Raw genomic sequence first — 113142 nt, 5'->3', positions numbered from 1 at the left:
GTTGCCACGAAGGAGACCTGTGCAGCGACACCGACCGCCGCAAGACTGACCGGGACGGCGACAAGCACGGCGATGACGAGCATCGGCAAGGACAGTTCCACGCCATGAAGATGTGCGAGGTAAATGGCGACTGCGACGTTGGCGGCGGCGCTGGCCGCACGGAACAGTGAGGCGGCGAGGGGCAGGACTACGCCGGCCGTCTGCGGCTGGACGCCAATGGCGCGCGCGCTGTCGATCATGATCGGAAGCGATGCGAGCGAACTCTGGGTGCTAAGCGCCACGGTCTGCGCCGGAATGGCGCCCCGTGCGAAGTGCAGCGGAGCGATGCGCCCCGCCAGTATCGCGACGGGATAGGCCATGGCGGTGGCGATGAGGCAAGCCGCCGAGGCGATCACGATATATTGGGCGAGCGCGCCCGCCACGGCGCTGCCCATATTGACTCCGGCGACGAAGGACAGAGCGGCAATACCCAATGGCGCGAGCCAAAGCACCCAGTGAACCAGCACCAGCATCGTCTGTACCAATGCCTCGGTGAGGGTCAGCATCGCGTCGCGCAATGGCGCTTCGATGCGAGTCAGCGCGAAGCCGAACAGCAAGGCGAAAACCACCAGCGGGACCATTGCGGTTTCCGCGGCGGCCCTGATCGGATTGTCGGGAATAATGCCTTCATACCATTGGCCGGTGGCGGCCGGAGCTTCGATCGGAACCGGGCCCGCTGCTGTTCGCAGGGACGCAGCCTGTTCGGGGATCGGCCAGAGATGCAACAGGCTGCTCGTCAGGATGACCGACAGCGTGCAGGCGAGTGTCAATAATATCGCGAACCACAAGATTGACCGAAAGGCGATGCGGCTGGCCTTTGCCTCGGCCGCCGCAGTAGCAATCCCATTTACGACCAATCCGAAAACGAGCGGGACGATCGTCATCGTCAGCGCATTGAGCCAGATAGCGCCGACAGGGCGGGCGAGGGCGAGGAGTGTTTCGGTGCTTTCGGTCCCCCACCCCGCTATGAAAATGCCCCCGCCCAAACCAAGGGCAAGGGCGAAGAACATGCGGAGCGGCAAGCTCACCGCGTCATTGCCTCCGCATCAGGTGCGGTCAGCCCAGAGCGCTTCGCGATAGCGATCGAAGCAACGTGCGCCACAGCGCAGCCGGATGAGCGCACCTTCGGCGATTGCGGTAGCACGGCGGGGATCTTCCTCGACGAGCGGGCGCAGAGCCTCGCGGTTCCAGTCGGCGCTATGCTTGACGTCGAGCACGGCATGGAGATCGAAATAGCGGCGCTCCTTGTCGGACAGGCCGATACGGCGCAGGCCTTTCGCCACCATCGCCGACCGTCCTGGCGCGGTCAACTCGATGACGCCGAGCGCACCGATCGAGTGCCAGGCATGATCGCGGCTGGTAGCCATGGCGGTCATCGCGTTGGCGAGGGCGAGACTCTGCCAGACGGTCTTCTCGATCACCGGATCGACCGCCATGGTCTCGACCAGCGCATCGAGCATCGGCCCGTGCATGCCGGCGCGGTTGCCCCGTCCCATCTCGTCCCAATAGTTGCGGGCGAGTTCGAGTTTGGCGGGAACCGGCAGCTTCACCTGGGTATAGGCGACAAGATCGTCGAATCCGGCTTCACCAGCGGCTTCCTGTTCGAAGAACCATCGAAGTTCGTCGCGGCTGGCATGGTCGGCGAGCCAGGGGAACAGCGGGTCGCCCTGACCGGGCCCTTCTTCCTTCAGATTCTCGAACCACGCGACGAAGCCATCGGCATCGGTTGGCGCCTTGGCGGCATCGTCGGCGATATCGGCGCGAAGTTCTTCTACAAAGCCGCGTTCCAGACGCAACATCTTCATGTCGCGTTCAAGACGCACATGCCAATCGCCCTCTGGAAAGCCTGGTGCTAGCCTTTCCCGATTCCAATGAGCGAGGCCGCGCTGAAAGCTATCGGTCAGAAACTGCGAGCGCGGTTCCCGATCGTGATTATATCGGCTGGCCATCATTCTTCCCGAATTATCAATTTCTTGTCTGAGGGAAGAACGGACGCCGCATGGCGGGGGTTCCCGGCAATCGCCTTGACACAGGTTAATATTGGTCTGCCTGTGATGTAGATAAGAGGGGTTGGCGCGGATGAAGTGGAAGCCGCGCTGTGAGCAAGAGCCGCCTGATCAAGCCTTTCGAGGCAGCAAGATCGAAACCGTCAGGCCGGTCGGCTCCGACGGTTTCAGCCGTAATTCGCCGCCCTGCGCCTCAACGATACTGCGGGCGATGGCGAGGCCGAGGCCACTGCCGCCGGTGTCACGGTTGCGCGACTGTTCGAGGCGATGGAAGGGGCGCAGGACGGCGTCCATCTCCGACGCCGGAATGCCGGGGCCGTGATCGACGACGCTGATCGCGCCGGACGCGACCGAGACCTCCGCGCCGCCGCCATATTTGACGGCGTTGTCGATCAGATTGCGCAGGGCGCGGCGCATCAGATCAGGCTGGACCGCCGCAACCGCGCGGGGAGATGGCAGGAAAGCGACCGGCTGACCCAGATCGTGATATTCATCGACAAGGCTTTCGGCGAGGGCTGCGATATCGACCGGACGACTATCCTCGCGCGTGCGGCCGGTGCGGGCGAGGATCAGGATGTCCTCGAGCATCGCAGTCATCTCCTCGATCTTGGCGATCGCGGCGGCGCGGTCTTCCTCGGGCTCCATCGTCTCGACGCGGATGCGGAGCGAGGCGAGCGGGGTACGCAGGTCGTGGCCGATCGCACCCAGCATATGATCCTTTTCGTCGAGCAGCGCGATGACGCGGCGGTTCATGGCGTTGAAGGCCGCCATTGCGCGGGCGACATCGTCGGGGCCACGGGGGGTGATCTCGACGGGATCGGACTTGCCGGCGAAGCGGTCCGCAGCGCTGGTCAGATCGCGCAAGGGCCGGGCTATGCGTCGCGCGATCCAGATGCTCGCGCCGAGGACGATGAGATAGAGGAACAGTGTCGCCGCGCCCAGCCGCAGGGCCAGTAGCGGGTCTCGACGAGGAACGACGAGGCGACCGGTAAACCACTGGCCATCGGGGCGCTGAATGGCGATGCGCAGGAAATCGACATTGGCCGACCAGCGGCGCTGCTCGACGCGCCCGGGACCTCGTGCGGCGCGCAGGCCGTTGAGGGGCGCGGCGGCGGCGGTCAGCGCATCACGGCTTTGCGTTTCGAGGTCGGCGTCACGTTCGCGTTCTGCGATCCCGCTGTCGGCCGCCAGCGCGAAGCGGGCGCCGCGCCGGCTGTTATCCTCAATGACCGCCGGCACGAATTCGGGTGCGGCCTTCGCGACGTCCGCGGCGGTGCGGGCGAAGCCGGCGAGGGCAGGGGCCTCGTTCTGGGCCAGGCTGAGCTTTTCGCGTTCGTTGAGGATCAGCGCGAAATTCGCGAGCTGGGCGACGAGCAGGGCGATGCCGATGAGCAATGCCATCTGCCCGGCGAGGCTGCGCGGCAGGAAACGCCTCATATCCGGCGAACCTCGGCCGCGAGCATATAGCCGCCGCCCCACACGGTCTTGATCAGCGTGGGATCGGCGGCATCGGCTTCGACCTTGCGGCGCAGGCGGCTGATATGATTGTCGATGCTGCGTTCGAAGGCCGCGAGTTCGCGGCCCTGGCTGAGATCGAGCAGCTGATCGCGGGTGAGCACGCGACGCGGATGGGTTACGAAGGCGTGGAGCAGGTTATATTCGCCAGTCGACAGCGGCACAGCAACGCCCTCGGCATCGACCAGCTCGCGCTCTCCGGTGCGCAATACCCAGCCGCCAAATGCATAGCCGGCGGCGTCGGGAGCGTGCACCGCCGCCGCGCCGCCGCCCGAGGTGCGGCGCAGAACCGCCTTGATCCGGGCAAGCAACTCGCGGGGCGAGAAGGGCTTGGTGACATAATCGTCCGCGCCGATCTCCAGCCCGAGCACGCGATCCAGCTCCTCGGCCTTGGCCGTAAGCAGGATGACCGGCGTGGCCGAGGTGGCGCGAATGAAGCCGGCGAGCGAGATGCCGTCCTCGCCGGGCATCATGATGTCGAGCAGCACGAGATCGATCGCATGGACCGCGAGAATCTCCCGCGCGGCGGCGGCGCTATCGGCCTTGGTGACGCGTATGCCGTTCTTGCCGAGATAGGATGCGAGCGGATCACGGATATCGCGCTCGTCATCGACCAGAAGGATATGAGGTTCGTCTGCCATCGGATCAGATCTAGCCGTGGTTAGGGACAAAGCGAAGGCCCCGGAGCTTTCGCCCCGGGACCTGTCGGCTGCTTAGTTGAGGATATTGGCCATCACGGCGGCGATGACACCGGTGGTGATGCTGACCATCACCGCATCATTGCCCGACTGGACCCAGCGATAGCCGCGGGGGGCGGGGCGGAGATGGTAGCGGTTCGGACCCGAAATTACCCGATAGTTGCGGGCATAGCGGCTGTCGAAACGCTGACCCTTCTTCCAGCTGCGATACTGGTGATTGTCGCGGCGATTGTCGTGACGATCATAGCGGCGATTGTCATTACGCTGTTCGTAGCGGCTATTATCGTGGCGCTGCTCGTAGCGCCCATGGCCGTCATTGCCATTGTTCCAGGGAGCGGCGAGAACCGGGCTGGCGGCAACCGAAGCAGCGAGCGCGGCGATGACGAACTTCTTCATGGGTCTTCTCCTTCACGTTACGCCAGCAGCGGCGTTGAGGAGAAAGTGGACCCCGGCTGTCGCAGATGTTTGCCGGCAGGCAGGTAAATTTGTCGCAAATTGTATCAGCCCCTTTGTGTGCTATTTTATCTGAGGGGCGGAATCGCGGAGATGTGAGCCAGAGCACATGCGATAGTCCGGATATCGAAGATTATCGGTCGGGCACCACGATATAGGAGGATCGCATGAACCACCGGACCTTTGCGATATATGCCTGTCTGCTGATCGCGCCGACCGCCGTACAGGCGCAGGTGCAGCCGGGACAGTGGGAGGCAAGCACGGCGATCAATTCGATCGACATGCCGGGTGCGCCGCCGCAGGTCGCGCAGATGATGAAGAGCCAGATGGCGAGCAACGGCAAGACCCGGATGACCTATTGCATCACGCCCGAGCAGGCGGCGCAGGGCCCACAGGAAATGCTCAAGCAGAACCCGTCATGCCGCTTCACCAAATATTCGATGAAGGGCGGGGTGATCTCGACCGAGATGAGCTGCTCGCAAAATGGCGGGACGATGACGGCCCGGGCCAATGGTAGCTATACGCCGACGAGCTTCAACATGACGTCGAACGCGGTGATGAGCGGACGGATGAGCATGCGGTTGTCGAGCACGAGCGTGGGCCGGCGCATCGGGCCGTGCACGGGCAAGTAATCCGCTAGGCCGCGACCTGCTGGCGCGCGGCGGCGATGCTAGCCGTCAGGTGAATCTGGCGGAAGGGCTTGGAGAGGCGGACGACATCGGGGGCGATCAGATCAATGCCCTGATAGCCCGAGATTATCATCACCGCGGTGCGCGGCCGTTCGACACGCAGCCGGAGTGCGAGTTCCGCCCCGGTCATTCCCGGCATGACATGATCGGTGACGACGACGGTCGGATCGAGGCCGTCATCGATCAGGTCGAGGCCTTCACGCGCGCTGGCCGCCTCGACGACGTCATAGCCCATTGCGGCGATCATTTCCGCCGTGCCCGAGCGGACGACCGGTTCGTCGTCGATGACGAGGATGGTGCCCTTGGGCGGATCGTTCAGCCGGGCCTCGTCGATCGCCGCCGCATTCTGCGCAACGGGGAGCCATAGCAATATCTCCGTGCCGGCACCCGGAGTGCTGAAAATCTGCAGCGCACCACCAAGCTGCGCGGCAAGGCCGTCGACCATCGACAGGCCAAGACCGGTGCCGTGTTCGGCGCCCTTTGTCGTGAAAAAGGGCTCAACCGCCTGGGCGAGGACGGTTTCGTCCATGCCCATGCCGTTGTCGCGGATCGAGATGCGGAGATAAGCACCCTGCGGAAGGTTGGCCGGACGTTCCTGGCCATCGCCGTCGCTAGCCGCGATCGTCAGACTTCCACCGTCGGGCATCGCGTCGCGCGCATTGACGGCAAGGTTGAGCAGCGCCAGTTCAAGCTGGTGCCGGTCGGCCCGCGCACTGGGCAGGCCATGAGCGACATCGAGCGTCAGCGTGATGCGTGCGCCGAGCGAACTAATCAGCAAGTCCTTCATGCCCAAAGAGAGTTCCAAGATGTCGACCGGCTTTGGGATCAGCGGCTGGCGGCGCGCAAAGGCGAGCAGCCGCTGGATCAGGAGCTTGGCGCGCTCGGCGGCATCCATCGCCACCGTGGCGCTGCGCAGCACATTGTCGGTGGCGACACGCTTCAGGAGAAGGAGGTCGAGGCTGCCCATGATCGGGGTCAGCAGATTGTTGAAATCGTGCGCGACATTGCCGGTAAGCTTACCGACGACTTCCATCTTCTGCGCCTGACGCGCGATTTCCTGCGTGCGTTCGAGTTCGGCGGTGCGTTCGACCACGCGGCTTTCGAGCGCGTTGTTCAGTTGTTCCAGCGAAGCAAGCAGGCGGCCGTTTTCGAGGGCAGTGGTGGCGGCGCGGCTCAACGCCTCAAGCAAGGCGATCGCATTCGGATCAGGGTTGCCGGTCGTCGACCAATAAGCGCCGATGGCAGCGACAGAGTCCGGGGATCCGATCGGCACCATTACCATGCTGCGGACGAAGGTCGGCTCGTAGGCGGCATGCGGCACGCGTGAATCGGCCATGACATCGGGGATGACAATGCTCTGGCGTTGCGTCATCGCCATGCCCGAAATGCAACTGTGCAGCGGGAAGCGCAGTCCCGCCCAAAGCGGGGACATCGCGTCTTCGGCAAGATAATGGCACTGTCCGTTTTCGGGCAGGACGATCGCGATGCCGTCCGCGCCGGCGATGCGGCGCGCGGTGCTGCGCAGGATGTCGATCACCTTGTCGAGTGTCCGCGCGCTACCGAATTGTTCGATCGCAGTCGTCAGGAGGGACCAGCGTTCCGCCGACATGCGGTGTGCGGTAAAGTCGTCGCCCGACACCGACCGCTCCATGCAATTTCCCTTACGTAATTCGTTACTTCCCCGAACCACTATCAGCCGACAAGCGTTAAAATTCCATAAGGAGTTTTCCGTCGGTTCCGGGTCAATATGATATGAAGGGAACGGTGACGCGAGGTGATCTCCGTCACTTACTCCGCGAGCGCCAACGAGATCGCGGTGGTGAGCGATTCAGCGCCATAGGGTTTCTGGACGAGATGGAAGCCCGCAGCCTCGCCGGCGGCGACCTCGCGGCTGTAGCCGGTGGCGAGGAGGACGCGCTGGCCGGGGCTGGTCTCGCGCAGGCGGCGAGCGAGATCCAGGCCACTCATACCCGGCATGACGATGTCCGAGAAGACGAGATCGAAATTGCGGTCGGCGAGAATCGCGAGCGCGGCTTCCGCGGAAGCTACCTCGATTACTTCGGCGCGCAATTCCTTAAGCATCGAGCGGGCGAAACGGCGGACATTATCGTTGTCCTCGACCAGCAGGACGTCGAGCCGATCCCAGTTCGCTATTGCCGTCCGGGGTGTGCTGCTCGCCGTCACCGGCTTGTCGGTCCGGGGAAGGTGAAGAAAGACGGTGGTGCCCTCGCCCGGCCAGGAATCGATATAGGCGCGTCCGCCGGTCTGCGCGGCGAAGCCATGGATCTGGCTGAGGCCGAGGCCGGTGCCCTTGCCGACTGGCTTGGTGGTGAAGAAGGGTTCGAAGACACGTTCGAGATGTTCGGGCTCGATACCCTGGCCCGTATCCGCGATGGCAATGCACAGCGCGTCTTCGGCCGGTACGTTATACGCCGAGATAGTGACGACGCCGCCATCGGGCATCGCGTCGCGCGCGTTGAAGCAGGCGTTGAGCAGGGCGGTCTCCAGCTCTGCCACGTCGACCTCGATCGGCCAGAGATCGGGCTCGAGCCGCAGCTCCACGCGAATCTTGCTGCCGATAGTGCGCGCGAGCACCTCGCCGAAGGCGTCCAGGCGGGTAGCGGGGTCGATCGCCTCGGGGCGCAGCGCCTGGCGACGGCCGAAAGCGAGCAGCTTGGTGGTGAGCGCTGCGGCCTTATCGGCGGTTTCGGCGATGGCGCGGATGTAGCGGCGACGCTTCTCCGGCGTGAGGTTGTCGCGCTCGAGTAGCTCCGCCGAGCCCCTGATTACGGTCATCAAATTGTTGAAGTCATGCGCGATGCCGCCGGTCAGCTCGCCCAGCGCCTGCAACTTCTGTGACTGAAAGAGCGCGGCATGGGCGTCTTCCAGTTCCTTCTGGGCGATGCGCTTCTCGGTAATGTCGCGGGTAATCTTGGCAAAGCCGATCGGCTGGCCTGCCTCGTCGTGGATCGGATCGATTACGACGTGCGCCCAGAAATTCGAGCCGTCCTTGCGGACGCGTTGCGCCTCGGTTTCGTACCGGCCTTCGCGCAATGCGGTGTTCAGCGCACGCGCAGGTTCGCCCCGCGTGCGATCCTCTTCGGTATAGAAGCGAGAGAAATGCTGCCCGACAATCTCGCCGGCGTGGTAGCCTTTGATCGCCTCCGCGCCGGTGTTCCAGTTGCTGACGACACCATTGAGATCGAGCATATAGAGCGCGTAATCACGCACCCCTTGCACCAGCATGCGAAAGCGCTGTTCGGCGGCGAAGAGCGCCTGATCCGCCTCGCGCCGGGCGGTGACGTCGCGGGTGATCTTGGCATAGCCGAGCAGTGCGCCGTCGTCGCCGACGATCGGATCGATGACGACATGCACCCAGATCAGGCTTCCGTCCTTGCGAACACGCTGGCCTTCGGCCTCATAGCGGCCCTCGCGTGCAGCAGTGGCCAGGATTTGCCGTGGCACTTCGCTGGCCTGATCCTCCGGCGTGAAGAAGCGCGAGAAATTCTCGCCGATGATTTCTTCGGCCTCATAGCCCTTGAAGCGGCGGGCGCCCGGATTCCAGGTCGCGATCCGCCCGTCGGGGTCGAGCATATAGATGGCATAGTCGCTAACCGCGTTGACCAGCAGCTGGTAGCGGTGCTCGATGCCATATGTGTCGAAAGTCGATCGGTCGGTCATGTGTCTCACAGGCGATCGGACAGGGGGTTGCGTCCAACCGATTCAGCCATTCTTAGGCGCTTCGAACCTTCATGCAATAGTGAGACCGACCGTCGCGCCGCGCCGGAGCTCATGGTTAACGGGATAGTAAGATCGATCGGCGATAGCGGACGGACAACTCCTCCGCGGATGGATGGCCATGAAGATCAGCGTTTCAGCGCAGCAAATCCCCAGCCTGCTCGATCAGGCGCCCGAGGGCGTGGAAGTCCTGTCGCTCGATTGCTTCGATACGCTGCTGTGGCGCAATACGCAGGCGCCGTCCGATATCTTCGTCGAACTGGGGATCGAGGGAGGCTCGATCGAACCGCGCGTCCGCGCCGAGCGCAAGGCGCGCGAAAACCAGATGTCCAGAGCGGGCCGTAACGAGGTTCCGATCGAACTGATCCATGCGCGCCTGATACCGGGGGGCGATGCGGCGGCAATCGCAGCGGCGGTACAGGGCGAATTCGATGGGGAGGCCAGGCATTGTTTCGCCTTCGCGCCGGTCGCCGCGCTGGTCCGCGACGCCAAGCGACGCGGGCTGAAAGTTGTCATCGTCAGCGACACCTATTTCAGCGCAACACAGCTGCGCGAGTTGATCCTGCGCGCGGCCGGTAGCGAGATCGCCGATGCGATTGATCATGTCTTCACCTCGTCGGAGCATGGGCTGAGCAAGAGCGAGGGATTGTTCGGGCCGGTTATCAAGGCACTGGGCATGACGCCCAGGGCGATCCTGCACCTTGGCGACAATATCCATGCGGATCAGCATGCGCCGGCAGCGCTGGGCGTCGCGACCGCGCATTTCAGGCAATTCGACGAGGCTGCAGAAACCCGGCTGCGGCATGAAGCGATGGCGGCAGTGATCATCGATCCGGCGACGCGCCAGACAGTGCCCGCGATGCAGCCGCACCGGCCGCTCGTCTCGCTACGCGAGGAGCAGGAGCCTGCTTTCTCGCTTGGGCATGATGTGATCGGGCCGATGTTGCACGGCTTTATCGAGTGGGTCCGCGACGAGGCGCTGGCGCTGGCCGAGCGCAGCGGGCGTCCGGTCAAGCCGCTGTTCCTGATGCGCGACGGCTTCCTTCCGATGAAGATGTTTGAGACGCTGGGATCGGAGATTGCCACGAACGAGGTCTCGATCAGTCGGCTGACCGCGGCGCGGGCCGGGTTGATGGACGCGGCTGCGGTGCGGGCGCTGGTCGAGCGCGATGCGGGCAAGCATCGCCTCGACGTGCTGGCCGGGCAATTGCTGCTCGAACCGCATGAGGTGAAGAAGCTGGTGGGAGCGGGCGGCGACGCGCTCGACCTCGAGAAGCTCGCCTGCGAGGATGAGACGGCGGAAAAGATCGTTCGGCGATCGGCGCGCTATGCCGACCGGCTAATCGCGCATGTGCGACGTGCGGGGCTCGAAGATGGCGACATGGCCCTGTTGATCGACCTCGGCTATAATGGGACCGTCCAGGACCGGATCGCTCCGCTGCTCAAGGCACGGATGAACGTCGAGTCCGCCGGACGCTATCTGCTGTTGCTCGAATATGAACCGAGCGGGGCCGACAAGAAGGGCTATTTCGACAAGCGCCATTATGGCCGCGAGACGCTGAAGGCGCTTGGATCGTCGATTGCGGTGATCGAGCAGATCTGTACGCAGGCCAAGGGGTCGGTGGTCGACTATCATCCCAATGGCAAGACGATCCACGAGAAGCCGACCGAGAAGGGGGCGCAAAGCATCACGCGCGACCGCATCCAGGCTGGCGCTATCGCTTATGGTAAGGCCGCTACGGCGATGGGACGTGGCGCCGCATCCGACGACGATGATTGCCGGCGACGGAATGCGGCGGCGATCCTCGCGCGCTTCATGTATCTGCCATCGGCTGACGAGGTGGCTGTGATCGGCGACTTCACCCATGACGCCAATATGGGGTCGTCCAGCCATATGAAGATGCTCGACACGTCGCGCGCGACGCGGGGCCTGCGCCGGCGGGGCATGCATTATGTGCAGAGCACGGCGCGCATGTACCTGCCTGGCGAATTGCAGGATCAGGGGCTGGCGCTCAACCTGGCGCTGTTCGGAATCGTGCGCGGCGCTCTCGACGTGCGCGAGGCCGATTTTTTGGCGGGCGGGGTGCCCGTGCCGGTGATCCTGGCCAATGCGTGCGAGGATTGCATGGTCGATGTCGACGCCTATCCAACGCATGACGGCTATTATCGGCTGACCGTGCCGATGCGCGGTGACCTGACCGTCGCGATATTGTTCGGTGGGCTTTATGAGGCCGTACAGATCGAGGATGTCAGCTTTCAGCCGATCGAGATTCAGGCCGAGGAGCATAGCATGAGCGACAAGGCCGAGCTCAACGCGCCCTATGTCCAGGAGGGCATGGAGGCGATCGCGGGCGACCTGTTCCGCTGTGCGGAGGGTGCGGCGCTGCTTGTGCCCGCGCAGTCGGCGGTGGGCGAGGGGGCGTATAAGCTGTGCATCGCGTTCCGGCCGGTGGTGCGGCGCGATGTGGCGAACGAGGCGCGCAAGGCGGCGTGATAGCCCGTCGAATGTTCTATTTTTGTTCTTGACATCGGCGTGATGTTTTGGCTAAGAGAATTCCACGGTGGTAGAGCAGCTCGTTTACACCGAGCGGGTCGGCGGTTCGAGCCCGTCACCGCCCACCATTTCCTAGAGGCAAGCATGGCAGCGGGCATACGCGCTGATCAGTTGCTGGTTGATCGGGGCCTGGTGGAAAGCCGTGCGCGGGGGCAGGCGTTGATCCTTGCGGGGCTGGTCTTTTCCGGTGAGCGCAAAGTCGAGAAGGCGGGGCAGGCCATCAAGGCGGATGCCCCTATCGACGTGCGGGGGCGGGATCATCCCTGGGTTTCGCGAGGCGGGGTCAAGCTGGCTCACGGCCTGTCGCATTTTGGTTGGGCAGTCGATGGGGCGGCGGCGATCGACGTAGGGTCTTCCACCGGAGGTTTCACGGATGTGCTGCTTAGCGGCGGGGCGACGCGGGTTTATGCCGTGGATTCCGGCACGAACCAGCTTGCCTGGAAATTACGGAGCGATCCTCGTGTCGTCGTCCATGAGCAGACAAACGCACGCAACCTGACTGCCGCCGAGATTCCCGAACCGATCGACGTCATAGTCTGCGACGCGAGTTTCATCTCGCTCGCCAAGGTGCTGCTGGCGCCGCTACGTTTCGCAAAAGTGGGCGCTCGACTTGTTGCCCTCATCAAACCGCAGTTCGAGGCGGGGCGCGATGAGGTTGGAAAGGGTGGCGTTGTGCGCGATCCGCAGATTCATGATCGGGTTTGCGCCGACGCCATAGTCTGGATCGAGAGCCAGGGCTGGCGATGCAGCGGCGTCACGCGGAGCCCCATCACGGGGCCGGAGGGAAATGTCGAGTTCCTTATGGGCGCTGTCCGTGGGAGCGATTGACGCCGCCATTTGTTCTGCCGGATCGATGAGCGGCACGGCGGGGGTATGACACACCTCTTCGCGAAGGGTTTTTGATGGGCGAAGCTGCATCACCGGGGCAATTGCGAAGCTCCTTCATACGCTGGGCGCTGGTGACGGTGCCCGCGATCCTGTTGCTAGGCATGCTGTCGGCCAAGATCGGTGACTCGGGCTATGGCAATCTCTGGTTCGATCGGCTGGTGAAGCCGCCGATCATGCCCCCTGGCTGGGTATTCCCCTTCGCATGGTCGGTGCTGTACATCATGATCGGCTTCGCGCTGGCGATCATCCTCAACGCGCGCGGAGCAAAGGGGCGAGGGATCGCGATCTTCCTCTTCCTCGTCCAACTGGCGCTCAATCTCGCATGGTCGCCCGTATTCTTCGCGATGCACCGGATCATGCTCGCTTTTGGACTGATCGTCGCCATATTCCTATGGGCCGGGTTGGCCACGCTAATGTTCTGGAAGATAAGGCCATTGGCCGGCTGGCTGATGGTTCCCTATCTGGCCTGGCTGGTTTTCGCCGCAGTGCTCAACTGGCAGGTCCACCAACTCAATCCCAATGGGCTTACCCTTGTCCCGCGGACAGGTAATACCCAGATCATCATTCAATGAGGCCGCCCGACGGCGGCAAAGAGGAAGAAGCCATGCAGTCCGAAAACCGCCTGTTCGATGATTTCGTGAAGATGATGAATGGCGCCGCCGGGACGCTGGCCGGCATGGGACGCGAGGCGGAAGGCGCGTTCAAGGAGCGGGTCAAGGAATGGATCGGCGGGCTCGACCTGGTCAGCCGCGAGGAATTTGAGGCGGTAAAGGCCATGGCCAGCGCCGCGCGGGACGAGGTCGACGCGCTGAAGGCAAAGGTCGATTCGCTAGCTTCCTCGAAAGACAAGGCCGGCAGCTGAAGCGCAGCTATCCACAGTTTTGTGGCAGCACCGGGTTGAACTGGCCGCTGTTCCGGGCCACGGAAAGCCGGTCAGGCCAGGGAGTTAGGCCCTAATGGACGTGGACGACTTCGAATCTTCGCGCGATCTCAGCGCACCGATCGACATGCTCGAGCAATATTTCGCAGCGCGTGGATGGGAATTCCAGCGCGCTGGCGACGAGGAGATCGTCGCCCAATATCAGGGCAGCTGGGCGCAATATGAATTGCGCGCGGTGTGGCGCGACGAGGATCGCGTCCTTCAATTTCTGGCATTGCCCGATATCCGCGTCACTGCTGACAAGAAATCGGCAATGTACGAGACGATAGGACTGATCAACGAGCAACTGTGGCTCGGCCATTTCGAGATGTGGACGAGCTCGTCAATGGTGCTGTTCCGTCATGCCGCGCTGCTTGACGCACTGGGCGAAGAGGCGACGTTGACGCTCGATCAGGCTGAGACGCTGATCGAGACCGCCATCGACGAATGCGAGCGCTTCTATCCCGTGTTTCAGTTTGTTCTATGGAGCGACAAGACGCCGCAGGAAGCCATCGCCGCCGCGATGATCGAGACTCAGGGCGAGGCTTGAAATCATGGCTGAGGGCTCTCTCTGGCTTATTGGCGCTGGCAATATGGGTGGAGCGATGTTGCGAGGCTGGCTCTCCTCTGAGGGCTGGAATCGGCCGATCACCGTCATCGACCCCTTTGCCGAAAGCCTTCCCGACAATGTGACTTTGCTTCGGGATATTCCCGTCGGCGCGGATCAACCCGACATCCTCGTCCTTGCGGTGAAGCCCCAGCAGCTGGACGCCGTACGCAATATTTTCGCGGACAAGCCCGGCGCACCGCGCCTGGTGCTATCGATCCTGGCCGGTGTCGAGACCAGCACGCTGGGTTCCGTCTTTTCCGCCAGATATACGGTGCGTGCGATGCCCAATCTGCCGGTTTCGATTGGTGAAGGGGTAACTGCACTCTACTCCGGCGATGCCGATGACCAGGTTCGAGCCGAGGCCGCCGCTCTGGTGACGCCGCTCGGCATGGTCGAATGGATCGATGAGGAAGGTCTGTTCAATGCCGTGACCGCATTGTCGGGTTGTGGCCCAGGCTTCCTGTTCCGGTTCATCGATGCGATGGCGGAAGCAGGCGAGGCTTTGGGCCTGCCAGGTGATCAGGCGCTGCGGCTGGCAACGGCGACGGTGAAGGGCTCCGGTCTGCTCGCCGCGCAATCGAGCGAGAGTCCGGCGGTGCTGGCCGATCGGGTGGCGAGTCCGGGCGGCAGCACCCGTGAGGGTCTTAATGTCCTCGATGATCGCGACGCGCTCAAGGCGTTGCTGCGGCAAACGCTCGCTGCGTCGGCGAAGCGGAATGCCGAACTCGCTGCAGCAGCGCGGGTCAGCTAGGCGGCGATTCCAGCGGTGCGATACATCAGGCCGTTACGTCCGTAATTACTAACCAAGAAATCCCACCAGAGCCGAGCCGGATCGCGCCGCGGTCGGCCCCGCAGCAAAGCCCACGAGGCGCCGACAGGCGTGCCCAGCAGCCAGAGAAGGTTGGCGAGATGCGTTGCAGCTACGCCATGGCGACGCAGGAAAAATCGCGCGCGCGACTCAAACCAGTAATGTGGTTGACGCAGGGCGGGGTCGAACTCGGTCAGGCCGGTGGACCGACCGCCGAGGTGAACGATCTGGCTCGCGGGAACGTGCCAGGCTTCGAATCCCGCCTCCGTCGCCCGCGCGCAATAATCCGTCTCCTCGAAATAGAGGAAATAGCGTGGATCCAGCAGACCGATCCGTTCGATCACGCTACCTCGGATCAACAGGTGCGAACCCGACAGCCATTCCGCGCGCAATGGTTCGTCGCCAATCGACAGAAGGATGTGATGGCGCGCCAGCAGGCGGCGCAACAGGCCAACATCAAGCGCCGTAAGGAACTCGCCGATCGGCGTGTGGAATCGAAAGGCGCTATGCCGAATGCTGCCGTCCTGGCGTCGGCAGCGTCCACCCGCGAGGCCCGCTTCGGGCTTCCCCTCCAAAAATTCGGTTAGCGCTCCCAGCGCTCCATATTCGGCGATTGTGTCGGGGTTCAGCAGCCACACATAAATTGGCCAGGCTTGGCGTCCTGCCGCATGGACTATGCGCCGATAATGGCCGAGTCCCGCATTATTTCCTCCCGCGAAGCCGAGATTGGCGTCGAGCGCGAGCAGGAAGCATATGTGCTGTGCGTCCAAATCTTCGATTGCGGTAGCGATCGCTTCGGCCGAACCGTCATTCGATCCGTTGTCGACGATCACTATCGATGCGTCACCCCGGTCGCGGAGCTCGGGCAGGATCGCCTCGACCGCCTGAACGGTCAGCGCGGCCGTGCGGTAATTGACGATAAGCACGAGGATAGGCGCGGGGGTCATGCGGCGGAGGGGGCTCCCTGCCCGCCGCGTCTGTCGTGCGCGGCGGATGCCGGACACATGCCCGGCATCACGCCTGGTGGCAATCTCGCCGCTTCAGCCGAATACGCGCGTGAAGATCGTGTCGACATGCTTGAGATGGTAATCGAGATCGAACTTTTCCTCGAGCTCTGCAGCGCTGATTTTTTCCGTTACCTGGACATCGGCCTTCAACAGTTCGAGCAGCGACAGCTCACCATCCGATTCCCAAACCTTCATCGCGTTACGCTGGACGATCCGATAGGCGTCCTCGCGGCTGATCCCAGCCTGAGTCAGTGCGAGCAGGACACGCTGGGAATGAACCAGTCCGCCCATGCGATCCAGATTTTTCTGCATGCGCGCGGGATAGACGAGTAGCTTGTCCATCACGCCCGTGAGGCGGGCGAGAGCGAAATCGAGCGTTACCGTGGCGTCCGGCCCGATCATCCGCTCGACCGAACTGTGGCTGATGTCGCGTTCGTGCCACAGCGCAACATTTTCTAGCGCCGGCGTGACGAAGCCGCGCACCAGCCGCGCGAGACCTGTCAGGTTCTCGGTCAGGATCGGGTTGCGCTTGTGAGGCATCGCCGATGAGCCCTTCTGGCCCGGTGAGAAATATTCCTCGGCTTCGAGCACTTCGGTGCGCTGGAGGTGGCGGATCTCGGTTGCGAGTCGCTCCACCGACGAGGCGATGACACCCAGTGTCGCGAAGAACATTGCATGGCGATCACGCGGGATGACCTGGGTCGAGACGGGCTCGACGGTCAGGCCCATCTTTGCGGCGACATGCTCTTCGACACGCGGGTCAATGTTGGCGAAGGTGCCGACAGCGCCAGAAATTGCGCACGTAGCGACATCCTTGCGCGCCGCGACCAGCCGTTCGCGATTGCGCGCGAACTCCGCATAGGCCTGCGCCAGCTTGAGCCCGAACGTTACCGGTTCGGCATGGATGCCATGGCTGCGGCCGATGGTCGGGGTCATCTTATGTTCGAAGGCGCGGCGCTTGAGTACATCGAGCAGCTTGTCGAGATCGTCGATCAGGATGTCGGATGCGCGGGCAAGCTGAACCGCGAGGCACGTGTCGAGAACGTCCGACGACGTCATTCCCTGATGCATGAACCGCGCCGGCTCGCCGACATGTTCGGCGACGTTGGTGAGGAAGGCGATCACGTCATGCTTCACCTCGGCCTCGATCGCGTCGATCCGCTCGACTTCGAACGCGCCCTTTTCCCAGATCGCCTGCGCAGCCTCCTTCGGCACAACTCCCAGGTCCGCCAGCGCGTCGGTCGCATGCGCCTCGATCTCGAACCAGATGCGGAAGCGCGTTTCGGGTTCCCAGATCTTGACCATTTCGGCCCTGGAATAGCGGGGGATCATTGTCGTTCCTTGTCGTTGCGCGGTCGGTTGCCCGCGCGCCTAGCAGAGGGGGCGGGGGGCGGCAATTGCGGCGGCAAGAAGACGCGTGAATCGACGAGTTGCGGAGCGAAAGGCAGCTCCCGCGTTTGAGATATTACGTGCCCTTAGCCGATTCGCGGTGGCGGATCGAAGGCGAGATTGGCCGGAGTTCCCGTTGATCTGGCTGATTCCCTTGCAGTCCTTCAGATGCTTTAGAGCCAGGCTGGACCACCTGATCGGCAAAAGCACCCGACTCGTCGAAGACAAGAAGGCAATCGACCGTTTCGCCTTCGAATCGGGAAACCTGCCGGGTGATCGCGGGTTTGATCGGTATCGGGACGCATGATCCCGTCGAAATTCCGCTGATCAAAATGTCAGGAGAGACGATATGAACAAGCTGATTCTCATGGGCGGCGCCGCGCTGATCGCCCTGTCGGGCACTGCGATTGCGCAGAGCCCCGCCAACGAACCGGCGCCCGACGCCGCAGCGGCTGCTCCCGCGCCTACAGGCGCCACATCACCGGCCGACGTCGCGCCTGCGGCTCCCGCGGCCGCTAGCGAAGCGGCTCCCGCAGTCGCTCAGAGCACCGCGCCTGCCGCTGAGGCTGCGGCAACGACGCCCCCGGCGACCGCCGATACGACCGCGCCTGGCGCTGCATCTACGCCTGTCGCGCCGGCAACGGCCACGGCTGATGCCGCTACGGCGGCTCCCGCTCCAACGGCGACGGCGAGTGCCGATGCATCGGCAAAGGTCAATGCAGAATGGGCAAAATATGACGAGGGCAATAAGGGTAAGCTGACCCCGCTGGAGTTCGGGAGCTGGGTGCTCGCCAAGAACGGTCAGGATGTGTCTGCGCAGGTCGAAAAGACCAAAACCAGCAAGAAGGCCAACCTGCCTGCGATCAAGGTGCTGAACGCCACTTCGGCCGAGTTCGCCAAGGCCGACAAGGATAAGGATCGGATGATCTCGCCGGATGAACTGGCGATCTATCTCTCGGCCTGATCGGGCCAGCCGCTCAAGATGGAGACGGCCTTCGGGCCGTCTCTTTTCATATCAGCCCCAATGCACGCAGACTGGCCTGACCTTTACTGCCCACCACGACGTGGTCATGGACGCTGATCCCGAGCGGTTTGAGCGCGGCGATCAGTTCGCGCGTCAGGCCAATGTCCTGCCGGCTAGGTTCGGGATCGCCTGAAGGGTGGTTGTGGACGAGAATGAGCGCGGCGGAACCAAGCTCGAGCGCGCGGCGTACGATTTCCCGCACATGGACCGCAGCCTGATCAATCGACCCCTCCGACACCAGCTCGTCGCGGATCAAGGCGTTCTTGGTGTTCAGATGGAGAACTCGTACGCGCTCTACCAGACGATGCGCCATATCGGCGTGGAGATAGTCGGCGAGCGCCTGCCAATTGGTCAGGATCGGTCGGTCGGCCGCCCGGCTGCGCAGCAACCGCAGAGCTGACGCTTCCGCGATCTTGAGCGCCGCAATCACCCCGTCGCTCAATTCTGCCCGTGCCAGCGATTCTGGGTCTGCCGACAGGAGCGGGCCAAGGCCACCGAACTCGGCCAGAAGCTTGCGCGCCATCGGCTTGGTGTCGCGGCGCGGAATGGCGAGCGCCAGCAAATATTCGACGAGTTCATGATCGAGCAGAGCTTCCGGACCGCCCTCGATCAAGCGACGGCGCAGCCGTGCGCGATGGCCGCTGGCGTCGGTTGCGGGATCGGGTGGCGTCGAACTCATCGCTGTGCACGCTAGCCGATTTTTGTGGCGATGCTAGTTCAACCCCAGACGATTGAAGTCGTGGATGTGGACAAGGCCGATCGGCTTTTCAGGATCGTTGTGATCCATGACGAAAAGCGAGGTGATCTTGTTCGCCGACATTATCGCGCGCGCGTCTTCGGCATAGGTGCCATCGACGATCGTCTTGGGATAGAGCGTCATCACCTCACCCGCATTGCTCATCAGCAACCGATCGATATTGCGCCGTAAGTCGCCGTCGGTGATCGTTCCGGCCAGCCGGCCCCCGGCGTCGATCACGCCGGCAATGCCGAGGCTCTTCTCGGTCATCGTCACCAGCACGTCGCGCATCGGCAGGTCTAACGGGACCAGGGGCAGCTGGTCGCCGGCATGCATGATCTCGTTGACCGGCAGCAGGCGCAATCCGATCACGCCGCCCGGATGCAGCAGCTCCAGCGCTTCACGCGATATTCCACGCACGCTCATCGCCGCCACGGCGAGCGCGTCGCCCAGGGCCAGCATCATCGTCGTCGACGTAGTGGGCGAAATATTGACCGGGCAAGCTTCGCGTGCGCTCGGCAGGATCAGGCTGACACTCGCCATCTGGGTGATAGGCGAGTGGCGCTGCGAGGTTATGCCGACGATCGGGCAGCCCAGTCGCCGGGCATGATGCATGATCGGCCGCAGTTCGGGCGTTGCGCCGGAATTGGACAATGCCACGAGCAGGTCGCCGCCGAGAAGCATGCCGAGATCGCCATGCGCCGCTTCGCCCGGATGGATGAAGATCGCGGGCGTGCCGGTTGAGGCGAAAGTCGCCGCCATCTTGCGGGCGATATGGCCCGACTTACCCATGCCGCTGACGACGACGCGGCCGTTGGTCGCGAGAACCAGTTCCACCGCGCGCGCGAAATCCTCATCGAGCATTTCGCTCAGTTGCGCCAGTGCCTGCGCTTCGACGTCGAGGACCGATCGGCCGTGATCGAGGATCGCCTGGAGCGTGATGCCGGTGGTCTGGCGGTCAGTCAAAGACAGATCGTGGTACATGGTCAGGGCTTCATCGCGAACCAAGTCGGATACATCGAGTTCCAGTTGTCCTCGTGACAGTCGATGACGTGAAGTTCGAGGCCGTTGGCCGCGACAAATGCATCGACGGCCTGCACCACGAGAGGCCAGTCCGGCGCGTAGTCGTCGCCAGCGATGATGCCGCCGCGCTTGAGCTTGGGAAGCCAGTCGCGAAACGTCGCGCCGTTGAGTTCGCCATCATGGGCGTAACCATCGACATAGATGAAATCCAGCGACGCATCGTTGAACAGGTCGAGCGCCTCATCGAATCGCATGCGGATTATGGAATTTCGCTCGCGATACGGGCTGAGCCTGGCAATGGCCTCGCGATACTGGTCTACGCCATGCCCGCGGTCGCCTGCCCACATATCGATGCTGAACAGATAGCCGACATGGTTGAATTTCAGGATTCGTTCGGAAAAATCGCCCGCGGCAACGCCCAATTCGATCCCGATAGCGCCTTCGCCGAACAGCGTCGCAACATCCTCGCGTCGGGTAAAGGTCTTTGCCAGCGTGCGGAGGGCCTCGCTCATCTCGGCGCCGTAATAGGTGGTGGGTTCGCCCGCCGCTGCCACGGCCGGGTGATCGGCATCGATAGTTTTGAGTTCACCTATGCCGAGATCAGTGGCCATGAGGTTCATCGGAGTTTCTCCTGCGCGCGCATCCGCGATTTGGGAGAAGGCCTAACGGCTAATGTTGAAGCCTTCGTTAACCATGTTGGCGGAGGGTTTCATGCGGCCCGCAGTTGCGCGTTCTCGCGCTCGAGGTCGCGGGCCCAGGAGGCCATGCCGAAGCGGCGGACATCGACCTGACGCCAGAACAGCCCCGGATCGCGTTCCCACAGATGGAAGTTGGCGAGCGCATTCGCGCATTGCGAGCCCATGTCGATGACCTCGGCAAGTTCGGTCAGGTAGAAGGAGATCGGCCGCTCGGCTGGGCCCATCTGCTCGCGATGCGGGAAGGCTGCCGCTTCCAGCGCAGTGTCGACTCCACGGGTGAAGCATTCGCGGGCGGTTTGTACGTCGCCATTGGCCAGGCACAGGCGCGCTTCGTAAAAGGATGCGGCGATCGCCTTGGTCGCGAGCAGAGGCGAGAAGGCTGACCATTCCCCGGTTGCGGACTCGCGATACCAGTGCATTGCCGCGTCGCGATCCCCCGTCAGTTCGTTTAGCCGGCCCGCCAGGAAAGCCAGCGAGATCCGCCAGCGGCGGACATGAACGGGCGTGTCATCGCACAGCGGGAGGGCGATATAGGCCTCAATCAGGGGCAGGACCGACGGAACCATTGCGGGCAGGCGCATCTCCAGCAGGCGATAGCCCAGCACGGCAATAGCGGCGCCGCGATCGGCGGAATCCTCCCGAGAATCCTCGATCACGCACTCGGCGAGCCGGGCCAGCTTGACCTCGTCGGTCAGCCGCTCGCCCATCTGGACCATCGAACGGTACAGATAGGGATTGTCATAAGCTGCGCCGAAATCGACCAGCGCAGGCCGGTCGCCCATCGCGGTCGGATAGGCGGGATGATCATATTCGCCGCCACGACCCTCGCCGGCCAGCGGATTGGCGGCAGCCACGATGAACAGCCAGTCGGCCGCCACGGGCTGATCCATCGCTACGGCGAACAGCGCGTGCGGTCCGGTCGGATCTGCGCTGATGGCCATCTGCACATAGCGCGTCTCGGGCAGGAAGCGGTCCGATACGCCCTCCAGCATGGTTGCCCAATCGTCGGGGCGACTGCCTTCCACGCCCTGGCGCCAGCCGAGGACGATGCGGCCATCGCATTTCAGGATACGGGCATAATCGTCGAGCCGTGCGACCCAGTCGTCCGGAACCACCGGCTCAAGCGCGACGATCATGTCGATCGAATTATCGGCGATCCCGGCGAGACTGGCGTCGGTGGTTTGGCAGGCGCTCCGTGCGGCCCATTGGCCGGGCTTGGGTTTCGGGCCGACACGGATGATCGAGTCCGCGCGTGACAGCGCCATGATGATCGCTGCGCCATCGGCGGCACCGATGCCATCGACCAGGACGTGATCTGCGGGCCGGATGTGATTGGCAGCCATTGCATAGCGGGCGATGCTCGCATCGGCGTCGATGCTGCCCTTCTGCAACTCGCTGGCGCCGCCATGCGGCGCGCGCTGATAATAGGTGACCGGCGGCAGGGTTTTGCCCGACCAGGCCGGGTACTCGCCCAATGACATGCCGGCCGGATGCCGCTGCCATCCCGCGTCGAACAAATGGCGTTCCAGCGAACGGCGATCCTGGCCTCCCGATTGCAGGATCAGCGAGTCCATCCGCCGATAGGGGCGGATCGCATCGGCGAAGGAGGCCTTGGGATCGGGATTCGCCCAAAGCAGGAAGCCGGCTGTCGGACCGTTGGCGCCCTTGGCGGCGGCCGCTGGCACATCCACGACGTCGCAGCCGATCAGCGCCAGCTCACGCGCGAGCTCTGCATGGGCTTGCCGATCGAGCGCTATCTGGCATGGGCCGAGCCGCTGAACGATGCCCTGGGCGAACTGGATGGTCATTCGAATCTCCGTAGGCCAGCGGAACAGGGTGGCCGTGGCGTCCGTTTCGGTATCGATGCCGGAATAGAGGCAATGCGTTGAGGGTTGGTTAACCATGATTGGCGGCCATTGCGGGAACCGGACGCGGACCTTAAGCCTGAACTGATGGAGGATGCCCCCCGACGTTGGCCCCGGCCTTGGATCGCCGCAGGCGTTGGATCGGTCGTGCTCGCGGGCGGTGCCGTCTGGCTATGGACCGAACGCGCTCCGATCGCGGCATCCTATATCGACGACGCGCTGACGGCGCGTGATGTTCCGGCCAGCTATCGGCTGACCCGGATCGGCTTCCGCACGCAGCGCATCGAAGCGATCCGTATCGGTGATCCGCGCAATCCCGATCTCACCGCCGACTGGGCCGAAATCGAACTGTCGGTGGGCCTCGCCGGCGTCAGCGTGCGCGCGATCGATGCAGGCGGTGTGCGGCTGAGAGGGCGGTGGATCGACGGCAAGGTCTCGCTGGGCGCGATCGACCGGTTGTTGCCCGCAGGCGAAAGCGACCAGCCCTTCACCCTCCCCGATATCGCGCTTACGGCGCGGGCGATGCGGCTCGACCTGATGTTGCCGCAAGGCCTGATCCAGGCCCGGCTCGACGGGAAAGGAGGGCTGAAAGACGGCTTCCAAGGCACGCTTGCGGTCGGTTCGGATCGGCTGGCGGCTGGCGGCTGCACATTGTCGGCTCCGCGTGCATCCCTGGCGCTGGCGATCGATGACGGCCATCCCCTGGTCCGTGGGCCGATCGAGGCCACCGATATGGCCTGTGCGGATGCTCTGCTGAGCGCGCCGCGTTTAGACCTGGCGGCGCGGGGCGATACCGATCTTGCGCGTTGGCGGGGTGATCTTACGATCAAGCGTGGCCGGCTCGTGGCGCGGGATATCCAGGTCGGCGGACTGGGCGGCTCAATCGGCTTCGATGCTTCTGCCGCCAAGGTGGCCGGCAAAGCCAATCTGCTGGTCGAGCAGGCCAATTATGCCGCCGTGCACGCGAATTACGGCGTCCTGCGTGGCAATTATAGCGCGGACCCACGTGCAGGCAGCATCGATTTCGCCGGAGAGGCCAGAGTGTCGGGCGCGAAACTCGATCCCGCACTTGCCGGCCAGCTGGTCCGGCAGATGGCGTCAGCCGAAGGGATGCCGATCGCTCCTATTCTCGCCGCATGGGCGGTCGCGATCCAGCGCGCGACGCGGAGCATCGACGGGGCGGCACGCTTCGCCATGCACCATGATACGCGCGGCGGCGTGGCACGGATCGAGCGATTCGAGGCAAAGGCCGCCCGGGGCGGGCATTTGCTGGTGCGCGGCGAGGGTGCCGAAGGGTTCGGCTGGCGGTGGCCGAAGGCGGGGCCGGTGGTCAATGCCAGCGTCGAACTCGACGGCGGCGATCTGCCCCGCCTGGTGATGAGTGTGCGGCAGGCGGTGCCTGGCGCACCCTTGACCGGATCTGCGACCCTCGCACCCTATCAGGCGGGTGGAGCGCGGCTGCGGCTTGCGCCGATCATCTTCGGCCCGGCCGATCGGGGTGGAACGGCAATCACCACCCGCGCCACGCTGGATGGGCCGCTCGCCGACGGCAATGTCTCGGGTCTCGACATGCCTATATCGATCTGGCTTGGCCATGGCGGGGCCTTTGCGGTCAACCGGCGATGCGCGCCACTTGGTTTCGAACGGCTCGCGATTGCCGGAACCGTAATCGGCCGGTCGAGTCTGCCAGTCTGTCCGGTGGGCGGCGCGCTGGTCGGGCGTGGCATATCCGGACCGCTCTATGGCGGCGGGCGCATCGCCGCGCCGCGCCTGCGCGGACGGGTCGGCGATCAGCCGCTGACGATGGAAGCTCGCTCGGTGGGTTTCCGGGTCGCCCAGCCGGGCTTCACCCTGAATGGTCTGGCGGTCCGGCTTGGCGATCCTGCCGCGCCGACCCGGCTCGACGTGACGTCGGTCGATGGCGCGATCAGCAGCAAGGGCTTCGCCGGGCGGCTCGAAGGCGCAGCGGGCAAAATTGGCGCGGTGCCTCTGTTGATTTCCGAAGGAGTCGGTGGCTGGCGGCTGGCGGGGAGCAGCTTGTCGCTCGACGGTGCGATTCGGGTCGCCGATGCCGAACAGGCCGATCCGCGCTTTCATCCGCTGATGGCCAATGATGTTCGGCTTACCCTGAAAAATGGCCGGATCGAGGCGACCACCACATTGCGGGAACCGCTATCGGCGGTACCCGTGGCGAAGGTCGCCATCCGCCATGATCTGTCGTCTGGAAAGGGAGACGCTGTTCTCGATGTCGACGATCTGCGCTTCGGAAAAGCGCTCCAGCCCGAAGCGATCACCCCGCTCACCCTCGGCATGATCGCCAATGTCGAGGGCGCCGTGGCGGGGCAGGGGCGGATTCGCTGGTCGGAAGGCGCTGTCACCAGCGACGGCACGTTTCGCACCGATGGGCTCAATCTCGCGGCCGCCTTCGGCCCGGTGACAGGGCTCAAGGGCGTGATCCGCTTCACCGATCTGCTCGGCCTCGTCACCGCCCCTGACCAGCGGGTGACGATCGCCGAGATAAACCCAGGCATTTCGGTGACCAATGGCGTGATCCGCTATGCGATCCTGCCCGACCGCAAACTGGCGGTCGCCGATGGGGCATGGCCTTTCGCTGGCGGCGCGCTGACCCTCGAGCCCACGGTGCTCGACATGGGCCAGCCCGTCGCGCGACGCCTGACCTTCCGGATAGATGGCCTCGACGCCGCCACCTTCGTCCAGCAGCTCGATTTCAAGAATCTGGCGGTGACGGGTAAGTTCGACGGCACTTTGCCGATCATCTTCGACGCGCAGGGTGGGCGTATCGAGAACGGCCTGCTGCGGGTGCGGCCGCCGGGCGGGACGCTTTCCTATGTCGGCGATGTAACCAACGCCGAGCTGGGCAGCATGGCGCGTATCGCCTTCGATGCTCTCAAGTCGATGCGCTATCAGCAACTCACCATCGATCTGAACGGTTCGCTCGATGGCGAGATCGTCAGTCGCGTCCGCTTCGACGGCACCAACGACAAGCCGCAGGAAACCGCGAAGAATGGCGGCATCATCGGCCGTATCCTGGCCCCGATCACCCGGCTGCCCTTCCGCTTCAACATCACCATCACCGCGCCCTTCCGCGGTCTCGTCAATTCGGCGCAGACCTTTATCGATCCCTCAATCGTGCTGCGCAACACCCAGGGCACGGCCGCGCAACCCGTTCCGACGGCGCCAGCCATGCCAGCCCCGGTCCAGCCCCCCATTCAGCCAAGGTAAAGCGAGGCAATGCGATGAACATCCCGACATTGACGATGAAGCGTTGCGGTGCGAGCGTCAGACCATGAACAAGATGCTCGCTCCCGTCGGCCGGTCGGTGCCCATCCTGATGCTGCTGTCCGGCTGTATTCAGGTTGCGGCTCCGGACAAGCCGATCGAGATCAACCTCAACGTCAACGTCAAGCAGGAGGTGGTCGTTCGGCTTCAGAAGGACGCCGACGATTTCATCGCCAACAACCCGGAGCTGTTTCCGCAATGATGAAGATGCCCCATATCATGATCGCCGCCGCGGTGCTGGCCGTGGCTTCGCCCGTGCTCGCCGCCGATCCGATCGTCGAGGCGGCGCTTTCCAGCGGGAAGGTCGGCGAGCAATGGGACGGCTATATCGGCTTCGTCTCGGCGCCCTCGGGCGATCTCAAGGCCGCGGTCGATGCGATCAATATCAAGCGCCGGGCCGGCTATACCCAGATTGCCGCTGCTCGCAATGTTACGGTCGACCAGTTTGCGCAGACGACCGCCTGCTCGACGTTGCGCTCGGTCAAGGCCGGTCAGGTCTATAAGCTCAAGGACGGCGGCTGGCGCACGCGCCAGGGCTCGGAATCGATCACGCCTGATTATTGCGGCTGATCGCTGATGTAGTCGTGTCCCGGTCGCGCTGCCGCGCAGCGTGGTTGACTCGGGGTGGGGGCCTTCCTAAAGGGGCCTCGCCTTGGCGGGATCGCTCGTCGGCGTGGCGTCACCTTGCCCATGAATGGAGAGGCGGCGCTATGGCGGTGAATGATCCCGGGCAAGACCCGGAAAGCGGGACGGATCAACGGCTTACGTCGCTCGATGAGCGGCTGGAAGCGATCCGGCAGGCCGAACAGGTCAGAACGGGAACGACGCAGAAAAAGCCTGACAAGGGATATTCCCAGGGCAATCGCGTGCTGACCGAACTGATCGCGGGACTTGCCGGTGGTGGTTTGATGGGCTGGCTTTTCGATAGCTGGCTCGGGACCTCGCCCGGCTTCCTTTTGGGGTTCCTGTTCCTCGGAATAGGCGTCGCCTTCAGGAACATCATACGGATTTCTCAGGAGCGCCCGAAATAGCTTTCGGACGCTTTTGGCATAAGCAGGGGTAAGGCAAGCGTGGCAGCCGAATCGGGCAAGATCGATCCGATGCACCAGTTCCTGATCGAACCTATGTTCGGGAAGGATTGGACGATCGCGGGCCATAATATCGCTTTCACCAACTCGGCCTTGTGGATGGCGCTGACGCTCGGCGTCGTGTTCATCTTCATGCTGGGTGGGATGAAGCGCGAACTGGTCCCCGGCCGCTGGCAGGCCGCGGTGGAAAGCTTCACCGGCTTCATCTCCAACATGATGACGACGAACATCGGGCCCGAGGGCAAGAAGTTCACGCCTTATGTCTTCTCGCTGTTCATGTTCATCCTGATCGCGAACATCATGGGCATGATGCCGGTCGGCATCTTCGGTGTGCACGCGTTCACCGTCACCAGTCATCTGACCGTTACCGGCGTCCTCGCGGTGATCAGCTTCGCGATCGTCCTGGTCGTCGGCTTCTGGCGGCATGGCTTCCACTTCTTCTCGCTGTTCGTGCCGCATGGCACGCCCGGCTACATGATCCCGCTGATCTTCCTGATCGAGCTGTTTTCCTTCCTGATCCGCCCCTTCTCGCTGGGCTTGCGACTGTTCGTCGCGATGACCGCCGGACACATCCTGATGAAGGTGCTGGCCGGCTTCGTGATCAACGGCCTGAACGCCGGCGCGCTGACCGTGGCGATTGTCTCAATCCCCAGCTTCATCCTGATGATCGGCATCACCCTGCTCGAACTGCTGGTGTGCGCGATCCAGGCTTACGTCTTTGCACTGCTGACCTCGCTCTATCTGAATGACGCGGTCAACCTGCACTGAGTTTTTTCGACACGATATCAACGTTTAACGCTAAGGAGTTTATCATGGACGCAGAAGCCGCAAAGCTGATCGGTGCTGGTCTGGCCGCAATCGGTGTTGGCCTGGCCGCGCTGGGCGTGGGCAACGTGTTCGGCTCGTTCCTCGAGTCCGCGCTGCGCAACCCGGCCGCCGCTGATGGCCAGCAGGGCCGACTCTTCATCGGCTTCGCCGCCGCCGAGCTTCTCGGTCTGCTGGCGTTCGTCGTTGCGATGATCCTGCTGTTCGTCGCCTAACAGATGATTGCGGGCCGGTTCGCCGGCCCCCTCATCTCTAACGACCACAGGGAATATCGATGCCTCAGATCGCCCAGATCGCCGCGACCTATGCTTCGCAGATCTTCTGGCTGCTGATTGTGTTCGGCCTGATCTATTTCGTGATCGGGAAGGGCATGCTGCCGAAGATCGAAGCCGTCGTCGACGCGCGTGACCAGAAGATCGCTTCCGATCTCGCCGCCGCCGAAGCCGCTCGCGCCAAGGCCGACGAGACCGAATCGGCCTATCGGGCGAAGATCGAGGACGCCCGCGCCGCCGCTTTGAAGGCGACGCAGGAGGCCAAGGCCGCATCGACGAAGGAAGCCGAGACCAAGGTCAAGGCCGCCGACGCCGAGCTCGCCGCCAAGGCCGCCACGGCCGATGCCGCACTGAAGGCCGCCCAGGCCAAGGCGCTGGCAGAGATCGAGAGCGTCGCCGCTGAGGCTGCGCAGGACATCGTTGCCAAGGTATCGGGCCTCACGGTCGACAGGGCCGCGGCCGAAGGTGCGGTCAAGACCGCGCTGAGCGCCTGAAGGAAGACGGATAAATGTCTGCACACGCCTCCCATGCGGTTGCCGAAAATCTGGCCCACGCCGCTGAGCTCGAAGGCATGCCCGCCAATGTGAGCGTCGAGCATGCGGCGACGGGCACCGAGGAGCATCATGTCGATCCCACCGCGCTGGGAATGACCGCCACTGCCTGGGTCTCCCTGGCGATGGTTGTCGTGATCCTGCTCCTGCTGTGGAAGAAGGTTCCGTCGATCATCGGCGCCGGACTCGACAAGAAGATCGCGTCGATCCGCGCCAATCTCGACGAGGCCGCGGCGCTGCGTGCCGATGCCGAGAAGATCAAGGCCGAATATGAAGCGAAGGCCAAGGCAGCCGCCAAGGAAGCCGAGGCGATGATCAAGCATGCCCGCGGCGAAGCTGACGCGATCGTGGCCCAGGCCCGCACCGATGCGGCTTCGCTGATCGAGCGCCGCGGCAAAATGGCCGAGGACAAGATCGCTGCCGCCGAGCGGACCGCGGTCGCGGAGGTTCGCGCCACGGCCGCCAACGCCGCCGCCGCCGCCGCGATCTCGCTGATCGCCGAGCGTCATAATGCCAAGGCCGACAAGCCACTGGTAGACGAGGCGATCGATACGTTGGGAACCGCTCGCCTGAGCTGAGCCTTCCCAACGCCAAGACAAAGGGCCCGCCGAGCGATCGGCGGGCCCTTTGCTTTGAAAGCGCCGCCGCGCCATTTACCATTTCCTCATCGCTGATCGCGTAAAGCGCCGATCATGGGCGCGATCGGCTGGATCTGGGCATGGTTGATGTTGCTGGGTGGGGTGCGTGCGCATCTGACCCATGCCCTGCCGCATGAACTGATCTGGGCAATGATGCTGTCGGGCGTCGTCGCATTGCCGCTGTTGTGGAATCGCGCCAATGGCCTGTTCGCCTCCTTCGCGCCATCGGGCATCGTTCGCGCGGGTATCTCGCTGCTCGTACTTGTGATCGCCGGCATTGCTCATCCCGATGCCGTCGTCGGGCTGATACCCGCCTGACCGATATCTGACGGCTGACGCCATCGCGCCGTTGCGGCCGCCCATCGCGCGCCCTAGATCAGGGGCGTGAACGACACGACCCCAAACGACCGCTTCAACGAGGAGAAGAGCGTCTACACCGTTCGCGGTAGCGACGCGCCCGATCTCGATGCCGGCGTCGCGGCTATCCGGAACGTTCTCAAGACTTTGCCGACGCGCCCGGGCGTCTATCGTATGCATGATGCACGCGGCGACGTGCTCTATGTCGGCAAGGCGCGCGCGCTCAGGAACCGAGTGTCGAACTATACTCAGGTCGCGCGCATGCCCAAGCGGTTAAGCCGCATGGTCGCGCAGACGCGTTCGATGACCATCGTCACCACCAACAGCGAGGCCGAGGCGCTCCTGCTCGAGGCGCAGCTGATCAAGCGCTATCGCCCGCCCTACAATGTTCTGCTGCGCGACGACAAAAGCTTCCCCTTCATCCTGCTGCGTGAAGACCATCCCTTTCCACGCATTCAGAAGCATCGCGGCGCCCGCCGTGCCAAGGGGCAGTATTTCGGCCCCTTCGCCAGCGCGGGCTCGGTCACGCGCACGCTCAACGCGCTTCAGAAACTGTTCCTCCTGCGCTCGTGCACCGACAGCTTCTTCGCCAATCGCGACCGGCCGTGCCTGCTCTATCAGATCAAGCGTTGTTCGGCCCCGTGTGTCGATCGGATCGATCCTGTGGCTTATGCCGAACTGGTCGACGATTCGAAGGCGTTCCTCACCGGCAAATCGACGCAGGTTCAGAAGAAGCTGGGCGAGGCGATGAGCGCGGCGGCCGAGGCGATGGATTTCGAGCAGGCGGCGGTCTACCGCGACCGCCTGCGCGCGCTCACCTTCATTCAGGGCAGCCAGGCGATCAACGCCGAGGGCGTCGCCGACGCCGATGTCTTCGCGCTCGACACCAAGGCGGGAACGGTCTGCATCCAGGCCTTCTTCATCCGGGGCGGCCAGAACTGGGGGCATCGCGCCTTCTTTCCCGCGCATACCGCCGACGTCCCCGAGGACGAGGTGCTCGCGAGCTTCCTGATGCAATTCTATGAGGAAGTGCCTCCGCCGCGCCTCGTGCTGGTCGATCGTGATCCCGCCGAGGCGGAGCTGCTCGCCCAGGCGCTTGGCGAACGCGCGGGCCGGAAGGTTCAGATCAAGGTGCCCCAGCGCGGCGAGCAGCGCCGGCTGATGGAGCAGGCACGCCGCAATGCCCGGGAAGCGCTCGACCGGCGGATGGCCGAATCTACAACGCAGGGCCGCATCTTCCAGGAGATGGCCGACCTGTTCGAGCTCGAAGGGCCACCCGACCGTATCGAGGTCTATGACAACAGCCATATCATGGGCACGAACATGGTCGGCGGGATGATCGTCGCCGGCCCGGAGGGCTTCCGCAAGGGCAGCTATCGCAAGTTCAACATCAAGCGCCCCGAAACCGCTCCCGGAGACGATTTCGCGATGATGCGCGAAGTGCTCGAACGGCGCTTCGCCCGCCTGGAAAAGGAGGATCCCGAGCGGCGCAGCGGCGAATGGCCCGACCTGCTGCTGATCGATGGCGGCAGGGGGCAACTCAGCGCGGTGTGCGAGGTGCTCGAGGATATGGGCGTCCACGACGTGCCGGTGGTCGGCATCTCCAAGGGCCCCGATCGCAATGCCGGGCGCGAGCATTTCCATTTGCCGGGCGGGCGTGAGGCGATGCTTCCGCTCAATTCGCCCTTGCTCTTTCATCTCCAGCGGCTGCGCGACGAAGCGCATCGCTTCGCCATCGGGGCGCATCGCGCCAAGCGCGCCGCGAATTTCACCAAGAGCGCGCTCGACGACGTTCCCGGCATCGGCCCGGCGCGCAAGAAGGCGCTGCTGATGCATTTCGGAACGGCGCGGGCGGTGCGCGCCGCATCGCTTGAGGATCTTGAACGCGCTCCGGGCGTTTCAAAGGCCATGGCGCGGGCAATCCACGACCATTTTCACATGAGTGGATAATGAATCTAACGGTGATCCCCGCTCTCATCCCGCCGGCCCAGCCCGCGGAGACCCGGATCCTGTTCACGATAAACACCGAACTGACATGGCATCCGGGATTTGACCGGGCGCGATGGGAAGCCGCCTATGAGCGCTCCTACGAAGCTGCCGGCGTGGGAGTGCGCTATCAGCTCCGGATGCTTGCCCAATATGCGCTCAAGGCGTGCTTCTTTGTCGATCCGATGCCCGCCTGCGTCTATGGTCTCGAGCCGATCCGCAAAATGGTCGAGCCAATCCTGGAGGCGGGGCAGGAGGTCCAGCTTCATCTTAATCCGCTGTGGGCCGATGCCCATGACGGATATGCCGATGATGATCGTCAGCTTGCCCGATACAGCCGGCAGGCCCAGCGCGACCTGATCGCGCGCGCGCGTGATCTGCTGATGGATGCGGGGGTGCCCGAACCGATCGCCTTTCGTGCTGGCGATTATTCGGCGAATGACGATACGCTCCACGCGTTGGCAGAGCTCGGTTTCCGCTTCGACACCAGTCACAACGGCCACCATCATCCCTGGCCCAGCGCGATCGATCTGCCTCAGCACCGCATCGCGCCGATGATGCACCGGGATGTCGTCGAGATACCAGTGACGCTGATCGCCGAAGGGCGCGCTTCGTCGCGCCATCTCCAGATATGCGGGGTGACGCTCGGCGAATTGAAGGCCGCGATCGAACATGCCGGCGCTTCGGAGCAGCCGGTCGTCAATATCGTCAGCCACAGTTCCGCACTGGCGAACCGCGCCGGCACCGCGCCGAACAAGGCTCATGTCAAACGCTTTGAGGATTTGTGCGCCTATCTGTCGAGAGAGCGGCAACGCTTCCCAACCGCCTTCTTTACCGATCTCGGCGATCTGCCGCTGGACAGCAGGGCGGAGATGCTGCCCAAGGCGGGCTTGAGGCGAGTCGGCCGCGTCATCGAACAGATCTGGTCAAACCAGATCGAGGAACGCGCTTCTTAGCTTGCGGGCGGTGCGGTTCCGCTGTTGAACGATAAGCATGCAGGTTCGGACGCCCGCCATCATCTGCTCGATGCGCGCGCATGGCGAACATGGCGCGATCGTGCGTGCACTGACCCCTGACAATGGGCTGCTCGCCGGCTATGTGCGCGGCGGACGATCGCGGCGGCTCCGGCCGGTTCTCATGCCCGGCAATCTGGTTGAGGCCGACTATCGTGCGCGCACCGCCGAGCAGTTGCCGGGCCTCACCATCGAGCTGTCGCACAGCCGCGCCGGCCTGCTGGCCGAGCCGCTGGCGGCGGCCGCGATCGATTGGCTCTGCGCGCTGACGGCGGTCTCGCTGGTCGAGGCGCAACCCTTCCCCCGCCTGTACGAAGCGCTCGATGCCACGCTTGCGGCGGTCGAATACGCTCCTTCGGCCCGGGGGTGGGCGGCGTCGGCGGTGCGCTACGAACTGCTGCTGCTGTCCGAGCTGGGCTATGCTCTCGATCTGTCGGCCTGCACCGTCACCGGTGCGCGCGAGGGCCTCGCCTTCGTAAGTCCGAAAAGCGCCGCGGCGGTCTCGCGGTCGGCGGGAGAGCCTTATGCCGACCGCCTGCTGCCGCTCCCGTCCTTCCTGATCGAACCGGGCAATGACGCTAGCTGGTCCGACATCCACGATGGTCTGCATCTGACTGGTCATTTCCTGAGCCGCGACATCCTGGTCGATCGCCGCGCCGACGCGCTCGATGCGCGGGAGCGCCTGATCGAGCGCATGAAAAGGCTGGGCTGACCATCCACCCCATTGCACCCCGGCGCGCATCAGGGCAGGGGGCGGCGACGTTTATAGAAGAGGGTGGGATATGTTGATTGCCTTGTTGCCCGGTGACGGCATCGGTCCTGAAGTCATCACAGAAGCGGTGCGCGTGCTCGAGGTCGTGTGTGGCGATGCGCTCGAATATGAGATCGGCCTGGTCGGCGGCGCGGCCTATAAGGCCGAGGGTCATCCGCCCCCCGCCGCTACGCTCGAACTGGCGAAGCGTGCCGATGCCATCCTGTTCGGTGCGGTGGGCGATCCCGATTGCGACAAGCTCGATCGCCACCTTCGTCCCGAACAGGCGATCCTCGGCCTGCGCAAGGAACTCGCCCTGTTCGCCAATCTGCGCCCCGCTACGCTGTTCAAGGAACTGGCCGATGCCTCCGCGCTGCGTCCCGAGGTAGCGGGACAGATCGACATGGTGATCGTCCGCGAACTCAACGGCGACGTCTATTTCGGCGAAAAGGGCATGCGCAAGACGGCCGCCGGCCGCCGCGAAGGCTATGACGTCATGTCCTATAATGAGGATGAGGTCGCCCGCATCGCCCGCGTCGGCTTCGAGACCGCGCGTGCGCGGCGCGGAAAGCTGTGTTCGGTCGACAAGGCCAATGTGCTGGAAACGTCGCAGCTGTGGCGCGACGTGATGATCGAGATTTCGGCCGAATATCCCGATATCGAACTCAGCCATATGTATGTCGACAATGCCGCGATGCAGCTGGTGCGCAATCCCGGCCAGTTCGACGTCATCGTTACCGGCAATTTGTTCGGCGACATCCTGTCCGATCAGGCATCTATGTGCGCCGGATCGATCGGTATGCTGCCCTCGGCCTCGCTCGATTCGAACAAGAAGGGCCTGTACGAGCCGATCCATGGTTCGGCCCCTGACATCGCCGGCATGGGCAAAGCCAACCCGCTCGCGACGATCCTCTCGTCGGCGATGATGCTGCGCTATTCGCTCGGCAAGACGGGCGAGGCCGATCGTATCGACAGGGCCGTCGCCAAGGCGCTCGAAGGCGGCGCGCGCAGTGCCGATCTCGGGGGGGCGCTCAGCACCTCTCAAATGGGTGACGCGGTGCTGGCGGCGCTCTGACGGATGGGGCGTTAGCGCCCCATCAGGGTCCGGGCCGCGGGCAGGTAGGTGCGGCCGATGCGGATGCGTTCCTCGTCGGCCAGTACCGCATGCCATACACCCATGCCGTCATGGCTGAGCCGCGAGATGCGGTCGCGCCGCACGATCGTCGAACGGTGCAGGCGGATGAATTGCGCCGGATCGAGGCGCCGCTCGAGTTCGGTGATCGTCTGGTGGAGCAGGAAGCTGCGTGCGCCGACATGGAGGCGCATATAGTCGCGCTCGGCCTCGATCCGGTCGATATCCTGCGAAGCGATGCGGATCATCTCCGAACGGTGCGGCACCCAGAATTCCTGGGCATGATCTGACGTGGTGGGAGTATCGCGCGGCGCGCGGCGCCGTTCGACCACGCGCGCGACGGCGCGGCTCAGCCGGTCTTGCGCTACGGGCTTCAGCAGATAGTCGGTCGCCGCCAGATCGAATGCGGCCACCGCATATTGGTCGAATGCGGTGCAGAAGATGATCGCCGGGCGCTTGTCGAGCTTCTCGATTGCCCTGGCGACGCCGATCCCGTCGAGCCCCGGCATCGCGATATCGAGCAATATCATCTCGGGTTCGAGCGCATCGAGCAGCCGCAACGCCGCCTCTCCGTCGGAAGCGGTTCCGACAAGATCGATCATAGGCTCGCGTGCGCATAATATCTGAAGCCGCTCGATTGCGAGCGGCTCATCGTCGACAACCAGCGTCCTTATCGATGAATCAGATAACATTCCGGATCAATGGCATGAAAATCGTCACGCCAAAACCACCATTGGCGAGTGGCCCGTACCGGCAGGTCGCCTCGTCGCCGAAGCGGGCCTTCAGTCGGTCGGTGACGTTCTTCAGGCCGACGCCCGCGCCGTGCAGCTTGGCGTCGTCGCCCAGCGGCTCGCCATCATCCTCGACGCTCAGGACCAAGCCGTGCGAATCCTCGCGCGCATCGATCTTGATCGTCACGGGCCGCTTGGCGCGGGAGACGCCATATTTGATCGCATTCTCAACCAGCGGCTGGAGGATCAGGCACGGCACGCAGGCATTGGCCAGCGGTTCAGGCACGTTGATGTCGATGATCAGCCTTTCCGGGAAGCGCACCATCTCAATGTCGAGGTAAAGGCGCTGGAGCCTTATTTCCTCCGCAAGCACGACATCCTCGGTCGGGTCGGCTGTCAGGCTGGTGCGGAAGAAGGTCGACAGGTTGAGGATCATCGATTCGGCGTCATCCTTCTTGTCCTTCAGGATGAGCGTCGACAGCGAATTGAGCGTGTTGAACAGGAAGTGCGGGTTGACCTGATAGCGCAGCGCGCGCAGCTCGGCGTCGCGCGCTGCGGCGCGATAGCCGGCTGCTGCGCGCTCGGCGGTGCGGACTGCGGCGGCATAGGACAGCGCGAGAAACAGCGCGCCCCAGGCGGCGAAGAAGAAATAGCCGTTGAGCGCCTGATCGCCGATCTGGCCGAGGACGCTCAGGTCCTTCTTGTGCGACGAAACCGGCTGGCCGACCTGGATCATCACCGTTCCCGGTGTCGGTTCGCTGATCACCGGCATCGGAATCTCGATCGGCGCGATCGGCCGGACGGGCGGGACGACAGGCCGCTTCGGCACTGGGGCGAGCTTCTCTGGGACAGGCGGCGCCGATGACGGGATCGCGGGCGGAGCAGGGGGTGCCGGTGGCGCTGGCACGCTTGATAATATGCTGTCTATGTCGATATTTACACCGTGGCGGCGAGCCTCCTCGACCGCGGCACGGGCCTCGCGTAGCCCTTCCCTGTAGCTCGCTTGCGACTCTCGATACGCTTCCCGTTGCGCACGATAGGCTTCGCGCTGGGCCTGTGCCGCCTCCCGCTGGGCCTCGCGACGGGCCTGTTCGGCATCGCGTAGGGCCTCGGCCTGATCGGCGGCAGCCTCCTGATCGGCCTGCGCGATCTCATGGGCGATTTCGGCACGCGCCGCTTCCGCCTCGCGCTGCGCCTGCATCTTGGCTTCGGCGGCGGCCTTGGCCTCCTCCGTCGCCTGCTGGATGGCGTCCCGTGCCGCCGCGATGGCGACGCGGGCCTGCTCGCGCGCAGCGGCGGCGCTGCGGTCGTCGATTACGAATTTGCGGCTTTCGACTTCGCGAGCCTTTTCGGCTTCAATCGTCTTGTCGAGCTGATTGAAGGCCATCCAGTTCATCGAACTATAGGCGACCGCGGCCGGAATCGACAGCAGCGCGACCGCGGTGACGTTGGCGGCGAGCGATTTGCCGGCCAAAGGGCGCATCGCGAGGTAGACGATATAGGTCGCCACCATCGAGCCCACGGTGACGAAGGCGCGGGCCGCCAGCATCTCCGTCTGGTGGCCCCAGTCGATCATCAGCGACCGCACCGTCGCGACCGCGAAATATACCAGCCAGAAACTGAGGATCGACAGCAGCGCCACGCGGGGACTCACGGCAGAGCCGCGTGGGGTGTCAGGGTTCAAAGTCATTACCCCTATATATGATCAACGTTGTAAGTATGCTGCCATATCCCCGTGGTGTTGGTCGAAACGCCCACGCTGTTCATCGAAAGTTCAGTTTTTTTAGACCGCGCCATCCGTGTTTCTACGCCGGAACAGCCATCTTCGCCGGACGTTGGTTGATACAGATACTGGCGAAGGAGCAAGGTCATGACAACCGACGCGTCGACCAAAGAACAGACCGGTACGCCGCACATCCGGACCGCGCACGATGCCAGCGACAGTAAGAAGCTGGCGCGTAATCCGAGCGATGAGGATGCCAAGCTGGATGTGGCGCTTGACGAGAGCTTTCCAACCTCGGACGCGCCATCCAATACGCAGCCCGGCAAGGGCAAGGATCCAGCCCCATCGTCCGGCTATGACGATGAAGCCGAAAAGGCCCGAATGAAGGGCAAGGAATAAGCCGATGGCGCGCGGCATCGTTGCTGCGCGTCATCTTACCTATCCGGTCTGGAGTCGTGCAGAAATTATCCACAGAATATTGTGCCCGCGGAACCCGTGACGAACTTTGCTTGTTGCATTGCAGCACGAAAAATGATTCGTTCCTGAACAGAGGCCTTACAAGGGCTTAAGCGTCCATAAACCATATTGGGCGCATGACCCTGAATAGGCTTCCATCGTAAGGGGGTTTGGTATGGGTACGCATATGAGACCTGCAGACGGCGCAATGACCCTGGCGGAAATGAAAGAGTTCGCCAGTTTCCCGGCCGCGACGCAACGCTACATCCGTCGATCGCTCGATGTCGGGCTAAGCCGCGAGGACGCGCTGGCGCGCTGGTCGCGCGATGTCATCGAATCCGCCAGCATCATGGCGCAGGCGCGCATCTATAACCGGCTGGATCATATTCGCGATCTTGTGCCCGACGATAGCGGCCTCGATGCGGTCGAACCCTTTCTGGCTCCCCTCATCACAATCTCTGCTTTCGATCTCGGGCAGGACCGCCTTAACAGCTTCGGCGCTTACCGTTTCCTGTATGAGCGGCTGATCGGCGCGCATGTTCGGCCCTGGCTGCCGGGCGCCTTCTGCGCGGCGGCGGCATTACCGCATCTTCATCCGGAAAAGCGGCGTATCCTGCTCCAGTCGATCAGCGAGGCCGCCGCGACGGCGCCGGGCTGGTCCAACCGCGAACCTGCCTTCTATCCCGAGTGGGTCGAAAAGGTGGAGGCCCGCCTGCCCAATTAACCGGTGAAGCAGAGCCTGTGCTTAGGGCTCTAGCTTTTCTGGCAAGTCTGCGGAACAAGTCGCCTGCCTTTGCTTTTGTGAAGGCAGCGGGAGAGCAGAATTGCCGGCGACGAAGCTTAACAATCATCGGGTCGAGAAGCCGTGGGGGCGGCATGATCTTGCGCCTCTGTTTGACGACCAGCCCGTCGATGCGCCCGCCGTCGGCGAGATCTGGTATGATGATCCCGCGGGCAAGCCCCGCGAACTGCTGGTCAAATATCTCTTCACCAGCGAACGCCTGTCGGTGCAGGTTCATCCCGATGATGCCGCCGCTCAGGCCCGCGGCTATCCGCGCGGAAAGGATGAGGCCTGGATCGTCCTGTCGGCCGAACCCAATTCCACCATAGCCCTGGGTCTTACCGAGACCATGGAGGAAGACGCGGTACGCGCCGCCGCGCTCGATGGCTCGATCGAAGGCAAGCTATACTGGAAACCGGTCAAGGCGGGCGACGTGATCTACTCGCCGGCGCGCACGATCCACGCGATAGGCGCAGGGCTTCAGGTCGTTGAAATCCAGCAGAACCTGGATCTCACCTATCGCTTCTACGATTATAGATCAGCCCGCGAACTGCATCTCGACGAGGCGATGGCGGTATCCGACTTCGGCCCCTTTGCCGGCAATCCGGAGCCACGCGAGATAAGCCCCGGTCGCACCATTTTCGCCGAACGTCAGAAATTCGTGCTGGAACGCTGGACCGTCGCTGGCCGGTTCATGATCGCGCCGGGTAGCGCCACGGTCTGGATCTTGCCGATCGAGGGGCAGGCGGCGATCGATGGCGCTCCGGTCGGCCTGGGTGACGCGATCATCGTCGAGGGATCCGCCGAAATCGACATCGCGCCCGGCAGCATGATCTATGTCGCCTATCCCGGTTTTCGCGTGCTCGAAGGCATGCTCGGATCCGAAGCCCGATCGGCGTTGGCGAGCAGCTGAGTCGTGACCGGATAACCGAGACCTTCGGGAATGCACAACCAACTGGCGCCATCACGCTGTTCGATCCACGGCGTGACGGTCTCGATCGGGCAACAGCGCGCTTGCTGCACGGCTTCGTCGAAATTGCGGGCGCGCGCGATCCATTCGAGGTTGCGGATGGTGGGAAAGATCAAATGAGCCGTGGCAAGATGCCCGTCGGCCGTGTTCCAGACGAGATGGCTGCTTTCGACTCCATCGGCAGTCGCCTGACCGATCAAGGGCGCTTCGGCTAGGTAGAAGCGCGTGTCGAAGCGGCGTACGATCTCATGGTCGGGGCGCCAGCGCGCGAAGGGATGGATGCCGTGCGGATCGATCCGCAACCAGTGGCGCTCCAGCAACAGGCTCAGAGGCTCGCCGCCATGCAGCGCGCGCCGGATGTCGCCGATCATCGAAGCATCTCTGATGCCCGCTATGCCCGGTGCCAGCCCGATTTCCTCGATCGTCTCCCGGATCGCGGTGATCCGGCAGGCGAGGTCTTCAGGATCGATGGCCGGTCCCTCGACCAGCAGGTCGCTTCGGCGCGCCAGCACATGATCGTCATCGTCGACCCGACCGCCCGGAAAGACCATCCGGCTGGCCGCGAAGGCAAGGTGCTTGCCGCGCCCGACCATCGGTATTTCGGGCGGCCCGCCGGGCGCGTCGCGCAAAAGCACCAGCGTCGCGGCGGGGATGGCATCGGGCATGAAATTGTCCATGGCGTGAGTCAGGCGGGGATATTCAGGAGTGAACGGCGGTCAGGAAATAGTCGAGCGCCAGATTGTCGCTGAGATGGAAGCCCGCAGCGGGTGAGAAGCTCAAGCCCCTGCGATCGATCACCCGCAATCCGGATGCTTCCAGATGCGCGGTCAACTCCTCGGGCGTGAGGAACTTGCGCCAGTCGTGCGTCCCTTTCGGTACCATAGCCAGGCCTTCGCCGATCCGGATCATCGCCAGATACGACAGCGGGGTGCGGTTCGGGGTCGACAGGATCATGATTCCGTCCGGTGCGAGGAGCTCCGCCAGGCTCGCGACGAACACTGCCGGATCGGCGACGTGCTCGATCACCTCCATCGACGTGACGAGATCGAAGCGCTCGCCGCGCAGCGCTTCGACACCACCGGCCCGATAATCGATCTGCAGCCCCAGCTTTTCCGAATGCAGCTTGGCGATGGCCACATTTTCGGGCGCGGCGTCGATCGCCGTCACTGCCCCCCCCATTCGGGCCAGCGGTTCGGCCAGGAGGCCGGCGCCGCAGCCGACATCGACCACGCTTTTGCCGGCAAGCGGTTTCATCGAGGCGAAATCGCTACCCCAATGCTGATCGATCGTCGCGCGGATGTGGCGTAATCGCGGCGGATTGAGCTTGTGCAGCATCGCCGATGAGCCCTTGGGATCCCACCACTCAGCGGCCAGCTTTCCGAAATGCGCCGCTTCTTCCGCGACGATCGAGCTATATTCTTGTGCGCTTGCGTTCATACGACGCCCTCTCTATCAGGGCCGCGCCCTCGAACCTAGGGCCTGATCGTTTTCATGTAAGCGGGAATCAGGCCGTGTTCAAAGGGCTCGGACCTCGATCCGTTGGATCAAGGTTGGGGGCTTTTCCGGTCGTTCCGACCACATGGGACACTTGTTTTTCTATGGCGCGCATCGTGATGAAATTCGGCGGAACCTCGATGGCGGGGATCGAGCGAATTCGCAACGTGGCGAAACGCGTCAAGCATGAGGTCGAACTTGGCAACGAAGTCGCGGTCGTCGTCTCGGCGATGTCAGGCGAGACGGATCGGCTAGTGAATTTCTGCCGTGAGGCATCGCCGCTCTACGATCCGCGCGAATATGATGTCGTGGTTGCGTCGGGCGAGCAGGTGACAAGCGGACTTCTGGCGATCGTCCTCCAGTCGATGGGCGTCAACGCGCGCAGCTGGCTCGGCTGGCAACTGCCGATCCGCACCAGCGACGCACATGCCTCCGCGCGCATCCAGGACATAAACTCCGACGCGATCGGCAAGGCGATGGCTGCTGGCGAGGTTGCGGTGATCCCTGGTTTCCAGGGCCTGACCGAGGACGAGCGCATTACCACGCTTGGGCGCGGCGGATCGGACACTTCGGCGGTCGCGGTCGCCGCAGCGATGAAGGCCGATCGTTGCGACATCTATACGGATGTCGACGGCGTCTATACCACCGATCCACGTATCGTGCCCCGGGCGCGCAAGCTCGCCAAGGTCACTTATGAGGAAATGCTCGAGCTCGCCTCGGTCGGCGCAAAGGTGCTGCAGACCCGGTCGGTGGGCCTTGCGATGAAGGAGAAGGTGCGCGTGCAGGTGCTCTCCTCCTTCGACGAGCCTACCGATAATCCAACCCCCGGCACGATGATCGTCGGCGAGGAAGAACTCGAAGGAAGCGCCATGGAACGCCAGCTCATCACCGGCATCGCCTATGACAAGAACGAGACCAAGGTCACCCTGATCGCGGTTCCCGATCGTCCCGGCGCGGTTGCCGCGATCTTCGCGCCGCTTGCCGATGCCAACATCAACGTCGACATGATCGTCCAGAATGTCGCGCATGACAGCGGCTCGACCGATGTGACCTTCACCGTCCCTTCGGCTGAGCTGGCCCGCTCGCTCGACGTGCTCGAACGCGAGCGCGCGACGATCGGCTATGAGCGGCTGATCCACGACGCCAATGTCGCCAAGATATCGGTTGTCGGTGTCGGCATGCGCAGCCATGCGGGCGTCGCTTCGAAGATGTTCTCGGCGCTGGCAGGGCGCGGGATCAACGTCCTCGCGATCACCACGTCGGAGATCAAGGTCTCGGTGCTGATCCACGAGGATTATACCGAGCTTGCGGTTCGTGTCTTGCACACCGCTTATGGCCTCGACGCGGAGGACGCCGCTTGAGCGGCCAGGCGCGCCTCACCGGATTGATGGCGCGCGGCGCTGCTTTTCTCGGCAGTGAGCAAGCGATTTTGGCCGGCGCGATGAGCTGGGTATCGGAGCGCCATCTTGTGGCGGCGATGTCCAATGCCGGCATCTTCGGCGTCATTGCCTGCGGGGCAATGACGCCCGAACTGCTCGATGCCGAGATCGAAGGCACCAAGGCGCTTACTGCGAAGCCGTTCGGCGTCAACCTGATCACGATGCATCCCGATCTCGATGCGCTGATCGACATTTGCGCGAAGCATCAGGTCGGGCATGTCGTCCTCGCCGGCGGCCTGCCGCCCGGCGGCGCGATCGAGAAGATCAAGGCCTCGGGCGCGAAGGTGATCTGCTTCGCCCCCGCGCTGGCCCTCGCCAAGAAATTGATCCGTTCTGGTGTGGATGCGCTGGTGATCGAGGGCATGGAAGCCGGTGGCCATATCGGCCCGGTCTCCACATCGGTGCTGGCGCAGGAGATGCTGCCGACCATTGCTGAACAGCTTCCGGTCTTCGTCGCGGGCGGTATCGGGCGCGGCGAAGCGATTGCCGGCTATCTCGAGATGGGCGCGGCGGGGGTCCAGCTCGGCACCCGTTTCGTCTGCGCCACCGAATGTATCGCGCACCCCAATTTCAAGAAGGCGTTCATCCGCGCCTCCGCGCGCGACGCGGTCGCCAGCGTGCAGATCGACCCCCGATTGCCGGTTATTCCGGTGCGCGCGCTCAAGAATTCGTCGAGCGAACTGTTCACCGCCAAGCAACGCGAAGTCGCGCAGCTGCTCGATGAGGGCAAGGTAGAGATGCTCGAAGCCCAGCTTCAGATCGAGCGTTATTGGGCTGGCGCACTGCGCCGCGCGGTCATCGATGGCGACGTCGAGAACGGATCGGTTATGGCGGGCCAGTCGGTCGGCATGGTGACGAAGGAAGAGCCGTTGGCCGATATCGTCGCGACGCTGACGGGCGAGGCGGCCATCGCCCTGGATCGCCGCGCCGCCTGAAGATTCCATCATTGGAATCCCGCCACGCTTTCTGTTAGCGGACCTGTGATGGCACCACTGACCGCAACATCCGCTGCGCGCGAGATTCTGACGCGTCTCCACGATGTGATGGCGTCGCGGTCGGCTGCCCAGACCAAGCTCAATCAGGTTGTCCAGATCATTGGCGAGGCGCTCGGCACCGAAGTGTGCTCGATCTACCTGCTGCGCGACGGCGTGCTCGAACTGTTCGCGACCCGGGGCCTCAAACAGGCCGCCGTCCATGTCACCAAATTGGGGCTCGGCGAAGGGCTGGTCGGAACTATTGCCGATAATGTCGAGACGCTCAATCTTGACGAGGCAACCAGCCATCCCGATTTCGCGTACAAGCCGGAGACGGGCGAAGAACTGTTCCACAGCTTTGCAGGCGTGCCGATCGTGCGCCGCGAGAAGGCGGTCGGTGTGCTCGCCGTGCAGCATCGCGAACAGCGCAAGTTCGATGATGTCGAGATCGAGGCGCTGCAGACCGTCGCCATGGTGCTAGCCGAACTGATCGCGGGCGCCGGGCTGATCGACGAAAGCGGTCCCGGCGCGCAGGGCGCTCGCGACACCAGTCCGGTCCGTCTGCCGGGTCTCAAGCTCGTGGAGGGCATGGCACGGGGCAAGGCGGTCTATCACCAGCCGCGCATCGAGATCGAGCATACCGTTGCCGAGGATATCGAGGTCGAGCGGCATCGCGTCATATCGGCATTCGCCAAAATGCGCGATCAGATCGAACGCATGACCCGCGAGGCCGATTTCGGTGCGGCGGGCGAGCATCAGGACGTCCTCGCGATGTACAAGATGTTCGCGTATGATGAAGGCTGGATCCGGCGGATCAATGAAGCGATCGACAGCGGCCTGACCGCCGAGGCCGCGATCGAACGCGTGCAGCAACGCACCCGCATGCGTATGCGCGAGATTTCCGATCCGTTGCTCGCCGACCGGATGCACGATCTGGAAGATCTCTCCAATCGCCTGCTTCGTATCGTCTCCGGGCAACTTGGCACGGCGGCGCAACTTGGACTGCGTGGCAATTCGATCCTGATCGCCCGCAATCTCGGCCCCGCCGAACTGCTCGAATATGATCGCCGCCGCCTCAAGGGCGTGGTGCTGGAAGAGGGTTCGCTGACCGCCCATGTCACCATCGTCGCCCGCGCCATGGGGGTTCCGGTGCTGGGCCGCGTCAAGGATGTCCGCCGGACGATCAGCGATGGCGATGCGCTGCTGCTCGATGGAACGACCGGATCGGTCGTCGTTCGGCCGAACGCGACGATGGAAGAAGCGTTCGAGGCGAGGATGGTCGTCGGCCAGAAGCGCCGGGCCGAGTTCGCCGCGATGCGCGATCTGCCCGCGCAGACGACCGACGGGCTGCGGATCGAGCTGATGATCAACGCGGGCCTGCGCGACGACATGGCCGCGCTGGATGTTACCGGGGCCGATGGCGTGGGGTTGTTCCGCACCGAGTTCCAATTCCTCGTCTCTGCAACCCTGCCACAGCGCGAGCGCCAGCAGCGGCTCTACAAGGAAGTGCTCGACGCCGCCGGCGATCGCCCGGTGATTTTTCGCACGGTCGATATCGGCGGCGACAAGGCGCTGCCCTATATGAACAAGGCCGATCACGCCGATGAGGAAAATCCCGCACTCGGCTGGCGCGCGATCCGGCTCGCGCTGGAACGCGATGCACTAATGAAGGTGCAGGCACGCGCGCTGATCGAAGCGGCGGCGGGGCGGACGCTCAGCGTCATGTTCCCGATGGTGTCGGAACCCTGGGAGTATGACGAGGCGGTGGCGTTGTTCGAGGCGCAGCGCAAATGGGTGCATGGGCGGCATCGCCCGCTGCCGAACCTGATTCGTTACGGGACGATGCTCGAGGTTCCGGCGCTTGCCGAGAGCCTCGACATGATCCTGCCCAAACTCGACTTCCTGTCGATCGGCACCAACGACCTCACGCAGTTTCTGTTCGCGGCCGATCGCGCCAATCCCAAGCTGGCCGAGCGCTATGACTGGCTGAGTCCGGCGATATTGCGCTTCATCGGCCGGGTCGCGCGGGAGACGCGCGCCGCAAATGTGCCGATCGGGGTGTGCGGTGAAATGGGCGGCCGATCGCTGGAAGCGATGGCGCTTATCGGCCTCGGGATCGATCGTCTTTCGATCACGCCGGCGGCGATCGGGCCGGTTAAGGCGATGATCCGTTCGCTCGATGCGGCGGCGCTGCGCGCAAAGATGGGCGACTTCCTCGCGCGCCCGGCACGCAGCCTCCGTAAAGATCTTACGGCATGGGCCGAGAGCAATGGGGTTGCGATCACCTAAAATGCGCGGCAGACCGTGTCGGTCAGGGGGACGGTTACGCCGATGGCGGAGATGCAGGCCAATCTTCAATTGGTTGCTTGCCTCTTCCGTGCGGGGGCGTGAAGGAGAGCGCAATGGTTGATGGCGCGGATGACAATCGGGGCATGTTTCCCGCTTTGGTCGGGGAGCAACTGGCCGCCGAGCGCGCGCGCCAGAAGCTGGAGCTCAGCGATATCGCGGCCCGCAGCCGCATTCCGCTGCGGCACCTCGAAGCGATCGAGACCGGCAAGCATGCCGGATTGCCGGCAATTCCTTATTCGGCGGGCTTCGTAAAAAGCTACGCCAATATCTTGGGCCTCGATGGACAGGCGCTGTCGCGTGCCTTCCGGGATCAGGTGGGCGAAGAGCGCCGCGCCTATTTCGAACCCGAAGCTTATGAGCCGGTCGACCCGTCACGCGTGCCCTCGCGGCTGCTGGCAATGATCGCGCTCGGTGTCGCGCTGCTGCTCGGCATGGGCTATCTGCTACTCCGCTTTGAAGGCGACAATAGCGATCTCGCCAAGCTCGCCGCCGATACCGTGCCCGATGCTCGGCCGGTGGCGGCCCGCCCGGCGCCGCCGCCCGCCGCCGTTACGGCTGCACCTGCCGCACCTGCCGCTCCTGTCGCGCCCAGCGGTCCGATCAGCATCGCGGCGAGCGAGGATGTGTGGATCAAGGTCTCCGAAGCCGACGGCAGCCAGACCTATATGATGGACGTGCTTTCCGCCGGTCAGAGCTTTACTGTACCCGATACGGCGGTCGATCCGGTCCTGCGCACCGGCAGGCCGCAGGTGATGAAAGTCCTGATCGGCGATACGGCGTTGCCGCCGGTTGGGGAGCCTGATCGAGTGGTGCGCGCCTACAGCCTCAAGCGCGATGCACTGGTCGCGATTGCAATGGCGGCTACGCTGCCGCCCGGCCTTACCACCACTGCCGGCAATGCCACTGATCCGCTGGTGTCCGCCGCCGGTTCCGGCTCGGCTGGGCCGATAAGCGACTCCGGCCAGCGTCCGCAGCCTTGATTTTGGCCACCACGCGGCACTATCGCAGCGAACGATCTCTCGAGGATATAATATCATGAAGACGGCGATCATCGCCCTCCTGCTTCTTTCCGCCGCCGCCCCCGCGCTCGCTCAGCAGGATCTGCCGATCGAAGGCCGCGTAGGTAAGCTGGAGAAGGAAATGAAGGCCGTCCAGCGCAAGGTTTTCCCCGGCGGGGCGCAGCAATTTTTCGAGCCCGAGATCAAGCCGCAGGTCGCGCCGGCCGTTGCGGCCGGCGTTCCCGCCGACACGCCCGTGGCCGATCTGTCGCGCCGGGTCGATGCGCTGGAAAAGGCGCTTGCGGCGATGACCGGCCAAGTCGAGCAGAACAGCTTCAATCTGCGCAAGCTTGAGGACCAGTTTGCCAAGATGAAGGGCGACGCCGAGTTCCGGTTGAACGTGTTGGAGGGCAAGGCGGCGCCTGTCGCCGGTGGAGCGCCGGCTGGCGCAAATCTGCCCTATGTCGTTCCCCCCGCACCCAAGGGCCCGACCGCCGGGACGGTTGCTGCGGCTCCCACGCCCGGTTCGGCCGCAGCGGTGACGCCGAGCGGCGATCCGGGCAAGGATGCCTATTTGGCGGGCTATGCCCTTTGGGAGCAGAAGAAATATCCTGAGGCAGTCGCCGCGCTGAAGGCGATGGCGGCCAAATATCCCAAGAATAAATATGCCAGCTACGCCCGCAACCTCGCCGGCCGCGCTTATCTGGACAACGGCCAGTATAATGAGGCGATCCGCGAGCTGTTCGACAATACCAAGGACGAAGCCGGCGAACGTGCGCCGCACAGCTATGTCTATATGGCGCAAGCGCTGATGAAGCGGAAACCGCCACTGCCCGACAAGGCGTGTCAGGCCTATGAAGTGCTGCTCGCCAAATACCCCGACAAGGTCACGGGCGGCCTCGCCGACCTCGTCACCAGGGGAAAGGCCGATGCCAAGTGCAAATGAGGGTGGGCCGGGTCTCAACCGGCTCTGCTTCCTCTCGTCATCCCAGCGAAGGCTGGGCCCCACCGCTCTCACCTGTCCGGCATCATCGCGAGATGTGAAAGACATGGATTCCAGCCTTCGCTGGAATGACGTGTGAGGGGATCGTGACGATCTCCGAAGATGCGCTCGACCGCTTCAGGGCTGACATCGCCCGACTGTCCGAAGATCGGCTCGGCCTGGCCGTCTCGGGTGGTCCCGACAGCATGGCGCTGCTCCATCTGGCCGCCGCGGCGATGCCAGGCAGGGTCGAGGCCGCGACGGTCGATCATGGCCTGCGTGCGGCAGCCGAAGCCGAAGCCGATCTGGTGGCGCGCGCCTGCTCGGTGCTGGGCGTTCCGCACAGGACGCTGACGATCGACGTGCCGAGGGAGGCCAGCATCCAGGCCGCCGCGCGTCGCGCACGCTACGAGGCACTGGCCGCCTGGTGCCGCGATCAGGGGCTGCCCGCGCTGGCCACCGCGCATCACGCCGACGATCAGGCCGAAACCCTGTTGATGCGCCTCGGGCGCGGGGCAGGGCTGTCGGGCTTGGCGGGTATCCGGGAAAGCCGCGACCTGGGCGGGGTGCGGTTGATCCGGCCACTGCTCGGCTGGCGGAGGACCGAACTCGCGGCGATAGTCGCCGACGTCGAAACGGTCGACGATCCCAGCAACGTCGATTCTCGTTACGATCGGACCCGCGCCAGGGCGTTGCTCGCATCGGCGCGCGAGGCTGTCGACGTGCGGCGCATGGCCGCTTCCGCTACCTATCTTGCCGAGGCCGATGCCGCATTTGAATGGATCGTAGAAGAGGCGATCCGCTCCAGGGTCGAACGTCTGGACGATGGTCCTGTTCTTGCCGATCTTGAGGACTTGCCGCGTGAGGTTCGCCGAAGGATATTGGCCAGGCTGATCAGTGAGAGTGATTCGCATGTGGATGGTCCCACCCTGGAAATCGCAATGGCGCGGCTCGAGGCGGGACTGATAGCGAGCGTGGGTGACCTCAAATTGTCGCCCGGACGACGCATCCTGATCGAAAAAGCGCCCCCGCGGCGGTGAAATCGCGGAGTGGACGGGTCTGTTCCATTGTTATTAATCGGCCGATGCCTATCTTGGCCCCGAAAGGCGGAACCGACGCATGAACGACGATAAAGAACCGAAACAGACCAATCCCTGGATGAAGAGCCTCGCCATCTGGATGGGCATTCTCCTCGCGCTGGTCGTTTTCGTGTCGATGTTCGAGAGCTCGTCGCGCACCGCGCAGGGCGATCAGATCGCCTATTCCGAATTTCTCGCCCGTGTCGATGAAGGCACGGTACGTGAGGCGGATATCGGAGAAGGCGTCGTCAGCGGCAAGTTCGCCAACGGCACTGCCTTTGTCAGCAATGCTCCGAATGATCCGACGCTGATCGAGCGACTCGCCAAGAAAAATGTCACTTTCCGCGCAAAGCCGGCCGAGCAGACCAGTTTCTGGATGATCATGCTCTATCAGTCGCTCCCCTTCCTGCTGATCCTGGGCATCGCCTTCTTCGTGATGCGGCAGATGCAGAAGAATGCCGGCTCGGGAGCGATGGGCTTCGGCAAGTCCCGCGCCAAGATGCTGACCGAAAAGCACGGCCGCGTCACCTTCGACGATGTCGCCGGCATCGATGAAGCGCGCGAGGAACTTCAGGAAATCGTCGATTTCCTCAAGGATCCGACAAAATTCGCCCGTCTTGGCGGCAAGATTCCGAAGGGTGCGCTGCTCGTTGGGTCGCCCGGCACCGGCAAGACGCTGCTCGCCCGCGCCATCGCGGGTGAAGCCAATGTTCCTTTCTTCACCATCTCGGGCTCGGACTTTGTCGAGATGTTCGTCGGCGTCGGTGCGAGCCGTGTCCGGGACATGTTCGAGCAGGCCAAGAAGAATGCGCCCTGCATCGTCTTCATCGACGAAATCGACGCGGTCGGCCGCCATCGCGGCGCCGGGCTCGGCAATGGCAATGATGAGCGCGAGCAGACGCTGAACCAGCTTCTCGTCGAAATGGACGGCTTCGAGGCGAATGAGGGCATCATCATCGTTGCGGCGACCAATCGTCCCGACGTGCTCGATCCCGCGCTGCTGCGTCCCGGCCGCTTCGACCGTCAGGTCGTCGTTCCGCGCCCCGACATCGAGGGCCGGGACAAGATTCTCGCCGTCCACATGAAGAAGATCCCGTTGGCGCCCGACGTCAATCCACGCACTATCGCGCGTGGAACCCCGGGCTTCTCGGGCGCTGACCTCGCCAACCTCGTCAACGAGGCCGCCCTCCTTGCGGCGCGCAAGGGCAAGCGCCTCGTCGCGATGAAGGAGTTCGAGGAAGCCAAGGACAAGGTCATGATGGGCGCCGAAAGGAAGTCCATGGTGATGACCGAGGACGAGAAGAAGGCGACTGCCTATCATGAGGCTGGCCATGCGCTGGTTTCGCTCCATGTCCCGGGTTGCGATCCGCTCCACAAGGTCACGATCATCCCGCGCGGCCGTGCGCTGGGCGTCACCTGGAACCTGCCGGAGCGTGACCGCTATTCGATGACGATGAAGCAGATGAAGGCGCGTCTCGCACTCTGCTTTGGCGGACGCATCGCGGAGCAGATCATTTACGGCAATGACGAACTCAACACCGGCGCCTCCAACGACATCCAGCAGGCCACCGACATGGCCCGTTCGATGGTGATGGAATATGGCATGTCGGAAAAGCTCGGCTGGCTGCGCTATCGCGACAATCAGGACGAGGTGTTCCTGGGCCATTCGGTGTCGCGCAACCAGAGCGTGTCCGAAGCTACCGCGCAGATGATCGACCAGGAGGTCCGCCGCCTGATCGAGGAGGCCGAGCACACCGCGCGTGCCGTCCTCACCGAAAATCTTGACCAGCTTCACCGTCTGGGCAGCGCGCTGCTCGAATATGAGACGCTGTCGGGCGAAGAATCGAAGCGCATCATTAAGGGCGAGGATATCGGCCGGGATGATGGAAACAGCCGCGCCCCTGCGGCGCTTAACACTGGGGGCTCCTCGATTCCGAAGAGCAAGCGGCCGGGCGGCAATGGCGGTTGGGGCGATCCACAGCCGGCCTGACGCCTGAATATATGTATGAAAAGGCCGTTCCGGCATGGTGCTGGGGCGGCCTTTTCCATGAGAGGAGAGTCTGGCGGCGGCGATGAAGGTTATCGCGGATCCCACGCGTGCCTTGGCGGACGGACTCGCGGCAATACGGCGCGACTTTGCCGTACCGCCTGGCTTTCCACCCGAGGTGCTTGCCGCGGCTGACGCTGCGATAGCGCGCGCTCCCCGTCAGCATGTCGACCGGACCAGCCAACGCTTCGTTACGCTCGACCCCGCGAGTTCGACCGACCTCGATCAGGCTTTTGCGATCGAGCGTAGCGGTACGGATTTACTACTCCATTATGCCATCGCCGACGTCGCTTGGTTCGTCGATGACGGCGACCGGATCGATGTCGAAGCTTGGCGGCGGGGCGCGACCCAATACCTCCCCGATGGCAAGGCCGGCCTATATCCGCCGGTGCTGGGGGAGGGGGCGGCCAGCCTTCTTCCCGGTAGTCCCCGGCCCGCGGTGGTCTTCACGGTGCGGGTCGATCGCGATGGTGGCGTGCTGCTCGACGCGGTTGAGCGGGCCATTATCCGTAACAGTGCGAAGCTGGCCTATGACAGTGTGCGGCCCGCCGATCTGCCACCCGATTTTGCCGAGCTGGCCGAGCGGATCATGGGCGCGGAGGACCGGCGCGGGGCAGCCCGCGTCGATCCGCCCGAGCAGGAAGTCGCTGCATTGGGCGAAGGCCGCTTCCAGCTGACCTTTCGCCAGCGACTGCTTTCCGAAGATCAGAATGCCGCACTATCGCTGGCGACGAACCTAGCGGTCGCCGACTTGCTGCAACAGGCAGGCACCGGGCTGTTCCGCGTCATGGCGGGCCCTGATGCGGATGCCGTCAAACGGTTGCGGCGGACGGCGAAGGCCTTCGATCTGATCTGGCCCGATATGGCGACGCTCGATCAGTTCGAGAAGACGCTCGACCCGCGCAATCCGCGCGCGGCTGCCTTCATGATGGCGGCTCGCCGCGCTGGCGGCGGCGCGTCCTATGTTCCTTATCGCAAAGGCGAAGTTCCGTGGCACGCGCCGATGGCGGCGACCTATGCGCACGCCACCGCACCGCTGCGGCGTCTTGCCGATCGCTACGTTCTGCGCGCCGCGCTGGCGGTCGCGAATGGACAGCCCGTGCCTGCCACCGTCGCTGAAGCTTTCATCCGGTTGCCGGCGGTCATGGCCCATGCGGACATGGTCGGCGGGCGCATCGAGCGCGCCGTGGTCGATCTCGCCGAGCTTGTAATGCTCCAGGGCCGCGAAGGTGAGGCCTTTGCCGCAGTCGCGACCGACGTCGACGAGCGTGGCATCCGTATCCAGCTCCGCGACCTGCCCGTTGCCGCCCGTGTGAATGCCACGGGTATTGGCCCCGGTGAGGATCTGGATGTCAGGCTTGTCGCCATCGACGCGGGCCGCCGCGCCGTTCGTTTCGAGCGGGTGGTTTCCCCACCCTAAGCTGTCGCAGTCGGGTGCCGGGGTGGATAGCGGAGGACCGGCTTCGCCGGTTCGTAAGACGGCGCGATGCGTCGCGCGACCTTGCGGAAACCTACGTCGCTTCTGACCGCGACCGCCAACGGCGTTCCGCCGAACTGGGCGTCAGCGGTATTCAGAAACGCCATGGCCGCCGGCCCGTTGCCGAAATGCTCGATCGCCATTTTCACGATCCGCGATTGCCTGTCGATCGAGGCGCTTCGCAGCTTGGGGGTGCGCAGTCTGCGCTCGAACCATCCATTATGTCGCATGCCGATGCCATCCTTTCCGTGGATGGCTTGGGAATAGGGCCTGGCCGGCGGGGATCGCCGTGACCGTTATCACGGCCCGAATCCGCTCATCGCGGGATCGCCTCTTCCCGCCGGGCGAGTGGGGGAAAATGGCCAGCGCGAACATGACGAAAATCAAATGTTTGCGCCACCGTCGCTCCATCGCCACGCGCTATTTGTGCATCATCGGCAATGGCGACGAAGGCGATCATGCAGGGATCATCAGCGAAAACCGGTGCGATCGAGGCGGCATTGCCCCGCATCCGCGCGAGCACGCCCCTTGCCGCTCAGGCCGCGCCGCTGCCGCGCGTCGCCTTCCTGTTCAACGCGCAGGCGCACCAGATCCTCCACGGCATCACCGTCGCCGAACAACTCGCATGGGGCTGGCAGGCCAATGTCGATATCCTTTCGGCCTCGGTCGATCATCTTACTCTCGCCCGACGGCTCACCGCCCCGGACAGCCATTGCCTTCTGCGCTTCAACCTGATCGGGTCATCGGCGCTGCGCCGGACCGCGGCGGCGATCGGCAGCGTCGTGCCGCCCAAGGTGCTGACCCTGTTCGAGGCGCGCCGCCGCCTCAATGCCTATGACGCTATCGCGCTGCCTGAGCGCACCTCGACGATCATGCGCGGGCTCGGCGTGCGCCGCCCCCGGCTGATCCATCTCGACCATGGCGCAGGCGACCGCGCCGCAGGCTTCGACCCGCGCATCGCCCGCTTCGATTTTGCGCTGATCGCTGGCGAGAAGCAGCGCCGCCGCATGCTCGCGGACGGGCTGATTCGCACCGGAGCGCATGCGGTGGTCGGTTATCCCAAGTTCGAAGCTGCCGACAGATCGCGTCGCGATGGCTGGGCGCCCTTTGCGGATGCGCGGCCGATCATCCTTTACAATCCCCATTTCTCGAAGGAACTGGGCAGTTGGCGCAGCCATGGGGCCGAGATCGTCCGCCGGATTGCGGAGGATGGCCGCTTCAACCTGATCGTCGCCCCGCATGTTCGGCTGTGCGACAACCGCAAGCGTCGCGCCGCCTTTCTGGAGATGCTGGAGCCGGTGGCGCATCTGCCCAATGTCCATATCGATCCGGGCAGCGACCGCTCGATCGACATGAGCTATACGATGATGGCCGATCTCTATCTCGGCGACGTCAGCAGTCAGATCTACGAATTCCTGCGCACGCCGCGCCCTTGCCTGTTCATCAACGGCAACGGTCGGCCGTGGCGTGACGATCCCGATCATGCGCATTGGCGCTTCGGCCCGGTGATGGAGGATGCCGCGCTGATCCTGCGGGCGATCGATCACGCCATCGATACCCATGCCGACTTCGCGGCCGGGCAGCGGCAGGGATTCATCGACACCTTCGATCTAGACGAAGGCGAAAGCCATTCGCGCCGCGCCGCTGCCGCCATCGCCGCCTTTCTCCGCCTGCAACCCCGTATCTGATCCAAGAAGGAGTATGTTGTGAAATATGCGTTTGTGGCGGCGCTCGCCGCCTGTCTGTCGCTTCCCGCTTTCGCCCAACCCGGTAATGATGGCTTTGTCGGCGTCACCCGTGCGGTGATCTCCGCCGAGCGCAGCCTGTCGGCGCGGGCGATAGAGGCCGAGCTGGAAACCCGAAGCGGACGCCTCGTCTACGAGATCGATCTGGTGCGAGGCGCGACGCTGCATCGCGTCACCGTCGATGCACGCAGCGGCAAGCTGCTCACCACCGAGAAGCCGCGCATGGAGAACTGGCTGCGCGCCTGGACCGATGCCGAACGTCTCCGCAAGGGCGGCAAGGCTGCGCCACTTGGCAGCCGGCTCACGGCGCTAGAGCAGCAGAGCGGTGGTGAGGTGAAGGAAGTCGAGTTCGATCTGCACAAGGGCCGGGCGGTCTATGACATCGAACTCGCCACCGCCGCGGGCATCGGCGAAGTGCAGATCGATGCGCAGACCGGCCAGCGTCTCGAATTGGCCTATGACGATTGAGGTGCCATAGGCACGATAATGCAATTGTTGCTGATCGAGGATGACGCCCGCGTCGCGGATCATGTCGCCCGGGGCCTGCGCGAAGCGGGACATCTGGTCGATGTGGCGCGCGCGGGCCGCGAGGGGCTGCTGAAAGCCGCGGCCGAACAATATGACGCGATCATCCTCGATCGCATGCTGCCCGAGGTCGACGGCCTCAAGATTCTCCAGACGATTCGCGCGACCGGCGACAATATCCCGGTACTGATCCTCAGCGCGCTCGGCGATGTCGACGAGCGTATCAAGGGCCTGCGCGCTGGCGGTGACGATTACCTGCCCAAGCCCTTCGCGCTGTCCGAACTGGTCGCACGGGTCGAGGTGCTGGGCCGGCGCGGGCCAGCGATTGCGGAAACCACCCAACTTACGATAGGCGACCTCGCGGTCGATCTGCTTGGGCTGACGGTGACGCGCGCGGGGCGGCGCATCGACTTGACCCAGCGCGAGTTCCGCATCCTCGAATATCTGATGCGCAACGAGGGCCGCGTCGTCACCCGCTCGATGCTGCTGGAAAATGTCTGGGATTACAGCTTCGATCCGCAGACCAACATCATCGATCAACATGTCAGCCGGCTGCGCCAGAAGGTCGACCGCGACTTCGCGACTCAGCTGATCCAGACGGTGCGCGGCACCGGCTATGTGATCCGTTCCGCTATATGACGGCGCTGGTCCACAGCCTGTCCTTCCGCCTGGCGCTGACCTATGTCGGGCTGTTCGCGGCATCGCTGCTCGTGGTTCTCGGCAGCTTCTATCTTGTCGTCATCTATCTGCCGCTCGAATCGGCCAAGTCGGAGGTGCAGCGCGAGGCGCGCAGTCTCCAGAACAGCTACATCGTCGACGGCGCTCCCGCGGTGGTCGAGCGGCTGCGTGCCCGCGAACGTGCACCAAATCCGCGTCGGGCATTTCATGCCTTTATCGATCGGGAAGGTCATGTCCTGTCGGCCAATCTGCCAAGCTGGCCCAACCAGCTGACGGAGGGTTGGTGGCGGCTCGAGGCCGACGATTATCTCGAAGGCGACGAGATCGATTATGAGGCGCTGACCATCGATCACGGCTTCGACGACGGGGCCCGACTGCTCGTAGGGCGCGATATCGAGGATGTCAGCGAGATCGAGGAGGTCCTCGCTTCAGGAACGCTGGTGGTGCTCGCGGCGGCGTTGGTGGTCGGGATATTGGGCGGAGGGCTGATGAGCCTCGCCATTGGCCGGCGGATTGAGGCGGTGAGCGCGACGGCGCGGCGGGTGATGGCCGGCGATCTGTCGCAGCGCGTGCCCGTGCGCGGCAGCGGCGACGATTTCGACCGGCTTGCCGAAACGCTGAATCTCATGCTGACCCGGATCGAAGAAGCATTGGAGGCGGTCCGCCGGGTGTCCGACAGCGTCGCGCACGAACTGCGCACCCCGCTGGCGCGGCTCAAGGCCGATCTGGAGGATGCGGCTACCGAGGGACACGAAGCTCGGCTGGCTTCGGCGATCAGCGAGGCGAACCGGTTGGAAAAGATTTTCGACGCGGTTCTGCGCATTGCTCGGATCGAGGCAGGCCGCCACGACGCGACGACGCGCCCGGTCGATCTTTCGACGCTGCTGGAAGACGTGGTCGACTATTATTTGCCTGCCGCCGACGAACGGCGGATAGATTTCGTGGCGACGATCGAACCGGGCCTGATCGTCAACGCTGACGGTGATCTGATTTTCCAGGCGATGGCGAACCTTATCGACAATGCGATCAAATATGCTCCGGCGAGAGGGAAGGTCGCGCTGACGGCGCAACTCGCCTCCGCCGCGGTGATTGTAACCCTCGATGATAACGGACCGGGTATCCCCCCCGAGCATCGCGCCCGCGTCACCGAACGCTTCTATCGCGCGCCATCGGTAAGTGATCAGCCGGGTGAAGGCCTTGGGTTGAGTCTTGTCGCCGCCGTGGCGGCGCTCCATGGTTCGGCGATCATATTCGAGGACGGAGAGCCTGGCCTGCGCGTACGCTGGACGATTCCGCGAGCAGTGTAGAGGCGGCTATTTGATCGCCAGCCAGATCACGTGATGCGCGCCCTTCACGCCAGTCGCGCGGACCTTGATCTCGTCGACCGAGAAGCTGGCGCGCTTGAGGCGTTCGGCGAAAACCTTGTCCTGATAGGCGGACCACACCGCCAATATGCCGCCGGGCTTCAGCGCTGCATGCGCGGCGCGCAGACCGTATTTGCCGTACAACCGGCCATTGTCGGGGTGGACCAGCGCATCCGGGCCATTGTCGACATCGAGCAGGATCGCGTCATAGCCTTCCGCCGGGGTCGCGATGGCTTCGCCGACATCGCCGATACGGATCGTCACGCGCGGGTCGTCGAGACTGTCCCCGAACAGGTGTGCCAGCGGGCCACGCGCCCAGTCGACGATCGACGGGACCAGTTCGGCGACGACGACCTCGGCCTTGGGCGGCAGCAGGGCGAGCGCCGCGCGCAGCGTGAAGCCCATGCCCAGCCCGCCGATCAGGAAGCGCGGGCGCGACCGATCCCTCAACCGTTCGCCGGGAAGATTGGCGAGCGCCTCTTCCGAACCGCGAAGACGGCTGCTCATCAACTCGTTGCGGCCCAACAGAATCATATAATCCTGCCCGCGGCGCATCAGGCGCAATTCGCCATCGGCGCCGGGAATCTTGGCGCTATCGAGTTGTTCGAGCGGGATCACGGTATTTAGCGCGCCTTGCGTGCGGCATAACGCGCGTCGCGCTCGGCCTTTTTCTGGGCTTCGGTCTTGGGAACAGGTTTCCTCGCTTCTGCCTCGGCGGCGCGGGCCGCCTTCTCGGCCTTGGCCTGCGCGATCGCGGCCTGCTTTTGCGCACGCGCTTCAGCCTGGGCGGCTTCGCGCTTCGCCTGCGCGGCCTGCCGCTCCGCGGCGACGGCTGGGTCTATCGGCGGCTTGGCGCGCAGCTTTTCGAGCGCGGTGGTCTTGGCTTGGTTGGCGCGCGAGAGGCGCTCCTGGAAACTGTCCTTGAACGGCGGCATGCTGGTAATTCCTGGATGTTATGAAGAGTGATGGAGAAACAGGCGCGGCGGCCTCATAGCGTCATGTCCGGCGCCATAGCAAAATTTCCGGCTGGCGGCTGTCTTAATGATCGAACGAACGAAAAAGTGGCGGCCCTGACCTAGGTACATCCCCTTAGGTCCGTTATGGCCCCGTAACGGAGGTCGCGGCGTTATACCCTCGTGAGACAGCGCCGATGATGAAATCGTCGGATTTGCGGCAGATAAGGAACCCTCCATGTTCGACGCCCCATCGATTCCGACGTCTTATATGGCTGTCGTTGAGCGCTCCGTTGGCGGATTCAGCGCGTTTTTCCCGTCTCTTCCACGGTGCACCGCCGTTGGCAGAAGCATGGCGGAACTCGAATATAACGCCGAGGAGGCCGTGTATGATCACCTGAAGCGATCCTTCCTGATGGGCGCGAACATGGTCGGGTTCATGGCTCGCGCGATTCCGCACGACAGTAACATACGGGGGGTTGCCCGCCTCTTCATCCATCCCAACGCACATTGAAGAAGTGCAGCTCAATCGGCAGCGGTTAGCGGTCGTTGGTGGTGAGCGGTATCTTGTTGGGGAGCTTTTTGCCCTTGGTCCGCCGGGACGGCACCTGGACGGGGTTCTTCTTCTTCCAGTCACCCCAGCGCATCGGGCCCTCCGGCGTGTCGATGATACGATCGTCGAGCGATTCGGTCATGGGAAATCCTGTGTTGTTCGGCCGGCCATGAACCTGTTTTTCTCCCGCGTCCAACCGGCTCGATGCGAATGACGAAGGAACGCATGATGCGGCCCTCCGCCATAAGCGCTATCGGTATCAGTCGGGATATTTCGAAATCCAGGCAGATGGATAGGGCGCTGACCAGGCAGGGCCCGCGACCCAGGTGGTTCCGCGTGGCGCGGCATTCGCCTCCAATGTGCCGATACGGCTCAACGCATCCCTTGAGGCGGCATCGCGGCAGGACGGAGTGACACTCGAACTACTGTCATTTTCGCCCAATTTTTCGCAAAGATAGCGTGCCGTCAGCCGGACGCGATGGCGGAGTTCCGCACGCCCACTGACGGTGCTGAGATCAAGGTCGGCATAGCTGACCGGCTGCGACAGGCTCTGTACGCTGTCGGGCAGCGTTCCATAGCGGCCCTGCACCACGATTTCCTCATTGACGGGTTGCGCCATCGCGGGAGTGGCTGCGGCCATGAAGGCGGTCCCGGCAACCAGCCAGCCGAGTTTTCTTGGGGAAAACAGGTTATTCATTTTTTGGTATCCTTTCCCAAAAGCCAGCCTATCAAAACAGGCTTTGCTCCCCACGACCGGCAGACTTTAAACCCCCCGAGCGGCCGCCCTGTTCCGGTCCCAGAGCAAGTCATTGGCACAGCTGTGCTTTTGATCACCCCGGCGGCATCGGCGGCGATGCATCGTCCTGCATCACCATCGCAGGATCACGCCAATGAAGATCGCCGCACTGCTACTGGTCTCCCTGTCGATATTGTCTGCCGCCCACGGCGCTCAGGCACGTGGAATCGATTGCTCGAAGGCCGCCACGAAGCTGGACCGCGCGATCTGCGCCGATCCTGCCGCGCTGGACTATGACCGGCGCATGGCAGCGGCCTATGGCATCGCGCTGGCGAGCTGGAACGGCGCGATCACGCGCTATGTACGACTCGATCAGCAGGAGTGGTTCACGGGCTTCCGCACGATCGAACTCGAAGCCGCGATCGATTCGGACTGCGTTGTCACAGATCCGGCATGCATCCGCGACGAACTGCGCCGCCGCGTCGAGGCTATGGAGAGCGGAAGCTATACATATTCCGGGGTGTATCGCGCGGCGGGCGGCATGAAGCTGCTTCTCCATCCTGGCCGCGCTAACGGCTATCGGGTTCGCGTCTACGATCCGGCCCGGGCAGCCAGGATCAATATCGTCACTGTCGGCGGCGAGCGTGCTGCCCTGTGGGATGGGCCACAGTTCATGGTGACTACCATGGGCGATTCCAATGGCTTGCCGCTTCCCAAGGAGGATGGCTGCACTCTCCGCATGCTGCCCGAAGCACTGGCGATCCGCGTATTTCAAAATGGGGCCTGCGGCGGGCAGATATATGAAGGCACCTATCATCGCCTGCTCGACGAGACGCTGCGCAGCTATGAGCTGGAACTCCATTGACGACCAGCGTGCCAGCGTATCATCCCGGCGTTTCGACGAACATCCTGCACGGTCGATAGCCGCCATGACAGCCGGTTGAGCACCCGCATGCTATGGTTCACCATCCCCTTACAAAGGGAGAGAGCCGATGCGCTTCAAGATGATACTTCCCGCGCTTGCCGGTGCGGCGCTGCTGCTGACCGGTGGGGCGGAGGCTGGAACTACCGGCTATCTGGCCGCCGCAGTGGCAGCACCGGGCCGTCCCGCCAAAGCCACCCAACTCGACGCCGGCCGCAAACCGGCCGAGGTGCTGGCCTTCCTTGGGCTCAAGCCGGGCATGGCTGCCGCCGATATCATGACCGGTTCGGGCTATTGGGCGGAGATCATGGCCAACGCGGTGGGACCCAAGGGCAAGGTCACGGCCTACGAGCCGCAGCAATTCTACAATGACCCCGATGAGCAGAAGGTCTGGAAGGTGCTGACCGAGCGCCGGCCCGACATAGATTTCGTCCGCTATCCATTCGAGACTTTTTCCGCAGGCGATCGGACATTCGATATCGTGATGATCAGCCTGAACTATCACGACCTCTATTGGGAATCGGCGCAATACAAGATCCCGCGCACCGATCCGAAAGCCTTTCTCAACGCGCTATACGCGGGGGTGAAGCCCGGCGGCGTGGTCGGCGTCATCGACCATGTGGGACCAGGCGGTGACACTCGCGCGGTGGTCGACAAGCTCCATCGTATCGATCCGGCGACGGTGGAGGCCGATTTTGCGGCGGCGGGTTTCGTGCTGGAGGCGAAAAGTCGATTGCTCGCCAGTGATGCCGACGATCACAGCAAGATGGTGTTCGACCCCGCGATCCGCGGCAACACCGACCGCTTCCTCTACCGCTTCCGCAAAGCCCGATAGCATTGCAGTGCCGATCGCGCGGATCGTCAGGTGAGGAATGACATCCGCGCATCGGGGGCGCTTTGCGGCGAACCGAAACCGCAATTAACCGTTTGTTGATGATCAAGGCGCCAGGGTCTCCGTAAGGGAGAATGCCCATGTCCGCCTCCGCCAATTTCAAGGCCAAAGCCTGTGCCGACGCCAGTTCCTGCCCGCCCGAGGGTGGGGATGCGGGCGTCGTCCATATGGCGGAGCGGCGCTGGCATCCGGCGCTGCGCGCGCTGACCGCGGTGGCGCTTGGCGCTGCCGTCTGGGTGCCCGTGGTCGCTGTCGGACGGCTGATTTTCAGCTAGCGCAGACCAAGCAAGAGCCGCCGGCTTGTTTTCCATCGCACCAGCACCGATTGCAACAGCATGGGCCCGGCAATAGCGGCGAACAATCCCGCCAGCAGCTGGATTCCCATATTACCGACGCCGAACCGGTTGAGCAGCAGTCGGGTGCCGACCACGAAGAAGATGTGAAACAGGAAGATCGCGAAGGAGGCATGGCCGATCCGCGCCAGCAGGCTGCTGCGCGGAGCATATGCGGTCAGTAGCAGCGGCGTCAGCCCTCCTATCACCAGCGATAGCCATGTCCCACGCCGCGCGCCCATATGCGGCGGCATCGTCGCGACATTGTCGATGTGCAGCCCGAGTGCGACGAGAAGGACGGCGACCAATATGATCATTTGCTTGCGGCTCAGGGGGCCGACGAAGCGCCGCGCGCCGATGCCAATGAAGAAGAAAGGGGCGAGGAATATCGCGCCGTTGACCGACAGAAAATCGATGGGTTCTGCGGGCACCGTCAGCGCGAAAGTCGCCAGCACGGCGACTGTACAGCCCTGCCAATGGCCGAGCAGATAGCGTTCGAGCAGCGGCAGGATCAGGAAGATCAGCAGCATCGCCTGTAGAAACCAGTAGATTTCGTAGGAGAAGAAATAGGCGCGGATCAGCCCGGCTGCAGCGTCGACAGGCGGCGCCGGCGTCCGTGCCAAAGCGACGAGATAGAAGATCGTCGTCACCGATAGCAGCGGCAGCGCCAGTCGCCGAAATTTCCCCTGCAGGAAAGAGCGCGGGGCGACAGGGTCGAGCGGCTTGAGCGCATAGACATAGCCCGAGATGAAGGCGAACAGGGGCATGCGGATATATATCAGCACGTCGAGAATCTGTCGGGTGATGGTGTCGTCGGCGATGCGCAGCCCGTCATCTGCGTTGCCACCGACGATATGAAACAGGACGAGCAGCACGCAGGCGATCCCGCGCGTGACCTGCACCCGATCCGCCAGCGGGCGGGCCGCTGCGGTCACGACACGCGGGGCATCTTGAGTGGTATGGCTGCTCACCGCAGGACCAATGCCGGAAGCCTGCGGTCCGAAGGCCGGGGCCTGAACTGCTGGTAGAGATAGCCTGCGCCCCAGCCGAGATGCATGAGCATCGCTGCGACGCCACTGGCCGCGACACAGTGGGACCTGGCTTTCAGGCCGATCAGCAGGCCATAGAACAGGCAGATCGACGCCCAGCCGAGCGCGGGCAGCGCGAAGAGGGGATGGAACGGCGCGAGTAGCAGCATCGCCAGGGCGATCGGCACGAGCAGCGGCAGCGCCTGCCGCGCCTTCAGCTTGGTGCCGTGCAGACGCATGGTGCGAGCGCGCCCGTCGCCATAGCGGAAATATTGGCGCAGCAGCGCGAGCGGCGTCTTGCGCGGATGATAGACGATCGCCTGGCGCGGCTCGAGCCAGATGCGCGCGCCCGCCGCCTGGAGGCGCAGGTCGAGCTCGGCATCCTCGTTATGGCTCTGGTTCTCGCGATAGCCACCCACCGCCAGGAAGAGATCGATCCGCATCAGCGCATGATGGCCGTGGTCGACGAACCGGCCCTCTCCGATATGGCGATGCGGCGATCCGCCGGTTCCGATCAGCGAGTTCTGGGCAGAGGCGCAGGCGCGCTGAAAGCAATCCCGGCCGGTTGTGATCATCGGCACCACGACCGAACTTGCCTCATGCCGCGCGGCGCTGTCGAGAAGTCCGGCCATGTAACCGGCCGGATAGTCGCAGTGCGCATCGACCCGCAGCAGCCATTTTCTGCCACGGCCCATCGTCGTCACCGCGAGATTTACCCCCGCGCTCTGGATGCGGCGGGGATTGTCGATCAGGGGAAGATTCGGGTGCCTGTGCTGAAAGTCGCGCACGATCGCATGGCTTCGATCGGTGCTGCCGCCATCGGCGACGACAATTTCGGCGGATGGCGCATCGGCGAGGAAGTGATCGAGCAGGCGTGAAAGATTGGCTTCCTCGTTGAGGCAGGGGATGACGATCAGAACATCGGCGGAGGCCGGGGCAGAGGCGGACATCATCGGGCCGCCATCATCGCGGCAGCCATCCTGTCGCAATCCAGTTGCCGGGTGACGAGGTCCGACGGCGGAATGCGCTCCACCCTCGTGCGTTCCGCATCATAGGCAGCCATGTCGAGCGCGGCGAAAAAATCTGGCAGATCGCGCACCGGGTCATCGACGAGAATGCCAGCATTGCGGCGGAGCAGCCACGCGCCGGTCTCTACCGACCGAAGCGCGATCGGTATCGATCCGTGGAAGCTGCCCTCGTAGAGTCGGTTCGGCAGCAGCCAGGCGGAGTTGAGGCCATCCTCGAAATAGTCGATCGCCCAAGTAAAATGTGTCCGCCGATACAGTTCAGCCAAATCACCTGTGCTGTAGGAGCCGGCATATTCTAGTCCTTCGACACCTGTAACGGCGGAGTCGAAATCGTCGATTTCCGAATAGGCGGGCTTGCCGGCGATAAGGACTTTGATGCGCCCTTGCGAGCGAGCCGCCAATGACGTCAGGATCGCGAGAGATTTTCGGCAGCGCAACATGCCGAACCAGCCAATCGTCCAAGGCGGTCCACCATCGCGCAAGAGCTTCGGTCGCGTCGAGGACCCCATGATCCGCAGCACCTTGTTTTCGAGCAGCAACGGTGGCTCGGTCATGTCCATCCGGGGCAGGAAATAGTTGGACAGGAAAGCGGGGGAACTGGTGATCAGGAGGTCGACCCGGCGCAGGTAGGACCGCTCGACCTTTTGGATCATACGGTGCGACAGCCGGCGGCCCAGCAAGGTCCGATGGATGTCCAGGCATTCGTAGACCAGTCGAACATTTCGGCGGCTTTTAACCGATTCCGCCGCCAATATAAGGGATTCCAGATTGCGTCCGACGATGATCGCGCAGTCCCGGATCGCGCGGCGAATCCTGCGGCCAAAGAGCAGGTTGCGGAGGATGGCGGCTGCGCGTTGACCGAGCCGTGCATCGGCGGTGCGGCCGAGATCGACAACCGGAGCGCCGCCGATATCGGCGGGAACGACGTCGGCTCGGCGGAACCCCAATATGATTGGGTTCAGGCCGGCCGCCTGCATCATGGAAACACGGCGCGCTACGGCGGCGTCGTGCAGATCATGGACGAAATACGCGACCTTCAAACCGGATCCTTTCGCGGCCCCCCGCTTCGTATCCCCCGCGCCAACTGATTCCCTATTGCGCTGCACTATCTATGTTGCGTCAAGAAACGAGTCGCCCTCGTTATGACCTTTTCTCCGACGATCCGTGTATTTTAGCCGCTCGGGCGATGCGTTTCGATCCTGCCCGAAATATTGATTTGTATATGCTGGCAGGAATGCCGCCCCCGACCGTCTGTGTGATCATCGCCGCCTACAATGGTGAACGGACAATCGCTCGCGCGGTGGCGTCGGCCCTGCGCGAGCCGGAGGTGCTGGAAGTGGTGGTGGTCGACGATGCTTCGTCGGACCAGAGCTCCGCCCGCGCGGCAGACGCCGACGATGGCAGCGGCCGGTTGAGAATATTGCGGCACGACGTGAATCGCGGTCCTTCGGCGGCGCGCAATCTGGCGCTACGATCGAGCAGCGCCGAGTTGGTCGCGGTGCTCGATGCCGACGACTTCATTGTTCCGGGGCGCTTCGCCCGGCTGTTCGCGGTTTCCGACTGGGACATGATCGCCGATAATATCGCCTTCATACCCGAACAGTCGGTTCCCGGTTTCGATATCGGCCAGTTGCGCGATTTTGCATCCGACGAACGGCCTATGACCCTGGCCGGCTTCGTCGAAGGGAATATCCCCCAGCCCAATATATCACGGGGCGAATTGGGCTTTCTCAAGCCGGTGATCCGCCGTGAGGTACTGGCGCGGCAGGGGCTCGATTATAATGAGGCGCTGCGGCTCGGCGAGGATTTCGTCCTATATTGTCAGTTGCTTGCCGCCGGCGCCCGGTTCCGGTTGATAGGCCAGTGCGGCTATGTCGCGGTCGAGCGGGCGCAGTCGCTGAGCGGGCGCCACCGCACTGCCGATCTGGCGGCGCTGGCAGCTGCGCATGACGGGCTGTTGCGGCACCCGGGTTTGTCCGCAATCGATCGGCGCATTGTCCAGCGGCATCGTAGCCACGTACTGCGTAAGCTTGGCCATCGCGACTTTCTCGACCGCAAGCATGCGCGTGGTTTCGCGCATGCGCTTTTTGGTTATGCGGCAAGACCGAGGATGCTTTTCGGGATTACTTGCGATATAGCAAAGGACAAGCTGTTCCGGCGGCCCGACGGGGCGCCGGAGAGCGAACAGATACCGCGTTATCTGTTCAGATGAGGGGGGCGGGCCGTTCGCGGTCGAAAGTGAAAGAAGGAAGCTCCACCGTCTGAACAGGGGAAGCGATGATCGTTGACTTGAGCAAGGTGGCGGGAAGCCACCTTTCGGTAACGACCGGAGTATGCATCGTCGGCGGCGGTGCGGCAGGCGTCACTATTGCCAAGTCGTTGCTCGATCGCGGGATCGAAGTCTGCCTGCTCGAGGCGGGTGGCATGAAGTTGGAACAGGATCAGCAGGCACTGCTGGCCGGCGAGTCGGTCGGCGAGCCCGTCAAGGTCGAGGAAGGTCGCTTCCGCCGGCTGGGCGGCGCGACCGGCAGCTGGACCGGGCGCTGCGCCGAGCTGGATCCCATCGATTTCGAACGGCGCGCCTGGGTGCCGCGAAGCGGCTGGCCGATAGGACTGGACGACCTCAAACCCTATTACCGCGAAGCTGAGGCGATGTGCGGCTTCACCGAGCCATGGCGGGCCTCCGTGCCCGCTTATGAGCGGCTTGCGGCGTTGAAGTTCACGGACGAAGCGGTTTCGCCGTTCCTCTGGCGTTTCGCGCCCAAGGGCAGGAATCGCTACCAGAATTGGGGTGATCGCTATCTCGCGCTGCTCAAGAGTTCTCGTACCGCGAGCCTTTTCCTCCATGCCAGTCTCACCCGCATCGAAGACAGCGCTACCGACAGTCGGGTCCGCGCGGTGGTCGCGAGTTCGGCAACCGGCGGATCGGTGCGGGTAGAGGCCCAGCAGTTCATCCTGTGCTGCGGCGGTATCGAAAATGCCCGCCTGCTGCTCAACGCGGCGATCGATGCCGAAGGGCCGCTGCGTTCGGTCGAGGCGATCGCCGGCCGCTACTTCATGCAGCATCCGCGCGTTCGGGTGGCCGAAGTTTCGCTCAATGCCGCCGGGGCCGCGCTTCAGGACCTGCTCAACCGTTTTTCCGTGCGGAGCGGCACAGAGTATGAAACGGGCTTCGCGCTCAGCGAGCGGCAGCAGCGCAGCGAGCAACTGCTCAATGCCAGCGCTATCATCCGTTATGGGCCGCGGCCGGGATCGCTGCGACATGCCATTCAGCAGATGCGAGGTGGTTCGCGGCTGCGCGACATTCGGTTGACCATGCCCTCCAACGGTATCCGGCCGATCGGCCTATGCCGGGAGGTCTGGCGCTATGCGCGCGGGGTTCATCCGCTGCTTGTCGATCCGGTCGCGACGATCGTGGTCGATGTCGAACAGGCGCCCGATCCGGCCAGCCGCGTCACACTAGCCGAGGGCAAGGATCTGTTCGGCCTCCACAAGGTGCGCGTCGACTGGCGGATTGCCGATGCCGAGCGGCGCACGGTCGCCCATTTCTCGGCCCGGATTCGCGAGATGTTCGCACGGCACGGCTGGGGGGCGTGCATCCCGATCAGCGATCTCGATCACACCGGGGGGCTGACGCGCGAACATCTGCTCGAAAGCTATCATCATCTGGGCGCGACGCGCATGTCGGTAAGCCCGGCGACGGGCACCGTCGACGCCGATTGCCGGGTACACCACCTCGCCAATCTGCATGTCTCGGGCGCATCGGTGATGCCGACCGGCGGCCACGCCAATCCGACCTTCACGATCGTTGCGTTGGCACTGCGACTTGCCGACCGGATCGGGTCGCAGATGCGTCCGACGCTTAACTGATCATCCGCTGGCCAGCAGCGGGCGTACCCCGTACATGCCGCGATCGTTTCGTCTCGCATCGAGATAGGGTTTGATCGCGGGCCGTCTAAGCAAATGGCGGGCCATGATGCCCAATTGTCCCAGTTCGAACTTGCGATCCGCGGCGGCGGCGACACGGCGTATCCGGTAGGTGACAGGTAGCAGAAGATTGCCCTCGATCGCGCCGCGCAGCGGCTTGGGGAATCCGGCGATTGCGCCGAAGAAGCGGTTTGCCTCGTCGCGGTTCTGGAAGATCGATCGTGCGCCGCGCTGGAATATCCGGCGCAGCGCCGACAGTTCCTGCTCGCTCAGCGATGTGACGCTCAACCCGGCCGCTTCATGCGCTGCCTGTTGGAAATCGGCGATGGCGAGATCCCACAGCCCCTTGCGCGCCATGATGCTGCCGCGCTGGATGCGGGCGGTGAGCAGCTGTCGCTCAGTTAGCAAGCCTGCGCCGCCGATATAGAATTCATGAAGCTGATGGCTGAAATAGATTTCGCGGAAGATCAGGTGGTTATACTTCCGCCACGCCTGTTCGACGTCGTGCGCCTTCACGCTGGCATTCTTCGGACCGCGCACGCCCTGATGATGGCGCTGATGGAAGGCGACGATCGGCAAGCCGACGCCGCGAAAGTTGCGGCCGAGCCGCAGCGCCATCTCATAATCCTGCGATCGCGCCAGCCGGGTATCGAAAGGACCGACGACATCGTAGCAACTGCGCCGCGCCAGCATCGCGCCCTGCCAGATGAAGAAGTCCTCCATCAGCCGCACATAGAGCGCCGGACGCTCGTCGGCGGCATAGGCCATGTTGCGCTCGCGCGCCTCGTTCGGCCAATCTCCGAAGAACTTATCGCACAGGCCATAGGCGTAACCTGCTTCGGGATGCTCGACGAGCGCGTCATGCAATGCCGCGAGCGTCCCCTTCGCGGCAATGTCATCGTCGTCGAAGATCCAGATGAACTCCTGCGTAGCATGGGAAAGACCGTTATTCAGCGCGGTCGCCTTCCCCGCATTGTCTTGGCGGATATAGCTTATGCGGGGCAGGAAGCGCTCGACCACAGTAGCCGTATCATCCTCCGATCCATCGTCGATCACGATTATTTCGGCGGGCGGCGGCTGCTGTTCCAGGACGCTTTCTATTGCCTCGGCTAGATAGTGCGCCCGATTGAACGTCGGCATCAGCACGGTAATCGGCAAGGGTGAAAGTCCGTCTTGGGTCATGAGGGGCACGTCTCCGTTGTGGCGCCTCCCCCCGAAGGCGAATCATCAAATGCATGTTCGGCCTAACGAACTGCGGCCTGACAGACCGTTATGAGCGCCGAGGCGTTATTGAGTCGCGATCAGTTGAACAATACGGTCACTGATTAAAAAAAGATGGTGTTATGCTGCAGTGCGAATATAACTGATTCACGGGGGCAGTAAACACTCACCAGAAGGTTGGGGACTGCCATGCGGACAGGGCCGGTAAAGGGGTCAGCCGAACCGATTAACAATCTCCGTCGCAGCGCTGTTCATGGAACGGCGGCTATTGGCGGCGCTCAAGTCATTAAGTTCCTTACTCAATTACTATCTGTCGTAATTTTGGCACGACTCCTCGCACCTTCGGACTTCGGCCTGTTCGCAATGCTGATGCCGCTCGCGGCTTTCGTCATGATGTTACAGGATATCGGTCTTTCGCAGGCGGTCGTCGCAAGCGGCGAGCTGACCCATGAACAGGCCAGCACGATGTTCTGGATCAACGCGGCGCTGTCTTTGCTGCTCGCGCTCCTGTTCGCGCTGTGTGCGCCGCTGATCGCTTTGTTTTTTGGTCAGCCTGAGCTGGTGGGACCGGCGCTGGCGCTGGCGGGTACCGTGCTCATCTCAGGCCTTGCAACGCAGCATTTCGCTTGGCTTTCCAAATCGTTGCGCTTCGGCACGGCTGCGCTGATCGACATCGCCTCGACCTTGTTGGGTTTCCTGGCGGCGGTCGCGATTGCGCTGGTCGCGCCGGGCATCTGGGCGCTGGTCGCATCCGTATTGGTGGCCATGGTGGTGGGGCTGATCGGGGCTTGGACGACGGCGCGCTGGATGCCAGGCCGCCCTGCGCCGTTCGCCGAGGTTCGCGACCTGCTCCGGCTCGGCGCGGGTCTCTCGACCTTCACCCTGACCAATTTCTTCGCCCGCAATCTCGACAACATCATGATCGGCCGCTGGGCCGGGGCGGTACAGCTCGGTTTATATGATCGGGCCTACAAGCTGTTGCTGTTCCCGCTCCAGCAGATCAACAATCCAATTGGCCGTGTGATGGTGCCGGTCCTGGCCAGGCTCAATGATGAGCCTCATCGGTATCGCCACGCCTATCGCCGGACGCTGCGGTTGATGCTTCTGTTCACCGTGCCCGGCGTCGCGTTCATGCTGATGTTCGCGCACCCGCTGATCACCCTGCTGATGGGGGAACGCTGGGCGCCCGCAGCCACGATCTTCACCTGGCTGGCGATCGCGGCGCTGCACCAGCCAATGAGCGCCACTTTCGGCTGGCTCTTCATAAGCCAAAAGCGCGGCGGCGATTTCGCCCGCTGGGGCATATTCAACATGATCACCAGCGTCGCAGCCTTCGCGATCGGACTGCCTTGGGGCGCAATCGGCGTCGCGGCTGCTTATGCTTTAAGCGACGTGCTGATCCGCATGCCGGCGCTGTGGTGGTGGGTCGGGCGTTCGGGCCCGGTTCGCCACCGTGATTTGCTGGACATCGTCTGGCCCTCCGCGCTCGCGCTGAGCGGCACATTGGCCGCGCTCTATCTATACCGGGTAGTGGGCGACGTGCCGGGCTTATCCGGCCTGATGCTCGGCGGATTTCTGGCCTTTGGCTGCTTCTGGGCCTTCCTGGCGGTCTTCGCTGGTGGGCGTGAAAGCCTGGCGGAGGCCGGCAGGCTCGTCGGCGGCCGGCTGGCTCGCTTTCGCCAAGGCGACGAAACGAGCCGATGCGTCGACGGATACAGCCGGAGCGTGGCACACGCCACAGTCGAATAATTTTGAAGTGCAATAGGGGAGGGGGCGCCCCGAAGGATCAGTTGGAGGTTGAGAGTCGGTCATGACAGAGCATGTGCAGGAGTTTCCCACGCTCGAAGCCCGCCCGGAGGGTGGCCGCCTGAAAGGCCTGCTGCCCGATCCGGGCCATCTGTGGATGGTGTTCAGGCGTCACCTCTGGCTGTTCCTTGGGGTGGTCGGCGTGATCCTGGCCCTCGTCGCGCTGCGCACGCTGACGATGGTACCGATCTATACCAGCACCACCAGTGTCGTGATCGAACCGCGCAAGAACGATGTCATCAAGGTGCAGTCGGTTGTGCCCGATCTCCCCGCCGGCAGCGATATCGTCGACACCGAAGTTCGCATGATCACCTCGCCCACGCTGGCGATGCGCGTGGCCACGGATCTCAGCCGCCAGGGCTATGATATCGGGCCCATCGCCACCGAGACGCAGCTCGAACGCAGCGCGGCGGCGCTGCTCCGCCGCGTCGCGGTGGTGCGCGCCGGGCTGACCTATGTCATCGACATCACCGCCAGTTCCGACAATCCGGACATGGCTGCCGCGATCGCCAACACCTTTGCCCGGCAATATGTCGCCAGCCAGAAGGACGCGAAGGTTGGGGCGACCCGCTCCGCCAATGTGTGGCTCAATCGCCGTCTGACCGAACTGCGCGCAGCCGCCGGGGCGGCCGACGCCGCGCTTCAGAATTACAAGATCCGCAACGGCTTGATGAGCGCGCAGGGCGCGACGATGGCTGAGCAGGAAGTCTCCGCGCTCAATCAGCAGATTTCACTCGCCCGCGCCGAACTCGCCGAGAAGCAGGGCCGTCTGTCCGCGGCGCGCGCGCAGCTGTCGCGCGGCGGGGGGGGCGCCGATGTCGGCGCATCGCTCAGTTCGGGCACTGTCGGCGGCCTGCGTGCTCGCGAGGCCGAAGCGAGCCAAAATCTCGCGCAGCTCGAATCGCGTTACGGCCCGCTCTATCCCGAGGTGAAGACCGCCAAGAGCCAGCTTGCCGACATTCGCGCGCAGATTCAGCAGGAAATCGACCGTATTCTGTCGAGCCTCGAGGCCGAAGTGCGCGTGGCCTCATCGCGGCTCGGCTCGCTGCAGGGCAGCCAGTCGTCGGCGCGGGGCTCGCTTGCCTCGAACAGTTCGGCACAGGTCGGCTACATGGAGCTCGAACGGCGCGCCGAGGCGACCAAGCTGATCTACGAAGCCTTCCTCAACCGGTCGAAGGAAACGGCGGCACAGGAAGGGTTGCAACAGCCCGACGCCCGGATAGCCTCCTTCGGCGCCGTGCCCGCTCTCCCGGACTCGCCTAATTATCAGATCGCGGCGCTGTTCGGCATTTTCGCGGCTCTGTTCAGCGGCTTCGTCGCCGTGGCCCTCGCCGAATATCTCCAGCGGGGCGTCCGGACCAAAGCGGACGTCGAGCGCCGACTGCGCGTCCGCTATGCCGGCGCGGTGCCGACGCTGAGCTCGACGTTGAACGGCCTGCGCGAGACCGAGGCGCCGCATGATTATATCGTCTCGCACCCCTTTTCTTCCTTCGCCGAGTCCTTCCGCAGCCTGCGCGCCTTCGTCGCGTTGCGCAGCCGTGCGCGCGCGCTCGCGATCTCGTCACCGCTGCCGCAGGAAGGCAAAACCACCACCTCGGTCTGTCTGGCGCGGACGGCGGCGCTGGCGGGAACGAGTACGGTGCTTGTCGATTGCGACCTTCGCCGCCGCGGGACCAGCACGATGCTGCTCCGCGAACCGGGCCCTGGTCTGGTCGAGGTGTTGACGGGCGAAGCGCGGCTCGACGACGCGCTGGTGCTGGACGAACCGACCGGCCTCTATGTGCTGGGCACGTCCGAATCCCCATCGAGCGCCTTCGATCCGCTGACGCCGGGCAATCTCGACAAGCTGATCAAGCAGTTGAAGGAGCGGTTCGAATTCATCGTTCTCGATACCGCTCCGGTGCTCGGCGTTGCCGATGCTCGCGCGGTGGCGGCGGCGGTCGACAGCGTGCTGGTCATCACCCGCTGGCGCAAGACATCGATCAACGCCGCCGAAACCGCGATCGAGCTGCTCCTCGACGCCAATGCCAATGTCGCCGGCCTCGCGCTCACCCAGGTCGACATTCGGCGATACGCCAGCACCGGGCAGAGCGACGTCTATGGCTATCACAAGAAATTCTCGGGCTACTATCAGAACTGAGGAAGGCCGTTTGGGGGCAGGCGACAACCATCAGAGGAGGTTTCATGCGAGTATCTGCGTTTCTGGCCATGCTTTCGGGCACGGTCCTGAGCCAGGCTGTCCAGGCTCAGGAGGTCCCGCCCCATGTCGGCGTGGCCGATCGCGCGCGGCCGGCCTTCGACGCGCTCGGCATCCGCACGGGCTCGCTGCTGGTTTTTCCGGCGATTACCGGGCGGCTCGAATATGACGACAATGTCCTTGCCAGTTCCGCGGGGAAGCGCGGTGACAGTGTCTTCTATGTCGAACCCGAAGTCCGGGTACGCAGTGACTTTTCCCGCCATGCGTTCGACACGCGGGTCTATTACCGCCGCAGCTTTCACAATAAGCTGTCGGGCGAGGACTCCAGTGAATATGGCGTCACCGGCCGCGGGGTCGTCGATGTCACGCGCCGGACGCGGATACGCGCAGGCGCCGCCTTCGAACATAACGCCGAGAACCGCGCGAGCCTGTCGAGCTTCACCGGATCGCGCACTCCGGTGAAATATGACCGCTTCGCCGGGTCGCTCGGTCTCGAGCAGGAGGTTGGCGACTTCATCCTGCTCGGGCGCGGCGAATATCGACGGATCAGCTATGACGACGCGGTCGATCCGCTGGGCAACGTCATCGATCTCGAATTTCGTAATCTGAAGGTCAGGACCGCGACCGGTCAGATATCCTACCGGCTACGCTCGGGAACCACGGCGTTCGTCCGCGCCCAGGCGGAGCGGCGATTATATGATCTTCGTCCCGGCGATCCAGGTTTCGATCCTTTCACCTCGACCGATCGCAGCGGCAAGGGACTGCGCGCGGAGGCCGGGCTTGGTGTCGAGCTCACCAGCCTGATCTACGGCAATGTCCGGCTCGGCTATCTCCGCCAGAAATATGACGACGCTGCGCTGCGCGATGTCAGCGGGCTTTCCTATGGCGCGGACATTTTATGGAACGTCACCCCGCTGACCAGTTTCCGCCTGACCGCCGACCGCAGCGTCGACGAGACCAGCTCCCAAACGACTGCGGGCAATCTGCGCAGCGAGTTCACCGGTAAGGTCGATCACGAGTTGCTGCGCTACGTCATCCTGTCCGCCGGGGTTCGCTATGCCCGGATCAGCCCGGCCGGCCCAACCGCGAAGAGCAGGGAGGTCGAGGCCAATCTCGGCGTCCGCTATTTGATGAACCGCTATATGGAGTTGCGGGGCGGCTATGCCTACGAGAAGCGAAGCTCGGCTACCAATGTGATCCGCTTCAGCTCCAACCGTGTGTTCGTCGGCCTGACCCTGAAGCGCTGATCGTCAGGCTGGACGGCAGGCGACCGACCAGTCCGTCCGCGGCGGGATACGGCCGCCGCACAGCAGACCCAGCAGGCTAGGCGATACCCGTCGCAGGACTGCCGCGATGGCTAGTCCGGCGGCGAGCGCCTGGAATGGGGCTGTGGCGAAAAACAGCGGATAGAGCGGATGATGGTAGGTCACGCCTGCGGCTTCGATCAGGCGCCAGGCCAAGCCAAGCCACAGCACATGCGAGCAGAAGACGATGAAGATATAGGGCTCGATCGCCTGAATCAGCGGATTCCACCGCTGCCGTAGCACCCAGCGCGCGACGATCCAGACGAACCATGCGCCGCATATTCGTTCCAGAAAAAGGCCCATGGCGAAGGCGAGCTTCAGCCAGTCGGCGCCCGCCGTATCGAGCAGCATCTGCACCATGACCGCAGTGGTGAAAGCCGGCGCGAGCAGCCCGGCGGCGATGATCAGCCGCTTCTGCCGCAGGTCGGGTTTGGCCGATAATTTGCCCAGTGCGATTGCGACGCCGGCGGTGAAGAACAGCAGTGGCCCCGACCCGACGAACAGAGGCCATGTCCAGCCCGCCAGCGACAGGATCGCTATCAGCGTCAGCGAAGCGATCGGCGCTCGCTCGACCGCCAGCCTGATAAGCGGAAAGAGTACGGCACAGAGGAAGATGTCGCGCAGGAAATAAAGCGGATGGATCGCGGGTTCGGCCGTCAGGGCGAACAGGGCATTGGCCGCTTCGCCAATGCTGGAGAAGGGCAGATGCCGCGCCAGCGCCACGCTGAGCAGGACCGCGATCACGTTCCAGCCGACGAGGGGCACGAGCAGCGAGCGGGCTTTCTTGCTCAGCCGTTGCAGTGCGTCGATCGCGCCGTGCTGATGCACCATCAGATAGCCCGAGATGACGCTGAGCAGCGGCACGCTGGCCCGGCCGAACAGTTCCTGACAATAGAGGAAGATGAGATCGAATGTTTCGATCGCGCGGGGCGGATCGCCTAGATCTACCCGCCAGGGCGGGACATGGATTATCACCAGCCCGAGGATACCGAGGACGCGGGCGACACGGATCGAATCCGATATGTCGCGCGACACCCGGTTCATTGAACGACCGGGCGTATCAGCCAGGTCAATATGCCCTCTGCGTCACGAAGCGCTGACGCTCGCCACGGAAGAAGCGGGGGCGGCTCGGTTCGGTTTCCGCTACTGCGCCCTTCAGCCATCCCATGCTGATCACCAACGCCGCCGCGATCAATGAGGTGGTGTAGTGGAAGGGCCCGGTCCCGATCGACTCGAATGGCATGCGCACGATTTCGTAGGTGAGCAGCGTGCACCAGCCGATCATGGCCGCATTGGGCCGGATCATCGTCCGCAGCAGCAGCGTTACCGCAAGGATCGCAAAGACCCCCACGAACAGAATCAGGCCGATGATACCGAGATGGACGAGAAGTTCGGTGGGCGTGCTGTGGAAGTTGAAGCCCGATCGAGAGGTGATGCCGGCATGGCGCCACAAGCCTTCAGCGTCGAGGTTTCCCTTTCGCCAGAAGGCGTTGTAGCCAAGCCCGAGCAGCGGACGTTCGTTGATCAGCGCCGCAGCGCGATCCCACAGATAGACGCGACCGGTGAGGGTGCTGTCCTTACCCATGGCCAGCGAAAGCTGATTTACCAGCGGCTGCAGCCATATCTTCTGGGTTAGCACTGCCGTGGCGATCGTCATTATCGCGGTGATCGCGGTGACGACGCGCGCCGGTTTCGGGAAAAGTCGCGAGAAATTCCAGAGGATCAGCAATGTCAGGGCGATGCCGGCGGCGAGAATGGCGCCGGCGGACCGTGCCGCGATCATCGCTTGCAGCTGGACCACCAGACCGAGCATGGCCAGCGCGATGAAAAGCCGTTTCCGCTCCTCGATCGAGTCGATCAATATCGTGATCGACAGGATGAGGCCAACAGCGGCGCAATCGCCTGCGGTATTTTTGGCCTGGGCGAGGCCGGCAAAGGCTGAATTGCCCATTGCGCCCCCACCCCAAGTCACGCTGCGACCGAAGACGATCGCGGCGGTCCCATATATGACGAAAGCCAGGAACACGCCGCGCGTCGCCGCCTTTCGGTCCAACCCGGCGCCAATGATGCAGCCGATCAGCGCGGTGATCAGAAACTGGAAGCCATAATAGCGCGTCGCGCCGGGATCGATCGACCACATGAAGGAAGCCACCGCGAACGCGGGAAGCAGCAGATAGGGGGCCGAGGCGGTCAGCAGGCGGGGCAGATCCTCGCGCCGCCAGATCACATGCGCCCCGAGCAAGGCGAGCAGTAGCAGCGGGGTCAGCGATTTCAGCTGCGGCACGAACAGCATCAGGCTGATCGCGGCAAAACCGAAGAACAGGTCATAGCCCTTCGCGGCGCGGATGTCGCCGGCGTCGACCGGAACCGCCAATCGCCTCGCCACTGGAGTGGTTGCCATAACGCCCGCCTTTTAGAAGAAGCGTTCTCCGACGCGGATCGTGTCGCCCGGCATCAACGCCACCGCGACACTCTTGATCTCGATCGGACGTTCGGACGTGTCGAGCGCGCGCTTAATGAACACGCGGCGGGTGTTGGCGCGATAACTGAAGCCGCCGGCCATCGCGACCGCCTGCTGCACGGTGATGCCATTGACGAAGGGATATTCGCCCGGCTTGTTGATCTCGCCTAAAATGTAGAAGGGTCGATAGTTGAGCACCTCCGCGGCAACGCGCGGATCCTTGAGATAGCCGGCGGCCAGCTTCGAGCGTATATCCTCCTGCATGGCTTCGACCGTCTGGCCGCGCGCCGGGATATTACCGATCAGCGGGAAGGAGACGACTCCGGTGCTGCTGACGACATATTCGCCGTCCAGCTTGGGCTCGCCGAACACACTGATGCGAACCTTGTCGCCGGTGCCGAGGATATAAGCCGGGGCCTCCGCAGTCGGCGGTATGGCGGGTTCGGTGTCCGCCGACGCGGGCACGTGGAGGCCGATGCTCAGCAGGAGGAAGAAAACGAATTTCCAGAAGCATTTTTGGGCCATGGAATTGAATGATGTCATGGTCGGTAGCCTTTCCCGTTCGGGCTGGGCGGTCCCCGCCGATCAATAAGCCTGTCGGTGGAAGAACAGGGTGATCGCCGTCCGTGCGATGATGATCAGGTCGAGCGAGATCGACCAGCGTTCGATATATTCGAGATCGCTGTCGATCCGGCGGATAATGTCCTCTTCGCGCAGCGTGTTGCCGCGGAAGCCGCGGACCTGAGCGAGGCCGGTCAGCCCGGGCAGCACCCGGTGTCGGGCCGGATAGCGGGCGACCACTTCTTCATAGAGCCGGTCCGCCGCCTTCGCGCCATAGGCATGCGGACGGGGGCCAACGAGTGACATATCGCCGCGCAGGATGTTGATCAGCTGTGGCAGCTCGTCGAGGCTGGAGCGGCGTAGAAAGCTGCCCACGCGTGTGACGCGGGCATCACCGCGCGTCACAAGCCGGTCGGCGTTCTGGTCGGTCGCCGCCATATGCATGCTGCGGAACTTGAACATCGTGAAAGGCTCGTTGTTCATGCCTCGGCGCTTCTGGCGGAAGAGGACCGGCCCAGGCGATTCGATCCAGATAGCGAGGGCGCAGCACAGCATGAGCGGGCCGAAGAAAAGCAGCGCGAGGGCGGCGACGCTACGGTCGATCGCGATCTTCACCAATGCGCCAAGGCCCTGCATCGGTCGCTGATAGAGCGCGATGGTGGCGAAGGGGCCGCAGCGTTCGATCCGCATCGTCCGTCGCGCGAGCTGGAGCTCGGATGGGACTATCATCACATCGACATTAACTTCTTCGAGCCGCCGGACGACATGCTCGATCACGCCCTGGTCGCTCCAGGGAAGGTTGAGCAGAATTGCGTCCACATGGCCGGCGCGCGCGCGCGCGATCAGATCGTCGAGGCCGCAGCGTACGTTGATCTGGTCGGGCGCCGAGACGTCGACTCCCTCGGCCTCGCCATAGACGCTGTCGATCTGGAAGCGGCGGTCGTTGTTCTGGAGAATGTTGAGCAGATGCTCGATCCGCCCGTTGGTGCCGTAGATCGCGAGCCTGTCGCCCAACGCACCACTGCGGTGGAGTGAGGCAGACAGCTGTTCCGACAACGCCATGACCACGAAGATCACCAGGCAGCCGGATATGATGCCGGTGCCGATCCACATCCGCGATAGTTCGAGATTATCCTTGGTCAGGAAGGCGACGACAATCATCGCGCCCGCGGCCTTCAGCCAATAGCCTATTTTCTGAGCCAGTCGGTCGGTCATGCAGTCGAGTGGCGAATCCCGGCCAACCGCGCAGAGCCCGGCATAGGTGACGAGCCACAACATGGTTCCCCAAAAGACGCTGTTCGGCTGATAGATAATCCAGTTCGGGAATAGCGATGCGCTGAACATCAGCGACGCCGCCAGCACCGCGAACTCGCATGCGCGCCGCGTATCCCGGGCGATGTGAAAGGATAAGCCCTTCTTGCGCGTGGCCAATTGACTTGTGGCACCTGCCGACACATCATCGATGATCTCGTCGGGACGCAGCGGTGCGCCAGCCACATCATTACTAGGCTGCAACCGAAGGTGCATCGTCGAACGAAGCATGAGAATCTCCCTAAACCCGCTCACGCAGCGAGTTTCGATGTTCCCCCGTCAATTACTTTGCAATGCACCATGAGCATGGTCAATTGCACAGCGCAGCTAATCGCGGAATTGCGCCATATTCACCGCGTGTTCGGCACATTTCACCGTTCTTGGATTTTGTTCCCATTTTTTTGCGACGAACGGCAAATTATTATTCTTGGAAATAACGGCTTATCGCTGAATTGGGACATTTCGTCTCAAGCGTTCTTTTTGCAGGTCTCGAAAAGCACTTCGTTCATCTGGTCGTAATCTCCACAGATATGGGAACAACTGCTGATTCCCTGTGTTGCATTGCAATAATGGAGTGGACCGTGGCCAGATTTTCGTCGTCAATCGTTGCATTTACCTTTCTCGCGATTGCGGCTGGCGCAATCGGCAGTGCAGGAGCCGACTCGGCGATACGTTCCGGCCCGCCTGCGGGGCGCGCTATGCAGCCGAGTTTCAGCGAAGAGTTCAATGGCAACCGGCTGCGACCCGATGTCTGGCGACACGCGTTCAAAGGTTGTGGTAAGCCCGGCACCATCGCCAACCGCAGCTTGTATGGAAATCGCGAGCGGCAGATCTATTTCGATCCCGAGTTTCTCGGTGCGGGGGTGCAGCCCTTCTCGTTGCGCAACGGCATACTCAGCATCACCGCCCGGCCACTCGAGCCCCTTGTCCAAGCCCGGCTGCGCGAGGCGCTGGACCGGCAGCCCGCTAATATTCGCCGCAGCGCCCTAGGCCAGGTCCGCTATAGTTCGGGGCTGATCACTACCAAATGCAGCTTCCAGCAGACCTATGGCTATTTCGAAATCCGTGCGCGCTGGACCGGCGGCAAGGGCATCTGGCCCGCCTTCTGGTTACTGCCCGCAGGGGGCGGATGGCCGCCTGAGATCGACGTGATCGAGGCGCATGGCGACAAGCCTAACACCGCGTTCCAGAGCCTCCATTCGAAGCTGCACAAGCCGGTGACCCGCAAGGTCACGATGGCCGGGACGAACGACCGGTTCCATCTCTACGCGGTGCTGTGGACGCCGGAGACGCTCGATTACTATATCGACGGGGTCAAGACTGCGTCCATCCCGACCTCCGCCGACGCCTCAAAGCCGATGTACATGATCGCCAATCTGGCAATCGGGGGCAAATGGCCGGGTGACCCCGATGCATCGACGGTAATGCCCGCGCGAATGGAGATCGACCATATCCGCGTCTGGCGTTTCGCCGATCGGCGATAGGTTCAGGCGATGACCTCTGCCGACCGGCGCAATTGCTCCATCGGCAGGACCGGGCCACGTCCGATCGACAGATAATGGAAGCCGGCTTTGGCCATCTCATCGACCTCGTAGACATTGCGCAGATCGATGAAGAGCGGTTCGGCGAGCAACTCGCGGATGCGTGGCAGGTTTAGGGCGCGGAACTCGTTCCACTCAGTCATCAGCACTACCGCGGCAGCCCCATCGACGGCGCGATAAGCATTGTCGACGAACTCGACACCGTCCAGCATCGCTTCGGCGGCCGAGCGGCCCTCGGGATCATAGGCACGGACCAGAGCGCCCGCCGCCTGTAGTTCGGGAATGACGACCAGACTCGGTGCGTCGCGCATGTCGTCGGTATTCGGCTTGAAAGTTAGACCCAGCACCGCGATCGTCTTGCCCTCGACGCTTCCGCCGCAGGCGGTGACAACCCGGCGGGCCATTTCCTTCTTGCGTTCGTCATTCGCCTCCACGGTCGCATCGACGATCCGCAGCTTGGCATTCGCCTGCTCGGCGGTGCGGAGCAGCGCCAGCGTGTCCTTCGGGAAACAGGACCCGCCATAGCCGGGACCGGGATTCAAGAACTTGTTGCCGATGCGCCGATCCATGCCGATGCCCTTGGCCACGCCCTTCACATCCGCCCCAACCGATTCACACAGGTCGGCGATCTCGTTGATGAAGGCGATCTTTACCGACAGGAAGGCATTGGCGGCATATTTGATGAGTTCGGCGGTGCGGCAATCGGTGAACAGCAGCGGGGTCTCGCGCAGGAACAGCGGCCGATAAATCGCGGCGAGCACGCGCTTGGCATAGTCGCTCGACACGCCGACGACCACGCGGTCAGGGCGTTGGAAATCCTCGATCGCGGAGCCTTCGCGCAGGAATTCCGGGTTGGATGCGACGTGCAACTGCTTGCCCGGAGCGACCTCCGCGATGATCGCCTCGACTTCGCTCGCAGTGCCGACCGGGACGGTCGACTTGTTGACGATCACGCAGCCCTCGTCGCAGACCGTCGCCAGGTCGCGCGCGGCGGCGAACACATAGCTGAGATCGGCATGGCCGTCGCCGCGCCGCGACGGCGTACCTACGGCGATGAACACTGCCTCGGCGCCTTTCACGCCCTCGGCGAGATCGGTGGTGAAGGAAAGGCGCTCGCCCTTCACGTTGCGGCGGATGAGATCCTGAAGCCCCGGCTCGAAGATCGGTACGCGCCCGGCATTATATTCGGCGATGCGTTTCTCGTCGATGTCGACGCAGGTTACGACATGGCCGAACTCGGAGAAGCAGGCAGCCGAGACGATTCCGACATATCCCGTTCCGATGATCGTCAGGCGCATAATCTTGCTTCCTCGTTACTATGGGGTGGTTGCCGGCCAGGTGTTCCGGCGAGCCAGTCCCGAAATGATTGATAACATATAGCGGGCGAAAAATGCACTCGGGCTGCCTCGATCGCCTGGGCGGCGAGCGCGGCGCGCGGCGCGTCGTTGGCAGTCAGGCCGAGAATGGCACGGGCGAAATCGTCCGCGTTATCGGCCCGGAGGACGGCATGACTGGCGGTGTCTTCGACGCCCTGCAGCGTCACGCCGGTGGCTACTACCGCCTTGCCATGTGCCAATGCCTCGATGAGCTTGATCTTGAGGCCCGAACCGTGAAGCAGCGGCGAGATGACGACTCCGGCGTCGCGGTAGAGCACCGCCAGATCATCAACCATGCCGTGAAAGATCACGCCTGGTGCCGCCTGAGGGAAGGCGGCCGCCACCGATCCGGCGACATCCAGCCGCAGTTCGGGCCGTGCGGCGCGCAACTGCGGCCAGACCTGGTCGATAAACCAGCGCAGGCCGTGGACATTGGGTGCGGTGTTGCTGCCGACGAACAGCAGGCGGCCAGCATCGCCGGGCTGCGGCGCGTCGACGGGCTGCGCGGCCATCGGCGCCAGGATCACCATGCGGTCGGGCAGGGCGCGTGTGATGAAGTCCGCTTCGGCGGCCTGGATCGCGATCACCGCATCGGCCTTGCCGAGCAGGGCCAGTTCGCCATCGCGGCTGATGCCCGCAACGCTGTCGCGGTCGCCGGTCGCTGCAAAGCCGCCTGATCGCGCGTGGAACAGGTCGTGCATCACGATTGCGCTGGGCGCATTCGGACGCGCAACATAAGGCAAGGCGCGCGCCAGGAACATATAATCGGCGATGACGATATCGGCGTTCGGACGGGCGTGGGCGGTGACAAAGAGTTGATCGGCCTTGGTCCAGGGAGCGGTGATCGCATAGGGGGCGGGACGATCTATTGTCCAGCGCGCTTCGACACCGAACCTGCGCGCCATGCGCCGGACGATGCCGATGGCAGCCTTGCCCCAGACCCTTGGATCGCGCGCAACCATCCAGTCGCCGATACGCATCGCTCCATGTACTTTGTGCGATGCGAACACCTTCATCTCCGGACGGAGCCGGAAGAAGGGCGTCCGTCCGAACAGGGCGGGGGATGGCTGCACCAGGTGCGGCTCGTGTCCCGCCGCCCGCGTCGAGCGCGCGAGGTCGATCAGATAGGCCGAGCTGCCGTTGGTCGCGCCGACCAGCCGCTGGTTGCTGATGACGCAGGCCCGGGGCGGGCCTGCATTGATTGTCTCGGTGCCGCTGCGGCTGAAAAGTCTTTTCACCTTCGATGCGACCGGCATCCCGAACAGGGGGAGAAGGCCGGGGCGGCTGATCGCCAGCGCGGCAGCGCGGCCCGGGCGACGTGCCTTCAGCGCTTGGACGCTCAGGGTGAAGTCTCGCGTGTTGCGCAGAGCGCGGTTGCGCCGGGCGAGCGCGTTGCGGATGTCGGCTGGCGCGTCACGTAGGTCGGCGGCCAGCCGCGCGCCCGCCATCACCATCGCCTCGACGTTCACCAGCGAGAGGCGGTGCGAGGTCGACGAGCCATGTTTGCGGTAGAAATAGCCGGCCTCGGCGACCGTACGATAGCGTGCGCCGGCGCGCAGCAGCTGGATCACGAGTTCGTCATCCTCGGCGATCCGCAGGCTTTCGTCATAGCGGATGCCATGGTCCCGGATGAGATCGAGCCGGATCAGCGGTTTCAGGAAACCCAGATTGGGGTGTCGGCCATACAGCACGCTTTCCCGGAAATAGCCGGCCAGCGTCACCCAGGCGCCGTTCGCGGCCCTGCCATACCGGAAGAAAAAGGTAGGCGCGCTGCGGTTCTCGTCGTCGAAAATGATCATGTCGTCGGCGATCATATCGGCATCGACGGCGTCGCAGATCGTCACGAGCCGCTTCAACCGTTCGGGATGATAGAGGTCGTCGCTGTCGAGAATTGCGACGAAGCGCCCGCGGGCCAGATCGAATCCTCGATTGCGCGCCGCGGCAGGGCCGCCATTGCGCTCCATCAGGTGAAGGCGGACACGGCGATCGGCGGCGGCCAGCTCCCGTGCGATCGACGCGCTGTCGTCGGTCGAGCCGTCATCGATAATGATTACCTCAATCTCGCGCAGCGACTGGTCCAGCGCCGACCGCACCGACGCTCGCAGATACCCGGCGGCGTTGAAGCAGGCGACGATGACGCTGACCGTCGGTCGGTCGGTCGGCTGGTTCATGCTGGGACACCTGGCAAGATCGTCTCCGCTATCTGGCAACCGCGGCCCCGCATGGCGGGGTGCGCGCAGGCGGGCGAGGATGCTGACGGAAATGGTGAAATTCCATGACGATGTACTTCGATCCACCCTGAGGAAAGAAGCGATCGTCTCAAAAAAACCGCCGCGGCATGGAGGAATGCAGCAAAGCTATTCAGTATTAACCCAAGGTGAATCGCGGCTTGCTCGCGACCAGTGATGCCTTTACACCCGATGGTGTGAAACGGGCGCCAGATAAGACCGGAACTGAGACGGGAGGGGACGACCATGGCCGACGTCTTAATGCCGCGTTCCTGTCTGTTCGTCCCACGGTATCTCCGGCTCGCAGCTTGCGTGCATATTTGCGTAGGCGAATGGAACAGCCAGTTACTGTAACGGAAAATGAGTATCGCTTTCCGGGCGCTGTGCGGGGTCTTATCGCCGTCTCGCTCGCTATAGGGTGCTGGGTTGTCGTGATCGGCGGCGGATGGATGCTCGCCCGCTACATACTCGGCTGAGTTACAGCGGCATGTCATGGCCGCTCTCCTTTCCAGCCTGAATTAACCGCATATCGCCATCCTCGATCCGAAGCGCGGTCAGGATTCCTGACATATAGGCGCCCGTGTCGATACCGATGCGGTTAGGGCGGATGCGGGCTTCATTCTCGATCGTATGGCCGTGGACGACGATCTTCTCGAACGGCGCCCGGGATTCCGTAAACTCTTCGCCGATCCATAGCAGAGCATCTTCTTCCTGTTCCGCCAGCGCGACGCCTGGCTTGATGCCGGCATGGACGAAGGCGTAGTCGCCCAACGTCACCATCGACCTGGCATGTTCGATGCTGCGAAGGTGCGAAGCGGGCATCCTTTGCAACATCGCATCGCGCGCCGCGATGAAAGTCGTGGCGGGCGCGTCCAGCGCGGGCGGTTCGACGCCGTAGGACCGCATCGTCGCGCCGCCACCGAACATCAGCCAGCCCTCGCCGTCCGGCTGCTCCAGGAAGTCGAGCATCGCGCGCTCGTGATTGCCCATCAACTGCTGGAACTCGATGTCTCCACGCCGCTGGAGCCATGTCGCGGCCTCCACCACCTGCGCCGAATGCGGGCCGCGATCGATCAGGTCGCCGAGCTGGATAATGATCGGCCGGCGACCGTTTGCCGTCATGGCGGCGTCGCGGGCGATTTTCGCCAGAAGGTCGCGGAACAGCCCGTAGCAGCCGTGGACATCGCCAATCGCATAGGCCAGCTGACCATCGACATGGGGCGCTGGCGAAGCGGAGCGCGGTTCGGCGAAGGCAAGTGCTCCGCTCATGATATCCGGTCCTGTCGCCGGCCGTTGACCGCGAGTCGCTCGAGGTCGTCGGCCAGTTCGCGGTAGCCGGCCAGGACGGCGTCGGGATCGCGCGTGGCGCGGTCGCGGAGCTGGGTCCAGCGCCGCTGATGCGCAACCAGGAAGCGCCGCTCGACACCTTCGCGGATCGCCCGGGCATAAGCCAGGCGCAAGGCCCGGTCGGCTTCCAATATGTCGTGCCGCATGCACCAATGGCGCTCGAGTCGATCGCCTGCGCATTGTGAGCCTCCGGGCGGCGCTTCGGCAGAGGCCCGAGCTTCGTCGGACCGCGTGACCGGCTTCGTGGGCGTTCTTTCCACCATAATCGCCTTGGCGACCGGCGGATTTATCGCCTTGGCAACGGGCGAATTTATCGCCTTGGCGACGGGCGGATCGGGCGTCGCAGCTGGCGGCTGCGCGGCTGCCGTACGAATCGGGAGGGCGGGCGCCGCTTCGAACGGATTTTCCGCGACGGTCGCAGCGGGCGCCACAATCTTGCGCGGCGCTGTCATATGGCCTGTTAGCTGCGGTATCCCGACCGCAACTACGCCAAGCAGCAGCCCGGCCAGCGCCGCACAGACGAGCGGGCCGGCGGCGATTCGGCGGCGTCGATGGAATGCTGCATAGGTCTTCGGGTCATCGGCCTTCCGCACAGGCATGGCATGAGGCGGGGCGGGAAAAGAGCGGGCGGTTGCCCCAAAAATGGCGGTCATGTCGTCGCGGACATGGGAAAGCAGCAGAGGCTGCGCCATCTCGCCTGTCGTAGCGGCCGATGCATCGGCGCGGTGGTCGTCTGCGATGATCATATGAAGGAGATTCTCCCATCGCCGGAGCTGTCAGTCCGTTCCACCGGACATACGGTCCGAACCATGCTGCTTAGCAGCAAGGGGCTCGGCGCCAGTGTTTCGAACCGGCGCGGGAGAAAGGACAGCGAAGCTGAACCTTCGACTAACCTGAGTAAGTTTACTCTGCACGATAGCTTAAAAACCGCACGCTTCGTCGCGTTAGGCATGCAGGCTCTAATATAATCTAACAACATCGCAGCGATACTCCGGTAAGTCCGGCGCCACCCCCAAACTTTACTCAAAATGGTCGGTAAAGACATTATTTCGATGACGTATCGAAATGATCTTCTTCATGCTGCTTGTTGTAATCGCGGCTGTCAACAGGTTGCATTGCACAAATGCGGTTGACGGACGCATCGGATCATGTTCCTATCTAGCCGTTACAAGTCCGATCCAAGTTTTGTCCTACCAAGTTGCACGGGGTTTTTACTGGAGCGACCATTTGGCTGTGGGGCCGAATCCGCGCCGGTTTTTACTGCAGTACCGGGGGGTACGTTGGGGTCCAGGGGCCCTGGCCGTGGCATATCTGGAAAGGGATATATATGCGGATCCTCGTTACCGGTAATATGGGCTATGTCGGCCCCGCCGTCGTACGGCACCTTCGCGAAAATCATCGCGGCGCGACCATCGATGGCTTCGACAATGGCTATTTCGCGCATTGCCTGACCGGCACTACGCAACTCCCCGAACGCCAACTCGACCGGCAGATTTTCGGCGATGTCCGGGAGCTCGATGAAGGCGCGCTCAAGGGCTACGATGTCATCGTCCACCTTGCCGCGGTTTCCAATGATCCGATGGGGAGCCGCTTCGCCGCGGTGACGCGGGCGATCAATCAGGACACGTCGGTGCGTATCGGCCGGATGGCCAACGCCGCCGGTGTTCGCAACTTCGTGTTCGCGTCAAGTTGCAGCGTCTATGGCGTCGCTGATGGCGGCCCCCGCCGGGAGGGTGATTCGCTCAATCCCGTGACCGACTATGCCGCTTCGAAGATCGGCACCGAGACCGAACTAGAAGGGCTCGACGGCGACATGGTCGTGACCTGCCTGCGCTTCGCCACGGCCTGCGGCATGTCGGACAGGCTTCGGCTTGACCTTGTTCTCAACGATTTCGTCGCCTGCGCGCTGGCCTCTGGCGAGATTACCGTGCTCAGCGATGGCACCCCCTGGCGCCCGCTGATCGACACCCAGGACATGGCCCGCGCGATCGACTGGGCGGCGATGCGTCCGGCGAGCAACGGGGGCCGGTTCCTGGTGGTGAACGCCGGTATCGACAGCGCCAACTATCAGGTTCGCGATCTCGCCAATGCGGTCGCTGCGGCGGTCCCGGGGACGACAGTGAACATCAACACCGATGCTCCCGCCGACAGCCGGTCCTATCAGGTCGACTTCAGCAAATTCGCGTCGCTCGCGCCCAATCATCTGCCGCGCGTGAGCCTCGCCCAGTCGATCGACGAACTCGTCGCTGGTCTACGGAGCATGGGATTCGCCGATGCCGATTTCCGCGCGTCTCCGCTGATCCGGTTGCGCATCCTGCAGGATCATATAGCCAGCGGACGGCTCTCCGAAAGCCTGCGCTGGCTGCGTCCCGCCGACACCGCCGCCATCGCGGCCTGACGGGAGGGATCATGCGCAAGATTGCCCTGCTAGCCGGCGGGTTCGGTACCCGTTTGAGCGAAGAAACCACCGTGCGGCCCAAGCCTATGGTCGAGATCGGCGGTCGTCCGATCATGTGGCACATCATGAAGATCTATGCTCACCACGGCTATAAGGACTTCGTGGTGATCGGCGGCTACAAGGTCGACTTCATCCGCGATTATTTCCTGAGCTATCGCAGCAAGGCCTGCGATTTCACGATCGACCTGAAATCGGGCGATGTCGAATGGCTGGAGGCGGTCGGTGAGGACTGGCGGGTCACGGTGGTCGGCACCGGGATCGATACGCTGACTGGTGGACGCCTGCTGCGCGCGCGGCACCTGCTTCAGGATGGCCGCTTCGGGCTGACTTATGGCGACGGCGTCAGCAACGTCGATATTCCAGCGCTCGTCGCCACACATGAATCGACCGATGCCTGGTGCACGCTTACCGCCGTCACTCAGCCCGGACGATACGGCGCGCTGCGCTTCAGTGACGACCGCAGGCTGGTCCATGGTTTTCGCGAAAAGGGTGTGGCGGACGGTGGCCTGATCAATGGCGGCTTCTTCGTCTGCGAGCCCGAGATGCTCGACCTGATCGATGGCGACCAGACCACTCTCGAAGCCGAGCCGATGGACCGGCTGATCGCGAGGGGCAAGCTGGCCAGCTACCATCATGACGGCTTCTGGCAGAGCATGGACTCGCTGCGCGACAAGCATCTGCTCGAGGATCTCTGGGCCAGAGGCGACGCGCCGTGGAAGGTGTGGGCATGACCGGCGGGAAGGACGGGCAGATATGATACTGGTCGATACCGCGTTGCGCCGCCGCGAGGAGGAGGGGCGGCCGATCCGCGTCGGCATCGTCGGCGCAGGTTTCCAGGGCGCCGCGATCGTCCGGCAGATCGTCACGGTAACGCCCGGGATGACGGTGGTCGCGCTCGCCAATCGCAACATCGGACCGGCCAGCGCGGCGTTCGAGGCGATGGGCATCACGCCGCGCCTGTGCGACTCCCGCCGCGCTATCGAGGCCGCGATCGCCGCGGGGCAGCACGCTGTCACCGAGGATGCGATCGGGCTTGCGGAGGCCGATGGCGTCGATGTCGTCGTCGAGGTTACGGGCTCGATCGACTATGCCGCCGCGGTGATCGTGGCTGCAATTCGCGCGGGGAAGCACGTCGTCCAGATGAATGCCGAGGTCGATGGCACCGTCGGCCCGATCCTGAAGGCCCGGGCCGACGCGGCAGGGGTGATCTACAGCTTTTCCGATGGCGACCAGCCGGGCGTTCAGATGAACCTGTTCCGCTTCGTGGCCGGGCTCGGCGTCAAGCCAGTGCTGTGCGGGAACATCAAGGGACTGCACGATCCAAAGCGAAATCCAGCGACGCAGCGGGCCTTTGCCGAGAAATGGGGCCAGAAGGCCGCGATGGTCGCCTCCTTCGCCGATGGCACCAAGATTTCCTACGAACAAGCGATCGTCGCCAACGGCACCGGCTTTACCGTGGCCCGTCGTGGCATGATCGGCCCTGACTTCTCCGGCGGGGACCCCACGTCCCCCCTGGTCCCGCTGGAGGAGACCGTTTCAGCCTTCGCTGATGCGCTGGACGGAGCATCGACGGGGCTGGTCGACTATGTGGTGGGCGCGCGGCCGGGGCCGGGGGTGTTTGTGCTGGGGACGCATGACGATCCCCGGCAGCAGCATTTCCTCAACCTCTACAAGCTGGGTACCGGACCCTATTATTGCTTCTCGACGCCTTATCATCTCTGCCATTTCGAGGTGCCGACATCGATAGCACGGGCTGCGCTGTTCGGGGATGCGGTGCTTGCGCCCGCCGGGCCACCGCGCGTCGGCGTTATCGCAATGGCGAAGAAACCGCTCCGGCCCGGCGAGGTAATCGGCGAGTTCGGCGGCTATGAGGCCTATGGCGTCGCCGAGAATAGCGACGTCATCGAACGCGACCGGCTGCTTCCGCTCGGCCTTGCGCTTGGCTGCACGCTGGTGCGGCCGGTCGCGGAGGATCATGCGATCGGCTGGGAAGACGTGGCGGTGCCGGCAGGACGGCTGATCGACCGCCTCTATGCGGAACAGCAGCAACTATTCAGCGGCAAGCTACAAGCGGCATGAGGAGCCTTCATGATCTTCCATAAGACCACGCTTCAGGACGCCTGGCTGATCGACGTCGAGCCGCGTGGCGACGAGCGCGGCATGTTCGCACGAACCATGTGCGCGAAGGAGTTCGCAGCCCACGACCTGCTTACCGATTTCGTCCAGCAGAATATGTCGGTTTCCGCCGACAAGGGGACGATCCGCGGGATGCATTATCAGCGCCCGCCCTATACCGAGGCCAAGCTGGTCCGTTGCGTGCGTGGCGCGATCCTCGATGTGATCGTCGATATGCGCAGTGGATCGCCGACCTATCTGAAGCATGAGGGATTCGAGCTTTCAGCCGAAAACCGCCGTCAGCTCTATGTCCCGCCGGGTTTTGCCCATAGTTTCCAGACGCTCGTCGACGATATCGAGGTCAGCTATCTCGTCACCGCGCCCTACACGCCCGAAGCCGAGGGCGGGGTGCGCTACAGCGATCCGCTGCTCGACATCGACTGGCCTCTGCCGGTCTCTACGATTTCCGACAAAGACGCGAGCTGGCCCCTGATCGACCAGTCGGCGAAACCGATATTCTAGGGCTCCGTCCCGATGATGCACATGCTCGCTCCGGCACAGGCCGGAGCGACGCTGCGTCATGCCGCGGCGGTAGTGATAATCTGTTCGGTCATCATCATGAAGGACTGCCAGCCGCTCGTATCGATCGGCGCATCCGCAGCCTCGATCGTGGGACGGAAGATGATTCCCGACATCGTCCCCGTGGCGACGATCTTCGCCTTGCGAAACTGGCCGGTCAGCAACAATTTGCCCGCGATCTTCGCCTGTCGGAACAGGTGGCGGATAAAGGCGCCGGCCGATTGATAGTGGCGGACGTTGTAAGCCTGATTGCGCAGGAAATAATAATGATAGCCGATCCGGGTGGGATTGGTCTCGGTGCGGATATCGAGTTTGCCATCGAGCTGGCGAACATGGACGGCGCGGCTGTTGCCGACCAGATAGCCGGCCCGCTCGCGCGTGATCCGCGCGGTATATTCGGTATCCTCGCCCCAGATGAACATCGATGCGATCGGCAGGCCGAACTCGTCGAGCGTCGCGCGAGGCAGCAGGATCGACACGAAGGTCGCCCGCCGCACCGGCACCAGGCAGTGTTCGAGCAGTTCAGGCCAGTTCTGGTAGGACAGGCTGTTGCGGGCCAGGTCGATGTCGGGGACGTTGGTGACGATGCCGCCGGGGGTTCGCGCGGTCGAGATGACGAAAGGCGGATCGAGGTGTCGCGCGCGCAGCAGCGCGTCGGCATCGATCAGCCGTTCGAGCGCGTCGGGATCGGGCATCACGTCATCGTCCATCACCCAGATCGCGTCGGCCTGCGAGCGATAGGCCATCCGGATGCCCGCGTTGAAGCCGCCTGCCGCGCCGAGGTTCTTCGGCAGGATGTGAAGCTCGATCTTGTCCGACCAGTTCCGCGCCAGCATGTCTGCAGTGCCGTCGGTGCTGCCATTGTCGATGACCACGATTCGATCCACGGGATGGGACTGAGCCCCGATCGCGCGGAGGCAATCCTCCACCAGATCGCGTCGATTATAGGTGAGAACCACCGCGGAAACGGATCGCATAGCGCCTCCTATTGAACGCATGGCAACAACGACTGAAAGTGCATTACCATAGACGGATTGATGATACAAAGCATAAGGGATTTAATTCGTACAATATGTGACGGAGATCACGATCTCATGGGCCTAATCTATGTTGATGATTGATGTCGTCGTGATCGGTGGCGGCGTCGTTGGGCTATCTATTGCCCGGTCCTTCGCTGTTTTCGGCTACGAAACGATCATTGTCGATGGCGAGGCTGCGCATGGAACTTGGACGAGCTCAAGAAATAGTGAAGTGATCCACGCCGGTATTTATTATCCGCGTGGATCTCTTAAGGCATCGCTCTGCACACGCGGGCGGGCATTACTTTACAGATATTGCACCGATCATGATGTGCCGCACCGCCGCACCGGCAAGATCATCTTCGCTGCCGATGCCGCGCAGGCGATCCGCCTCGACGAGATAAAGATGGCTGCCGATGCCGCAGGCGTCGACGATCTGCGCCGTCTGTCTGCCCGCGAAGCTGCGGATATCGAACCCGAGCTCGTCTGCCATGAGGCGTTGCTGTCACCATCAACGGGAATCATCGACTCGCACGCTTATATGAACACCCTGCTGGGGGAGGCGGCCGCCCATGGCGCGATCTTCGCCGGGCGATCCACGGTCACGGGCCTCTCGCGCAGGTCCGGCGGCTGGGGTGTGCATATCAACGGTGAGCGCGAGCCGGCGGCGGTCGCCCGGTCGGTTGTCAATGCAGGGGGGCTGGCCGCCCATGATATTGCCCTTTCCACCGAGGGCCTCGCCGCCGAGCATGTTCCGGACATCCGCTATGCCCGCGGTGTCTACTTCACCTATTCGGGGCGCGTGCCGTTCCGGCATCTGATCTATCCGGTGCCGGTGCCGGGCGGCCTTGGCACGCATCTTACCCTCGACATGGCTGGCATGGCGCGCTTCGGCCCAGACGTCGAATGGATCGATGCGGTAGATTATACCGTCGATCCGGCGCGGGGGACGCAATTTCTCGCCGCCGCCCGACTGATCTGGGCGGGGATCGATGCCAACCGGCTGCAGCCTGGCTATGCCGGAGTGCGCCCCAAGATCGGCGGACCCGGATCCGCCGTCGCCGACTTCCGCATCGATGGGCCCGAGCGCCATGGCCTTCCCGGCCTGGTAAACCTGTTCGGGATCGAATCGCCCGGACTTACCGCGTCTCTCGCGATCGCCGAAGTCGTGGCTGCCCGTCTCGGCTTGGAGGCTGGCCCGGCAGGCTACCCGGCAAGCGTGCCGTAAACGCGCTTGAGCGTGCGGCCTGCGAGAGGGCGAGAGCCTTTGCGCGCTCTTGTCGTTGAGGCCCCGTCTGCAACCATTGGGCCCAAAGTCATACCGCTTTGCAGCATAGGCATTACCGCGCAGAAATAATGGTGTACCTTCAGATGGTTGGAGTTGCATGAAGCGCAATCGCGCCGTGCGGGGCAGGAAACAGGCTGAGAGTTGGGCTAAATGGAGTATCGCTCCCAATGGAATATCGCTCCTTTGCCGATCTGGCTGCGAGCATCACCCGCAACAGCTATCGACTACCGGCCGACGTCGATCTGATCGTCGGCATTCCGCGCAGCGGCATGCTCGCCGCCAACATGATGGCCACCCATCTTAACCTGCCGTTCGTCGATCTCGAAAGCTATCTCGCGGGCTTGCGACCGTTCGTTGGTCGAACGGTTCGCGACACGATGCGAGTCGATGGTTCGGAAACCCCGGGTCGCGTGCTCGTGGTGGACGACAGCATCTTGTCGGGTACGTCGATGGCGGAGGTGCGCAGTCGCATCGAAGCCGAACGGCCCGGCGCCGACGTCACCTATTGTGCGGTCTATGCCGTGCAGGAAGAACATCCCGAAATCGATGTGTGGCTGGAACTCGTCCAGCATCCCAGGATATTCCAGTGGAATCTGATGCGCCACAACCGGCTGGCCGATTCCTGCTTCGATATCGATGGTGTGCTCTGCCACGATCCTGCCGACGAGGATAATGACGACGGCGAGCGCTACCAGCAGTTCCTGCTCAATGCGCGGCCGCTGCTCCAGCCGGGGGTGCGGATCAAGCATCTGGTAACGAGCCGCCTCGAGAAATATCGCGCCGAAACCGAGAAATGGCTGCGCACCCATGCGGTTGATTACGAGAATCTGTGGATGCTGGACGGGGTCACGGCGGAGGAACGGCGGCGGCTCAAGCTTCACGCCATCCATAAGGCGAAGGTCTACCGGCGCACGAACGCCTGCCTGTTCGTGGAGAGTGATGACCGCCAGGCGGTGGAGATCGCCGAACTTAGTGGCCGTCCGGTGCTCAGCGTCGAGGGCCAGCGGATCACCTGGCCGACCAGCCGGACCGACGCGGCGCGGACGCGTTTCCAACGCGAAAAGGGTAATGGACAACCAGCCGGACAGGGGCTTCGGCAGGGCATCATTCAATTGATACGTCGTTCGCCGGCCGGCGCTGCTTTTGTCGAGCGATGGCGCTCGCTGCGGGTTTAGCACGCCGCCGACTCGGCGCGGCTGATCTGGCGGTGACGGTTAGGGGGTGAAATTGGCTGTCACGCGCCGCTGATACCGTTAAATGGCGTTACACATGGCGCGAACAATGCACCCTCTATCGTATCGCCTTCGCAACAAAGGCGTGGCCTCGTCAGATCGCACGATCCGGTCGATTCAGTAATATCACTTAGATTGTCGATAACGACCTTCACTCGCGTCGGCGCGCCAGCCTAATATATTTTTCCTATATACGGAACAAATCTCTTCGCAGGAGATATATTCTATATTGCGGTGCAATAAAGAGGCGTATCTCATCGTATATATTTAAATTAGTGGAGTTGCATTTCAATTTATTAAATTGTTACTGTGTAAATTCGAAGAGATTTGCCAAATTCGGTAATATTCGATCGTTATATTCAGGCAATAGTATTCCATTATATCTGGCTAAGGGCCAAGATGAATGGGCGATGTACTAACACCAACTTACCCATGATGTTGACAGTGTGCGGTTGGCGCAACACCCTTGGCTCGACTGCTTGAGCGCTTTGGCGTGCGAGATTGGTCAATGTGTGGAGCAAGGAGGTTGAAAATGTCCAAAGCTGACTATGAAACGCCTGAACTTATGGAGGTAGGATCGTTTGAGGCGGTGACGCAGGGTGGTGCCGACGGCACCGTGCTGGACGCGTCATTCTCCTCCGGAACGCCGGTTTCGGATCTGACTTTTTCCTGATCCTTTCGACGTTTCGAAAAGGCCAACTGCGGTGTTGCCGCAGTTGGCCGCCACACGCCCATAATTCGATCGGACCAAGGACCATGCCTCTCCCACTGGCAATATCCTCATCTTCGATTGTCGTGCCCGGCCGGGATGTCGTGTCCTGCGATCTGGACGGCGATGCGGTGCTGCTGGATCTCGACCGCAGCCGCTATTTCAAGCTGAATCGGGTGGGCGCCCATATCTGGACCGAACTCGGCAACCGTGCGACCGTAGGTGATCTCCGCCGGTCGGTCATGGAAAGTTTCGATGTCGATCCCGACCGTTGCGTGCGGGATATCGACAATCTGCTGTCAGCGCTGAGCGCCTCCGGACTCATCAAGATCGACGATGTTCCGGCTGCGTAGACGCATGGCGCTGGGCTGGCGTCATGGCCGGTTGCTGTTGCACTGTCTTCTGGTCGTTGTGCTGGTCCGCTTCGGATTGACCATGGTGGGCTATCAGCCATTGCTGCGCCGGATTGCACTGGCCGGCCGATCGCGCCGGTCCGCCACCAATGTTCCACTTATGATGTGGGCGATTCGCCATGCGGCGCGGCTCGTGCCGGCCGCCACCTGCCTGACCCAGGCGCTGGCAGGGCATTATCTCTGCCATCGGGCCGGCCACCTGACCGTCGTGCGGATCGGCGTCCAGCGCCGCGATGACGGCAGCGTCGCCGCCCACGCCTGGCTGATCGATGATGATCATGTTCTGATTGGTGGGCAGGAGGAGGATCTCGACCGTTTCACTACGCTGATCGACCTTCAGGGGGCGGCGCGATGAACGCGTTCGCGGGTATTTTCCGGCGTGACGGCGCGCCTGTCGCCGGAAGTGGGCTGGGCTCCGCTGAAGCCGCATTGCTCAGACGTGGCCTGCTGTACTGGCACCGCCGCTTCGACTGGGCGGTCGGGGCGTCGCTTCCGATCGACGGGCGCGATGATGCCTCGCCGATCGCCGTCGCGGCCGACGCCCGGCTCGACAATCGCGCCGAACTTGTCGCGGAGTTGGGTTTGTCCAGATCGCTGTTGGACCCGGCGATCATTGCTGCGGCCTATCGACGCTGGGGGGAAGATTGCCCCGAGCGGCTGGAGGGCGAGTTTGCCTTCATCCTCTACGATCGGAGGCGCGATATTCTGTTTTGCGCCCGCGATCATTTCGGTGTCCGGCCTTTCTACTATCATCTCGACGACCGGCTGTTCGCGGCCGCGACCATCACCTCTTTCCTGACTGCAATTCCCGCGATCGGCGATGAGCCGGACGAAGCGGGTATCGCCGACCTGATCGCAGGCGGCTATGCCGACCACAGCGTTACGATCCATCGCGGCATATGTCGGCTACCGCCCGGCCACGCGCTGACGGTGACGCGGACATCGTCGCGCATCACAGGCTTCTGGAAACCGTCGGACGTGTCGGTGGCAGAACACCGCAACGCACCCGAGACGTTCCGGACATTGTTTCGCGATGCGGTTGGTCGCCGGCTGGTCGAGCCATCTACAGGCGTAATGTTGAGTGGCGGCCTGGATTCATCGGCAGTCGCGCTGGAGGCAGCCGGCATTCGCCCGATGCGGAGCCTGTCGCTGACCCTCGATCGCACCCCCGGCTGGAACGAGCGCCCGCATATCGAAGCCATCCTCGAGACTGGCCGCTTCGAACCTGATTTCATCTCGGGCGATGACGATGACCCGCTTGCCGAACTCCCGGCGCTGCTCGATGAGCAGGAGGGCCCGTTCGTCGCCTATAATGTCAGCTTGTCGCGGCGCATCTATGCGCGGGCGGCGACTGCCGGCATCGCGGTGCTGCTCGATGGCCATGGTGGCGATGAGATCGTCTCGCACGGCCTCGGGCGGCTCAATGAACTGGCGACCGATGGGCAATGGCGCGATCTGTGGCGCGAAAGCGCGGGCATCGCGGGGATCTACGGCGTTTCGCCCTGGCAGATCATGTCGCCCTATCTAAGCCATATTGCTGGCGTCCGGGTGGTACGGCGGCGCTGGGACGAGGCGCGGACGAGATTGGGCTGGTCCGGCGAGGCACCGGCCTCTTCGGATGATCTGGTTGCGCCGGAACTGGCGGCCCGCGTCAATCTGTCCGACCGGCAGGATCGGTCGCCGGTACGGCGTTCGGCCCGGCACAGTGAACGCGACCTGCATATTGAAGCGCTTTCGGCCCCGCAGCAGGCCTATGGCTTCGAGATACTCGACCGGATGTCGGCGGCGGCCGGGGTGAGGAGCCGCTATCCCTTCTATGATCTGAAGCTCGCGAAGTTCTGCCTCTCGCTGCCATCGCGCGAAAAGCTGGCCGATGGCCTGCCACGGCGCGTGCTGCGAGAGGCGATGAAGGGAATTATGCCGGAAACGGTGCGACTGCGGCTGGACAAATATAATTTCGCTCCGGCGCTGGCCGATGCGCTGCTGCGCCGTCAGCAGCTGGTGTGCAACCTCGTCCGCGGCGATCGAGGCGGGGTAAGCGCTTATGTCGATATGGATATCGCCAAAGCGGCCCTCGACCGGCTGTTGGATAAGGGGCGCGGTGTCGATGGCGGCTCACTGTTCGCGGTCTGGCGAACGATCATGCTGGCGCTATGGCTGGAAAGGCGCGGACAGGGGCGTGTCTGGCCTGCGCAGCGCCAAGGTGTCGCGGCATGAAGAAGCTCAATCATGACGAGGTTGGGGCGGCGGCGACGATCCAGCATTCACCCGCCGCCGAATATTTCGCTTTCGGGCTAACGATCCGATCGCACATCCCCTTGCCCGAATTATCGCCGTCCGAACTGACCGGGCGAGATCCCGATATCCTCGTTCGCCTCGCTCCCTGCGGCCGGCCGCTTCCACCGAAGAGTGGGGGCGTGGTCATCGATCTCGATCCCTCGGGGGCGCATTATCTCGCCTGGCCCGGCGTCGCCGCCTTCCGTTTCGACGGAGTGCAGCGAATCGATATCGAGCCCTATCCCGATGTGCCGATGTCTTTCCTGGCATTCCCGCTGCTGGGGCCGGTGTTCGGGCTGCTTCTTCACCTTCGCGGACTGGTTCTGCTCCATGCCAGCGCGGTAGAAATTCATGGAATGAGCGCGGCCTTCGTCGGCGACAAGCTTGCGGGCAAGTCGACCACAGCGGGAGCCCTGATACGCGCGGGCCATCGGCTGTTGACCGACGATCTTCTTGCCGTCGACCTCGTCGATCCGATCGTTCCGCGAATCCTGCCTGCCTTCGCCCAGCTCAAGCTGTCGGACGAAAGCTCGACTGCGATTCCCTTGCCGAATGCCGAGGCGCTGCCGCTCGCTTATGCAGGCTTCGCCAAGCGCCAATATCGGCTCACCGCTTCGTCCTTCTCCCACCGGCAACTGCGCCTGGACCATGTTTTCATTCTCGATCGCGGCGGCGACAAGCCTGTCATAGAGCAGCTGGAAGGCTTCGAAGCCCTCGGCGCACTTATGCGCTTCTCCTATATCACCCGCTTCGGCAAAGCGTTGCTGTCTGGCCGTGCGGAGGCCGATCATCTTCAACGCTTCGCCCGCCTGACCCGCCAGATTGGTGTAGCGCGCCTGCGGATTCCCGCTGATCTTGGCCGCCTTGACGAAAGCGTACGGCTCGTCGAAGCGCTGGTGGGAGCCCGACGGTGATCGGACGGATCGGCGATTTTGCGCGCTTCATCTTCGTCCATACGCGCGGACGCGCGCTGCTCGCGCTGATCTTCCTGCTGCTCGGCGGACTGACCGAGGGCATGTCCATCCTGCTCTTGATCCCGCTGCTGCAGCTGGCGGGGCAGGGCGGCGGCGGCATGACAATGGCCGATCTCCCTCTCGTCGGTTCGTTATTCGCTCCCGGAGTGCATCTCGCGCTGTTGCCGTTGCTCGCCTGTTTTCTCGGCTTCGTCACGGTGCAGGCGGTCTTCACGCGCTTCCGCACGGTGCAGATGGCGCAGATGATGCAGGCCTGCGTCGATGATATCCGGCTGCGACTGTTCGGCGCCATCGGTGCGGCGCGCTGGCGGCTGATCGCGAAGAGCCGGCCGTCTGATATTCAGCAAGCGTTGTCGGGGGATATCGAGCGGATACGCGCCGCGACCTTCAACCTGCTGCTACTGGCGCAGGCGATCCTGATGATGGCGGTTTACGCCACGCTCGCGGCGGTCATCTCCTGGAAGATGACGCTGTTCGCGCTGGCGGTCGGCGGGGCGGTGCTCGTCGCGCTCTATCCCGTCCGCCGCCGCGCCGCGCATTTCGGACAGGTGCTGACCGCCTCGCTGCGGGAGCAGCAGCAGATGGTGTCGGATTTCCTCGGCGGCATGAAGCTCGCAAAAGCCTATAATGCGGAAGCGGGCTATGTCGCGCGATTGGGCGCCATGCTCGGCGATGTGCGGCGCGAGATGGTGCATTATGCGCGGGCGGCGGCGAACGGCGCACTGGTGTTTCAGGTCGCCGGCGCGGCTGCTGCGGTCGGCTTCATCTATGTCGCGGTGGCGATGCTTCATCTGCCGTTGCCACGTATCGCCGTGCTGCTGTTTCTGTTCGTGCGGATCGGGCCGCGCTTCACGACGATCCAGGATGCGATCCAGCAATTGCTGTCAAATCTCCCCGCCTTCGATAGCGCCCGGGCGATGACCGCCGGCTTTGAAGGCGATCGCGAAAGTGCGGAAGGGCTGGCGTTCGCCGCATTGCCGCCGCTCCGCCGCGAGATTCGCTTCGATCGCGTCAGCTTCCGTTATCCCGATGGTGACGACGACATATTGCGCGAGGCGAGCTTTGTGATCCCGGCCGGTGAGATCACGGCGATCACTGGCCCGTCGGGCAGCGGCAAGAGCACGATGGCCGACATGATCATGGGGCTGGCCGAACCGCGAACGGGGCAGGTGCTGATCGACGGTCGGCGGCTCGACGCCGCATCGCTGCGGTCTTGGCGCGAAAGGGTCGCCTATGTCCCGCAGGAGGTGTTCCTGCTAAACGACAGCATCGCCGCCAATCTGGCGTTGGCCGCGCCTGACGCGTCCGAAGCGGCGATGTGGGACGCACTGGAGGCGGGTGGCGCGGCGGGCTTCGTCAGGCTGCTGCCCGAGGGGCTGGCGACCATCGTGGCCGATCGCGGCATCCGACTGTCGGGCGGGGAGCGGCAGCGTATAGCGCTGGCCAGGGCGCTACTGCGTAAGCCGGACCTGCTTCTGCTCGACGAGGCGACAAGCGCGCTCGATCCGGAGAATGAGCGGTTGATCGTCAAGTCCCTCGAGCGGCTGAGGGGCGTGATGACGATCGTCACCATCGCCCATCGCGCGCAGATGACCATGTTGGCGGACCAGCTCATCACGATCGAACCCGGCCCCGATCGCGATGGCGTCATCGCCTTTCGCCCGCCGCAGCGCGCCACATCGCCAGCCGGAAGGCCCGCATCCCGTGGCGAGTGAGTCCCTGATCGGCGGCCTGTTGCCACGTGAGGGCGCGGCGATGCGCGTCGATGCCATCGACGAGACCTGGGACCGGTCATCAGCCGACACCGCCGCTGCCGACGATATGGCCCCCGGGCACACTGAGCGTGCATCCCAGCACAACGCGCTTCTTCGTCTGCTCGCTGCGGCGCTGGATTGCGTTCCTCGGCCCGAGCCCTGGCTCGACAAACGACTGGACTGGGATGCGCTGATCGCCGTTGCGGCGGCGGGGCGGCTGCTCACCCATGTCTATGAAGGCGCGATGATTTGCGGAATCGATGCACCCCAGTCGCTTCGCGACGCCGCGCGTGCGTTCCGGGGGCGGGCGCTGCTGGTCAACAGTGTCAATCTGTCGACCATCCAGCGCGTCACCGCGGCGCTCGATCAAAGCGGGCTTCCCTTCGTTCTGATCAAGGGCCCCCTCCAGCTTCACACCCTCTACGGCGATTATTTCATCCGCCCGTCGACGGACATCGACCTGCTCGTCGACGATCATGATTATGACCGCACGGCCAGCGCATTGGCGCGACTTGGTTATCGGGTCGCCCAACGCTGCGAATCACGTTGGTGGCGGCATTATCTGGGCGAACAGCACTTCATGGCGTCCGACGCGGCGCTTGCTACCGTCGACCTGCATCACCGCGTCCAGCAGCCAGGATGCCCAGCGCCGCGCGAACTCGCCACCTACATCCGCGATTCCTCGCGTGTTGGACTTGGGCATGCGGAGGTGCCGGTGCTGTCCGGCGTCCATGCCTGCCTGCTGATGGCCATCAGCTTCGTGAAGGCTGTCTATCACCGCGAACATTCGATGCGGTATCTGTGCGACCTGACGCGTATGCTGCGGGGAATGGACGAGAAGGAGCGCCTACGCCTCCTGCTCGCGGCAGACAGGCAGGGTCTGCGCAACCAGTTGATCTTCGCATGGCGGAGCGCCGCCGACCTTCTGTCGGTCGCATCGCCCCCGGTTCCGCCGCCCGAGGGCGCGGCCTTGATCGGGCGGGCGGAACTCGCCGTGATGACGCTGACGCCCGAGAGTGCCGCGATCCGTTGGCCCAGGCGGCGAGAGCTGCTGTGGCATCTGTGCGATCCGAGAGGCATGCTGGGCCGGCTGGGCCCCTATTCCCGGGAAGCGGCGTTCGCGGCGGCTGCTGAATATAGCCGCCTCCGAAACGATTGATCGTTTTCGTCGAATCGTTCGGCAGGCGAAAATATTACGCTACGGAAACCAAATTCCGAGGAAATTTGGGTGGTTCCGGAACGAGTCGGCCAAAAAATAGCTCGTCTCATACCTTCGTATAATCACAAGTGCACTAAGTAAGGTTATGTTAACCTAAGTTGGTTTGTTCACGAATTGCTAAAGAGGAGCAATCGTGTGGCAAATCCAAGAATTTTTATTACGACTGACATGCAAATGATTTCGGGAGTAAATTTGATCGACGGTGACAAAGATGATGTACAGTCGATGATTCATGCTCTTCTTTATCAAGATAAATATGAAATCGTGGGAATTGGCTCCAGTACTTCCTATTGGCAGCCTGGAAAGAACAGCGCTGAACTAATTCACCGTGTCCTCGACGTGTATGAAAAGGACGAAGGTGCGCTCGCGACGCGCAGCAGCGGGTTCAAGACCGCCGATGAGCTTCACGCGGTAACCTATCAGGGCACCAAGTCACTTGCTGGAAGCTCCGGCCTTGTTGCACCGACCGCCGCGTCGGCGGCGATCATCAAAGCTGCGCGCGATGCCGATGCCGATGGGGTTCCGCTCTATGTGACGGCCTGGGGCGGAATGGGCGATATTGCCCGCGCGCTTCATGATGCGCCTGATATCGCCGACACGATCCGGCTGCTCTCGGTGGCCGGCAAGGTGCAGGAGCCCAATGCCTACGCCTATATCAAAACGAATTTCGCCGGAAAGGGCGACCTGTGGTGGATCGACGAGGCGACTTCGCATCGTGGCGTCTATGGGACGCCCGACAGCAAGAACCCGATCTCAGACAGCTGGGCGTTGACCAATGCAAAGGGGCATGGCGCGCTCGGCACGATGTTTTACGACAATACCCAGGACGTGCGCGGCCTGGGCGGCAGCGTCGATGGGATGAAGATGGGGGATTCGCACACGATCTTCTACCTGATCGATTCCGCCAATAATAACGATCCGACCGCGGAGAGCTGGGGCGGGGAATATCGCAAGATCGGTGACAAATATTGGACCGATCGCAACGATAACGCCTTCAACTGGTCAAATACCGCGGGCGCACGAACCATCTACGAGGATCGTGCTGCCTGGACCTCGGATTTCGCCAAGCGGCTCGATTGGCTGAAGGATACCTCCTCATCCTCCTCCCCCCCCTCCTCCTCATCGTCGTTGCCCGCGACCACCAGCAAGACAGGCACGAGTGGGGATGATTCGATGCTGGGCACTTCAGCCAACAACACGCTGTCGGGTGGTGTGGGCAACGATACGATCGATGGCGCGGGCGGCAATGACCGGATGGTCGGGGGCGTCGGCAATGATCAATATCATGTCCGTCAGACCGGCGATGTCGTCGTAGAAAGCGCCGGTGAGGGGACCGATCTCGTCCATGCCTGGGTCAGCACGACGCTGTCTGACAATGTCGAGAATATGAACCTGCGCTCGGCGGCGGTGATCAACGGCACCGGCAATGCGCTGAACAACAACCTCCGCGGCAATAGCAGCGCCAACACCCTCGACGGCAAGGCGGGGAAGGATACGATCTACGGCGCGGAGGGTAATGACAGGATCATCGGTGGCACCGGCAACGACCTGCTGACAGGCGGTAAGGGGAATGACCTGTTCATCTTCAAGGCTGGCGATGGCGATGACGTGATTACCGATTTCGTGGCCGGGAAGACCGATGATCGCCTCCAGATCACCGGACACAGCGGCTACGACGCCAAGGCCCAAGTCGGCGCGGACACGCTGCTCACCTTTGGTAGCGACAGTATCCTGCTGAAGAATGTCGATGCGGACGACCTGACCAGCGCGGATTTCCTGTTCGCCTGAAGTTGATTATCGAGAGGGGGAGTTGTCGCGCCTAAGCTGGCGGACGCGACCTTTCGCCCCCTCTCGTCAACATTGCATCGGTTCGTCGCATAATCGTCGGAATTCTAACGAAAATTGTTCCGGCTCCGATACGCTTTTACTTTTCATTAACCTGATAAGCTCACCCAGAGGCTCGACCATAGCGGGCGGGATATCATGATCTATTCAGGTGAAATTGTCGGGGATTCTTCCTCGTCGACATACTCTATTGGTACGGTTGCGAAATATATTGTTGAGACGGCCGGTGGCGGCACCGACAAGGTTATCGCGCAAACCAACTATGTCCTCCCCGACAATGTCGAGAATCTGGAGATATGGGGCGCCTATGCCGGGGTGGGCAACGCCCTCGCCAACCGTATCATCGGTAATGGCGAGGCCAACCAGCTCGAGGGACGCGGCGGCAACGACACGCTGACCGGCGGCAACGGATCCGACATTTTCATTTTCGGCGCCGGGTCGGGGCGCGACGTCATCAACGACTTCACCGCTGGCAACACGGACGATGCCGACATCATCCGCCTGACGGGCCTGAGCAACTTCAAGAGCTTTCAGTCGGTGGTCGGCGCGATGACCCAGTCAGGTTCGGATGTCGAACTGCGCTTGTCCGGCAGCGACGTGGTGACGATCAAGGGCGCGACCGTAGCGAGCTTCACCGCGTCCAATTTCCAGTTGCCGCTCGATACGTCGAATCTAAAGCAGAGCTTTTCGGACGAGTTCAACACGCTCAATCTGTGGACCGGCGACAATAGCGGCGTCTGGAAGACCTGGTACGGCGGCGGCACCTACAAGAGCAACCTCGACAACCGCACGCTGCGCGGCAATGGCGAACTGCAGGTCTATGTCGATCCGCAGCTGAAAGGCACCGGCGCGGCCGAGCTCGGCCTCAACCCTTTCTCGCTCGATAACGGCATCCTGACGATCACCGCGACCAATACCTCCTCGTCCGCCGAAGCGGCGCTGTGGGGCTATGATTATATGTCCGGAGCGCTGACGACGCGCGGCACCTGGGGCCAGACCTACGGCTATTTCGAAGCGCGGCTCCAGCTGCCCGATGACAAGGGGGCCTGGCCCGCCTTCTGGCTGATGCCGACCGACGGCAGCTGGCCGCCCGAAATCGACATCATGGAAGCCTATGGCACCGAGCAGGCCGTGCAGACGCTGCACACCAAGCAAACCGGCTCGCACACCCAATCTTATACCAAAACCTTCGTCGATGGCGCGACCACCGGGATGCACACCTATGGCCTGCTGTGGACTGAGGACAAGCTGACCTGGTATATCGATGGCACCGAGGTGAAGACCGCCGACACGCCCGACGATATGCACAAGCCCTTCTACATGATGGTCAACCTTGCGGTGACGCCGGGCACCACCGGGCCGCTGCTGTCGGAGTATAAGATCGATTATATCCGCGCCTATAGCCTCACCGAAGCGCAGACGCCGGACCGGTCGGGTAATGACGTTCTCACTGGCGACGCTGGGCATAATCAAATCCAGGGCGGGGCGGGGGCCGACACCATCCGAGGCGGCGCGGGCAACGACCATCTTTTCGGCCAGTCGCCCAATGGCGGTACAGATGCGGCTGATATGGTCTATGGCGAGGGAGGCAGCGACTATATCCAGGGCAATGCCGGCAACGACACGCTCGATGGTGGCTCCGGATCGGACCGGATCAACGGTGGCGCGAATGACGACCTGATCTATGGCGGAACTGAAAATGACAGCGCCAACGGCAATCTTGGCAACGATATGGTCTATGGTGAAGGTGGCAACGATCTGCTGCGCGGCGGGCAGGGCAATGACATGCTCAGTGGCGGCGACGGCAACGACATGCTTTCGGGCGACCTGGGCGTCGATCAGCTGACGGGTGGCGCGGGCGTCGACCTGTTCATGTTCAGCGGGACCGGATCACCCATGGCGACGCCCGACACGGTCACCGACTTTCAAGACGGGGTGGATCATCTGTCGATCGGCTATATCCCGGCTACGGTGCTGACCGGCGCCGCGCAGGGAAGTCTGTCGGCGGCCTCGTCGCTGGCGCAGCAGCTGTTTGATGGTTTTGCGGGAGTAGGTGAGATTGCAGCCATTAAAGTCGGCGCGGACACATATCTCTTTTACGCAGGCAACGGCGGTGTAACGGCGGATAGCGCGGTCAATCTCGGCGCGTTGGATCCCGCGCTGATCTCGGTCGCGGACTTCCTGTAACGCCGCTATTCGACCGTCACCGACTTGGCGAGGTTGCGCGGCTGATCGACGTCGGTGCCTTTGGCCACCGCGACATGATAGGCGAGCAGCTGCACCGGGATCGCATATACGATCGGCGCGATCAGCGGGTGAACCTTGGGCATGGTGATCGTTGCCATGCAGCCTTCGCCCGCCGCCTGGATCCCGTCATAGTCGGAGATTAGCACCACCTTGCCGCCACGCGCCTGCACTTCCTGCATGTTCGACACCGTCTTGTCGAAGAGCGGGCCTGAAGGAGCGATCACGATCACCGGCACATTCTCGTCGATCAGGGCGATCGGGCCGTGCTTCATCTCGCCGGCGGCATAGCCTTCGGCGTGAATATAACTGATTTCCTTGAGCTTGAGCGCGCCTTCCAGCGCGATTGGATAATCGGTGCCACGGCCAAGATAGAGCACGTCGCGCGCGACCGCGATCACGCCGGCCATCGCCTCGATCGCCTCGTCATAGGCGAGCGCCCCGTTGATCGCGGCGGGGGCCTCCGACAGATGGCGGACGATCTCCTTCTCCTCGCTCGGCGAAAGCCGCCCCTTGGCACGGGCAAGGTTGGCGGCGAGCGCGGCGAGCACCGCGAGCTGGCAGGTGAAGGCCTTGGTAGATGCGACACCGATTTCGGGACCCGCATGGGTAGGCAGCAGCAGATCGGCCTCACGCGCCATGGTCGAGGTGGGGACGTTGACCACCACCGCGATCTTCTGTCCTTCCTCGCGGGCGTGGCGCAGCGCCGCCAGCGTATCGGCGGTCTCGCCCGACTGGCTGATGAACAGGGCGAGGCCGCCATCCTCCATCACCGGTGCGCGATAGCGGAACTCCGATGCGACATCGAGATCGACGGGCACGCGCGCGAATTGCTCGAACCAGTATTTGGCGACCATGCCGGCGTAGAAGCTGGTGCCGCAGGCGACGATGGTGACGCGCTTAATCGCCGCCAGATCGAAGTCCGGAACCGGCAGCGACACCTGATCCTCCAGACGGCGGACATAGGATTTCAGCGTCTGCGCCACCACGATCGGCTGCTCGTAGATTTCCTTGAGCATGAAATGGCGGTGGTTGCCCTTGTCGACCGAGAGGTTCGACACGCCCGAATTGACCACCGCGCGTTCGACCGGCTGGTCGTCGCGATCGTAGATCTGGGTCTGCTCGCGAGTTATGATGACCCAGTCGCCTTCCTCGAGATAGGCGATCTGCTGGGTCAGCGGAGCCAGCGCCAGCGCGTCGGAACCGAGATAAGTCTCCCCATTCTCGCCATAGCCGACGACCAGCGGTGATCCGAGCCGAGCGCCGATCAGCATATCGGGATTCTGACGGAACAGAATCGCCAGCGCGAATGCGCCGTGGAGGCGTTTGAGATTGGTCCGCACCGCTTCGACCGGATCCATCCCCGCCTCGACATCGGCGGAGATCAGGTGGGCAACGACTTCGGTGTCGGTCTGGCTCTGGAACGTGCGGCCCTTGGCGATCAGCTCGTCGCGCAGCGGCTTGAAGTTCTCGATGATGCCATTGTGGACGAGCGCCACTTCGCGGGTCGTGTGCGGGTGGGCATTGTCCTGGGTCGGTGCGCCATGCGTCGCCCAGCGGGTGTGGGCGATGCCGATCACGCCAGGCAGCGGTTCGGTGGCCAGCTTCTTCGCGAGGTTGTCGAGTTTGCCTTCCGCGCGGCGGCGCTCGAGCGCGCCATCGTGGACCGTGCAGATACCCGCCGAATCATAGCCGCGATATTCGAGCCGTCGAAGCCCTTCGAGCAGCCGGTCCGAGACGTCTTTCTTGCCCAAAATGCCGATAATGCCACACATCGACCAACGCCCCGCTAGACCACACCCAAGCCTGCTCAAAGCACTATTAGCGGAGGCTGGCAATCCGCCCCGTCACGCCGCCGCGCGCAGCCGGATAAGCCCTTCCGAAGCGCCGGCGGATGGAGCAGCACATTCTCCTCCGGATGTGCGCGCGCAGCCTTCCTATAAAGCCGCGGCGAAAGTTCAGCGCCGCGGCGAGGAAGGCCTTGCCGGTCGCGCCGATTGCATCTTCGCGTCTCGATATCGCCTCGACGGCCGCAGTGTAACGCGAAGTATTGCGCCGTCCTTTCGCGAAGAGGGTCGAAAGCCGTTAACCCGATTATTTTTTCTGAGATTTCTTGATCTTCATCGCCTCGCGGAAACGGGCGGCCCAGCCGGCGCGCATCTCCTGCTTGCCCCGCGCGACCGCCATAGCGTCGGCCTCGACATCACGGGTGATGACCGAGCCTGCACCGACGATCGCTCCGTCGCCGATCGTGACTGGGGCTACCAGCGCGCTGTTCGATCCGATGAACGCGCCTTCGCCGATGACCGTGCGATACTTCAGGAAGCCGTCATAATTGCAGGTGATCGTGCCTGCGCCGATATTCGCCTTCGCGCCGATATCCGCATCGCCGATATAGGACAGGTGGTTGGCCTTGGCGCCTTTGCCGAAGCGGCTATTCTTCACTTCTACGAAATTGCCGATCTTCGCGCTCTCGCCGATATCCGCGCCGGGCCGCAGCCGCGCATAGGGACCGATTTCCGCGCCGCTGCGCACGGTCGCGCCCTCTATGTGGCTGAAGGCGTGGAGCGTCACGCCGTCCCCGATCACCACCTTCGGGCCGAAGAAGACATTGGGCTCGATCATCACGTCGCGGCCGATCACCGTGTCGTGCGAGAACCAGACCGTTTCCGGTGCGATCAGCGTGGCGCCATCGGCCATCGCGGCCAGGCGGCGGCGCTGCTGCCATTCGGCTTCGACGGCTGCCAATTCAGCGCGGCTGTTGATGCCGGCCACTTCCCACGCTTCGGCTTCGATCACGACCGACCTTTGGCCGCCGGTGCGGGCGATGCGCACGATATCTGGCAGATAATATTCGCCCGCGACATTGTCGTTGCCGACCTGTGCGAGCAGTCGCCACAAGTCCCCGCCGCGCACCGCCATCAGACCCGAATTGCATAAGTCGATCGCGCGCTGCTCGGTGGTCGCATCCTTATATTCGATCATATCGTCGATCGTGCCGTCGCCGCGTGCGAGAATGCGGCCATAGGCGAGCGGATCGGCAGGGCGGAAGCCCAGCACCACCGCGACGGGGGCATTGTCGCCGTTCAACCGGTCGAGCATGCGGCGCATCGTGGCGGTAGGAACCAGTGGTACGTCCCCGTAGAGGATCAGGATATCGCCGTCGAAATCCTTGAGCGCGGCCTCGCCCTGCTGGACGGCATGGGCGGTGCCCAGTTGCGGATCCTGTGTCGCGACATCGACGCCGAACGGCGCGACGAACGCCTCGACCTGCTCGCGCCCTGCGCCGGTCACGACCAGCTTGCGTGCGGCGCCGAGTTCGTCGATCGCCGAGATCAAATGGCCGAGCATCGGCCGCCCGGCGATCGGGTGGAGCACCTTGTGGAGGTCGGATTTCATGCGCGTCCCCTTGCCGGCGGCAAGGATGAGCGCGGCGAAGGAGCGGCTCGTCATGCGACATCATCTGCCACGAAGCGCTTGCCTTTTCCATATGGGCCGGGTGAAGGGTCGGCCATGACAGCCGATTTCCCCTTCGACGTGGTCGCCTTCGATCTCGACGGCACGCTCGCCGACACCGCTCCCGATCTTACCGCCGCGCTCAACCACGCGTTGGGAGCACTGGGACGGCCGCCGGTGCCGGCCGAAGATGTCCGCCACATGGTCGGCCATGGCGCCCGCGCGCTGCTTCAGAAGGGGCTGGCCGCGACCGGGGAGATGACCGAGGGCCTGGTCGAACAAGGCTTCCCGATCTTCATCGACTATTATCTTGCGCATATCGCCGACGGTACGACGATCTTTCCGGGCCTGAATGCGGCGCTCGATCAGCTTGCCGCGCGCGGCGTTAAGCTCGCGGTCTGCACCAACAAGGCCGAGGGACTGGCGCGGCGCTGTATCGAAGAACTCGGCTGGGCCGATCGCTTTGACGCTCTGATCGGCGGCGACACCCTGCCGGTGCGCAAGCCCGATCCCGCCCCCCTGTTCGAGGCGATCGCGCGCTGCGGCGGAGGCAGGGCAGCTTACGTCGGCGATTCGATCACCGATACGGACACCGGCCGCAACGCCAATATCCCTACCATCGCGGTGAGTTTCGGCTTCTCCGATCGCCCGGTCGAGCAGCTCGACGCGACCGCGCTGATCGATCATTTCAACGATCTCATTCCGACGCTTGAACGGCTGGGGCAGGCGGAAAGCTGGCTTCGCTGCAATATCTGCGGATCGACCAGCTTCGTTGCGCGGCAGAAGCGCGGTCATGTCCAGTGCGCCGGCTGCGATTCCAACGAGCGGGCGCGGCTGATCTGGCTTATGCTCGAGACGCATGGCCTGTTGCGTCCGGGCCTGCGCGTGCTTCATCTCGCTCCGGAGCGGGCCTTTGCCGAGCGGCTGAGCGCCCTTTATGGCGAGGGATATGAGCCGGTCGATTACGATCCCGAACTCTACGATTATGTCCCTGACATCCGGAAGATCGATCTGGTCGAGGATGCGGCGAGGCTGCCCTCAGGCTATTATGACCTGATCATTCATTCGCATGTTATGGAGCATATACCCTGTAATATCACAGCGATACTCTACCATCTTCATAGATCGTTGAAGCCGCACGGCAAGCAGGTCTGTTGCGTACCGATCATCCGCGACGGTCATTATGCCGAGGATCTTGGGCCAATCACCCCCGAGGATGCGACCGCGCGTTTCGGGCAGGACGATCATGTCCGTACTTTTGGTGGAAACGATATCCAGCGCACGCTGGGCATGCTGTTCAAGCTGCCGGATGCTTATGACCTGACGCGTGATTTCGACGAGGCGACGCTGATCGGGCTTAATATTCCCCGGATCAACTGGCGGGGCTGGTCACCCAATTCGATCCTCGTGCTCGAAAAGGGCGATCTGCTGCTTACGCCCTAGTTTCGAACCATAGTCGCACCGCCTTCTTCGGCCGCAGCGTCAGCCGGCTCACCGGCTCAGGTCGGGCGATCTCGGGATAGCGCAGCCGGAAGCCCCGCACGATGCTCGCCAGGATCAGCATCCCCTCCTGCTGAGCAAAGCCCGCGCCGATGCAGATCCGCGGTCCCTTGCCGAACGGCATATAGGCCCGGCGGCAGGCCTCGGCCTCTTCGGGATCGTCGAAACGCTCGGGCGCAAAGGCGTGCGGGCATTTCCAGTTGTTGCGGTTGCGCTGGATCAGCCAGGGGGAGATCACGATCATCGCCCCCTTCTGGAGAAGCTTGTCGCGCAGTGTGATCGGCGCGGTCACTTCGCGGACGAGGAAGCTGACCGGCGGATATAGGCGCAGCGTCTCGCGGAACAGGTTGCGCACGCCGTTCATGCCCCGGAGATGCTCGAAGGCGATCGGCGCGCCACCAGTCTCGCCGTCGATCTCGCGGACCAGCGCATCCTGAAGATGCGGGCATTCCGACAGCAGGTAGAGCGACCAGGTCATAGCCGAAGCGGCGGTCTCGTGCCCCGCGAGGAAGATCGTCGAGACCTGCTCCATGATCTTGTCATAGCTGAAGGTCTCACCGGTCTCGGGGTGGCGGGCTTCGAGCAGCGACTGGAGAATATCCTCCTGCGCCGCGCCGCCGCCGCCATGCCAGGCGTCGTATCGTGCCCGCACGATCGGCCCGAATACGCCGTGGATATCAGCCGCTGCCCGCTTTGCACGCTTGCGGTAGCCGAGCAGCGGCAGGCCGTAGAGCTTGAGCATCGCCCCCGGCTGGATGTTCTTCTGATAGCGGTGGAACGAATGGTAGATATGGTCGGCGCTGGCCTGGTCGAGCTTCACCGAGAATATGGTGCGGTAAATGATGTCGGCTGCGACATGGGTCATCAGCGGGTCGACCTCGATCGGCCGGGATCGGTCCAGGGTCGCGATATGGGCGAGGAGGTCGTCCACAGCCGCCTGCATTGCCGGAAAGACGCGCTTGAGATTGGTGTGGGCAAAGGCCGGGTTGACCATCTCGCGCTGGTCCTCCCAATCCTTGCCGTTGGCCGAAAAGACGCTGTTGCCGATCAGGGGATCGAGCAGCTCGTTGAGAAACTCATGCTTGGGAAAGATCTTCTCGCGGTCGTCCATCACCCGATCGACCACCGCAAGGTCGTTGGCGATGAAGAAATCGAGCTTGGGCAGGCGGATTTCGCCCATCTGCATCGTGTAGCTCTTGTCGAACAGCGTATGGATCCAGCTGTTCCAGCCCGTCAAAAAGCGCTTGAAGAGCGAAGCCTTGCTCTTGTGCGGCACCGGGTAAGGCGGGGTGAAAAGCTGTGTATCTTGGCCGTCAGGCATCATTTTCGGCCCTGAATGCGGCGACCGACGCATCGAGTGGGCGTGGCCCCGCGCTGATCGCGATATAATCGAGCGGCGAGATGCGGTCGAAGGTCCGCAGATAATCGAAATGGGTCTCGTACTTGTTGCGCCGGCGCGCCTCATAGGTCGCCGGATCGCAATATTTGAACCAGCGTGGGCTGGTCTGGAACAGCCGGGCGCGGCGCGGCTGGGCGCAGCTGATACAGGGATCGATGCCGGCGATGCACGCGCCGTCGGTGATCGATCCGATGTCCAGCCAGCGGAAATCGCCCTGTCCCACGGTCTCCAGCAGCGCATGGAAGCGCTTGCTGTCCTTGCGGTTGCCGATCAACGCTATGCACGATCCCAAGGTAACGAGGCTGAACCGGTCGGGCAGCGCCCCGTTACAGGCTTCGAGCAGCCGCGCCATGATCGGCACGGCCATGATCGATCCATTGCTGTGGGTGACGAACAATATTTCGTCCCACTGCTCGTCAAAGCTGGCGCGGATCTGGTCGGCGAACTCGGCCATGCGTTCGTCGACATCAGCGGGCAGGCGGCTTCCCGCCAGCGTGTCGTTGAAGATGATGAAGCGCAGCAGCCAGAAGCCCTGTATTTTCTTCACCACGAACATCGCGACCGCCACGCCGATCACCGCCGCCGCGATCAATCCCCAGCGCCAACCCAGCAGGGCCCCGAACGGCAGGGCCAGGATGATCCCGAACAGGATCGGGAGTAATATTGTAGATATTCCAGGATAATAGAATGCGAACCTGACTCCGAATGGGAAACTCTTGACGATCGGCCAGTCGAGCAGCCGGGTGAAATTCCAGTAAGCGATCAGCGAGCGCTTCAGCAGCGCGAGCGGATTTTTCGCCCAATGCGTGCGGACCACGTCGTCCCAGCCGAGAAAGGCATAGTCGGTCTCGACCCCAGTGGTCCTGTCTTCGATCGTCCAGCCGGTCGAATGCGGGGGAAGGCGGCGGCGCTTGCCGACGCTCACCGCGCTGCCCGATGTGCGGTTATACGCCTCCGCCTGCTCGGCGAAGAGCTGATGGTAGAAACGCGCGCCTCTCGGGTCGAAACCGCTCAGATAGAAGATTTTGCGCTTGAACGCCGGCATCGCCGCTGCTTACTCGCCCCATGGCTGACAAACAGCGTCGCTACTGCATCTTCATGGACGGCTCCAAGCATAATCGAAATGCTGGCTGCCGCGCCCATGACAACGCCTATGGCATATATGGCGGCGGTAGCGAGCGTGACCGGCGCAACGCCGACCTTGCGCTATATCGGCATATGCGCGCGAACCGTGACTGGCTGGCCCCGCTGGTACTGTTCTTCACCACCTTCTACGGCTGGTTCTTCTTCAACTATCATGGCCGCCCGTGGCGGGGGCAACTGATCCGGAAGATTTTCCCGGGCTATTGAAATGACCGCCTATAAAGGGCTGTCGCGGAACTGTCCGATCCGCTGCTCGAGCCTTTTGATCACGATCTCGCGGCCGGCTTGCCGATGAACATCAGCGCGGGCGGATGGTTGGATCGTCGGCGGCGAAAATCTGCGCCGCGCCGCGCGCCGTTATTGAAGCGGGTAGGGCGCCGAAGTCGACAAGGATCTGGTGAACCACCGATTGAGAGGTCGAGGCGACTCTCGAGGCACTGTGGGCGTACCGATTGCCCGGCCGCTTCCGGGCCTCTAGGCTCCCGCCCCGATGAGCATTGGGGATAACATCATTGCGGTATATTGTCGCGCGGGCGCATTCGCCCGCGCGATGCCGCTGGTCGTCGCGCTCCCGATCGCTGTCGAGGCGGCGCGTCATGCGGCGATCGTTCGTGGATGGACATCGCGCGACGCTGCGCTCGGCTTCACGCTCCTGAGTACGCTCACGATGCTCACAGTACTCGTCGCCGCGGTGCGGTGGTGGCGATTCGATGGCGATGGTGATCGGGTGTGGCGGCTGGAGTGGCGCGTCCTGTGGGGCGTCCTCCTCATGATGACGATCCAGCTGATCGACGAAATATTGTTCACTACGGCCGGGCATATTTTCGCCGATCTGGCGGGCGGAGGACGCATGTTCTTCGTTGGCGGCGCGCAATTGCTCTGGCTGTTCGTCTCGGTGCCGCTCTTTCCCTGGTATGTCGCAATGATGAGCGAGGATATGCTGACATTGCCGCAATCGCTCAAGGCGATCCGGCCACGCTGGTTCCACATTTTCGGCGTCATCTTCGGCGCTTTGCTGCCGATCCTGGCGATCGGTTCGGCGGTGCGGTCGCTGTCGCCGGACGGCGGCCTCGAACAGGCGGTGGTGGCGCTGATCAGCGGCGTCGTGATCGCCACGACGATGCTGATCACCGACTCCGCCTATTTCGCCGCCTACCGGATCGTGCGCCCGCCGGCTGACGCAGGCGTCGCCTAGGGGTTGTGGGGATTTAGGATTCACATTTTTGGGGAGATGTGATTCACACTTTGGATGGAACGCTTCGTACTGACCGACGCCCAGTGGGCAAAGATGGAACCGCATTGTCTGGGTAAGCCGACCGACCCGGGACGAAGCGGGAGGAACAACCGTCTATTTTTGGAGGCAGTGCTATGGATTGTCCGGACGGGCAGTCCATGGCGTGATCTGCCGAC

Annotated in this window: 105 protein-coding genes (1 of these 105 only partly in view); 65 read left to right on the top strand and 40 right to left on the bottom strand. The window is 63.2% G+C overall.

Features of this window, described 5'->3' with window-relative positions:
- The 5 genes from WP12_RS01225 to WP12_RS01205 all read right to left on the bottom strand — a co-directional run.
- A protein-coding gene (locus WP12_RS01225; RefSeq protein ID WP_046191927.1) for a dicarboxylate/amino acid:cation symporter crosses the window boundary here: on the bottom strand, positions 1–1067 show its 5' portion. Its footprint begins 169 nt before the window's first position; 1067 of the gene's 1236 nt are visible here — the first part of the coding sequence; its start codon is at positions 1065–1067; its stop codon lies beyond the left edge, outside the window.
- 18 nt (positions 1068–1085) lie between these two features.
- The gene (locus WP12_RS01220; protein WP_046192007.1) at positions 1086–1988 is read right to left on the bottom strand and encodes an iron-containing redox enzyme family protein; all 903 of its coding nucleotides are present in this window, start codon (positions 1986–1988) and stop codon (positions 1086–1088) included.
- Positions 1989–2156: 168 nt separating this feature from the next.
- Positions 2157–3482 carry a sensor histidine kinase gene (locus WP12_RS01215; protein WP_046191926.1) on the bottom strand — a complete coding sequence of 442 codons (1326 nt, stop codon included), beginning with the start codon at positions 3480–3482 and terminating at the stop codon, positions 2157–2159.
- Positions 3479–4201 carry a response regulator gene (locus WP12_RS01210; RefSeq protein WP_046191925.1) on the bottom strand — a complete coding sequence of 241 codons (723 nt, stop codon included), beginning with the start codon at positions 4199–4201 and terminating at the stop codon, positions 3479–3481. The genes WP12_RS01215 and WP12_RS01210 overlap by 4 nt, the downstream gene beginning before the upstream one ends.
- 72 nt (positions 4202–4273) lie before the next feature.
- Positions 4274–4654: an RcnB family protein gene (locus WP12_RS01205; protein ID WP_046191924.1), complete on the bottom strand. Its 381-nt coding sequence runs from the start codon at positions 4652–4654 to the stop codon at positions 4274–4276.
- 224 nt (positions 4655–4878) lie between these two features.
- Between WP12_RS01205 and WP12_RS01200 the strand changes: the two genes are divergently transcribed.
- Positions 4879–5343, top strand: coding sequence for a DUF3617 domain-containing protein (locus WP12_RS01200; RefSeq protein WP_046191923.1), 465 nt, complete (start codon positions 4879–4881; stop codon positions 5341–5343).
- Between the two features lie 4 nt (positions 5344–5347).
- Here WP12_RS01200 and WP12_RS01195 read toward each other — a convergent pair whose 3' ends face one another.
- Together WP12_RS01195 and WP12_RS01190 are read right to left on the bottom strand one after the other, a co-directional pair.
- Positions 5348–7051 (bottom strand): ATP-binding protein, encoded by a 1704-nt coding sequence (locus tag WP12_RS01195; RefSeq protein WP_046191922.1) that lies wholly within the window; start codon positions 7049–7051, stop codon positions 5348–5350.
- Between the two features lie 137 nt (positions 7052–7188).
- Positions 7189–9081 carry a hybrid sensor histidine kinase/response regulator gene (locus WP12_RS01190; RefSeq protein ID WP_046191921.1) on the bottom strand — a complete coding sequence of 631 codons (1893 nt, stop codon included), beginning with the start codon at positions 9079–9081 and terminating at the stop codon, positions 7189–7191.
- 178 nt (positions 9082–9259) lie between these two features.
- Here WP12_RS01190 and WP12_RS01185 point away from each other — a divergent pair, with 178 nt between their 5' ends.
- The 6 genes from WP12_RS01185 (at position 9260) to proC (ending at position 14860) form a co-directional block, all read left to right on the top strand.
- On the top strand, positions 9260–11632 hold the full coding sequence (locus tag WP12_RS01185) for an HAD family hydrolase (protein ID WP_046192006.1): 2373 nt from the start codon (positions 9260–9262) through the stop codon (positions 11630–11632).
- Between the two features lie 144 nt (positions 11633–11776).
- The gene (locus tag WP12_RS01180) at positions 11777–12520 is read left to right on the top strand and encodes a TlyA family RNA methyltransferase (RefSeq protein ID WP_046191920.1); all 744 of its coding nucleotides are present in this window, start codon (positions 11777–11779) and stop codon (positions 12518–12520) included.
- 74 nt (positions 12521–12594) lie between these two features.
- A complete protein-coding gene (locus WP12_RS01175) occupies positions 12595–13152 on the top strand; it encodes a TspO/MBR family protein (protein WP_046191919.1) in 558 nt (185 codons plus the stop codon).
- 32 nt (positions 13153–13184) lie between these two features.
- Positions 13185–13442 (top strand): accessory factor UbiK family protein, encoded by a 258-nt coding sequence (locus WP12_RS01170; RefSeq protein WP_046192005.1) that lies wholly within the window; start codon positions 13185–13187, stop codon positions 13440–13442.
- Positions 13443–13536: 94 nt separating this feature from the next.
- Positions 13537–14049: a YbjN domain-containing protein gene (locus WP12_RS01165; RefSeq protein WP_046191918.1), complete on the top strand. Its 513-nt coding sequence runs from the start codon at positions 13537–13539 to the stop codon at positions 14047–14049.
- Between the two features lie 4 nt (positions 14050–14053).
- A complete protein-coding gene (proC, locus tag WP12_RS01160; protein ID WP_046191917.1) occupies positions 14054–14860 on the top strand; it encodes a pyrroline-5-carboxylate reductase in 807 nt (268 codons plus the stop codon).
- Here the strand turns inward: proC and WP12_RS01155 are convergent.
- Together WP12_RS01155 and purB are read right to left on the bottom strand one after the other, a co-directional pair.
- The gene (locus WP12_RS01155; protein ID WP_046191916.1) at positions 14857–15864 is read right to left on the bottom strand and encodes a glycosyltransferase family 2 protein; all 1008 of its coding nucleotides are present in this window, start codon (positions 15862–15864) and stop codon (positions 14857–14859) included. The genes proC and WP12_RS01155 overlap by 4 nt on opposite strands.
- Before the next feature lie 93 nt (positions 15865–15957).
- Complete coding sequence (gene purB / locus WP12_RS01150) at positions 15958–17256, bottom strand: adenylosuccinate lyase (protein WP_046191915.1); 1299 nt, start codon at positions 17254–17256, stop codon at positions 15958–15960.
- A 406-nt stretch (positions 17257–17662) separates the two neighbouring features.
- Here purB and WP12_RS23290 point away from each other — a divergent pair, with 406 nt between their 5' ends.
- Positions 17663–18277 (top strand): hypothetical protein, encoded by a 615-nt coding sequence (locus tag WP12_RS23290; protein ID WP_052730144.1) that lies wholly within the window; start codon positions 17663–17665, stop codon positions 18275–18277.
- A 46-nt stretch (positions 18278–18323) separates the two neighbouring features.
- On the opposite strand, the gene radC is transcribed toward WP12_RS23290, so the two are convergent.
- The 4 genes from radC to WP12_RS01125 form a co-directional block, all read right to left on the bottom strand.
- Positions 18324–19016: a RadC family protein gene (gene radC, locus WP12_RS01140; RefSeq protein WP_046191913.1), complete on the bottom strand. Its 693-nt coding sequence runs from the start codon at positions 19014–19016 to the stop codon at positions 18324–18326.
- Between the two features lie 33 nt (positions 19017–19049).
- The gene (locus WP12_RS01135; RefSeq protein ID WP_046191912.1) at positions 19050–20057 is read right to left on the bottom strand and encodes a KpsF/GutQ family sugar-phosphate isomerase; all 1008 of its coding nucleotides are present in this window, start codon (positions 20055–20057) and stop codon (positions 19050–19052) included.
- Between the two features lie 2 nt (positions 20058–20059).
- On the bottom strand, positions 20060–20716 hold the full coding sequence (locus WP12_RS01130) for a class I SAM-dependent methyltransferase (protein WP_046191911.1): 657 nt from the start codon (positions 20714–20716) through the stop codon (positions 20060–20062).
- Positions 20717–20805: 89 nt separating this feature from the next.
- Positions 20806–22602: a hypothetical protein gene (locus WP12_RS01125; protein ID WP_152663845.1), complete on the bottom strand. Its 1797-nt coding sequence runs from the start codon at positions 22600–22602 to the stop codon at positions 20806–20808.
- A 144-nt stretch (positions 22603–22746) separates the two neighbouring features.
- On the opposite strand from WP12_RS01125, the gene WP12_RS01120 reads away from it, so the two are divergent.
- From WP12_RS01120 to leuB, 13 genes are all read left to right on the top strand, one after another.
- Positions 22747–25902: a YdbH domain-containing protein gene (locus WP12_RS01120; protein WP_046191909.1), complete on the top strand. Its 3156-nt coding sequence runs from the start codon at positions 22747–22749 to the stop codon at positions 25900–25902.
- Positions 25903–25975: 73 nt separating this feature from the next.
- A complete protein-coding gene (locus tag WP12_RS01115; protein ID WP_046192004.1) occupies positions 25976–26161 on the top strand; it encodes a YnbE family lipoprotein in 186 nt (61 codons plus the stop codon).
- Complete coding sequence (locus tag WP12_RS01110; RefSeq protein WP_046191908.1) at positions 26158–26529, top strand: YdbL family protein; 372 nt, start codon at positions 26158–26160, stop codon at positions 26527–26529. The genes WP12_RS01115 and WP12_RS01110 overlap by 4 nt, the downstream gene beginning before the upstream one ends.
- A gap of 140 nt (positions 26530–26669) precedes the next feature.
- Positions 26670–26990 (top strand): AtpZ/AtpI family protein, encoded by a 321-nt coding sequence (locus WP12_RS01105; RefSeq protein WP_046191907.1) that lies wholly within the window; start codon positions 26670–26672, stop codon positions 26988–26990.
- A 39-nt stretch (positions 26991–27029) separates the two neighbouring features.
- Positions 27030–27815: a F0F1 ATP synthase subunit A gene (locus WP12_RS01100; RefSeq protein ID WP_046191906.1), complete on the top strand. Its 786-nt coding sequence runs from the start codon at positions 27030–27032 to the stop codon at positions 27813–27815.
- Positions 27816–27859: 44 nt separating this feature from the next.
- Positions 27860–28087: a F0F1 ATP synthase subunit C gene (locus WP12_RS01095; RefSeq protein WP_010127014.1), complete on the top strand. Its 228-nt coding sequence runs from the start codon at positions 27860–27862 to the stop codon at positions 28085–28087.
- A 59-nt stretch (positions 28088–28146) separates the two neighbouring features.
- The gene (locus tag WP12_RS01090; protein WP_046191905.1) at positions 28147–28638 is read left to right on the top strand and encodes a F0F1 ATP synthase subunit B family protein; all 492 of its coding nucleotides are present in this window, start codon (positions 28147–28149) and stop codon (positions 28636–28638) included.
- Between the two features lie 14 nt (positions 28639–28652).
- Positions 28653–29273, top strand: coding sequence for a F0F1 ATP synthase subunit B family protein (locus tag WP12_RS01085; protein ID WP_046191904.1), 621 nt, complete (start codon positions 28653–28655; stop codon positions 29271–29273).
- Positions 29274–29387: 114 nt separating this feature from the next.
- Positions 29388–29651, top strand: coding sequence for a hypothetical protein (locus WP12_RS01080; RefSeq protein ID WP_046191903.1), 264 nt, complete (start codon positions 29388–29390; stop codon positions 29649–29651).
- Between the two features lie 66 nt (positions 29652–29717).
- Positions 29718–31640: an excinuclease ABC subunit UvrC gene (uvrC, locus tag WP12_RS01075; RefSeq protein WP_046191902.1), complete on the top strand. Its 1923-nt coding sequence runs from the start codon at positions 29718–29720 to the stop codon at positions 31638–31640.
- Positions 31640–32632 carry a polysaccharide deacetylase family protein gene (locus tag WP12_RS01070; RefSeq protein WP_052730143.1) on the top strand — a complete coding sequence of 331 codons (993 nt, stop codon included), beginning with the start codon at positions 31640–31642 and terminating at the stop codon, positions 32630–32632. Before uvrC ends, WP12_RS01070 begins: the two co-directional genes overlap by 1 nt.
- A 37-nt stretch (positions 32633–32669) precedes the next feature.
- Entirely contained in the window at positions 32670–33401 is a 732-nt protein-coding gene (gene recO / locus WP12_RS01065; RefSeq protein ID WP_046191901.1) for a DNA repair protein RecO, read from the top strand.
- Positions 33402–33471: 70 nt separating this feature from the next.
- Positions 33472–34515 carry a 3-isopropylmalate dehydrogenase gene (leuB, locus tag WP12_RS01060; protein WP_046191900.1) on the top strand — a complete coding sequence of 348 codons (1044 nt, stop codon included), beginning with the start codon at positions 33472–33474 and terminating at the stop codon, positions 34513–34515.
- Positions 34516–34526: 11 nt separating this feature from the next.
- On the opposite strand, the gene WP12_RS01055 is transcribed toward leuB, so the two are convergent.
- On the bottom strand, positions 34527–35264 hold the full coding sequence (locus tag WP12_RS01055) for a LytR/AlgR family response regulator transcription factor (protein WP_046191899.1): 738 nt from the start codon (positions 35262–35264) through the stop codon (positions 34527–34529).
- Entirely contained in the window at positions 35254–36945 is a 1692-nt protein-coding gene (locus WP12_RS26405) for a sensor histidine kinase (protein ID WP_443027839.1), read from the bottom strand. Before WP12_RS26405 ends, WP12_RS01055 begins: the two co-directional genes overlap by 11 nt.
- A gap of 228 nt (positions 36946–37173) precedes the next feature.
- Here WP12_RS26405 and WP12_RS01045 point away from each other — a divergent pair, with 228 nt between their 5' ends.
- From WP12_RS01045 to WP12_RS01035, 3 genes are all read left to right on the top strand, one after another.
- A complete protein-coding gene (locus WP12_RS01045; RefSeq protein ID WP_046191898.1) occupies positions 37174–37425 on the top strand; it encodes a hypothetical protein in 252 nt (83 codons plus the stop codon).
- 232 nt (positions 37426–37657) lie between these two features.
- Positions 37658–38206 (top strand): hypothetical protein, encoded by a 549-nt coding sequence (locus WP12_RS01040; protein WP_046191897.1) that lies wholly within the window; start codon positions 37658–37660, stop codon positions 38204–38206.
- Between the two features lie 100 nt (positions 38207–38306).
- Complete coding sequence (locus tag WP12_RS01035; RefSeq protein ID WP_046191896.1) at positions 38307–39176, top strand: class I mannose-6-phosphate isomerase; 870 nt, start codon at positions 38307–38309, stop codon at positions 39174–39176.
- On the opposite strand, the gene WP12_RS01030 is transcribed toward WP12_RS01035, so the two are convergent.
- Positions 39107–39898 (bottom strand): NUDIX hydrolase, encoded by a 792-nt coding sequence (locus WP12_RS01030; RefSeq protein ID WP_235398850.1) that lies wholly within the window; start codon positions 39896–39898, stop codon positions 39107–39109. The genes WP12_RS01035 and WP12_RS01030 overlap by 70 nt on opposite strands.
- 34 nt (positions 39899–39932) lie before the next feature.
- Positions 39933–40670 (bottom strand): bifunctional 2-polyprenyl-6-hydroxyphenol methylase/3-demethylubiquinol 3-O-methyltransferase UbiG, encoded by a 738-nt coding sequence (gene ubiG, locus WP12_RS01025; protein WP_046191894.1) that lies wholly within the window; start codon positions 40668–40670, stop codon positions 39933–39935.
- A 161-nt stretch (positions 40671–40831) separates the two neighbouring features.
- On the opposite strand from ubiG, the gene WP12_RS01020 reads away from it, so the two are divergent.
- The 8 genes from WP12_RS01020 (at position 40832) to WP12_RS00985 (ending at position 52015) form a co-directional block, all read left to right on the top strand.
- Positions 40832–42088, top strand: a complete 1257-nt coding sequence (locus tag WP12_RS01020; RefSeq protein WP_046191893.1) for an aspartate kinase — start codon at positions 40832–40834, stop codon at positions 42086–42088.
- A gap of 26 nt (positions 42089–42114) precedes the next feature.
- Positions 42115–43101, top strand: a complete 987-nt coding sequence (locus WP12_RS01015; RefSeq protein ID WP_046192001.1) for an NAD(P)H-dependent flavin oxidoreductase — start codon at positions 42115–42117, stop codon at positions 43099–43101.
- 48 nt (positions 43102–43149) lie between these two features.
- A complete protein-coding gene (ptsP, locus tag WP12_RS01010; protein ID WP_046191892.1) occupies positions 43150–45429 on the top strand; it encodes a phosphoenolpyruvate--protein phosphotransferase in 2280 nt (759 codons plus the stop codon).
- A gap of 113 nt (positions 45430–45542) precedes the next feature.
- The gene (locus tag WP12_RS01005) at positions 45543–46469 is read left to right on the top strand and encodes a helix-turn-helix domain-containing protein (RefSeq protein ID WP_046192000.1); all 927 of its coding nucleotides are present in this window, start codon (positions 45543–45545) and stop codon (positions 46467–46469) included.
- Between the two features lie 55 nt (positions 46470–46524).
- The gene (locus WP12_RS01000) at positions 46525–47433 is read left to right on the top strand and encodes a tetratricopeptide repeat protein (protein ID WP_046191891.1); all 909 of its coding nucleotides are present in this window, start codon (positions 46525–46527) and stop codon (positions 47431–47433) included.
- A gap of 143 nt (positions 47434–47576) precedes the next feature.
- A complete protein-coding gene (gene tilS, locus WP12_RS00995; RefSeq protein WP_235398848.1) occupies positions 47577–48509 on the top strand; it encodes a tRNA lysidine(34) synthetase TilS in 933 nt (310 codons plus the stop codon).
- A gap of 79 nt (positions 48510–48588) precedes the next feature.
- Positions 48589–50538 carry an ATP-dependent zinc metalloprotease FtsH gene (ftsH, locus tag WP12_RS00990; protein ID WP_046191889.1) on the top strand — a complete coding sequence of 650 codons (1950 nt, stop codon included), beginning with the start codon at positions 48589–48591 and terminating at the stop codon, positions 50536–50538.
- Between the two features lie 82 nt (positions 50539–50620).
- Complete coding sequence (locus WP12_RS00985; protein ID WP_046191888.1) at positions 50621–52015, top strand: RNB domain-containing ribonuclease; 1395 nt, start codon at positions 50621–50623, stop codon at positions 52013–52015.
- Here WP12_RS00985 and WP12_RS00980 read toward each other — a convergent pair.
- Both WP12_RS00980 and WP12_RS25155 read right to left on the bottom strand, forming a co-directional pair.
- The gene (locus tag WP12_RS00980; protein ID WP_046191887.1) at positions 52012–52302 is read right to left on the bottom strand and encodes a hypothetical protein; all 291 of its coding nucleotides are present in this window, start codon (positions 52300–52302) and stop codon (positions 52012–52014) included. The two genes, WP12_RS00985 and WP12_RS00980, sit on opposite strands and share 4 nt — an antisense overlap.
- 86 nt (positions 52303–52388) lie before the next feature.
- A complete protein-coding gene (locus WP12_RS25155) occupies positions 52389–52532 on the bottom strand; it encodes a hypothetical protein (RefSeq protein WP_160299114.1) in 144 nt (47 codons plus the stop codon).
- Between WP12_RS25155 and WP12_RS00975 the strand changes: the two genes are divergently transcribed.
- Genes WP12_RS00975 through WP12_RS00960 form a run of 4 tightly spaced genes read left to right on the top strand, consistent with a single transcriptional unit; the run spans position 52531 to position 56327 of the window.
- On the top strand, positions 52531–53760 hold the full coding sequence (locus tag WP12_RS00975) for a hypothetical protein (protein ID WP_052730150.1): 1230 nt from the start codon (positions 52531–52533) through the stop codon (positions 53758–53760). The two genes, WP12_RS25155 and WP12_RS00975, sit on opposite strands and share 2 nt — an antisense overlap.
- Positions 53761–53778: 18 nt before the next feature.
- Entirely contained in the window at positions 53779–54285 is a 507-nt protein-coding gene (locus WP12_RS00970; RefSeq protein ID WP_235398831.1) for a PepSY domain-containing protein, read from the top strand.
- Positions 54286–54303: 18 nt separating this feature from the next.
- Positions 54304–54981: a response regulator transcription factor gene (locus WP12_RS00965; RefSeq protein WP_046191886.1), complete on the top strand. Its 678-nt coding sequence runs from the start codon at positions 54304–54306 to the stop codon at positions 54979–54981.
- On the top strand, positions 54978–56327 hold the full coding sequence (locus WP12_RS00960; protein WP_046191885.1) for a sensor histidine kinase: 1350 nt from the start codon (positions 54978–54980) through the stop codon (positions 56325–56327). Before WP12_RS00965 ends, WP12_RS00960 begins: the two co-directional genes overlap by 4 nt.
- Before the next feature lie 6 nt (positions 56328–56333).
- Here the strand turns inward: WP12_RS00960 and WP12_RS00955 are convergent, their stop codons facing one another.
- Both WP12_RS00955 and WP12_RS00950 read right to left on the bottom strand, forming a co-directional pair.
- Positions 56334–57002 carry a spermidine synthase gene (locus WP12_RS00955; RefSeq protein WP_046191884.1) on the bottom strand — a complete coding sequence of 223 codons (669 nt, stop codon included), beginning with the start codon at positions 57000–57002 and terminating at the stop codon, positions 56334–56336.
- Between the two features lie 5 nt (positions 57003–57007).
- On the bottom strand, positions 57008–57319 hold the full coding sequence (locus WP12_RS00950; protein WP_046191883.1) for a DUF6481 family protein: 312 nt from the start codon (positions 57317–57319) through the stop codon (positions 57008–57010).
- Positions 57320–57575: 256 nt separating this feature from the next.
- Here WP12_RS00950 and WP12_RS00945 point away from each other — a divergent pair, with 256 nt between their 5' ends.
- Positions 57576–57851, top strand: coding sequence for a type II toxin-antitoxin system HicB family antitoxin (locus WP12_RS00945; RefSeq protein ID WP_046191882.1), 276 nt, complete (start codon positions 57576–57578; stop codon positions 57849–57851).
- 25 nt (positions 57852–57876) lie between these two features.
- Here WP12_RS00945 and WP12_RS25445 read toward each other — a convergent pair whose 3' ends face one another.
- On the bottom strand, positions 57877–58032 hold the full coding sequence (locus WP12_RS25445; protein WP_200894434.1) for a hypothetical protein: 156 nt from the start codon (positions 58030–58032) through the stop codon (positions 57877–57879).
- 117 nt (positions 58033–58149) lie between these two features.
- On the bottom strand, positions 58150–58587 hold the full coding sequence (locus WP12_RS00940; protein ID WP_046191881.1) for a UrcA family protein: 438 nt from the start codon (positions 58585–58587) through the stop codon (positions 58150–58152).
- Positions 58588–58780: 193 nt separating this feature from the next.
- On the opposite strand from WP12_RS00940, the gene WP12_RS00935 reads away from it, so the two are divergent.
- The 3 genes from WP12_RS00935 (at position 58781) to WP12_RS00925 (ending at position 60715) form a co-directional block, all read left to right on the top strand.
- Positions 58781–59491, top strand: coding sequence for a lysozyme inhibitor LprI family protein (locus WP12_RS00935; protein ID WP_046191880.1), 711 nt, complete (start codon positions 58781–58783; stop codon positions 59489–59491).
- Between the two features lie 127 nt (positions 59492–59618).
- Positions 59619–60383 carry a class I SAM-dependent methyltransferase gene (locus WP12_RS00930; RefSeq protein WP_046191879.1) on the top strand — a complete coding sequence of 255 codons (765 nt, stop codon included), beginning with the start codon at positions 59619–59621 and terminating at the stop codon, positions 60381–60383.
- Positions 60384–60520: 137 nt separating this feature from the next.
- Positions 60521–60715: a hypothetical protein gene (locus WP12_RS00925; RefSeq protein ID WP_046191878.1), complete on the top strand. Its 195-nt coding sequence runs from the start codon at positions 60521–60523 to the stop codon at positions 60713–60715.
- Here WP12_RS00925 and WP12_RS00920 read toward each other — a convergent pair.
- The 3 genes from WP12_RS00920 to WP12_RS00910 are packed head-to-tail and all read right to left on the bottom strand — an operon-like array spanning position 60712 to position 63868.
- Positions 60712–61743, bottom strand: a complete 1032-nt coding sequence (locus WP12_RS00920; RefSeq protein WP_046191877.1) for an acyltransferase family protein — start codon at positions 61741–61743, stop codon at positions 60712–60714. The genes WP12_RS00925 and WP12_RS00920 overlap by 4 nt on opposite strands.
- Positions 61740–62753 (bottom strand): glycosyltransferase family 2 protein, encoded by a 1014-nt coding sequence (locus WP12_RS00915; RefSeq protein WP_235398824.1) that lies wholly within the window; start codon positions 62751–62753, stop codon positions 61740–61742. Before WP12_RS00915 ends, WP12_RS00920 begins: the two co-directional genes overlap by 4 nt.
- Entirely contained in the window at positions 62750–63868 is a 1119-nt protein-coding gene (locus WP12_RS00910; protein ID WP_046191876.1) for a hypothetical protein, read from the bottom strand. Before WP12_RS00910 ends, WP12_RS00915 begins: the two co-directional genes overlap by 4 nt.
- 182 nt (positions 63869–64050) lie before the next feature.
- Here WP12_RS00910 and WP12_RS00905 point away from each other — a divergent pair, with 182 nt between their 5' ends.
- Positions 64051–65040, top strand: coding sequence for a glycosyltransferase family 2 protein (locus WP12_RS00905; RefSeq protein WP_046191996.1), 990 nt, complete (start codon positions 64051–64053; stop codon positions 65038–65040).
- A 65-nt stretch (positions 65041–65105) separates the two neighbouring features.
- Positions 65106–66698 (top strand): GMC oxidoreductase, encoded by a 1593-nt coding sequence (locus WP12_RS00900; protein ID WP_084690903.1) that lies wholly within the window; start codon positions 65106–65108, stop codon positions 66696–66698.
- Here WP12_RS00900 and WP12_RS00895 read toward each other — a convergent pair whose 3' ends face one another.
- Positions 66699–67937 (bottom strand): glycosyltransferase family 2 protein, encoded by a 1239-nt coding sequence (locus WP12_RS00895; protein WP_046191874.1) that lies wholly within the window; start codon positions 67935–67937, stop codon positions 66699–66701.
- Between the two features lie 228 nt (positions 67938–68165).
- Between WP12_RS00895 and WP12_RS00890 the strand changes: the two genes are divergently transcribed.
- The 3 genes from WP12_RS00890 (at position 68166) to WP12_RS00880 (ending at position 73226) form a co-directional block, all read left to right on the top strand.
- Entirely contained in the window at positions 68166–69725 is a 1560-nt protein-coding gene (locus WP12_RS00890; RefSeq protein ID WP_084690902.1) for a lipopolysaccharide biosynthesis protein, read from the top strand.
- A 61-nt stretch (positions 69726–69786) separates the two neighbouring features.
- Positions 69787–71922: a GumC family protein gene (locus WP12_RS00885; RefSeq protein WP_052730140.1), complete on the top strand. Its 2136-nt coding sequence runs from the start codon at positions 69787–69789 to the stop codon at positions 71920–71922.
- A gap of 44 nt (positions 71923–71966) precedes the next feature.
- Positions 71967–73226, top strand: coding sequence for an outer membrane beta-barrel protein (locus WP12_RS00880; protein ID WP_046191873.1), 1260 nt, complete (start codon positions 71967–71969; stop codon positions 73224–73226).
- 3 nt (positions 73227–73229) lie between these two features.
- Here the strand turns inward: WP12_RS00880 and WP12_RS00875 are convergent, their stop codons facing one another.
- From WP12_RS00875 to WP12_RS00860, 4 genes are read right to left on the bottom strand one after another with little or no spacing between them, the layout of a single operon-like run.
- Positions 73230–74327, bottom strand: a complete 1098-nt coding sequence (locus WP12_RS00875) for an acyltransferase family protein (protein ID WP_046191872.1) — start codon at positions 74325–74327, stop codon at positions 73230–73232.
- Between the two features lie 25 nt (positions 74328–74352).
- Positions 74353–75684: an O-antigen ligase family protein gene (locus WP12_RS00870; protein WP_046191871.1), complete on the bottom strand. Its 1332-nt coding sequence runs from the start codon at positions 75682–75684 to the stop codon at positions 74353–74355.
- A 12-nt stretch (positions 75685–75696) separates the two neighbouring features.
- Positions 75697–76287 carry a polysaccharide biosynthesis/export family protein gene (locus WP12_RS00865; RefSeq protein WP_046191870.1) on the bottom strand — a complete coding sequence of 197 codons (591 nt, stop codon included), beginning with the start codon at positions 76285–76287 and terminating at the stop codon, positions 75697–75699.
- 42 nt (positions 76288–76329) lie between these two features.
- Positions 76330–77847, bottom strand: coding sequence for an exopolysaccharide biosynthesis polyprenyl glycosylphosphotransferase (locus WP12_RS00860; protein ID WP_046191869.1), 1518 nt, complete (start codon positions 77845–77847; stop codon positions 76330–76332).
- 467 nt (positions 77848–78314) lie between these two features.
- Here WP12_RS00860 and WP12_RS00855 point away from each other — a divergent pair, with 467 nt between their 5' ends.
- Complete coding sequence (locus WP12_RS00855) at positions 78315–79100, top strand: glycoside hydrolase family 16 protein (protein WP_046191868.1); 786 nt, start codon at positions 78315–78317, stop codon at positions 79098–79100.
- 2 nt (positions 79101–79102) lie between these two features.
- Here the strand turns inward: WP12_RS00855 and WP12_RS00850 are convergent, their stop codons facing one another.
- The 4 genes from WP12_RS00850 to WP12_RS00830 form a co-directional block, all read right to left on the bottom strand.
- The gene (locus WP12_RS00850; protein ID WP_046191867.1) at positions 79103–80455 is read right to left on the bottom strand and encodes a UDP-glucose dehydrogenase family protein; all 1353 of its coding nucleotides are present in this window, start codon (positions 80453–80455) and stop codon (positions 79103–79105) included.
- Positions 80446–82704, bottom strand: a complete 2259-nt coding sequence (locus tag WP12_RS23280) for a glycosyltransferase (RefSeq protein WP_052730139.1) — start codon at positions 82702–82704, stop codon at positions 80446–80448. Before WP12_RS23280 ends, WP12_RS00850 begins: the two co-directional genes overlap by 10 nt.
- A 534-nt stretch (positions 82705–83238) precedes the next feature.
- Positions 83239–84030, bottom strand: a complete 792-nt coding sequence (locus tag WP12_RS00835) for a metallophosphoesterase (protein ID WP_046191866.1) — start codon at positions 84028–84030, stop codon at positions 83239–83241.
- Positions 84027–84854, bottom strand: coding sequence for a hypothetical protein (locus WP12_RS00830; RefSeq protein WP_052730138.1), 828 nt, complete (start codon positions 84852–84854; stop codon positions 84027–84029). Before WP12_RS00830 ends, WP12_RS00835 begins: the two co-directional genes overlap by 4 nt.
- Positions 84855–85435: 581 nt before the next feature.
- Between WP12_RS00830 and WP12_RS00820 the strand changes: the two genes are divergently transcribed.
- From WP12_RS00820 to rfbC, 4 genes are read left to right on the top strand one after another with little or no spacing between them, the layout of a single operon-like run.
- Positions 85436–86506 carry an NAD-dependent epimerase/dehydratase family protein gene (locus WP12_RS00820; protein ID WP_046191864.1) on the top strand — a complete coding sequence of 357 codons (1071 nt, stop codon included), beginning with the start codon at positions 85436–85438 and terminating at the stop codon, positions 86504–86506.
- An 11-nt stretch (positions 86507–86517) separates the two neighbouring features.
- Positions 86518–87297, top strand: coding sequence for a glucose-1-phosphate cytidylyltransferase (rfbF, locus tag WP12_RS00815; protein ID WP_046191863.1), 780 nt, complete (start codon positions 86518–86520; stop codon positions 87295–87297).
- Between the two features lie 22 nt (positions 87298–87319).
- Positions 87320–88645 carry an NAD(P)H-dependent oxidoreductase gene (locus WP12_RS00810; RefSeq protein WP_046191862.1) on the top strand — a complete coding sequence of 442 codons (1326 nt, stop codon included), beginning with the start codon at positions 87320–87322 and terminating at the stop codon, positions 88643–88645.
- A gap of 9 nt (positions 88646–88654) precedes the next feature.
- Entirely contained in the window at positions 88655–89203 is a 549-nt protein-coding gene (gene rfbC, locus WP12_RS00805) for a dTDP-4-dehydrorhamnose 3,5-epimerase (RefSeq protein ID WP_046191861.1), read from the top strand.
- 56 nt (positions 89204–89259) lie between these two features.
- Here the strand turns inward: rfbC and WP12_RS00800 are convergent, their stop codons facing one another.
- Positions 89260–90237, bottom strand: a complete 978-nt coding sequence (locus tag WP12_RS00800; protein WP_046191860.1) for a glycosyltransferase family 2 protein — start codon at positions 90235–90237, stop codon at positions 89260–89262.
- A gap of 130 nt (positions 90238–90367) precedes the next feature.
- Here WP12_RS00800 and WP12_RS00795 point away from each other — a divergent pair, with 130 nt between their 5' ends.
- The 11 genes from WP12_RS00795 (at position 90368) to WP12_RS00745 (ending at position 104177) form a co-directional block, all read left to right on the top strand.
- Positions 90368–91507: an NAD(P)/FAD-dependent oxidoreductase gene (locus WP12_RS00795; RefSeq protein ID WP_046191859.1), complete on the top strand. Its 1140-nt coding sequence runs from the start codon at positions 90368–90370 to the stop codon at positions 91505–91507.
- A 227-nt stretch (positions 91508–91734) separates the two neighbouring features.
- Positions 91735–92742 (top strand): phosphoribosyltransferase family protein, encoded by a 1008-nt coding sequence (locus WP12_RS00790; RefSeq protein WP_046191858.1) that lies wholly within the window; start codon positions 91735–91737, stop codon positions 92740–92742.
- A 589-nt stretch (positions 92743–93331) separates the two neighbouring features.
- Positions 93332–93472 (top strand): lasso RiPP family leader peptide-containing protein, encoded by a 141-nt coding sequence (locus WP12_RS24635; RefSeq protein ID WP_152663844.1) that lies wholly within the window; start codon positions 93332–93334, stop codon positions 93470–93472.
- 83 nt (positions 93473–93555) lie between these two features.
- Complete coding sequence (locus WP12_RS00785; RefSeq protein WP_235398822.1) at positions 93556–93861, top strand: PqqD family protein; 306 nt, start codon at positions 93556–93558, stop codon at positions 93859–93861.
- The gene (locus WP12_RS00780) at positions 93845–94276 is read left to right on the top strand and encodes a lasso peptide biosynthesis B2 protein (RefSeq protein ID WP_046191857.1); all 432 of its coding nucleotides are present in this window, start codon (positions 93845–93847) and stop codon (positions 94274–94276) included. Before WP12_RS00785 ends, WP12_RS00780 begins: the two co-directional genes overlap by 17 nt.
- Positions 94273–96138, top strand: a complete 1866-nt coding sequence (locus WP12_RS00775; RefSeq protein ID WP_046191856.1) for an asparagine synthase-related protein — start codon at positions 94273–94275, stop codon at positions 96136–96138. The genes WP12_RS00780 and WP12_RS00775 overlap by 4 nt, the downstream gene beginning before the upstream one ends.
- Positions 96135–97112 carry a serine kinase gene (locus tag WP12_RS00770; RefSeq protein ID WP_046191855.1) on the top strand — a complete coding sequence of 326 codons (978 nt, stop codon included), beginning with the start codon at positions 96135–96137 and terminating at the stop codon, positions 97110–97112. The genes WP12_RS00775 and WP12_RS00770 overlap by 4 nt, the downstream gene beginning before the upstream one ends.
- On the top strand, positions 97109–98887 hold the full coding sequence (locus tag WP12_RS00765; protein WP_046191854.1) for an ABC transporter ATP-binding protein: 1779 nt from the start codon (positions 97109–97111) through the stop codon (positions 98885–98887). Before WP12_RS00770 ends, WP12_RS00765 begins: the two co-directional genes overlap by 4 nt.
- Entirely contained in the window at positions 98877–100085 is a 1209-nt protein-coding gene (locus tag WP12_RS00760; RefSeq protein ID WP_160299113.1) for a nucleotidyltransferase domain-containing protein, read from the top strand. Before WP12_RS00765 ends, WP12_RS00760 begins: the two co-directional genes overlap by 11 nt.
- 195 nt (positions 100086–100280) lie before the next feature.
- Positions 100281–101933 (top strand): nucleoside hydrolase-like domain-containing protein, encoded by a 1653-nt coding sequence (locus tag WP12_RS23275; RefSeq protein WP_268794718.1) that lies wholly within the window; start codon positions 100281–100283, stop codon positions 101931–101933.
- Between the two features lie 195 nt (positions 101934–102128).
- Positions 102129–104177: a family 16 glycosylhydrolase gene (locus WP12_RS00745; RefSeq protein WP_046191853.1), complete on the top strand. Its 2049-nt coding sequence runs from the start codon at positions 102129–102131 to the stop codon at positions 104175–104177.
- A 5-nt stretch (positions 104178–104182) separates the two neighbouring features.
- Here WP12_RS00745 and glmS read toward each other — a convergent pair whose 3' ends face one another.
- Positions 104183–106009 (bottom strand): glutamine--fructose-6-phosphate transaminase (isomerizing), encoded by a 1827-nt coding sequence (gene glmS, locus WP12_RS00740; protein WP_046191852.1) that lies wholly within the window; start codon positions 106007–106009, stop codon positions 104183–104185.
- A gap of 319 nt (positions 106010–106328) precedes the next feature.
- Complete coding sequence (glmU, locus tag WP12_RS00735) at positions 106329–107687, bottom strand: bifunctional UDP-N-acetylglucosamine diphosphorylase/glucosamine-1-phosphate N-acetyltransferase GlmU (protein ID WP_046191851.1); 1359 nt, start codon at positions 107685–107687, stop codon at positions 106329–106331.
- A 60-nt stretch (positions 107688–107747) separates the two neighbouring features.
- Between glmU and gph the strand changes: the two genes are divergently transcribed.
- A complete protein-coding gene (gph, locus tag WP12_RS26295; protein WP_160299109.1) occupies positions 107748–109133 on the top strand; it encodes a phosphoglycolate phosphatase in 1386 nt (461 codons plus the stop codon).
- Here gph and WP12_RS00725 read toward each other — a convergent pair.
- A complete protein-coding gene (locus WP12_RS00725; RefSeq protein ID WP_046191985.1) occupies positions 109123–110511 on the bottom strand; it encodes a cytochrome P450 in 1389 nt (462 codons plus the stop codon). The two genes, gph and WP12_RS00725, sit on opposite strands and share 11 nt — an antisense overlap.
- Complete coding sequence (locus tag WP12_RS00720) at positions 110504–111634, bottom strand: hypothetical protein (protein WP_046191850.1); 1131 nt, start codon at positions 111632–111634, stop codon at positions 110504–110506. The genes WP12_RS00725 and WP12_RS00720 overlap by 8 nt, the downstream gene beginning before the upstream one ends.
- A gap of 20 nt (positions 111635–111654) precedes the next feature.
- Between WP12_RS00720 and WP12_RS00715 the strand changes: the two genes are divergently transcribed.
- From WP12_RS00715 to WP12_RS23820, 3 genes are all read left to right on the top strand, one after another.
- Positions 111655–111939: a hypothetical protein gene (locus WP12_RS00715; protein ID WP_046191849.1), complete on the top strand. Its 285-nt coding sequence runs from the start codon at positions 111655–111657 to the stop codon at positions 111937–111939.
- A 283-nt stretch (positions 111940–112222) separates the two neighbouring features.
- The gene (locus WP12_RS00710; protein WP_046191848.1) at positions 112223–112927 is read left to right on the top strand and encodes a hypothetical protein; all 705 of its coding nucleotides are present in this window, start codon (positions 112223–112225) and stop codon (positions 112925–112927) included.
- Positions 112928–112981: 54 nt separating this feature from the next.
- A partial coding sequence (locus WP12_RS23820) for a transposase (protein ID WP_152663831.1) occupies positions 112982–113142 on the top strand: 161 nt, incomplete at its 3' end.

It is taken from the genome of Sphingomonas sp. SRS2, from assembly GCF_000971055.1.
Classification (GTDB): Bacteria; Pseudomonadota; Alphaproteobacteria; order Sphingomonadales; family Sphingomonadaceae; genus Rhizorhabdus.
The sequence above is the reverse complement of the archived record's forward strand: the minus strand, read 5'-3'. Positions and strand labels throughout refer to the sequence as shown.

Excerpts from the sequence above, each read along its gene's own strand:
- WP12_RS01005 (WP_046192000.1), top strand. The coding sequence starts at position 45,543 with ATGGTTGATGGCGCGGATGACAATCGGGGCATGTTTCCCGCTTTGGTC.
- ptsP (WP_046191892.1), top strand. The coding sequence starts at position 43,150 with ATGGCACCACTGACCGCAACATCCGCTGCGCGCGAGATTCTGACGCGT.
- WP12_RS00935 (WP_046191880.1), top strand. The coding sequence starts at position 58,781 with ATGAAGATCGCCGCACTGCTACTGGTCTCCCTGTCGATATTGTCTGCC.
- WP12_RS00985 (WP_046191888.1), top strand. The coding sequence starts at position 50,621 with ATGAAGGTTATCGCGGATCCCACGCGTGCCTTGGCGGACGGACTCGCG.
- WP12_RS00900 (WP_084690903.1), top strand. The coding sequence starts at position 65,106 with ATGATCGTTGACTTGAGCAAGGTGGCGGGAAGCCACCTTTCGGTAACG.
- WP12_RS24635 (WP_152663844.1), top strand. The coding sequence starts at position 93,332 with ATGTCCAAAGCTGACTATGAAACGCCTGAACTTATGGAGGTAGGATCG.
- WP12_RS00875 (WP_046191872.1), bottom strand. The coding sequence starts at position 74,327 with ATGAACCGGGTGTCGCGCGACATATCGGATTCGATCCGTGTCGCCCGC.
- WP12_RS01195 (WP_046191922.1), bottom strand. The coding sequence starts at position 7,051 with ATGGAGCGGTCGGTGTCGGGCGACGACTTTACCGCACACCGCATGTCG.
- WP12_RS01170 (WP_046192005.1), top strand. The coding sequence starts at position 13,185 with ATGCAGTCCGAAAACCGCCTGTTCGATGATTTCGTGAAGATGATGAAT.
- WP12_RS01120 (WP_046191909.1), top strand. The coding sequence starts at position 22,747 with ATGGAGGATGCCCCCCGACGTTGGCCCCGGCCTTGGATCGCCGCAGGC.
- WP12_RS00915 (WP_235398824.1), bottom strand. The coding sequence starts at position 62,753 with ATGATGTCCGCCTCTGCCCCGGCCTCCGCCGATGTTCTGATCGTCATC.
- WP12_RS01000 (WP_046191891.1), top strand. The coding sequence starts at position 46,525 with ATGAAGACGGCGATCATCGCCCTCCTGCTTCTTTCCGCCGCCGCCCCC.
- WP12_RS01055 (WP_046191899.1), bottom strand. The coding sequence starts at position 35,264 with ATGTTATCTGATTCATCGATAAGGACGCTGGTTGTCGACGATGAGCCG.
- WP12_RS01210 (WP_046191925.1), bottom strand. The coding sequence starts at position 4,201 with ATGGCAGACGAACCTCATATCCTTCTGGTCGATGACGAGCGCGATATC.
- WP12_RS23290 (WP_052730144.1), top strand. The coding sequence starts at position 17,663 with ATGAACAAGCTGATTCTCATGGGCGGCGCCGCGCTGATCGCCCTGTCG.
- WP12_RS01115 (WP_046192004.1), top strand. The coding sequence starts at position 25,976 with ATGCTCGCTCCCGTCGGCCGGTCGGTGCCCATCCTGATGCTGCTGTCC.
- WP12_RS00925 (WP_046191878.1), top strand. The coding sequence starts at position 60,521 with ATGTCCGCCTCCGCCAATTTCAAGGCCAAAGCCTGTGCCGACGCCAGT.
- WP12_RS00865 (WP_046191870.1), bottom strand. The coding sequence starts at position 76,287 with ATGACATCATTCAATTCCATGGCCCAAAAATGCTTCTGGAAATTCGTT.
- WP12_RS00965 (WP_046191886.1), top strand. The coding sequence starts at position 54,304 with ATGCAATTGTTGCTGATCGAGGATGACGCCCGCGTCGCGGATCATGTC.
- glmU (WP_046191851.1), bottom strand. The coding sequence starts at position 107,687 with ATGACGAGCCGCTCCTTCGCCGCGCTCATCCTTGCCGCCGGCAAGGGG.
- WP12_RS00905 (WP_046191996.1), top strand. The coding sequence starts at position 64,051 with ATGCTGGCAGGAATGCCGCCCCCGACCGTCTGTGTGATCATCGCCGCC.
- WP12_RS01090 (WP_046191905.1), top strand. The coding sequence starts at position 28,147 with ATGCCTCAGATCGCCCAGATCGCCGCGACCTATGCTTCGCAGATCTTC.
- WP12_RS00725 (WP_046191985.1), bottom strand. The coding sequence starts at position 110,511 with ATGCCTGACGGCCAAGATACACAGCTTTTCACCCCGCCTTACCCGGTG.
- WP12_RS00820 (WP_046191864.1), top strand. The coding sequence starts at position 85,436 with ATGCGGATCCTCGTTACCGGTAATATGGGCTATGTCGGCCCCGCCGTC.
- WP12_RS00890 (WP_084690902.1), top strand. The coding sequence starts at position 68,166 with ATGCGGACAGGGCCGGTAAAGGGGTCAGCCGAACCGATTAACAATCTC.
- WP12_RS01200 (WP_046191923.1), top strand. The coding sequence starts at position 4,879 with ATGAACCACCGGACCTTTGCGATATATGCCTGTCTGCTGATCGCGCCG.
- WP12_RS01070 (WP_052730143.1), top strand. The coding sequence starts at position 31,640 with ATGAATCTAACGGTGATCCCCGCTCTCATCCCGCCGGCCCAGCCCGCG.
- WP12_RS01125 (WP_152663845.1), bottom strand. The coding sequence starts at position 22,602 with ATGACCATCCAGTTCGCCCAGGGCATCGTTCAGCGGCTCGGCCCATGC.
- WP12_RS00835 (WP_046191866.1), bottom strand. The coding sequence starts at position 84,030 with ATGAGCGGAGCACTTGCCTTCGCCGAACCGCGCTCCGCTTCGCCAGCG.
- WP12_RS01215 (WP_046191926.1), bottom strand. The coding sequence starts at position 3,482 with ATGAGGCGTTTCCTGCCGCGCAGCCTCGCCGGGCAGATGGCATTGCTC.
- WP12_RS01130 (WP_046191911.1), bottom strand. The coding sequence starts at position 20,716 with ATGAACCTCATGGCCACTGATCTCGGCATAGGTGAACTCAAAACTATC.
- WP12_RS00960 (WP_046191885.1), top strand. The coding sequence starts at position 54,978 with ATGACGGCGCTGGTCCACAGCCTGTCCTTCCGCCTGGCGCTGACCTAT.
- WP12_RS01095 (WP_010127014.1), top strand. The coding sequence starts at position 27,860 with ATGGACGCAGAAGCCGCAAAGCTGATCGGTGCTGGTCTGGCCGCAATC.
- WP12_RS00930 (WP_046191879.1), top strand. The coding sequence starts at position 59,619 with ATGCGCTTCAAGATGATACTTCCCGCGCTTGCCGGTGCGGCGCTGCTG.
- WP12_RS01220 (WP_046192007.1), bottom strand. The coding sequence starts at position 1,988 with ATGGCCAGCCGATATAATCACGATCGGGAACCGCGCTCGCAGTTTCTG.
- rfbF (WP_046191863.1), top strand. The coding sequence starts at position 86,518 with ATGCGCAAGATTGCCCTGCTAGCCGGCGGGTTCGGTACCCGTTTGAGC.
- WP12_RS00745 (WP_046191853.1), top strand. The coding sequence starts at position 102,129 with ATGATCTATTCAGGTGAAATTGTCGGGGATTCTTCCTCGTCGACATAC.
- WP12_RS00850 (WP_046191867.1), bottom strand. The coding sequence starts at position 80,455 with ATGCGCCTGACGATCATCGGAACGGGATATGTCGGAATCGTCTCGGCT.
- WP12_RS23280 (WP_052730139.1), bottom strand. The coding sequence starts at position 82,704 with ATGAACCAGCCGACCGACCGACCGACGGTCAGCGTCATCGTCGCCTGC.
- WP12_RS25445 (WP_200894434.1), bottom strand. The coding sequence starts at position 58,032 with ATGACCGAATCGCTCGACGATCGTATCATCGACACGCCGGAGGGCCCG.
- WP12_RS00790 (WP_046191858.1), top strand. The coding sequence starts at position 91,735 with ATGGAATATCGCTCCTTTGCCGATCTGGCTGCGAGCATCACCCGCAAC.
- WP12_RS00795 (WP_046191859.1), top strand. The coding sequence starts at position 90,368 with ATGTTGATGATTGATGTCGTCGTGATCGGTGGCGGCGTCGTTGGGCTA.
- leuB (WP_046191900.1), top strand. The coding sequence starts at position 33,472 with ATGTTGATTGCCTTGTTGCCCGGTGACGGCATCGGTCCTGAAGTCATC.
- WP12_RS00715 (WP_046191849.1), top strand. The coding sequence starts at position 111,655 with ATGGCTGACAAACAGCGTCGCTACTGCATCTTCATGGACGGCTCCAAG.
- rfbC (WP_046191861.1), top strand. The coding sequence starts at position 88,655 with ATGATCTTCCATAAGACCACGCTTCAGGACGCCTGGCTGATCGACGTC.
- ubiG (WP_046191894.1), bottom strand. The coding sequence starts at position 40,670 with ATGAACGCAAGCGCACAAGAATATAGCTCGATCGTCGCGGAAGAAGCG.
- WP12_RS00940 (WP_046191881.1), bottom strand. The coding sequence starts at position 58,587 with ATGAATAACCTGTTTTCCCCAAGAAAACTCGGCTGGCTGGTTGCCGGG.
- WP12_RS00895 (WP_046191874.1), bottom strand. The coding sequence starts at position 67,937 with ATGACCCAAGACGGACTTTCACCCTTGCCGATTACCGTGCTGATGCCG.
- WP12_RS00810 (WP_046191862.1), top strand. The coding sequence starts at position 87,320 with ATGATACTGGTCGATACCGCGTTGCGCCGCCGCGAGGAGGAGGGGCGG.
- WP12_RS01040 (WP_046191897.1), top strand. The coding sequence starts at position 37,658 with ATGGGTACGCATATGAGACCTGCAGACGGCGCAATGACCCTGGCGGAA.
- WP12_RS01135 (WP_046191912.1), bottom strand. The coding sequence starts at position 20,057 with ATGTACCACGATCTGTCTTTGACTGACCGCCAGACCACCGGCATCACG.
- WP12_RS01190 (WP_046191921.1), bottom strand. The coding sequence starts at position 9,081 with ATGACCGACCGATCGACTTTCGACACATATGGCATCGAGCACCGCTAC.
- WP12_RS00770 (WP_046191855.1), top strand. The coding sequence starts at position 96,135 with ATGAAGAAGCTCAATCATGACGAGGTTGGGGCGGCGGCGACGATCCAG.
- WP12_RS01205 (WP_046191924.1), bottom strand. The coding sequence starts at position 4,654 with ATGAAGAAGTTCGTCATCGCCGCGCTCGCTGCTTCGGTTGCCGCCAGC.
- WP12_RS00975 (WP_052730150.1), top strand. The coding sequence starts at position 52,531 with ATGCAGGGATCATCAGCGAAAACCGGTGCGATCGAGGCGGCATTGCCC.
- WP12_RS01080 (WP_046191903.1), top strand. The coding sequence starts at position 29,388 with ATGGGCGCGATCGGCTGGATCTGGGCATGGTTGATGTTGCTGGGTGGG.
- WP12_RS00775 (WP_046191856.1), top strand. The coding sequence starts at position 94,273 with ATGAACGCGTTCGCGGGTATTTTCCGGCGTGACGGCGCGCCTGTCGCC.
- WP12_RS01180 (WP_046191920.1), top strand. The coding sequence starts at position 11,777 with ATGGCAGCGGGCATACGCGCTGATCAGTTGCTGGTTGATCGGGGCCTG.
- recO (WP_046191901.1), top strand. The coding sequence starts at position 32,670 with ATGCAGGTTCGGACGCCCGCCATCATCTGCTCGATGCGCGCGCATGGC.
- WP12_RS00785 (WP_235398822.1), top strand. The coding sequence starts at position 93,556 with ATGCCTCTCCCACTGGCAATATCCTCATCTTCGATTGTCGTGCCCGGC.
- WP12_RS01165 (WP_046191918.1), top strand. The coding sequence starts at position 13,537 with ATGGACGTGGACGACTTCGAATCTTCGCGCGATCTCAGCGCACCGATC.
- glmS (WP_046191852.1), bottom strand. The coding sequence starts at position 106,009 with ATGTGTGGCATTATCGGCATTTTGGGCAAGAAAGACGTCTCGGACCGG.
- WP12_RS01105 (WP_046191907.1), top strand. The coding sequence starts at position 26,670 with ATGGCGGTGAATGATCCCGGGCAAGACCCGGAAAGCGGGACGGATCAA.
- WP12_RS00880 (WP_046191873.1), top strand. The coding sequence starts at position 71,967 with ATGCGAGTATCTGCGTTTCTGGCCATGCTTTCGGGCACGGTCCTGAGC.
- ftsH (WP_046191889.1), top strand. The coding sequence starts at position 48,589 with ATGAACGACGATAAAGAACCGAAACAGACCAATCCCTGGATGAAGAGC.
- WP12_RS01045 (WP_046191898.1), top strand. The coding sequence starts at position 37,174 with ATGACAACCGACGCGTCGACCAAAGAACAGACCGGTACGCCGCACATC.
- WP12_RS00885 (WP_052730140.1), top strand. The coding sequence starts at position 69,787 with ATGACAGAGCATGTGCAGGAGTTTCCCACGCTCGAAGCCCGCCCGGAG.
- WP12_RS00950 (WP_046191883.1), bottom strand. The coding sequence starts at position 57,319 with ATGCCGCCGTTCAAGGACAGTTTCCAGGAGCGCCTCTCGCGCGCCAAC.
- WP12_RS01020 (WP_046191893.1), top strand. The coding sequence starts at position 40,832 with ATGGCGCGCATCGTGATGAAATTCGGCGGAACCTCGATGGCGGGGATC.
- WP12_RS01155 (WP_046191916.1), bottom strand. The coding sequence starts at position 15,864 with ATGACCCCCGCGCCTATCCTCGTGCTTATCGTCAATTACCGCACGGCC.
- WP12_RS01085 (WP_046191904.1), top strand. The coding sequence starts at position 28,653 with ATGTCTGCACACGCCTCCCATGCGGTTGCCGAAAATCTGGCCCACGCC.
- WP12_RS01110 (WP_046191908.1), top strand. The coding sequence starts at position 26,158 with ATGATGAAGATGCCCCATATCATGATCGCCGCCGCGGTGCTGGCCGTG.
- WP12_RS25155 (WP_160299114.1), bottom strand. The coding sequence starts at position 52,532 with ATGATCGCCTTCGTCGCCATTGCCGATGATGCACAAATAGCGCGTGGC.
- proC (WP_046191917.1), top strand. The coding sequence starts at position 14,054 with ATGGCTGAGGGCTCTCTCTGGCTTATTGGCGCTGGCAATATGGGTGGA.
- WP12_RS01030 (WP_235398850.1), bottom strand. The coding sequence starts at position 39,898 with ATGCCCGATGCCATCCCCGCCGCGACGCTGGTGCTTTTGCGCGACGCG.
- gph (WP_160299109.1), top strand. The coding sequence starts at position 107,748 with ATGACAGCCGATTTCCCCTTCGACGTGGTCGCCTTCGATCTCGACGGC.
- WP12_RS00980 (WP_046191887.1), bottom strand. The coding sequence starts at position 52,302 with ATGCGACATAATGGATGGTTCGAGCGCAGACTGCGCACCCCCAAGCTG.
- WP12_RS00860 (WP_046191869.1), bottom strand. The coding sequence starts at position 77,847 with ATGCTTCGTTCGACGATGCACCTTCGGTTGCAGCCTAGTAATGATGTG.
- radC (WP_046191913.1), bottom strand. The coding sequence starts at position 19,016 with ATGAGTTCGACGCCACCCGATCCCGCAACCGACGCCAGCGGCCATCGC.
- WP12_RS01185 (WP_046192006.1), top strand. The coding sequence starts at position 9,260 with ATGAAGATCAGCGTTTCAGCGCAGCAAATCCCCAGCCTGCTCGATCAG.
- WP12_RS00830 (WP_052730138.1), bottom strand. The coding sequence starts at position 84,854 with ATGATCATCGCAGACGACCACCGCGCCGATGCATCGGCCGCTACGACA.
- WP12_RS00870 (WP_046191871.1), bottom strand. The coding sequence starts at position 75,684 with ATGGCAACCACTCCAGTGGCGAGGCGATTGGCGGTTCCGGTCGACGCC.
- WP12_RS01015 (WP_046192001.1), top strand. The coding sequence starts at position 42,115 with ATGGCGCGCGGCGCTGCTTTTCTCGGCAGTGAGCAAGCGATTTTGGCC.
- WP12_RS00710 (WP_046191848.1), top strand. The coding sequence starts at position 112,223 with ATGAGCATTGGGGATAACATCATTGCGGTATATTGTCGCGCGGGCGCA.
- WP12_RS00800 (WP_046191860.1), bottom strand. The coding sequence starts at position 90,237 with ATGCGATCCGTTTCCGCGGTGGTTCTCACCTATAATCGACGCGATCTG.
- WP12_RS00855 (WP_046191868.1), top strand. The coding sequence starts at position 78,315 with ATGCAGCCGAGTTTCAGCGAAGAGTTCAATGGCAACCGGCTGCGACCC.
- WP12_RS01175 (WP_046191919.1), top strand. The coding sequence starts at position 12,595 with ATGGGCGAAGCTGCATCACCGGGGCAATTGCGAAGCTCCTTCATACGC.
- WP12_RS00945 (WP_046191882.1), top strand. The coding sequence starts at position 57,576 with ATGTTCGACGCCCCATCGATTCCGACGTCTTATATGGCTGTCGTTGAG.
- WP12_RS00720 (WP_046191850.1), bottom strand. The coding sequence starts at position 111,634 with ATGCCGGCGTTCAAGCGCAAAATCTTCTATCTGAGCGGTTTCGACCCG.
- purB (WP_046191915.1), bottom strand. The coding sequence starts at position 17,256 with ATGATCCCCCGCTATTCCAGGGCCGAAATGGTCAAGATCTGGGAACCC.
- WP12_RS00780 (WP_046191857.1), top strand. The coding sequence starts at position 93,845 with ATGTTCCGGCTGCGTAGACGCATGGCGCTGGGCTGGCGTCATGGCCGG.